Origin of the sequence: Paenibacillus sp. BSR1-1 (genome assembly GCF_030403775.1) — a bacterium.
In the GTDB taxonomy this organism is placed as follows: domain Bacteria; phylum Bacillota; class Bacilli; order Bacillales; family Cytobacillaceae; genus Neobacillus.
Genome location: NZ_JAQMWQ010000010.1, coordinates 1 through 115,343, shown reverse-complemented (window position 1 = coordinate 115,343; position 115,343 = coordinate 1). Strand labels below are relative to the sequence as shown.

Sequence of the window (115,343 nt, the reverse complement as noted above, 5' to 3'; positions counted from 1 at the left end):
ATATAATTATTCAACGGAAAAATTGCTTAATTTTCCGTTTTTATTGAAAATTATTACGATTATTTTTGAAAACGCTTTCATTTTCGTTTGTAAGATTATACAAATTTTATGCATTTGTAAACAAAAAAGCAGGAATCGACTGTTAATGATTCCTGCTTCCGCTTCTAATATTTCCCTTATTGATGTGCACGTCTGTATTTGTACTGATTCCATTGATAATGAATAAAACAGCCAACACAAAAACCTAGAATGGCCACAAATGCTGCTATTGCTACTAAAGCTGTAAATACATAACCTAATGTGTCCCAACCAAGAATAAAACTAATAAAACCAATGGCTAAACATGAAATAGCTATTTTTTGATTAAATTGCTGCTGGTCCCAATCTTCAGGAATATAAGCCGATGGCTCTTTTCTTAAGAATAATTTTGCTATTTGCATAATTGGATTAAAGCCAAATAAAAGGCCAAGTAGACCTGCAACTAAAGGAATTAATAAGAACGACTCCTGTCCAGTTACCCATGTTAATACAACACTAAGGACAATGCTCCACTGGTTTGTTTTTACGAGAGGACGTGGGATTGAACGAATATTGCTTGTCATCTAAATCCCTACCTTTCAAATTGGAATTGTATGATTTATTGTAATTTTACCCTCTTTATTAAGTTTTGTATAGAGTGAGGTTAATTATTTTTTTCCAAAAAAAAAGAAAGTACCTGGCGGGGCACTTTCTTTCCTATTACTATTTATAAATTTGAATGCAGGATTTCCAAGACCTTGCGTAAGTCATCCACCGGTACCTGTCCAGGTGCGGATGCCTTTTGGGCAGCTCCAAATGTAATTGCGGATCCAAATACCTCTCCAGCAATTCTGCTGATAACCCCCTTACCAGCCATCGACATGGTAATAATAGGCATATTGGCATAAAGTTCTTTCATTGTGTTGGTCGCATCTAATAGGGTTAACACGTCTCCCGTGTTTCTTGGCATTACCGCTATTTTCGGTATATCTCCGCCTAGCTCCTGCGCTTTACGTAACCGTGACACGATTTCATCCTTGGGAGGTGTTTTTTCAAAATCATGATTAGAAATGATGACGAACACATCATTTGAGTGTGCTGTTTCAATTAAGGATTTAACAATACCTTCATCATAAAATTGCTCAACATCAATGATATCTACCATTCTGCTTTCCGCGGCTGCTTTGTTTAATTCTAAGTAGGTTTGATTACTTAATTCCTTTTCTCCACCTTCTCTTTCACTTCTAAATGTAAAGATTAGCGGAACATTTGGCAGGATACCTCGGATTTCCTTAAGAGCTTCTTTTACCTTCAAAAAATCTTCTACCCCTTCAAAAAAGTCGACCCGCCACTCAACAATATCTGCATCAATTGTTTTAATATGTAATGCTTCATTTTTTAATTCTGATACTGACCTCCCAACCATCGGCGTACAGATTTTTGGTGTCCCTTCCCCAATTGTAATACCTTTAATCGTTATTGTTTTTTTCATTTTCTCTAAGATTTGGTTTGCAATTTCCTCTGGATTTTTATTTTCGGTTTGAATTTTCAAATGATAATCTGCATAAACTTTTTGCCTATTGTAAAAAAGCTCTTGCATTTCCTCAATTGATTTCCCTTGCAATACCGGCCGGCTATCAATAATTAAGTTTAATCGTTCCTTCCAACTCTCAAAAGCTATATCTAGAAAAATTACTATAGAGGAAGATAAACAAACCTTTTTAATCTCTTCCTGTAAGAATGCTCCCCCGCCAACAGATATTATGACATTCTTTTGTTGGCTCAAACTCGTAATTAAACTTTTTTCCCTGTCTCTAAATACCTTTTCTCCGAATTCTTTAAATATATGCGATACAGGTATATTAAATTCCTTTTCAATCTCTTCATCTATATCGATAAATTCTCGATTCAGTTTTTGTGCTACTAGTTTACCTATTGTTGTTTTCCCAGCACCCATGAATCCGATAAACACAATGCTTTTTTCACGATCAATATTCAATTTTTTCGATCCCCCTACGACTAAGCAATAAATTGAAGTGATTTTTCTGAATTTTTTTCAATTATAAGCCTTAAAGCTGAACAATTCTACAAATTTCTGGACACTTTCTACAATTATTAAGGTACATTCTACAAATTTATACCCACATTCTACAATATTGAAGGCACATTCTACATTCGACAATCTTTTCTACAAATTTAAGGATACTTTCTACAATTCTGAAGGCACTTACTACAATTAATAAGATACATTCTACAAATTTAATAGCATATTCTACAAATAATCCGCTAATCAAAAAAAAGAAGAGACCCCACACGGAGTCTCAAAGTTTATTGCTTCATTTTCGGATCGAGCACGTCACGCAGGCCATCACCCATTAAGTTGAATCCAAGGACGGTCAGCATAATGGCCAGACCTGGAAAAATCAATGTCCACGGTGCCTGGGTAATGTAGTTTTTTGAATCCGCCAGCATTTTCCCCCACTCTGGTGTAGGAGGCTGGGCACCTAATCCTAGAAAGCCCAGGGCAGCTGCCTCGATAATAGCAGTCGCAATAGCCAGGGTTGCCTGAACGATTACTGGGGAAATACTATTCGGTAAAATATGACGGAAAAGGATTCGTGCATCTTTCATACCAACCGCACGGGCTGACATTATATACTCTTCTTGCTTTACACTTAACACCTTAGACCTAACAAGGCGGCCAAAGTTTGGAATATTGATCACCGCAATCGCAATAAGTGCATTTTGCAAGGATGGTCCAAGGATAGACACAACTGCAATCGCCAAAAGAATACTCGGAAAAGCAAGCATGATATCAAAGATACGAGATATGATATTATCAATCCAGCGTCCATAATATCCAGCCACGATCCCTAGAAAAGTTCCGATAACCACAGATCCCAATACAGAGAAAAAACCAACCCATAAAGAAATCCTTGCTCCGTAAACTACCCGCGAAAAAATATCCCTGCCAAAGTCATCTGTTCCAAACCAATGCTTAGAAGATGGAGCCTGCATCCGCTCAGTCAATACTTGACCTTTAAAACTATACGGTGCCACCCATGGAGCGGCGATGGCTAAAATAATAAAAAAGAGAACAATCCCTAAGCCAATCACGGCCAATTTATTTTTATAGAAGGATTGCCACGCCTCCTTCCACGGAGGTGTAAGCTTTTCTTCGGCAGGCATCATCGTAATGTCCGCTGTGTTTTTTGCCAGTTCAGCCACTAGTAATCCCCCCTATTTCGTATATTTAATTCTTGGATCAACAACCACATATAATAGATCCACGATTAAATTTATTAGGACAAAGATTGCTGCAATAATTAAAATCCCGGATTGAATAACTGGATAATCGCGATAACCAATTGCATCGTATAAATATCGCCCAATTCCCGGCCAGCCAAAGATTGTTTCCGTTAGAATCGCACCGCCTAATAAAAGTCCTGTTTGCAAACCAATGACGGTAAGTACTGGGATTACAGCATTTTTTAAAGAGTGTTTGTACACAACCCAAAACATTCTAAGACCTTTTGCTCTAGCAGTTCGTACATAATCAGATCTCATTACCTCTAGCATCGTTGCACGTGTCATTCTTGCAATAATCGCCATTGGAATGGTTGCAAGAGCAAAGCTTGGCAGGATCAGATGCTTGATAACTGTACCAAATTGGTCAAACCTTCCTTGTATAAGCGTATCTATTAAATAGAGATTGGTAATGGCCGAGACGGGATCCCTGACATTTTCTCTTCCAGTAGTCGGGAGCCAGCCTAATTCATTTGCAAATCCCCATTGCATCATTAAACCAAGCCAGAAAATCGGCAGTGAAACCCCAATTAGTGCAAGGACCATTGCGACATAATCGAACCAGGATTTCGAAAACCAAGCACTAATAATCCCTGCATTTACACCAATGATGATAGCAATTACCATGGCAACGACTGTGAGTTCGATTGTGGCCGCTAAAAATGGCCATACTTCATGGTTTATCGGGCCCCTTGTCCGAAGTGAAGTCCCTAGATCCCCATGTAATAGTTTATTTAGATAATCCACGTATTGTATGTACCAAGGCCTGTCCAACCCCAGTTGTTTCGATAATACGGCAATGGCTTCTTTTGTTGCCCTCTGACCGAGGATAACCTGGGCCGGATTTCCCGGAATGGCATGAATAATACCAAAAACAACTAAAGTCATCCCAAACAATACTGGTATTAATGAAAACAAGCGTCGGACCGTATATGTAAACAAGCTTATCACCTCTTTTTAACATTTTCGTTAACAAAAGGGGAGGCAATGCTCCTCCCCTTTCACAAATGATTATTTAAAATCAACTTTAGTTAATGCTTCAGAACCAGTTGGGTGTGGTAAATAGTTTACGACATCCTTTGAAGCTGCTAATAATGGTGTAGAGTGTACAAGTGGTACCCATGGAGCATCGTCATGGATGATTTCCTGAGCTTTCTTGTATAGATCGTTACGTTTAGCTTGATCAGTTTCAGTTTGAGCTTTAATCAATACATCATGAAGAGCATCATTGCTGTAATAGGAGTAGTTATTGCTTCCAATGCTATCTTTATCTAGTAAAGTATAAAGGAAGTTATCAGGATCTCCATTGTCGCCTGTCCATCCAAGCATGAACATATCAAACTCGCCTTTTGCCGCTTTGTCTAGGTATGTTGCCCATTCAACAGATTGGATTTTTGCTTTAACACCAATCTTGCTCAAGCTTTCTTGAATAACCTCAGCAACTTTTTGAGCTTCTGGCATATATGGACGTGCTACAGGCATTGCCCATAAATCAATTGAGAAACCTTTTTCGTAGCCAGCTTCTTTCAATAATGCTTTAGCTTTTTCTAAATCATATGGGTATGGCTGAATGTCTTTGTCATATCCTTCAATGGAAGGAGGCATTGGGTTAACAGCTGGCAGTGCTTTACCGCCATAGAATGCATCAATGATCGCTTTCTTATCGATAGCATAGTTGATCGCTTGGCGAACAAGCTTGTTATCGAATGGTTTGCGAGTTGTTGTTAAACCAATATAACCAACGTTCATAGAAGGACGTTCGATTACTTGAAGCTTGTTGTTGCTCTTAACAGTTGCTTCATCTGAATTGTTTAATCCATCCATTACGTCAATCTCACCGTTGGCAAGAGCATTTAGACGTGCAGTGTTTTCAGGAATTACACGGAAAATGACTTTGTTTAACTTAGGAAGACCTTTTTGCCAGTAGTCAGGGTTCTTTTCGAGAGTGATAGTATCATTTTGTTTCCACTCAACAAATTTGAATGGTCCTGTTCCAACCGGATGGCTTCTGAAATCGTCGCCCCATTTTTTCACAGCTGTCGGGCTGGCAATTCCGAATGGAGACATCGCTAGGTTCTTTAAGAACGGAGCTTGTGGACGCTTTAACACGAATTGAACTGTGTTTGCATCAAGTGCTTTCACTTCCTTAATTACGTGGCCCTCATCTTTTTTATATCCGCCAAACATTGTGTAATAAGGGAATTTGTCAGAATCACCGTTCATCCAGCGATCAAAGTTGAATACTACTGCATCTGCATTAAAATCAGTTCCGTCATGGAACTTTACTCCTTGACGAAGATGGAAGGTGTAAGTTAATCCATCAGGAGAAACTTCCCACTTTTCAGCAAGTCCAGGATTAACAGTCGTATCTTGCTCACCATACTGTAACAATGTTTCATAAATATTTTCGGTTACTTTGAAGGCTTCACCCTCAGTAGTTGTAATCGGGTCAAGAGAAGTGGAATCCCCACCGCGACCGTATACAAGTGTATCCTTTTTCGAGCTATTGCCAGAAGCAGGCTCCTTCTTGCCGCTTGATTCATTATTCGTTTTGCTGCTGCAGCCAACTAAAAACATACTGATGGCTAAAAGCGAAATCAACAGCAGTTTAAAAGACTTTTTCTTCATAAGCATTTTTTACCCCCTAATTCTTTTTTTAATTATCATGAATGCCGGCCATCACTTGTTATATAAGTGACAGGCAACATAATGACCGTTGAGATTTTGTTCCGCAGGTCTTGCCGTTTTACAAATATCCATCACTTGAGAGCATCTAGTATGGAAAGCGCAGCCTGAAGGAGGATTTGCCGGGCTTGGCAATTCACCTTCAATTAAAATTGTTCTTTTCTTCAAATCTGGATCTGGTATTGGTACAGCCGAAAGGAGGGCCTTCGTGTATGGATGCCTTGGATTTTCATAAAGCTCTTCACTTTCAGCTAATTCTATTAATCTGCCTAAATACATTACGCCTACCCGATCACTAATATGACGCACTACACCTAAATCATGGGCAATAAATATATATGTAAGTTGGAATTCTTCTTGTATGTCCTTCATTAGATTAAGAACTTGTGCCTGGATGGAAACATCCAGTGCAGATACAGGCTCATCCGCAATAATCAACTTTGGTTTTGTCATTAATGCTTTGGCAATTCCGATCCGCTGACGCTGCCCGCCGCTGAATTGATGCGGATATCGCTTGGCATGGTAGCTGCTTAAACCTACTACCTCGAGCATTTCTTTTACCTGTTTTTTTCGTTCTTCCTTTGTCCCGATGCCGTGGACGATCAACGGCTCTTCTAAAATCTGCTCAATCGAATGCCTAGGGTTTAACGAAGCATAGGGATCCTGGAACACCATTTGAATATCCCTGCGGATTTTTCTTAAATCTGTTTTCGACATTCTTGTAATCTCTTTATCTTCAAAAACAATTCGCCCATCACTCGCTTCAATCAAGCGCATGAGCAATCGGCCTGTTGTCGATTTTCCGCAGCCGCTTTCACCAACGATGCCCAACGTTTCCCCTTTTTTAACATAGAAGGAAACATCATCAACTGCTTTAACTTCCCCTTGTTTCTTTCCAAAAACGCCGCCAGTGATTGGGAAGTATTTTTTAAGTCCATTTACCTCAAGAAGTAACTCTGACATGCTGGCCACTCGCCTCCTTCAATGTATGTAGGAAACAGCGGACTTCATGTCCGTCTTTTTCCAAATGAAATAAATCTGGTGATTCCACATGGCATCTCCCGAATTGTTCGGCGCATCTCGCGGCAAATCGGCAGCCTTTATGGACCGTCCCCGGTGTCGGAACGGTTCCCGGAATACTATAAAGACGGTCTTTTTTTCCTCTTAAGTCAGGAACTGATTTCAATAAGCCTTTTGTGTAAGGGTGTTGAGGATCCTTTAATATTCTTCTGACATCACCCTGTTCCACTATCTGACCGGCATACATTACAATGACACGTTCACAAATTTCCGCCACGACGCCTAAATCGTGGGTAATCAGAATAATGGAAGTATTTGTTTTTTTATTTAAATCCTTCATTAACGCGAGGATTTGCGCTTGAATCGTAACATCGAGCGCAGTCGTTGGCTCGTCCGCAATCAATACCCTTGGATTACAGGCCATCGCCATGGCTATCATGACCCTTTGTCTCATTCCGCCTGACAGCTGATGCGGGTGCTCCTTTAGTATTCCTTCTGCCCTTGGAATCCCGACCAACTTTAATAGTTCGATGCTTCGAACAATCGCTTCTCTTTTTGAAAGATCTGTATGTAATCGAATTGCTTCCATCAGTTGATTTCCAACCGTAAATAACGGATTCAAGGAAGTCATCGGCTCCTGGAAAATCATTGAGATCTGATTTCCACGGATTTTTCGCCATTCTTTTTCGGATATGTTTTTTAAATCATTACCTTCGAAAATAATTTCTCCATTTTCAATTTTACCTGGCGGGGAAGGAATTAGCCCCATCGCAGCCAAGGATGTAACACTCTTACCGCTCCCTGATTCTCCTACAATTCCAAGAATTTCTCCTTCTTTCAATTCAAAACTGATACCATCAACTGCTGGTAAAAGTTTTTTCCCAGACTGAAATGATACCTTTAAGTCTTTTATTTGAAGAATAGGTTCTTTAATCACACTGACACCTACCTAATAGTATTTTCTGATTACAGAGAAATATTTTAAAATAATAAATTTTATAACTATTCAATATATAATCATTTTTGCTTTTTTATTGATACTTGTCAATAATTAAATTTTTATCCAACTTTCCCATACATGTAAGCGCTTTAAAAAAAGCCTGACAACATCGCATTCAGATAGGTGTCAGGCTTTTTTATTTTTTTAAAATTCTATTGTCCGATTTCTTTTAGTGCCACTTCCTGATAAGATTTGAAGAAGGAATCACAGAACTTATCCCACTCATCCGCTGCTTCAATTGAAGCCTCGCTTACTTCTCCTAAAACAGGACTTTGCAGTAAATGCTCCAGCTGTTCAGAGAATTTCTTAATTAAATCTTGATGTGCACCCTTTAAAACACTGCTCACAAATTCTCTAGGAGAATACCAGTCTGCCACTCTTTGGAGATCACGATAAATTTGCGTTAATAGTAGATTGCGCGGGCCCTCCCATTGTTCATTAACAACAACATCACGAAAAATTCGCGGCAGGGAAGAAAACTCTTCCATTACCCCATGCCCGGCAAACATTGATATGGTATCCCTTAATATCTCAGCACCTTCATTGGTTGCACAAATTTTTTGTAATAAAATAAGTTCACGTAAGTTAAACAATTGTTTTCGAGTATCAATTGGAAGATCTGATTTTATGCCCGGATTAAGAGGTTTTTCTAAACGCAAAAACAAATCGTAGATTTTAAAAGCACCTGCAGTTGTACGCTTAGCAGCTTTTTCAATTCGTTTCAGCTTGCTCGCAGCAAGCGGGTATTCATTTACTTTTTTGCCAAAAACGGTTCGGAAATCGCTGTAAAGCCTGGCTTCTCTTGATGCCCGCAGCATAAATCCTGCACAGGCAATGCCGATCTCTAGCCGGGACAAGGTCAAAACAATGCCAACCGCGACAGCAATCCCTTTGTCTTTAGGACCTATCGGATAGGCCAATGCCCCATTGTATTGAATTTCGGCAGTCGGCAATTCGGCGGTACCAAGCTTCCATTTTATCCGGTTAATTTCGTATCCATTGCGTTTTTCTTTTTCCTTATCACCGGGGAGCCAAGCAGGAACAATAAATGTAGATACTTTATCTGTGCCAGAGATTTTGGCTGTAACAACTGAATAATCCGCATGGGCTGCAGAGCAGAAGAACTTATTTCCATATAGGCGATAATTTTTTCCATCCGGAACGGCCTCAAGAATATTTGCCGGCAGGTCCGAACCGCCTTGAATTTCTGACATAAACTGGGCGCCAATTGCAAATTCGCCGTCTATTCCTTCTTTTGTATGCTGCAAAATTTCTTGAAGCTCTGGGTATTCTTCATTTGGAAATTGCTCTAACAGAGCTATTAATCCATGGGTACATGTTAGAGGGCAAGTAACTCCGCCTTCGCCAATTTGGTGAATCAGCATTCTCTTCACAAAGCTTTCCCAATGAGGCATTTTGCTAGAAAAAAGACCTTCCCCAAAAACCCCGCGTTCTAATTGATGGACTTCCATAGGCCGGACAATGCGATCAATTCGATGATTAAATGCATCATAATGAAGCATATATGGCCTAACCTCTGGTCTGGCAATTCGTTCAGCTAATTGGTTCCATTTCGTAGAAACAGTAGGTGAGAAAGAAAGAATGTTTTCGTGGAGTGTCTCAAATTGGGACCCAGTAAATTTTCTCACTGCTCTTTGCAAATACGGTTCATCACGGTACCAGTCAAGATTTTCACGTTTTTCTACGAATTCATCAAAAGAATACGTATTTTTTCCTCTTGTTTCAGTCTCTTGGGAAGCTAGGTTCATGGAATGGCTCACTCCCTTTTTGGTTGAAATTTCATAATTTTCAGTATTCATTATAAAGGCAAAGTTACAATAAATCAAAAAGCAAAAGACCCTGTAAGGTTTGGGACATTAAAAGGGTCTTTTTATTGTCTATTTTTTCATTCCAGTATAAATAAGGATGGCATCCCTTAAAAATTCTGCCGTCCCTGGCTTTTCTTTATCATAATAGGCGGTAAATCTTTCATCATCGACATACATTTGTGCAAGTCCTGCGTGGGCTTCTTTGCTGTATTCGTGCCAATAATAAGTGAGCCAATGCTTATGAAGGTCGGCTGCTTTTTGCGCCAGCTCCCCTGCAGGATCACCTGTTTTAAAAGCATCCGCCAAGGTTTCCTGGACTTGTTCTGCCAGCTTTGAAACTTCCGCATACTGCTCCTCTGTCATATTTTGCAGTTTCGCATTTGATTTATCGACCGTATCATTTCCGTACTTTTGGCGAATTTCTTTTCCGTACTTTATCTCATTATCATCTATCATTTTTTTCTTAAAGCCTTCAAACTTTTCTTTATTTGACATGTTTATTCTCCCTTCTGATAGTGCTATTGTTTTTTCAACATTAGCAATTAATAAATCTAATTGAATCCGCTTTTCGAGGAGCTTTTCGCGATGTTCCCTGAGGGCCTTTGCACCGTCAAAAGAAGGAGCTGTAACGATTTCTTTAATGCTGTCCAAGCCTACTCCTAATTCTCGGTAGAATAGAATTTGCTGGAGTTTATCCACTTCTGCTTGCCCGTAAATCCGGTATCCTGACGAATTGATTCTTGCCGGCTTAAGAATTCCAATTTCATCATAATACCTGAGCGTTCTGGTACTGACACCCGCGAGACTTGCTAGCTTTTGCACTGTATATTCCATTCGATCATCTCCTCATAGCTAACGATACACCTTAACGCAGCGTCAATGTCAATTCATATTTTGCCTAATTTTCGTTAAAAAAAATGGTGCCTGACACCACCCGTGGACAAATGTCCACGAGTGGTGTCAGGCACCAAAAGATGCACCAAAAGATGCACCAAAAGATGCACCAAAAGATGCACCAAAAGAGGCATCAAGGTGCACTAAAAGAAATATTTGTCGAATAGTTTTGATAAAACTAGGAATTTTTCCCCTTTATAATGGTATTAGGTAAAAAACATCACGTAATTTTGAAAGGGGCAGGGTTATGGCAAAGGTTATTGTTATGTATAATCAACCAAAAGATAAAGAGGGATTTGAAAAGTATTATTACAATGTACATATACCTCTAGTGCAAAGAATCCCTAATCTTAAAGGGGCTGAAATTCATCACGTGTTACAAGCTCAAAATACCAATGAAGATTTATTTCTCATTGCAGAGCTTCATTTTGATGATCCACAGACTTTAGGACAGGCATTAGCATCTCCAGAGGGTCGTGAAGTGCAAGGAGATGTATTAAATCTTATGCAATTCTTGAATAAGCCCCCTGTAGTTGCGATAGTAGATTAGAATCGAAGGGAAGATCCTATGAAATAGGGTCTTTTTATTTTTCTGTAATGGATTGTCCCAGATTTTGCATACATTTATGGATAAGGGGGGATTCTCATTTATACTTCATTTTCAACAAGCAATCTAATTCGATTTGCAGTGGCCTATGTATTTATTACATCTGGACTTATGAAATTAATGAGTGCTGAACTAGCAAGCAGTTTTCTCCGTTTAGGACTACCCTATCCTTACATAGTATTAAAGGTTGTTATCTTACTAGAAATTATTTGCGGCCTTTTAATATTGGTTAATAAAGCGGTTAAAAATGCCGTGATTCCTTTAATTGGAATAATGATTGCAGCTCTTATTTTAACCAAATTGCCAACATTAAATACCGGTCTGCTGCAATTTGCTTTTAATGCGAGATTAGATATTGTGATGATAGTATTACTCTTCTATCTATATAAGAGGTATCCCAATTGAACATTCAATCCAAGTAGAAACCAGATTGTTAAAACCAATTTGGTTTTTTAGTGTGTTAAAATAACATTTATCAAGTAATTGTTTAGAGAGGGAATGCATTTGAATATTAAAGAAAAGGTAAAGAACCTGCCTCTGTCACCTGGGGTTTATCTGATGAAAGATTCCCAAGGCCGAATCATTTATGTTGGAAAAGCAAAAAGTCTTAAGAAAAGAGTGCAATCTTATTTTCAAAACTTAAAAGCTCATCCACAAAAAATAAAAAAGCTCGTGGCAAACCTAAATGATTTTGACTATATCCTTACAGATACAGAATTTGAAGCATTCATGCTGGAATGTAAATTAATAAAAGAAATCAAGCCAATTTTTAATAGAAAGATGAAAAGTCCAAAATCATATACCTATATCGTTATTAAAATGGAAAAAGACTATCAAATTTTAGAAGTAACAGATAAATTTATTGATAATGACACTAATCAATATTTTGGGCCCTTTATAAACAAATACACGGCAGAAAGAGCCATTCAAGGATTAAAAGAAGCATTTAAAATAAGCTGCAGTAATCCTTTTATGAAAAATGGGCCATGCTTAAACTATTCCTTAGGATTGTGTATTGGCATGTGTCTTGGAGGACAAGCGCTTGATCTTTACGATAACATTATAAATAAAATAATTGATTTACTTAGCGGCACCGACTTTAGCATACTTGAGGAACTAAATCAGAGCATGATTAATGCTTCCGAACAATTTGATTTTGAGGCTGCGGCAAAATATCGAAACATACTAGATGCAATAAACGCTATTATCTATAAGGAGCAAGTCATTGAGTTTACTGAAGAAGATAAAAATTTCGTAGTCAGGGAATCATTAACGGACTCCACTTTTAAACTGTTTTTTATTAAGGGAAATAAAATTTTATTTAGTGAAAAGTATCATTTGGGAAGTACAACTGAGCTTGAACTTCTTTCGAACATAAAAGAAAAAATATTAACCTATTCTAATAAGGCCTCTTCCCCTGCGAAAGTTAGCAAAGATGACCTTGATGAAGCACAAATCATCTATAGTTATATAAAGAGCGAAAACTGCAGCTTTAAAATTATTCCTGAAAATGGGATTGAATCTAAAAAAACAGCCTTAATAGATGAAGCCCTTTATGAACTAATTTATCATCATAAATGAGCCCTTGGTTTTGCAATTAAAGAACCAAGGGCTTTTATTATTTCAGAATCCTCGAAACATATTTAATTTTCCTAAGAGTTATTTTAAACGAAAATTCTATTTTTCCGAATAAAATTATTATTTCAAAAAAACTTTCTTTTTACCCTTAATGTCCTTGAAAACCCACTATTATCAAGGGTTTAAATCGCTTACATTTTTGTTTTCCAAAAAAAGTTTTTGACGATTCTAAACAAAAAAAGTATTATAAAATAGTAAAAAAGGGAGGTAGTAAGATGTCAGACTTGAATAGACAGAAAATTGTGGACAGTGTGCCTCAAAAGGGATTTTTTGGACATCCTAAAGGATTATTTACACTGTTCTTTACTGAGTTTTGGGAGCGTTTTTCTTATTATGGAATGAGAGCTATCCTTGTATTCTATATGTACTACGAAGTATCCAAAGGCGGATTGGGGATTGATAAAACCCTAGCTCTTTCCATCATGTCCATTTACGGATCCCTTGTTTATATGTCCGGAATTATCGGCGGTTGGTTAGCTGACAGAATTTTTGGTACGTCAAAAGCCGTTTTTTACGGTGGTATATTAATCATGTTCGGTCATATCGTTCTTGCCATACCAGGAAGCGTTTCGATGTTCTTCTTATCAATGGTATTAATCGTCCTCGGTACAGGACTTTTGAAACCAAACGTTTCGACTGTTGTCGGGGAGATGTACAGTGAAGAAGATAATCGCCGTGATGCAGGTTTTACAATTTTCTATATGGGGATTAACGCAGGGGCATTTTTATCACCGTTAATCGTTGGATCCGTTATGGATTACAGCTTCCATTTAGGCTTTGGTATTGCTGCTGTAGGGATGTTCTTAGGATTAATCGTATTTATTTTAACAAAGAAAAAGAATCTTGGCCTTGCTGGTACAATCGTTAAAAATCCATTGTCACCTGCTGAAAAGAAAAAAGTTTTCACAATTATTGGATTAGGTGCTGTCATTATTGCTGTTTTATGTGTTGTTTTAATTTCAATGGGGAAATTAACATTTGAGAGCTTTATCAATCTAGTAACGATCCTTGGTATTTTGATTCCAACCATGTATTTCATTGTCATGTACCGCAGCCCTAAAACAACGGCAGTAGAACGTTCACGGGTCATTGCTTATATTCCGTTGTTTATTGCAGCTGTAATGTTCTGGTCAATTCAAGAACAAGGGTCTACTATCCTTGCAAGTTATGCAGATACACGCACACAGTTAAACTTTGCAGGAATTAAAATATCTCCAGCATGGTTCCAATCATTAAACCCATTATTTATTATCATTTTTGCACCAGTCTTTGCAGCAATTTGGGTAAAATTAGGAAAACGTCAACCGACGATTCCGCAGAAATTCTCGTTATCATTATTGTTCGCTGGCGTATCATTCCTTGTTATCCTTTTACCTGCATACCTTGGGGGTGCAAATTCATTAGTTAACCCATTATGGCTTGTATTAAGTTACTTAATTTGCGTATTTGGCGAATTACTCTTATCACCTGTGGGATTATCAGCAACTACAAAATTAGCACCAGCTGCCTTCTCAGCACAAACGATGAGCTTATGGTTCTTAGCAAGTGCAGCAGCACAAGCTCTTAATGCACAACTTGTTAAATTCTATACACCAGAAACCGAAATGACATACTTCGGTGTAATCGGTGGAGCTTCGATTGTTCTTGGTATTATCCTATTTATTCTATCACCAAAGATTCAAAGCTTCATGAAAGGTGTACGTTAATTAAAGATAAAAGGCTGTTGAGCGAATCAACAGCCTTTTGTTTATTTTAAGACTAGCTCTTTTTTTACTAATTCTTTTCTTTGAACCCATTGAAAATCATCTGCAATCTCATATGAAGCAGGTGTCATTTCCTTCAATTGTTCTAAGGTAAGTTCATCTACCAATTCTACTAACCATAAACGCCCCTCACGGAATTTGAATACGGCATATTCGGTGACAATAGTATCCACTCTATTCTTTGCAGTTAGAGGATAGGTGCACTCTTGAAGAATTTTCGGTTCTCCTTTAGGTGAAAGATGAGACATGGCCGCGATTACACGTTTAGCTCCAATTACCAGATCCATTGCGCCGCCGACCCCGAGAACATCCTTCCCTGGTACAGCCCAGCTTGCAATATCCCCGCCTTCAGATACCTGCAGGGCACCGATTACTGTAGCATCCAAATGTCCTCCTCGCATGATCGCAAATGATAGGGAACTATCAAAGTATGAAGCATGAGGCAAAGCCGTAATAGGTTGTACACCTGAAGCATTTACCAAGTCCATTTGATCGACATTCTGTACGATCTCATCTGGCCCCGGCTCTGGTCCAACCCCAAGAATGCCATTTTCAGAATGCAGGGTGATCCGGCCCTTCGGTAAATAATCGGCAACCAAGGTAGGGATTCCTATTCCAAGATTCACAACACCTGATTTTAATTCTTGTGCGCATCGCCATGCAATGTAATGCTTAATTGAATCACTCATTTTAAATTTCCTCCCTCTTCACAACGATATCCACAAAGATAAATGGTGTAACGATTGAATCTGGATCAAGCTCTCCAATTTCAACAATTTCATCTACTTCTACAATTGTTAGTTTCGCAGCGGTCGCCATTACTGGATTGAAATTCTGAGCTGTTTTTTTGTAGACAAGATTACCAGCCTTATCCGCTTTATGTGCCCTGATGATCGCTACATCAGCTGTTAAAGATTGTTCAAGAACATGTTCGCGGCCATTAAAGACACGAATTTCTTTTCCTTTTGCCAAATCCGTGCCCGCGCCAGTCGGAGTATAAAAAGCTGGAATCCCCGCTCCTCCCAATCGAATGGCTTCAGTAAATGTACCTTGAGGTAGCAGTTCAATCTCAACATTCCCCTCACGATAAGCCTTTACTAAATCCTTATTGGTTGAAAAAAAACTGCCAATCACTTTTTTGATACGGTTCTGTACAAACAAATCATTTAGGATAGACACGCTGCCGAGGCTGTTCATGATAAGGGTAAGATTATGTAGGTTTGTCTTATTTATTAGTGCCTTTGATAGGTATCTAGGCATTCCGGGAAAGCCAAAACCACCCACCATAATTTTAGCTGCTTCTGGAATTTGTTTAACAGCTTCTTCAGCGGATAAAAATTGGACATGTGTTTCAATTTGATTAATTGTAGCGCTCATCATCCATTCTCCTTTGTTGTTGTTTTTTGTATTGATACTGACCGGTTGGTATGTTATTATTAAACAAAATAATAAATTTTCTGTCAATTGTTATTAATTAAATAATTTTTGAAAAAAGTTTCGACAAATTTCTTCTTTGTTCTTATTGTGTTTCCCTTTCATTTCGGCATTTTTTTAGTCTAAATTTATTTTTCATTTAGACCATTAATAAATAATATTATCTCCGAGTTTTGACCCAGGACCAAAGGAAGGATGAGAATTAATATGAAACTAGATCAAGTTGCTAAGCAAATCTCAACACCATTAGATGCTCCGGCATTTCCGCGCGGACCGTATCGGTTTAATAACCGGGAATATTTGAACATTGTTTATCGTACTGATAAAGAAGCATTGAGAAAAATTGTTCCAGAGCCATTAGAAATTGATGAACCGCTTGTTAAGTTCGAGGTTATCCGCATGCCGGACGTAACCGGCTTAGGCTCTTACACGGAGTCTGGTCAAGTCATCCCTGTAAGTTTCAACGGCGAAAAAGGGGACTATGTTCACTCAATGTACGTGGATAACCACCCTGCGATTGCAGCAGGGAGAGAAGTTGGAGCTTACCCGAAAAAACTTGGAAAACCAAATCTTTACATAGATTCAGATACGTTAGTGGGAACGCTGGATTATGGGACTTTAAGAGTGGCTACCGCTACTATGGGATATAAGCACCAGCAAATTGATTTAGAGCAGGCTCGTGAAGAGATTTGCAAACCTTATTTTATGCTAAAGCTAATACGCGGCCAGGATGGGAAACCGAGGATTTGTGAGCTGGTTCGCGGCGAAATTACTGATATTACGATTAAAGGCGCTTGGACCTCCCCTGCCCGCTTGCAGCTATTTGCTCATGCGCTTGCACCAATGGCTGATTTGCCAGTGCTCGAAATTGTGTCTGCATCGCATATTCTCACCGACCTTTCTCTGCCTCGTACGAAAGTTGTCCATGACTATCTTACGGCAGAGCAATCCGTTGACAAAAAGGAATTAATCAGTCAAAAATAAATAGCCTTATTGAAAAAAATGGACCCTTCCTTAGATGTGAGGGTCCACTTTCATTTTACTACTCTTTTCGATCGTTTAACTCATCAAGGAGTTGTTTTGTCCTTTTCGCATTTCCTTCGGCAAAATTTTCTAACCGCTCCTTTAACTCATCATCATCGTGAACCCTCTCTGCCGTAATCAAATAGCTCCTCATCAGATCTTCTTCCACTTCGATTGAATGTTCTAGAACTTGTTCTAGTGATTCTTGTTCCTCATTTTTTTTATTAAAAAAATTTAAATCCATAGGAATAACCTCCTTTTCCCTATTATTTTTTTCAAATCTAATCATGGATATCCACTTGTTCAAAGTTTAAATTTAAACGCAAAAAGCAAAAAAATCGATTATGATTTCTTTGCTTTTTGGAATACTATTATCGCAATACTCTTGCAGCACTAGAAAATTTTGATGGATCGTATTTAGCAATTTTTACAACATCACCTGTTTGCGGGGCATGGATATATTGTCCATTGCCAATATAAATGCCTACATGATAGGCAGGGTTACCCCTGAATACTAGATCTCCTGGCTGTACTTGACTCGGGGAAATTCTCGTTCCAACATTCTGTTGGTCACGTGACACCCGCGGAAGATTAATACCAGCTGCATTTCTAAACACATAGGAAGTGAATCCAGAGCAATCAAAACCGCTTGGTGTCGATCCGCCCCAAACGTAAGGGACACCCAAAAATTGTTTAGCATATGCAATAACTGCGCTTGCATCTCCTGAGCTAGCTGGGACAGCTGCTGCAGAAGCTGTTGTTGATGTTTTTGAACCTTTGTTTACCGAAGTATGCTGTTTAGCCTTTTGTTGTGTTTGTTGTGCTTGCTGTGCTTGCTGTGCTTGTTGTTGCTGTGCTCGCTGCTGGGCTAATAGAGCCGCCTGTCGCGCAGCTTCTTGCTGAGCTTTTTGTTCAGCCAATTGATCCTGTTGGTTTTGCAATTTGTTTTTGGCGGCTGCCAATTCCTTTGCTATTTCTTGCTTATCTTGTTCAATCTTTTGTTGCGCGGAAGCTAATTCAGCTTGACTATTTTTCAATTGGTCTAATTCATTATGTAATTTTTGCTCTGCATTTTTTAATTCTTGTTCTTTTTGGTTTAAACCATTCAGCAGGGCTGTGTCACTTTCCATAATCGTCGAAATAGCAGTGAAACGGGTTAAAAACTCAGAAAGGTTTTGAGAAGAAAGTAAAAGCTCGGCGTATGCAGCGAGTGATTGTTTCCCCTCTAATTGAATGCTTTTCAGCCGTTCAGAATAGACTTTTTTGTGATTATCTAATGACTTTTTGGCTTCTTCAATGTCAGCCTCTGTTTCTACTATTTTTCCTTGTTGTGATTTAATATCAGCATTTAGCTTTTGGCTTTTCTCCATTGAAAGACTGATTCGATCATCTATTTGTTGAATCTTCGTTTCAAAATCATCAATTTGTCCTTTTGTCTCATCGATTTGTCCTTGTGTTACTGGTGGATCATTTGGACTAGCAAAAGTAGGTGTTACTTGAATCACAGAGGCAAGGACGGCAGCCGATAATGTATATTTTAATAATTTCTTTATCATCACAAAATCTCCTTATGTAACCTATCATTTTATCAAATTACTAATATATTCCTAGTTTATAATTCAATTGGACGAAAAACAATGAATCTGTCGCTAATGTAATATAATTGTAATTTTATGTAGAAAAAGTTTCCTGTCACACCCGAAGTTTAACGGATTATGTCGAGTAATATTGGAATTGAACCATCGGTTAAATAGGACTAATGTCCTATCGACATAAAAAGCCCAATCCTTAAAGAATGGGCTAATTTAAATATATTTTTTTATATTCTCTTTTTAATATTAACTCCCTCAATACTTCTTGCGTTGCAATGAATCCGCGTATTGGATATATTCTTTCTGATAAAATACAGTTTTTGTTATTTACTAAAAAGTATTGCTATCAATTCATTTCACTGTCCTCGTCCCATCAACTTTCTTTTCCAAAGTTATCAAGCAATGCACGCACTTCATCTGTTGATTTCGTGTTCATCAATTGATTTCTTAATTCAGCAGCTCCAGGGAATCCTTTAACATAAATTTTGAAAAAGCGATGAAGCGCTGTGATGGAACGTGGCAGTACTTCAGCATATTGATCCTGAAGATCAAGCTGCAGTCTTAAAAGATCTAGGTATTCTTTGCTGCTATGCTCTCTTGGCTCTTTTTCAAAAGCAAAAGGATTTTTAAAAATACCTCGCCCGATCATAACGCCATCAATACCATATTGTTCAGCAAGCTGCAGCCCAGTTTGACGGTCAGGAATGTCTCCATTAATTGTTAGCAGCGTATTGGGTGCGACACGGTCACGTAATTTTTTGATTTCCGGAATTAGCTCCCAATGCGCATCAACTTGGCTCATTTCCTTTCTTGTACGTAAATGAATAGAAAGGTTCGCAATATCCTGTTTTAAGATATGCGTTAGCCACTCCTCCCACTCCTGAACGTCCTTATAGCCAAGACGTGTTTTCACGCTGACAGGCAGTCCGCCAGCTTTTGCTGCTTGAATAAGTTCTGCCGCAACGTCTGGACGCAGAATAAGGCCACTACCTTTCCCTCTCGATGCCACATTCGGTACAGGGCAGCCCATATTAATATCGATGCCTTTAAATCCCAGCTCTGCCATACCAATACTCATTTGCCGAAAGTATTCAGGCTTATCGCCCCAAATATGGGCTACAATTGGTTGTTCATCCTCTGTAAAAGTCAAACGGCCACGCACACTTTTCATGCCCTCTGGATGACAATAGCTATCCGAGTTTGTAAACTCTGTGAAAAATACATCCGGTTGACCAGCTTCACTTACTACATGGCGAAAAACAACATCCGTCACATCTTCCATTGGTGCCAGTATAAAAAAAGGTCGTGGTAAATCACGCCAAAAATTATCTATCATATTTAAATTCAAATCCTCTCATTATGGGATCCAGGCCAACTCCATATCCCAAAAATAAAAAGCAAGATGCCCCTGCTTCTTTTACACTTATACCATGCTTAACCACATTTTATCAAATTGATCGGAAATGTTTAGTTTACTTTCACAAAATCTGTACAACCAAACTATCTCCTGCTAACCCCCACCACATAAACCAGCATTCCACTGTGAAGATACAGCAATATCATTGGGCTCCACATGTGTAGTATGTATGTTGCAACATATGGGGTGTTGATGAATTTACACATGTTTTAAAAAATTCAGTTTAGAACTTAACCATTTTTTGCAGTTATTCCCAAATAGAAATAACTCATATCTTACCTTCAGGTTCGGTTGTATAATAGACTTTTACCCAATATACGTCCAAGTAAATTTATTTCAATAATCTCATTTTATTAAGATGGGGCAGACTTCAATTTAATCGAATTACATTTTTCACAAAAATAACTTCAAGATAGAAAAAACAGCTAAATTTTAGTAAGATATCCTCATGTGATATTAGATAAGGGGTTAAAAAAATGAGCGTATTAAACGTAAAAAATTTAAGTCACGGTTTCGGTGATCGTGCGATTTTTAATGATGTGTCTTTTCGACTTTTAAAAGGAGAGCACGTTGGACTAGTTGGGGCAAATGGTGAGGGTAAGTCTACTTTCATGAATATTGTTACTGGGAAGTTGCAGCCCGACGAGGGGAAAGTTGAGTGGTCACGAAAAGTTCGTGTTGGTTATTTAGATCAGCATGCTGTACTTCAAAAAGGTACTACGATGCGTGACGCATTAAGTACTGCTTTTCAATATCTTTTTGATGCTGAATCAGAAATCAATGAACTTTATGCAAAAATGGGTGATGAAGGTGCTGATATCGATGCATTACTTGCAGAAGTTGGAGAGCTACAAGAAACTTTAGATAGTAATGATTTCTATCAAATTAATTCAAAAGTTGAGGAAGTTGCTCGTGGTCTAGGATTAGACGATGTTGGACTCGATCGAGATGTAGATGATCTTAGCGGTGGGCAACGTACGAAAGTTTTGCTAGCTAAGCTGTTGTTAGAAAAGCCTGAAATCCTATTACTAGACGAGCCAACGAACTATTTGGATGAACAGCATATCGAATGGTTGAAGCGCTATTTACAGGAATATGAAAATGCATTTATCTTGATTTCACATGATATTCCATTCTTGAACAATGTTGTTAACTTGATCTATCACATGGAAAACCAAGAGTTGAATCGCTATGTTGGTGATTATGATAACTTCTTAAAAATTCATGAAATGAAGAAGCAACAGCTAGAATCCGCTTACAAGCGTCAACAACAAGAAATAGCTGATTTGAAAGATTTCGTTGCTCGTAACAAGGCAAGTGTTGCGACTCGTAATATGGCGATGTCTCGTCAGAAGAAGCTCGACAAAATGGAAGTAATTGAATTAGGGAAAGAGAAGCCGAAACCAGAGTTTAACTTCAAAGAAGCTCGTGCAGCTAGTCGTTATATTTTCACAGCTGAGGATCTTGTTATTGGTTACAATGAACCACTTTCCCGCCCTCTGAATTTAAAAATGGAACGCGGACAAAAAATTGCATTCGTAGGTGCAAATGGTATTGGTAAGTCCACTCTTTTAAAAAGTATTCTTGGGTTGATTGATCCAATTTCGGGTAAAGTGGAACGTGGTGAGTATCAACACATTGGTTACTTCGAGCAAGAAGTTAAACAGGCCAACTACAACACTTGTATTGAAGAGATTTGGAGCGAGTTCCCAAGTATGAATCAGGCTGAAGTCCGTGCTGCTCTTGCAAAATGTGGTTTAACGACAAAACATATTGAAAGTAAGATCGAAGTCCTTTCCGGTGGCGAAAAAGCCAAAGTTCGATTGTGTAAAATTTTAAACACAGAAACGAATTTATTAATCCTAGACGAACCTACCAATCACTTGGATGTAGACGCAAAAGAAGAATTGAAGCGTGCTTTAAAGGCATATCGCGGAAGTATTTTGATGGTATCCCACGAACCTGATTTCTATCGTGAAATTGCGACCGATATTTGGAATTGTGAGGATTGGACTACGAAAGTGTTTTAAATGAAAATTAAGGGGTACCCAATGAAATAAAATTTCACCTGGGTACCCCTTTTTATAAATCATCCACAATTTTTTAATAAAAATATACTTTAGATTTCTTAAAAAAGCTCATCCAATCTAAAGTTAGAATCTATTTTAATATTAAATCTGCAACAACTTCCACATGTGCTGTATGAGGAAACATATCCACTGGTTGGACATATTTCACTTCATATTTTGAACTTAAAGTTTGAATGTCCTTGGCTAGGGTTGACGGATTGCAAGAAACATAAATCAGCTTTTCCGGTTTCACTTGTAAAATGGTTTCCAATAGTTGCTTGTCTAGCCCTGTTCTTGGCGGATCGACGACAATAACGTCTGGTTTCCATCCTTTCTTTACCCATTTTGGCAGGATCTCTTCCGCTTTCCCCGGGACATATTTTGTATTAGTGTATCCATGACGTTTAGCGTTTTTCTTAGCATCCTCGATTGATTCAGGTATGATATCCATCCCGCGGACTTCTAATGACTGATCTGCAAGCCATAATCCAATTGTCCCGACACCGCAATAGGCATCGACTACTTTCTCTTTTCCTGTCAAAGCCGCTGCTTTTTTTACTTCATTATATAGATTTACTGTTTGAACAGGATTTAACTGGAAGAATGTTCTCGCTGAAAGCTCGAATTGCAGATCGCCTAATGTTTCTTGGATAAATTCCTCCCCGGCCAGGTTATGAGTTTCCTCGCCAAAAATGAGTGAGGTTTTTTCTCCATTTATATTTTGAACAATCGATTTTACGTTTGGCAGCCGTTTTTGGATTTCTTGAATGATAAGTTCTTTATTCGGCAGCTCTTTTTGTGAAGTGATTAATACAACTTGAACTTCACCTGTTTGAACACCAACGCGGGTAACAATGGTTCGGACGATTCCTTTTCTTGTTTTTTCATTATAAATAGGTATCCGTAATTCCTCTAAAATTTGTTTCACCATGGCTGTCGCTTCGTTTGTATGCGAATGCTGGACCGCACATTGCTCGATATTGATTAATTGATGGGAATTGAGGCCGTAAAGTCCAGCAAGGACCTTGCCCCCTTTTTCACCGACTTGAAAGCTGCTTTTATTTCGGTAGCCCCATGGATTTTCCATGCCAATTGTTTCACGGATATCGAGGCTTTCGGGTTTGAGCTTTGTATGGCGTTCAAGCGCTTGGATAATGATATCGCGCTTTTCCTTAAGCTGCTGATCATAGTGCAAATGCTGAAGCTGGCAGCCCCCGCACTGATCATAAACAGGACAGAGCGGTTTTACCCGGTTTGGCGACGGAATGCGGATTTTTTTAACCTTTGCCTCGGCAAATTTAGGGTGAATCTTAGTAGCTTCCACGACCACTTCTTCTCCCGGGAGTGCACCAGGCACAAACACCACTTGCTTTTTAAAATATCCGACACCTTCACCGTTGATACCAAGCCTTTTGATGGTCAACGGGAAAGTCTGTTTTGGTTCAATTTTAATACTTTGTTCTGTCTTCATAAGTTCAACTCCAAATTATTCGACGCTTCTCCATAAATACAAGGAAGCGTAACTTAAATAGGGCTCCCAATCTTGTTTATAACGCTCCATTTCCTCATAGGTTGGTTTTTTCTCAAGTTGGTAGAGCTTTTTCAGTCCATTTTGAATTCCAATGTCCGCAAGCGGAAAAAGGTTCGGTCTCCCAAGTGCAAATAAGAGGAAATTTTCGACTGTCCATCTGCCGACCCCACGGATTTTTGTTAGTTGTTCAAAAATCGCTTCATCTGGTTGATTTTTCAAAACATCTAGATGTAATCCGTTTTCGGTGATTTCTTTTGCGATTCCTATGATATATTCTGCCTTCCTGCCGCTAAACTGCAGATCGCGCAATTGTTCCACTTGAAGTCCAGCTACTGTTTCAGGCTCTGGGAAAAACCATACACCTTCAATTTCATAGCCAAATGTTTTGACAAATCGTTCAGTAAGGGTATAGGCAAAGGTCATATTAATCTGCTGGTGGATAATACATTTGATGAGACTCCCAAACAGGTCGAAATCGAGCACAAGGGGCGTTCCGATGAACAGGTTGAATATTTCCTTGAGGTCCGTTTCTTGAAAATGGTTTTGAATTTTATCCAAAGGCACTTTCCATTGAAAAATTTCAGACACTCTTTTGATTGCCGCTTCTTTGTCAGTTTTTCCGTTCAGAACGAAGGCTGGCCGATCAGTTGTCCCTGTTGCCGTTATATCCACTACTTGTGCTTTTTCAGCGATAACGATTGGAACTCTAATCGTTCGTTTTTCTAAGTCTAGCAGTTTTAATGGATCTGGCGTATGTCTTTGTAATACACTGTCAAAATTATAAGGTCCATCAATTTGGATTGCTTCTTGCCACACGGGAGGATCCATCCTTTTATTATTTTACCCCGTATTATAGCATGAACAATCTAGAAAAGGGAAAAACCGAATTTCAGGAGAAATTCGGTCATTTTAATTTATCGAGGCTTTTAAATTTATAGCCTTTCTTTTTCAGGTCTTTTATGGCTTTTTCAAGCGCATCGGCATTGTCTTGTGATATCGAATGTAATAGAATTACGCAGCCGGGATGGACTCGGTTCATGATATTGTCATATGCATATTGCCAGCCCCTTTGGTTATTTACATTCCAATCCACAAAGGCTAAAGACCAGAATACATGGGTGAAACCTTCCTCTTTCGCAATCTGCATGGTTCTTTCACTAAAAACCCCACGAGGCGGGCGTAAATATTTCATTTCTTTTTGCCCTGTTATTTCTTTGGTTTTTTCCTTAACCTTTTGAAGCTCTCTGCGGATTCTTTCATCACTTACTGCAGTAAAATCGGGATGATAGTAGGAATGGTTGCCGATGATATGCCCTTCTTTTACCATTCGTTTTGTGAGCTCAGGTTGTGATTCTAAAAAATGCCCCGTCACAAAAAAGGTCGCAGGTACTTTTTCCTTCTTCAAAACATCAAGAATTTTTGGCATATATCCATTCTCATAGCCGCTGTCAAAAGTAAGGTACAAAATCTTTTTGTTTGGACTCCCCTTATAAAAAGCCCCGTATTTCGCTAGCAGTTCATCATATTCTGGGCCTGCTTCTGCAGGCCGCTCATCCACGGCTTTTTTAAAGCCCCAGTGGATGGACTTATTTGAAACGGCTGCGCTGGCTGTAGTCGGCAAAAGCAAAAACAGCACCATTATGCTGCCAATAAATCTTTTCATCCATGCTCCCCCTATTTTGTTTTTTATATTGTTTGTCTTTGGAGGGAAAAGATGATTAGCAGATTAAGGAAATGGGTGAGGTTGGTGGTAGATGCGGTCTCTGCTATTTCCGGTATACGGGAATTTTAATAAAGAAAATAGGTATGAAGCAGACCTTGGGGTAGGTAGATTAAGAAACCAACATAACTGCTGATTTGTTATGTGAGGATCGATTAACAGAAAGTAGTCATATATAGCTTGTAAAAATGCTTCCTTAGATATGCATTGACAATTCGGGCAAGTCCATTTTTGCCTATCGTAAATCATTGGAATAAAGAAGCAAATTGGACATTGGACTCCCGTCCTTATGTCAGATTTATTTATTCCAATTTGTTTTAAAATGTTGCTGCTTTCTGGTGTGTGTTTGGTTAATAATAGTTGGCTTACTTTTTCAATTTGTTTTTTATTGAATATCTCCTCTTTAAAATATTTTTCGGTGAGATCGATCCTATGTAAAATATCATAGGCTCTGCAAATTTTTTCTTCTGCTTCTCTGTAGCCAGATTCGATAATTACTTCCGTAGATGTGCGGCAAACAGCTATAAAAAATCCAATTGGAACTTTTGGCGTATGGTTGGATTCCAACAAGTTTTTTAACAATATTTTGTGACGTATCGCTTGAGATACTGGATTTTCATAAACTTCTCTTATGTCACCATTTTCATGAATCATTTGATTTTTACCTATTCGCAGTATTCCTGAATGATTTTTTCCTTCAAACATGAGAATAATTTTTGGAGAAAGGAGAAGAGCATCAATTTGGAAGAAGGTATTTCCAACGGGAAATCGGAGACCATGAAAAATATGGTATTTATTATCAGGTATTTGTTCTAGATAATGTTTAATTGTCTTTTCTCCGTTGTAGCCAGATCTAAGTATTTTTATTTTCTTCTTAATTTCAGGCATCATAATATGATTTTCAATTATACGTCTTTCAGCCGCCTCTACTTGAAGTAAAGCTATTGGGACTGTGAGATCTTTTCGGAACAAAGCAACTCCTCCTTTCAATTTAACATAATATTTCAACTTAAATTGTCGAATACCTACCAATAAATATTGGCATTTGTGAATATATTTTGTCATATTAAAAAAATCGGAATCAAATTCTAAAAATAAAGTGGGGAATTTCACAAATTTGGGGTGGTATTCTCCAATTTTAGGGATACATTCTACAGAAGTGACTGGTTATTCTACAAATTTTCAGCCCTTACAATTGCGATTAAATTCAATCATAACATTAGGGCATCCTGCAAATTTTTGGTGATATTCCACAATTTATAAGGTACAACCTACAAAATGTACTGGTTATTCTACAAATTTTCAGCCCTATTCTACAATTGGGATTAAATTCAATGATTACGCTAGAGCATCCTACAAATTTGTGGTGATATTCTACAATTTATAAGCTACATTCTACAAAATGTACTGGTTATTCTACAAATTTTCAGCCCTATTCTACAATTGGGAATCATTACGCTAGGAATCCTACAAATTAAAAGGTCATTCTACAAAAGTGACTGGTCTTTCTACGATTTTTTTCTTCCCTATGCTTTAAACTCAAAAAATTTCACAAAAAAAAGAACAGGCGCCAATCCAGCGCCTATTCCCACAATCCTATTTGAATACTGGCTCCTTAAACTGAGCTAATTTTTCTAATGAAGATTTATCAACATCAGCATGCAAGCTGTTTCCGTGAGAGTCCATTGTTACTACGGCTGTGAAGCCTTCTACGCGAAGGTGCCACATTGCTTCAGGAATACCGAACTGCATTAAATCAACGCCTTCGACGCCTTTAATACAATCAGCGTAATACTGTGCTGCCCCGCCGATTGCATTCAAATACACACCGCCGTGCTCATGAAGAGCTGCCAGCGTCTTAGGACCCATTCCGCCCTTACCGATTACAGCGCGGATACCGAACTTCTTCATAATGTCACCTTGGTAAGGCTCCTCACGAATACTTGTTGTCGGTCCCGCAGCCTTGACATGCCACGCACCATCTTCATCCTTCAACATTACAGGTCCGCAATGGTAAATGACCTGGCCATTCAGATCGACCGGTGCATCGTGGTCGCTTAGATATTTATGAATTGCATCGCGGCCAGTGTACATTAAACCGTTAATTTGAACCACATCGCCAACTTTTAGCGAACGAATTTGCTCTTCACTAATAGGAGCTTCTAACGTAATCACGCTCTCTGAAGAAATGGCAGATTCATTAGCAGCAGCCGCTTCTTCCTGAGCAAAATCAATGAACTCGCCTTCTTGGTAAGCCCACTCATTAATTTCACCGCTCACAGGATCCACGCTTACACCCATGCGGCGGAATGCCCAGCAGTTGTAGGCAACAGAAACATAGAAGCTGGCAGGAATGCGGTGCATCACGCCGATTTTACAGCCAAGCAAGGTTGCTTCGCCGCCAAAGCCCATTGTTCCGATCCCTAATTTATTTGCATTTTCCATCACATATTCTTCTAACTTGCGAAGATCTTCATTTGGATTCACGTCTTCAACCGAACGGAATAATTGCTCTTTCGCTAAATCATAGCCTGAAGAACGGTCGCCGCCGATTCCGACGCCGATAAAGCCGGCGCTGCAGCCTTGGCCTTGTGCTTGATAAACGGAATGCATGATACATTTGCGGATCCCGTCCAGATCACGGCCGGCGCGGCCTAGTCCGTCTAATTCACATGGAAGGCTGTATTGAATGTTTTTATTTTCACAACCGCCGCCTTTTAAAATCAAGCGGACATCGATATAATCTTTTTCCCATTGATCAAATTTGAAAACGGGCACACCTGCGCCAAGATTATCGCCGCTGTTTTCACCTGTTAAGGAATCAACTGAATTCGGGCGTAATTTACCTTCTTTCGTTGCCAAAACAATTGCGTTCTTAATCGCTTCTTTAATTTCTAATTGATTCACGCCAACAGGAGTTTTAATTTTAAAGGTTGGGAGACCTGTGTCCTGGCAGATTGGCGATACTTGATCGTCAGCCATTTTAATGTTGTTTGTGATGGTGGCAAGGCTCATTGCAGCACTTGTGCCTGCGTTTTCTCTTTCCTTTGCGGACTTAACGGCACGGCGCACGTCCTTTGGAAGTTTGGTAGATGTTTCAACGATCAGCTTGTACATGCTTTCTTGAAATTTTGTGATATTCACTTGGATTTCCCCTTTCCCGAAATTCCCCAAATTATTCTATATAAATTTTACAACTTTTTGACTTTTTCATTATACTCCTATAGGCATTAGAATTAAAGGATAAGGTTGCAAACGAATTCATGGTAACTTTTCCAAAAACAAAAAAAAAGAGTCTGCTATTTAACAGACTCGCTGGCTTCACGGTTATTGAACTCTTTGCATTTATTTTCCATTTCATCTAGCATCAAAATTAAGCGGTCAATATCCTCTAGATCCGCATCTTCCGGATCTATGGCATCAAGTACATCAATAAACATATTTAAGCGGTGCTTTAAAAAATCAACCTGGGAATTTTTATCTTGAACTGGACTACCCACAAACTTCTCTCCTTTCACTACCGTTCTCATCCTATCGAATATTTCTTACTTTTTCAATATATTACCCTAAATTACAATAAAAAAACTCCCACCAGGTACCAGGTAGGAGTCTTTCTAACAAATTTATCTTGGGCGCTCAGACGCTGCAAATCCAAAGGAGACGTAATCCTGAACAGGAATCCAGGCTCCAATGCCTTGTGAAGTAACGTTTTTGATGACGATAAACTTCCGGTTTCCTTTTAGCATTAAATAAACTTCTCCGTAAGTGACCTTCCCTTTTTCATTTACCCCTGGCGCATACGCATATAAGTAACCTAAGCGGTTAGGCGGAATGTTATAGATATGATCATTTTTTGTTCCAGAACCAATAATCGTTTCAAATGCTAGAGGCAGATTTGTCTTCTCCATCGCTTTTAAGAGCATCATCTTTTTAACGTCTTCTGCATTTGGGATTTTCGCAGTCAGACCACCTCTGACGATTTTTTGTGCCTCTTGAACATATTTAATCTGGTAGGGAACCTTGCCGCCACGATTATCAAAATAGTTGGTATTTATTTTTTGGTACTCCCAGTTAGGTGAGGTCTCTGCTGACTCATAATTTAAAGGCCACTGCCCTAAATAAACAATCGCACGGTAACCAAGCGCAAAAGGAGTACTATTAATACTAGACTCATTGAGCATCCGAATTAAATCGGGATTTTCAATTTTAACCCTAGAAGTTTTGATTAACTTTTTGGTTAAATCGCTTGGCTGCAAGAATGGCAAATCCTGCGTTGAATTCGGATAGGTATTTTCCTTCGTAATATTTCGAACAGAAGCTGGGACCTGGTATTTTACAGGATTTTTTTTCACCGCACCGGCTTTTTCAGCAAAAGCAGACGGAATAATAGTTAACATTAATAACAGTGTCATAAGGATTGAAACATTTTTCCTCACTGTGTTGAACTCCTTTCACTAGTAGCATTAATAAGGTCTGCTCATAGTTTTTTCGGAGTCCCCAAATATTATCCATTCACTTTAGTAAATTTCAAATCTTTCGCTTGAAGCTTCTGCATTAATTTATCAAATGATGGAAAAAACAATTGGATTGCAGGACCAACGGCAAAGGTAATGATAATGGTTCCGTAGGAAATTGGTCCATTCAGAAAGAAGGCCGGAATTAAGGCGGTGATTTCACCGATGGTTTTGGCAACCATTAAATTCACACGAAATCGTTCTTTAATAGCCAGCATGAAACTATCGATCGGACTTTGCGGAAATTTAGCCTGTAAATAAATTGAAGCTCCAAAGCCAATAATTAGAATGCCAATCAGCAGCATCGCCAGTTTAGCAAAAAGCAAATCAACAGAAAAAAGATCAAATATTGTATTCAGCCAAAAGTCAACTAAAGTACCAATAACAATAATCGTTAAGAGAGAAAGAACATCTGGTCTTCTTTTTAATAAAAGAGAGACTACTATCATTAAAACGGCCCCATCGATCATAACCCATTTTCCTACCGATAGCCCAACTCTTTCGGTTAGAGCAACATTTAAGGCATCCCATGCGCCAACGCCGATATCCGCAACTTTAATGGTCATACATACACCGAAGGTCATGATAAACAAACCGATGATAAAAAATAAAAATCGTATTAATAATTTCATCTTTTGCTCCTTGAAAAAAGTAATGGAATTGTAATAATCTGAACATTTACAAAATTCAATTTTTCATTTATAATGAGGTTAACTTTTCAAAAAGGAGGGCAGTAATCAATCTGCTGGCGAATTATTGATTTTCTTTAAGGAGGTTGGGATTCACTAATAATATGACATTCAACACTCGTGTTTTATCAAATTATAACTAAACATGAAGGTTGGTGATCGATGGTCCCAAGAAAAGCGATTGATTTTTTACCCTTATATAATTAGGTGCTGTTACATTATATCACAACGGTTTTGTTTGACCTCGTACATTAATAAAGTAGTTTGAAAAAAGAGACTCTAAGCCTCATTGGCCTAGAGTCTTTATTTTTGAAAGCCTTACCATTCATTAGAGCAGGAAAAAACCAATACCTATAATGACATAAGCCGCCAGCAAGGTTAGACCTTCAAACCAATTCGTTTCTCCGTCATTGGAGATAACAACCATTAAAAGTACGGATGAAACCATCGCGATAAGTTCCTGCCAGCTGAAGATCAATGGCATGGATTGATTAAAGAAAAGCGAAACAATGACAAGGACGGGTGCGACGAACATCGCTACTTGAAGCGTTGATCCGATTGCAATTTCTACAGCGACATCCATCTTATTCTTAAAAGCCATTAAAACAGCAGAGGCATGTTCGGCAGCATTTCCGACAATGGCGACTATGATGACTCCAATGAATAGCTCCGTCCAGCCGAAGGATTCTGCGACAAACTCAAAGGTGTGGACAAGATGCTCGGAAATATAGGCCACGACAATCGTTGCTATGGCGAGAACGGCAATCGCCTTCCCTTTCCCCCACTCCGGTTCCTCTTCTTCATGTGTATCGATATCATTAGTCGTCTGGTACACCCCTCGATGAGTCACCAGTTTGAAAAATAATGCTGCTAAATAAAGAATCACCAAGGTAACGGAAATTCCGACGCTTAAGGTTAGTGTTTTTCCCTTACTCATATCCAAAGAAAAAACAGCAGGAATTACAAAAGCAATGATGACTGCAAACATTAAAAGTCCAGAATTATGGCGGGCATCATATACATTAAACTCCGGCCGCTTATATTTTAATCCCCCAACAAAGAATGAAAGACCAGCGACGAGAAGCAGATTTCCTAATACAGAACCGGTTAAAGATGCCAAAACGACCCCAACAAGACCGGCTTTTAACGCAAAAATCGATATAATCAATTCAACTGCATTTCCAAAGGTTGCGTTTAATAGTCCGCCAATTCTTGGGCCGGCAACAATCGCCAGGCTTTCTGTCGCTCTTCCCATAAAGCTGGCTAGAGCGATAATTGTTAAACAATAAAGAACAAATAGGATACCATTTGACCAATGCATTAACGTTCCAATTATAGATAACGGGACTCCTGCAAACGTCATCAGCATAAAAATTTTATTTGTCACCGCGTTCCCTCCATAGTCTATTTTTTATCTCACTAATTTTTCTACTACATATTTTGCTGTCATTTTCTCCATAATTAGCCAAAAAAAGAGTATCATTTTTCAAAAGAAATATGCAACAATTTTCTTGCAAAGGAGGAAGATTCTAGGGTACCATCATTTAAGGACTATGAATTGAGGAAAGTATGATGAATAAACTAAATTTGCGTTTTTGGATTCTTGTGAGTATTGTTGCCATTTCCGGTTTCTCGCAGGGGATGCTTCTTCCGCTCATAGCCGTTATTTTTGAAAAAAGTGGTGTATCCTCCTCTTTAAATGGTTTAAATGCTACCGCCCTTTATATAGGGGTATTACTGGTATCTCCTTTTATGGAGATGCCCTTAAGAAAATATGGTTATAAGCCGGTAATTATTTTTGGCGGAGGCCTAGTTGTGATTTCGCTTGCCTTATTCCCGCTGTGGCAAACCTTTTGGTTTTGGTTTGTTTTACGTTTGTTAATTGGAATCGGTGACCACTCTTTGCATTTCGCCACCCAGACCTGGATTACTTCCTTTTCCCCCGCAGAAAAAAGGGGACGAAACATTTCCTTGTATGGTTTGTTTTTTGGAATTGGATTCGCCACTGGGCCGTTAATGACTCCATTGGTGAATGTTAATGAAGCTCTCCCCTTTATTGGTTCTTCCATATTTTGTTTGATTGGCTGGGTATTTGTTTTTAGTTTAAAAAATGAATTTCCCGAACAAGAAATGAAGAATATTACCTTTTTTTCAACCATCAAACAGTTTAGAAAGACAATTCAATATGGCTGGTTAGCCTTTTTACCGCCTTTATGCTATGGCTTTTTAGAATCTTCTCTAAATGGGATATTTCCAATTTATGCTTTAAGAATGGGTATTAATGTTTCAAGTGTCTCAGTTATGTTATCAGCTTTTGCAATAGGCAGTATCATTACCCAGCTGCCATTAGGGATGTTAAGCGATCAATATGGTCGAAGGAACATTTTAATGACGGTTTTATTTATCGGGTTTATCAGCTTTACAGCTGCCAGTTTTCTTGAACACTCTTTTGTTGGTCTTTTCCTAGCCTTTCTCATTGCAGGAATGGTAGTAGGCTCAACCTTTTCACTTGGTATTAGTTATATGACTGATTTAGTACCAAGAAATCTTTTACCGACAGGCAATTTGTTATGCGGCATCTTCTATAGTGTTGGAAGCCTTAGCGGCCCCATTCTGGGAGGTCTGTTTATTAAGTTTTTTCAAAATATAAGCTTTTTTTATATTAATAGTACATTGCTTCTGGCTCTTTCTTTTATTATTTATACATTTGGAAAAAAAGCTCCCGTTCTCACTGAACAAAAAAATTAATTCGGAGCAATTTCATATCTTAAGCATAAAATGTATGATAAAATAAAATTAAATTTAAATAAAGAATTTTTCTAGAAAGTGCTGTCATCACCAAGATGACAGCTTTCGTGCTTTTTTAGGGTAATGATTTTGATTATTTTTCTCAATTAGAATTAAATCTTATCAATTAGAAGGACTGAGGGGGGAGAATCAATGAGTTCTGAAGCAAAATCTCTAACAAAAGGAATACAAAAAGTAGGAGTAATTGAAAAAATTAAACCACATGCCGAACTGATTGCAGCGATAGTAAGCGGATTACTGATAGCCACAGGGTGGTTATTTGATAAATATGGAGAGAATTCAGATTCCATTATTGCCTATCTGCTGGCTTTTGTAATCGGCGGTTTTGCCAAGGCAAAGGAAGGCTTGGAGGCTACTTATGAAAATAAAGAACTTAATGTAGAAATGCTAATGATATTCGCGGCAATTGGTTCAGCCATAATTGGCTACTGGACTGAAGGAGCTATTCTTATCTTCATCTTTGCCGTCAGTGGAGCCCTTGAAACCTACACCATGAATAAAAGCCATAAAGAGATCTCATCCTTAATGGAGCTGCAGCCAGAAGAGGCGCTCTTATTTACAGACGGTGATGAGGAGCGGGTTCCCGTCTCTCAGCTTCGAGTTGGTGACCACATTCTTATAAAACCGGGTGAACGTGTACCATCAGACGGGATTATCATTAAAGGACAAACCAATATTGATGAAGCAGCAATCACTGGAGAGTCTATGCCTGTCTCTAAAGGGAATCAGGAGGAAGTATTTGCCGGTACAGTTAATATGACTGGGGCAATTACGGTTCAAGTGACAAAAGCGAGCCATGATACCCTTTTTCAAAAAATCATTCAGCTCGTTCAATCTGCCCAAAGCGAAAAGTCGCCTTCACAACTTTTCATTGAACGTTTTGAAGGAACGTATGTAAAAGCCGTTCTAGCCGTTGTACTTGCGATGTTTTTTCTGCCGCACTTCGCCCTTGGCTGGAGCTGGCATGAATCCTTTTATCGAGCGATGATATTATTAGTAGTCGCCTCACCTTGTGCCCTAGTCGCGTCCATTATGCCCGCAACGCTTTCAGCCATTTCAAATGGTGCAAAGCATGGAATATTGGTTAAAGGCGGTGTACACCTGGAAAATTTGAGTCATTTAGAAGCCATCGCTTTCGATAAAACCGGAACACTGACTAAAGGAAAACCAGAAGTGACCGAAGTTATTGTTAAGGAAGGGCTTGATTCAGAAACACTACTATTGAAGGCCGCATCTATTGAAAATCATTCGAACCACCCGCTTGCACAAGCCATTGTCAAATATGCAAAACAAAACTTGAACGTAGATCTTCTCCATCCTAATAGTTTAGAGGATGTGCCTGGATGGGGTGTCAAAGCAGAAATAAACGGAGAACAATGGAAAATTGGAAAAGCTGCATTCGTTGGGAAAGAACGGGTAGATCACTTTGCAGATGGAAAAGCAAAAGAGCTTGCCAGCCTTGGTAATACGCTGGTGTTCATCGAAATTAATGGCAACCTAAGTGCCATGATTGCTTTAAAAGATGTTGTCCGTAAGGAAACAAAGCTGGCTATAGACCATTTAAAGAAACAAGGTATTCGCACCGTCATGCTTACTGGCGATAGTGAAAAAACAGCACGGGCGATTGCGTCTGAAAGCCATGTCGATGAATTTTACTCTGAGTGCTTACCAGAAGAAAAGGTTGAGCAATTAAAGCAGTTGAAAACTAAATATAAAACCGTCGCTATGGTGGGTGACGGCATTAACGATGCCCCCGCCCTTGCCATTGCCAATGTCGGTATCGCCATGGGGGAAGGAACAGATGTTGCCCTTGAAACGGCAGATATTGTCCTTATGAAAAATGATCTGCCTCGAATCTCTGAAGCCATTCTTCTTTCCAAGCGTATGAACAAAATCATTAAGCAAAATGTTATTTTTTCCATTACGGTCATAATGCTTTTGATCTCATCCAATTTCTTTCAGGTGCTTGATTTACCTTATGGGGTGATTGGTCATGAGGGCAGTACCATTCTAGTCATTTTGAATAGTCTGCGCCTTTTAAAATCATAAAGAAGACCGGGTGAAATAAAATCACCCGGCCTTTTTTATTACTTAGTGATAACCATTAGATCCATTTGCAGATCCTGAAGTTTTATTTCCTTTGCTGCCTTTGCCTTTTTGCTTCGTACTGCCATCTTTTTTAGTATGCTTTGTCATCGAATCTTACCTCCGTTTATGTTGGGTCATACCCATTTATAGTTTTGACATAAAACCCATTTTCATAAAGGTAAGTATTAGCAGTTCGTACGACTTTTTTCAGTATAAAAAGCATTAATTTCCCCGCCCAAAATGATGATGAAGGCGGATATGTAAAGCCAGATCATTAACACGATAATCGCTCCAATACTACCGTATGTTAGCGAATAGTTACCAATGTTATCTACGTATAAGGATAATCCCATGGAGGATATTATCCAGCCCAATGTAGCAAAAGCTGCTCCTGGAAAGGCACTGCGACAGCGTAATTTAACATTCGGAGCAACCCAATACAAACCGGTAAAAATGAGAAATAAAATAATCGCACTTAGGAGCAGACTAAACGTATCCCACAGCTTTATGAACTGTTGTGTATATCCTAATTGTGAAAAGATAAAGAGTCCAATTTCCCTGCCGAATATCGGAAGTATAATCGCGAGGATAAACACAACGATCATCCCGAAGGTTAATAAAATAGCCATTCCTCTTGCAACAATAAAGGAGCGGCTTTCCTTGACATTATACGCCTTATTAAAAGCCCTCACAACCGCATCAATACCATTGGATGCCGACCAAATCGTCCCGATAACCCCGAATGAAAGCAAGCCGCCGTTTCGATGATTCATAATAAACTTTATGTTTTTTTCAATAAGTTCCATTGCTTCAGCCGGTGCAAAATCCTTGATCATCCCTAGCATATCTTGATGAGGAATCGGAATATATGGCATTAGGGAAAAAATAACAATGAGGAGCGGAAACAGGGAAAGAAGAAAAAAGTAGGCCAATTGGGCACTTAATCCCGGAAGGTCATCTTCTTCGATTCTATGCCAAAGCAGTCTTAGCAATGAAGAGCGTACATTCACTGTCTTTTCCACTTGCTACTCTCTCCTTTTTAATAAATTTTTTTAATCCTCTACAATTACCTCTTTTAGAAGTTCCTCTTCGTCACTTTTGGAGAATGAATCCTTCGTTTCTTTGACGATATCCTTCACCTGAGGGGTTAATTCCCGCAACTCCTCAACCTTGTCCACAAGATAGGAAATATCCTCACTTACCTGCTCAAACGTTGACCGTATTTTCCCAGCGGTTTCCCCGGGATGCCGTAAAATGTAGGTAACCTTGCTTGAAGTTTTTTGAACATTTTCCTTCATAATCTGTCTGGTTGGTTTATCTAATAAGCTGATCGCTCCCCCTGCGAGTGCTCCCAGTAACATACCCTTCCAAAATTGATTCTTCTTCGTCATCTTAACCTTTCCTTCCTTATCTCTAATTATCATAAATCCATTTTTCATGAAAATAATACCAGAAATACAATCTACCTTTTATTTTGCTTTATTCACGCTCCCTAAGCAAGTAGTGTCCCTAACTTTATAATGAGTTTTGTATTGACATAACCTTTTTAACGTGAAAAGATGGGATTAATATTTCTGAAAGGGTGACCGGAGTGAATCTATCCCAAAAGTCGGTAGAAAATGTTGAATTTATGATCGAACAAATAAAAGAAAAACTGAAGGTATTAAACCTTGGTGCGATTAAACCCTCTCACTTCGATGAGGAAATGTATGAGGAATTAAAAGAAATTTATGAAATGGTGCTTCGAAAGAATTCGTTTAGTCCCAATGAAATGCAGGCCCTTGTTGAAGAATTAGGGAATCTTCGAAAAAGGTAAAAAACAGATCACGAGGATCTGTTTTTTTATTTACCCCTGATCCGTCAAAATAAACGGACCATCTTTGGTGATTGCAATTGTGTGTTCGTATTGGGCTGAGTTTTTACCGTCAATTGTGCGAGCGGTCCAGCCATTGTTATCCATCTTTGTTTGGTACCTGCCAACATTAACCATTGGTTCAATCGTAAACACCATTCCCTCTTTAATTCGAGGTCCCTTACCTGGCAGCCCATAATGTGGTACATCCGGTTTTTCGTGGATGACTGCCCCAATTCCGTGTCCAATAAAATCCCGAACGACTGAGAAGCCTTCACCTTCAACATATTTTTGAATGGCATGTCCTATATCCCCAATTCGGTTGCCGGGAACGGCCTGTTCAATCCCTTTGTATAGAGCTTCCTTTGTTACGTTTAATAAATGTTCTGTCTCCAGTGAAATCTTACCAACAGCATAAGACCATGCAGAGTCAGCCAAGGCACCGTTATAATTAACAACCATGTCAATCGTAACAATGTCCCCCTCTTTTAGCGGCTCTTTTCTTGGAAAGCCATGGCAGATTTCATCATTTATACTCGCGCAGGTTGCATATTCGTACCCTTTATAGCCTTTTTGCTCAGGGGTAGCATTATTTTCGCTTAAAAATTGATCGACAAACTGATCAATCTCCCAAGTTGTAATACCCGGTTTAATTCGCTTCGCTATTTCTCTATGACAGGCAGCAAGTATTTCTCCTGCCTTTTTCATCGCTTCAATTTCACGTTGTGATTTAAGGACAATCATGTAAGCGGCCCCTTCCTTTTTGTTTAATTTTATGTAGGCTAAGCAATATTGTTCTTTATAGAAACATACTTATGTCAAAATTATACTTTAAGACTAAATTGGCAACACTATTAATATTAACTCTATCCAATTATTTTTTCAAAATTACTTATACCCTCAGAACTAAAACATTAATTCACAAAGTTCATAATTTTGTCATTATCCTCCGTTCGTAATATGGTACTTAACTATTCTTTTTGGTAGAATTAACATATAAACAATAATAATTAGGTGTGTGAGGCTAAATGATTGGTGACCGCGTAAAAAAATTTCGCTTAGAGAAGAAAATGTCACTATCCGAACTTGCTGAGCAGGCAGGTGTCGCTAAATCTTATTTAAGTTCACTTGAAAGAAACCTGCAAAAGAATCCATCGATTCAGTTTCTTGAAAAGATTGCTGCTGTATTAAACCTTCCAGTCGAACATTTAATACATGAACAAATAGATAAAACTGAGTTAGATAGTGAATGGATGAATATTGTAAAAGAAGCCATGAATTCAGGTGTATCCAAAGATCAGTTTCGTGAGTTTCTTGAGTTTAATAAGTGGCGGACGAACCAAAACAATAACCAATAGGATTTTTGTCTTGTCTTATGAAAAGAAAAAGCATTCTACAAAATATAAAAATTTTGTAGAATGCTTTTTAGTTTTCCCATATGTACTCAGATGTTTTTAGCTATTAGCTCTTTTACCTGGCTTTGATTAAGGAATTCCCGCACCTCTTCTAATGATAAACCAAGTTCTTTCGCCTCTAATATTAGTCCTAGCCATTCCTCGTCGATGACATCCAATTTTCTTTCTGTAATCACCATCGTTTTCACCCCTAAAATACATTCGTATTCCAGGTAGCCCGGCCATCATAGTAAGTAATTACCTACCTTAGATCCTCGGCTTTGCGTCCCTGTTTTTCAACAGGTTTGCCTTTTTCTGTCTTAATGAACCTAATTCATCACCGACTTGCCAACCATCACTAACATTTCTAGGCCAATATACTTAATCGTTTTCGATATGTTCATTATATATAGTCCTTTTATAACAGGGTGTTAGATTTTGTCATTTTTTTATAAAATTCTAACAACTTTTTTGAACAAATAATACCAAAATCCTACAAAATATCCCTATATATTTTACATTTGCATTTGTACAAATTGGAAAGGAAAGGAAAAAAAGTCGAATTTCCCTTTTAATATTGAGTTTTAATATCTGTCTAAAATGTGACAAAAAGCATATAATGAAACTAAACTTAATATTAATAATTTTCTAAAAATATTAGGCGGTGATATTGTTGACCTTAATTCATGTCTTAAATTTCTCGATTCCGATTGCATTTATGGTATTTGCAGGATTTTTTCTTGACCGTATGTGTAAACCCGCAAAAACAGAAGAAAAAGCTGGCGAAGAGTGAACTGTTAATGAGCTCCTCTACGACACAGCTTTTTTATTTTAATTTATTTTGTACCTTTAACTCGTAATTTTTAAAAATGGAAGAATTGGTTTTTACACCTTTTTTGGACATGATTTGATTAAAACGAATCAGCTTTTCATTTAACTTTCTTTGCAGGTTTTCTTTTTCACTACTATCATCTGTTTTTTTAATTAAATCCTCGATCGTCATTAATTCCTGTCGTAAATGACTTTCCTCCTGGGTATAGCCTGCATTTTTCAGCAACTTATAAGCCATCCGCAAATCCTCGGGGATTGCCGATAAATCCTCTAGCTGCATGGGTTTACCCAATCCTGGAAGATTTTCGAATTCTCCATCTTTATATGCTTTTTTAATACGGTCTTCCGAGACAATTTGAAACATATCCATGCTAAAGCCTCCTTTTTACCATATATATAAGTTAATTATATCAATTTCTAAGATACATTTTAAAGTTACTGTCTTTTTGGACAAGTAATTTTTTCTTTTCTGTTGGGGCATGCTACATGCGTATAAGAAAGGAGTGTTGAGTTTGGCTCGTGGAGAACATTTTAACCACAAAAGGAAACACCATCCAGGTGAATTTCCTCAAAATAGCCTAGTGGAAAAGCATGTAAAGGAAGCCATTGGCGACGAAGAATTGATTGTAACCCAGGAAGCATTTAAGAATAGAATCGAGGAAGACGGCAGCCGCGGTGATACTGCACGGATCCTGCCGGAACAGACAGAATAAAAAGGCGTGAGCAACTCACGCCTTTTTCCTTTAGAATGTTTCCTTTAAACTTCTTACCATCTTGGAAAATTCAATGTTTTTAAGCCACGCAGATGCCTTTTCGATATCTTTAGAAAAAACCCGGTCCTGAGTAATGGCTGGAACCTGTTCGCGGCCTTTTTCAAAGAACATCTTTGTATGAGTGGCCATTTTTTCGACTCCGCGGAATTCTACAGCCTGCATGGCACAAATCAACTCAATTGCAAGAACCTTTCTTGCGTTTTGAATGATTTGATAAGCATGTCTGGATGCAATTGTTCCCATGCTGACATGGTCCTCCTGATTCGCTGATGAAGGAATCGAATCCACACTGGCAGGATGGGCAAGAGTTTTATTTTCTGAAACAAGTGAAGCGGCCACATATTGCATAATCATTGCCCCTGATTGTAAGCCTGGTTCAGGGCTTAAGAATGGCGGCAGGTCATTTAATTGCGGATTGATTAAACGTTCAATCCTTCTTTCCGAAATGTTAGCGAGCTCGGCAACAGCAATTTTCATAAAATCCATTGCAAAAGCAATCGGCTGACCGTGAAAGTTGCCTCCAGAGATTACTTTTTCACCATCATCAAAAATTAACGGATTGTCAGTTGCCGCATTCATTTCAATTTCCAGTTTTTCTTTTACATAATCAAGAGCCTGCCAAGAGGCACCATGAACTTGTGGAATACAGCGAAGAGAATAAGCATCCTGAACTCTAAGCTCGCCCTGCATCGTCGTTAATAAACTGTCACTTAAATATTGGCGGATTCTCGCAGCTGTATCAATCTGCTGTTGATAGCCCCTTGCCACATGAACTTCTTCTGCAAAGGCATCAATAATTCCATTTAATCCTTCGATTGTCATGGAAGCAATAAGCTCACTCTCAAGAGCAAGCTGCTCAGCCTCAAGATATCCCACTACTCCCATTGCAGTCATTGCTTGAGTACCATTGATTAGAGCGAGGCCTTCTTTAGCTTCTAATGTTACAGGCAGGATTTCTTCCTGTTGAAGTGCAGAAAGGGAGTCCATGCGAGTTCCCTTATAAAAAACTTCACCTTCACCGATTAGGACTAAGGCAAGATGTGATAATGGAGCTAGATCACCACTTGCACCAAGCGATCCTTGTTGCGGAATGACAGGGATAATGTCTTTATTTACTAATTCAATAAGCTTTTCAATGACAAGCGGTCTGATTCCTGAGAAGCCCTTTAAAAGTGCATTTGCACGAAGAAGTACCATTGCTTTTGCAACAACTTCAGGGAAGGGTTCTCCTACACCACAGGCATGTGAACGAATTAAGTTAAGTTGGAGATCCTGTACATGGTCCTTATCAATTAAAACATCACTAAATTTACCAAAACCCGTAGTAATTCCATAAACAACCTTAGATTCTGATACAATTCTTTCTACAGCTTCCCTGCTTTTTGCTGCAGCCTCCATGCTTTGTTCAGAAGCGCGGACCTTTTGCTTGCGAAATAACACGTCCTTCATTTGCTCTAGCGTTAAACTATTCCCAGTAAGTGTAATCATTTCTCCATCTCCTCTAATACTTTAGTATAATAAAGAAAGAGGCTGGACTCATATCTAATTAGATTTTGAGTCCAGCCTCTTTTATGAACATAACGGAATTTTGTATGAATTTATTTCGATGCCTCATTGGTTATCATCCCATTCAAAAAATTATACTATTGATAATTATTGTATGCGAAGAAAACCCTTACTGTCAATTTAATTTTCTGAATTTTAGCACGATAACACTTTAGCACAATAACAAATGAAAGGTGATAGGAATTGAAAAAAGGACCATTCACAAAGATATTTTATCTTCGTGAATAGCCCCTTTATTTGGTTAATCAAATTTTAGCCCTTTTAACGCTTCTGCAAGCGCATTATTCAATGGTTCTTCGTCTTTCTGTTGATTTTTCAGATACTTTTGTACAGTGCGCTTATCCACTTTGCCGCCAGATTCTTTTTTACGGCGTGCTTCGAAAGCAGATAGTTTTTCACGATGTCCACATTTACATACGAAGATTTGGCCCTCACCTTCGCCGCGAAGCTCCAGTTTTTTATGGCACTGTGGGCAGCGTGCATTTGTGACTCGGGATACGTTTTTACGATGTCCGCACTCCCGATCCTGGCACACGAGCATTTTTCCTTTTTTGCCGTTGACTTCAAGCATTGGTTTTCCACAGTCCGGGCAATTTTTGGTAGAAATATTGTCATGTTTGTATTTTTTAGTACTTGCTTTTATTTCAGCAACGATTTCTTTTGTGTAGTTCTTCATCTCACTGATAAACACTTCTTTTTTCAGCTTGCCATGAGCAATTTGATCAAGTTTTTGTTCCCATTCAGCTGTCAAAGCCGGAGATTTAAGCTCTTCAGGAACTAAATCTAACAATTGCCGGCCTTTAGAAGTAATGTGAATATCTTTGCCGCGCTTTTCGATTAAGAATGAATTGAATAGCTTGTCAATTATATCAGCACGTGTCGCAACAGTACCCAAGCCGCCAGTTGATTTTAACGTTTCTGCCAGTTGTTTATTTTTAGTTTCCATAAACTTCGTAGGGTTTTCCATAGCCGAAAGTAATGTTGCTTCATTAAATCGTGCAGGCGGATTGGTTTGGCCAGATGTTTGGGCGATTAGTTTCACGTTTAATGTGTCGCCTTTTTCGATGCGAGGTAAAATCTGTTCCTTTAGGTCCTCTTCTGCATCATCATCTTCAAAGCGATTTCCGTATACTTCTTTCCATCCAATTGATAGAATTGTTTTTCCCCTTGCAACGAAGTTCTCTTCACCGATTTTCGCACGAAGCGTTAATTGCTCGTACTCGAATGCTGGGAATAAAACTGCTAAGAAACGTTTTACAACTAAGTCATAAATTTTCCGCTCTTTATCTGTAAACGCTGCGAAATTCACATAGCTTTCTGTTGGAATAATGGCATGGTGATCTGATACCTTGCTATCATCCACAAATGCTTTTGAAACCTTTATAGGCTTGCTTAAAATCTTGTTAGCTAAAGGACGATATTCTCCACCCCCGCATGCCTTTAATCGTTCTGGAAGTGTCCCGACAATATCTGAAGAGATATATCGCGAATCTGTACGCGGATAGGTTAATACTTTATGCTGCTCGTATAGCTTTTGCATAATGTTTAACGTTTCCTTTGCAGAGTAACCAAAGATTTTATTCGCATCCCGCTGCAATTCTGTTAAATCATAAAGTGCTGGGGAAAATGACTTTTTCGATTTTTTCTCAATTTCTGTTACAATCGCATTTTGGTTTCCTAGTCTTTTTACAATTGCATCGGTTTTTTCCTTATCAAAGCTGCGACTGTTCCCTTTCGCATCTTGCCAGGTCAGCTTTAAATTTTTCGATGTTTGGGCTTCAATGCCGTAATAGGTTTGTGCTTTGAAATTTTTAATTTCCTCCTCGCGTGCAGCAATGATTGCAACAGTTGGAGTTTGAACGCGGCCGCAGTTTAATTGGGCATTGAACCTGGTAGTGAGCGCGCGTGTTGCATTTAGACCAATATACCAATCAGCCTCTGAGCGGGCGACAGCTGAAGCGTACAAATTGTCATATGCCTTTCCAGGCTTCAAGTTGGCGAAGCCATCTTTTATCGCTTTATCGGTAACAGATGAGATCCAAAGACGTTTAATTGGTTTGTTAACTTTTACTTTATCAATAATCCAACGTGCTACTAATTCTCCCTCTCTTCCTGCGTCCGTTGCCACGATTATTTCGCTGACATCCTTTCTAATCAGTTGACTCTTAACGTCATTAAACTGTTTTCCAGTCTGCTTAATTACAGTCAATTTCAAACGATCGGGCAGCATAGGCAGATCTTCTAAATTCCATGTTTTATATTTCACATCATAACTTTCTGGATCAGCAAGGGTAACTAGGTGCCCAAGTGCCCACGTAACAATATATTTATTCCCTTCAAGATACCCATGTCCTTTTTTATTACAATTAAGCACACGTGCAATATCGCGTGCGACAGATGGTTTTTCAGCAATTACAACACTTTTTGCCATATTTTAAAACATCCTTTCAAGTTTCCATAAGTTTAATATAGCATAGGAACAAAAATAATAATAAAACTGTTCCATTAAAGGGCCATATTCTAGTATGATGAAATGGCATCAAATTTGGAAACGAGGATACAGCATGAAGATAAAGGATTGGGATCCAAATCTTAAGGTTCGCTTGTTTAGTGAAGCCATGATGAACATTACCTTTTGGATGTTTTTTCCCTTTTTAACGATTTATTTTGCAGATGAATTTGGTAAAAATAAAGCAGGATTATTATTAGTATTTTCACAGATTTTTTCTGTGATTGCCAACTTAATGGGCGGATATTGTGCCGACCGATTTGGCCGAAAACGGATGATGGTCCTATCCGCCATTGGACAGGGACTTTCCTTTTTGGCATTTGCGTTTGCAAGCTCTCCATGGTTTCATTCTCCTTGGGTAGGCTTTTTATCGTTTGCGGTTGCAGGTGTTTTTGGTTCCTTTTATTGGCCTGCAAGTCAAGCGATGATTGCGGATGTAGTCAAGGAAAAAGACCGAAGCAGCGTCTTTGCGATATTCTATACATCTATCAATATTGCAGTTGTTATTGGTCCTATTTTAGGATCCATATTTTATGTTCACTATCGTTTTCAATTACTTCTTGTTGCAGGCATGGTGTGCATTTTGCTAGGTTTAATTTTATTTAAATGGACTCGTGAAACCGCTCCCTTTCAAAGGATGGCAGACCCTTCAATTGATGGAAAGTGGTATTATTTTTTAATTAACCAGTTAAGGGATTATTCACTCATAGTAAAGGACAAAGCTTTCCTTTTATTTATTCTGGCTGGTGTATTAGCAGGACAGACTTTTATGCAATTAGACTTATTAATTCCTGTCTATATAAAAGATATGGTCAAAACTCAAAATCTGTTTACCTTTGGAGATTGGTCATTTTCTGTAAGGGCAGAGCAGGCCTTTGGAATAGTACTAGCGGAGAATGGCTTCCTTGTGGCATTATTGACGGTTTTTGTAACAAAATGGATGAGTAAATATTATGAACGAAACGTATTTGTGCTATCATCCATTGTTTATGCCATTTCCATGGTGATCTTTAGTCAAACCCATTTGATTTGGGGGCTTATTGTTGCAATGGCTGTATTTACGTTAGCTGAACTTATGGGCGCGGGGCTCCAGCAAAGCTTTGTTTCTAAACTTGCCCCGGAACATATGCGTGGTCAATATTTTGCCGCTGCAAGTCTGCGGTTTACCATCAGCCGGACAATCGCCCCTCTTTCAATTCCATTGACGGTTTGGATTGGGTATGGATGGACGTTTTTGGTTTTGGTTATCTTGGCACTTTTTAGCAGCTTCTTATATTGGCTGATGTTCTATACTTTTGGAAAACAATCTATGAAAGCCGGGGCCTGATAGGTCCCGTTTTTATTGAAATTTAATTCAAAAAATGTCCAAAAAATTGTACTAATTCGTTCACATTCACCCCTTTTAACATTATAATTAGAGTGTAAACTTATTTATTTTAAGGACGGTGGAATCAATGGAATTATCGCAATTCATGGCTCCAACTTCATTATCAGGTATTATTACATTTATCGTTCTTTTTTCAGCAGGTGTTTATTTTAATATAAAAGTATACGGCAGTAAACTTCAGTAAAGAGAATAGTCTTTACTGTTTTTTTATGTTTAAATGCTAGCGGTTTCTTTTTCCAATTAAAAAAGCTACAATATATAGGAAGATTCTGAAAAGGAGACATACATATGAGTGATTTTCAAAGAAACCTTGAAAAATATGCTGAGCTTGCCGTTAAGGTTGGCGTTAACATTCAGAAAGGCCAGACCTTGGTAATTGGTGCCACGTTAGATGCTGCTGAATTTGTTCGCTTGGTTGTCAAAAAGGCGTACGAAACAGGTGCCCACAATGTTGTTGTGAATTGGAACGATGATACCGTCACCAGAACAAAGTACGATTTGGCTCCAAATGAAGCATTTTTAGAGTATCCAGAGTGGCGTGCCAAAGAGCAGGAACAACTTGCAGAAAATGGCGCTGCCTTTATGTCGGTTATTTCCACGAGTCCAGATTTACTTAAAGGAGTGGATCCCGAAAGGATTTCTAACTTTAATAAGGCTGCAGGGAAAGCATTGTCTAACTACCGAAAAGCAGTTCAATCAGATAAGGTTAGCTGGACCGTTATTGCAGCGGCATCTCCAGCATGGGCTGCTAAGGTATTTCCGGATGTCCCTAGTGAGCAGCAAGTCGACAAACTTTGGGACGCCATTTTTAAAGCAACTCGCGCAGATGTGGAAAACCCAGTTGAAGCTTGGAAAAAGCATGACGAAACCCTTCACGAAAAAGTACATTATTTAAATGAAAAACGCTATGCAAAGCTTCACTATAAAGCCCCTGGAACTGATTTAACGATTGAGCTTCCGGATAAACACATTTGGGTTGGTGCCGGCAGTGTGAATGAAAAGGGCTTTGAATTTATGGCCAATATGCCTACCGAGGAAGTATTCACCGTTCCATTTAAAACCGGTGTCAATGGTACCGTTGCCAGTACAAAGCCGCTAAGCTACGGCGGAAATATCATCGACCGTTTTTCTATTACGTTTGAAAATGGAAAAATTGTTGGAGTGAAGGCGGAAGAGGGCGAAGAAATTTTAAAACGCCTTGTCGATACTGACCAAGGCTCCCATTACCTAGGAGAGGTAGCGCTTGTGCCTTACAATTCGCCAATTTCACAATCTAATGTTCTATTCTTTAACACGTTGTTTGATGAAAATGCATCGAATCATTTAGCCATTGGAAGTGCCTATGCCTTCTGTATTGAAGGCGGAAAGCAAATGTCTTCTGAGCAATTGGCTGAAAATGGACTTAACGAAAGTATCACCCACGTTGATTTCATGATCGGCTCCGATCAAATGGATATCGATGGCATTACCGCCGATGGTAAAACAGAGCCAGTATTTAGAGGCGGAAATTGGGCTTTTTAATATAGTAAGTGAGAAAGGTGTCAGGCACCATGTGAAAATTTCACATGGTGCCTGACACCTTCTTTTTTTATGGAGTAAAAATGATGGCTCCATCTTTTGTTTTTGAAATATTATCGCGCATTTTATTAAGCTGCTGGATTGGATCCTGTACAATGACTTTTCCTAATAAATCAATAAGTCCGAGTGATTTTAACAGGCTCTCTTCCCAGCTTTGAAGCTCTTTTGTCAGGGATGTGTTACTTTGGCAAACTTTATTCAACGGCAATTTCTTTGCAATCGCTTCATCAATTAATGCCAATGCCAGCTCTTTATGAATCACTCCTTTTGCATCCTCCATTTGCTCGCAAACAGATTTTACCACCTGCTCCACCTTTTCTGTTGTGCTGCTAATAACAGGCTCGATCGGCTTCAACACTGGTTCAAGCGGTTTTACAACAGGTTCTAACGGTTTCAAGACGGGCTCAAGCGGTTTGGTTATTGGATCAAGTGGTTTCAAAATTGGTTCTAGCGGCTTTGTTACTGGATCAAGCGGTTTCAAAATTGGTTCTAAGGGCTTTGTTACTGGATCAAGCGGTTTGGTCACGACATCAGTGACATCCTGAATCGGATCTGTAATTTTTCCAATGCCGCCAGACGGCGCGTCCGTTTTTGAACCATCTGCACAAGTAAGAGGCAGATGCCCAGCTGAAATTTTTTCAACTTCTTTATCCAATTGATTCAATGGGAGCAAACTTAAATCCTGCAGGACTTGCAATTTCCCCGGCTTTTCAGAACCAGCATTTCCAGAAATAGTATTAAGGACTAACTTTTCTATTAAACTATCCTCTGCCTTCATATAATGTGCCACCATAACCACATCTTCCATCCCTAGCTCAGGAACTGTTTCAGATGCTTTAATACATGCACCTTTAAAGGAAATAGCCGTGGTATCAACAGTCATCCCTTTAACTGTAACTGGTCCACTTGCTTTTAAGGTGATACTGACCGGACCATTTGCTGAATCAACCAGTTTCGTTAACCTCATTCCATAAATCGTAGCCGACTGATATTGAAAACGGAGCATAGGCTTCTGATCATTTTCTGTGGTTTCTTGTTTAACAATCGATGCTGTCATTCCTGAACCAACCACTCGATCTGCTTCTATAATAAAACCATCTGTATCTAACTTTTCGGCATGTACACTTTTACCGAGAGAGCATATTGACAAAAACATGAGCGTTAGACTGCAACTTAACAAGATAAACTTGCTTTTCCACCACATATTAAGCTCCCCTTTAAAAATTGTGTACCGTCTCTTCAACGCCCCCAGAACGTGAGACTTTTACCTTCGCTGGACCAAGGCGCCATGCCATCAACAGTGCTCCGCCAATAATTCCAAAAATAGTACCAAATAAGAACCCGCCTAAGGCGCCAATAACGGAAAGGATGGATAAAAATATGGTGAAAATTCCAAGAATTTTTGAAGCATTAGGAAAAAATAAAGCTACAATTCCAATTAAGGTGATTAATCCGCCAAAAAGCAGGCCAATAATCGCAATGGACCCAGGCAGGAAGGTACTTAGATAAAGATTTAAAGGAACCCATAATATCATTAAACCACTTACAATAGTTAGTAATGCTCCCCACACCGGCCTTTGTTTACGCCATTTTTTAGCACCCATCTGCACGCACTCCCTATTTGTTAATTTTTTCTACGGTAAGTTTCATTCCATTCATATTAATGGTCTTCTGGAAGAGATAGTGCGTTTTTAATTTGGCATGCTCTAAAACAATTGTGGAAGAAGTTTGCTTGAATTGTTTTTGCCAGTCATCGCTGTGCTTTTCCTGAACGACTAAGTTCTGGAATTTGGCATCTGCCTCAATTAGATCGGCGTCATGCTGCAATCCGCTTATCTGAACTGGTTTAGATGCCGCTATTTTCACACGAATCCACTCACCGCCCACTTTAAAATCCTTATACAATTGCAAATTGTCAATGGTTAGATTTTCGATTAAATTGGTACCTTGGGGAGCAGAGTCAGAAGTGCCTGTTTCCCCCATTTTTGGATAGAAGGTGTAACCGGTTCCAACTAATTTGTCAAACTCTACATAAAAATCACCTACACCGGCAATCGGAACAGCATAGGCCACACCTGATACACCAAATGAAACTAATAATAATGCTAACGTTAAAATTCCAGCGCCTAATGCAGACCAAAAAACTTTCTTGCTAGTCGTACCCTCCACGAGTTGAACTGGACTTTCCATTTAAACCCCTCCTATTTTTTGAATTTTTTAAACAATCTATCTTTCCTATACCTTACTACCCTTGTTTTACTACTACAATCACGAAAAATATCGTAAAATTATTAAGGACCCGACAAATGTCGGGTTTGAGTTTCCACTACGGTCATATTGGAATTTTTTTTATCGAATATTTTAGTCATAGAGGATATGGAGGCGGAAGTACATGGAGCATAAAGTGGAACAGCTTTTACTGAAAGGGCTCGATATCCTTATGGAGCATCGTGTGCCATTTATGAAAGAATGGAAAGAGCTCCTGCCCACATTAAAATTTCGAAACGACAGTTTAGTAGATGAATTTGATATCATGATTGATATTGCCATTCAAAAAATTTTAAGTGAAAAGAAACCCCGTATAGACTCTTTTATTTTTTCGGTGCTGACAGAATGGCAAAAGCGTTTTTCCAACAAGTTTGATGAAAATGAGACTATCTTTCTCGTTACAACAATAGAAAATATGTTTCATAAGCTTGTAGCTGCCACCCCATCTGCCACCTTTTTCGACCATCAGGCCATCCAAGCTTTTTTTGCAAGAATCCTTGACCAGGCGTTATTAACCCAAGATAGTGAGAACCTGACCGAAAAATGGGTTAAAATGATCATGGGGACGAACATTCTCCCAATGAAATGGGTGGCAGTTGTAAAAAAAGAACAGGACGATTTTCAAATTGATAGTGTTGTTTGTTTTCCTGAGCATGAAGTGGACAGTCATTTGCTTAATATGTGCTCTGGTTTAAAATCAGGGGAAATTGACCATCTTTCACTGGCAATCTCCAGACTGATTGGAACAGGTACAGATAAGGAAAGAATCCTCAAAATTCCCTGTTTGAATGAAATTCTGTTCGTATGTCTGCAGGAAAACGATTTAGTGATTGGTGAACAGCAAATTCAGTTTATTCGGGATATGTATCTTCGCCAATTGAAGCTTTATCATCTCGAAAGAAAAATAGTTTGGAAGGATGCTTCCCTCCTGTTTTTGCAGCACTTATTATGCTCTCGAAATGCCGATGATGCGGTTAAAGCCATTACAAAGGGATTAGTAGATTATATGCCTTTCAGCCGCTGTGCCTTATTTTTATATAATCACTATGAAGATACGGGGATTGGTGTTTCTGGTTATAATGTCAGCATCCCATCTGTAAAGCAGATTAAAGAAGAGGTTTTCGGGCTTTCCCTAATTCAGAAATATTTACTTCCTTTGATTCAATCACAGCCTCTTTACTTTGAGAATGCAGCTGAGATTTTACCAAAGAAATATGTACAGGAGTATAAACTTCGTTCATTAGTTATCTTGCCAATATTTGCACCCTCAAAAAGCAGATTGCTTGGAGTCGCTTTATTGGATCAGGGTGAAAACTCTGAATTTGCGGTATCCTCACAAACCTTGGCGACTCTAATAAAATTGGGCAGGTATGCAGGGGAATTAATGTATTCGATATGGGATGAGGCTATTCAACAATTCGGGGGCTCTGATTGCTTACTGACCCAGCGTGAAAAAGAAGTGTTAAAGTTAATTGCGGAAGGTGCTTCGATTAACGAAGCAGCAAGTGAGCTTCATTTAAGCAGCTATACGGTTCGTGACTATGTGTCTGTCATTATTCAAAAATTAGCGGCAAAAAACAGAACCGAAGCCGCAGTTAAAGCATTAAAAATGAACTTGATTTCGTAAAAAAGAGCAGCTCCGATAATGGATGCTGCTCTTTTACAATTAGCGGTTATCTATTTTTTCAGGATATAAGTCGTGGTTCATCATCCGGTGATCGGCCATTTGCTCATATTTTGTCCCCGGTCTGCCGTAGTTGCAGTAAGGATCAATAGAGATGCCGCCTCTTGGAGTGAATTTACCCCAAACCTCGATGTATCTTGGATCCATTAACTTAATTAAATCATTCATGATGATGTTCATGCAGTCTTCATGGAAGTCCCCATGGTTACGGAAGCTGAAAAGATATAGCTTAAGAGATTTACTTTCAACCATCTTTTGATCTGGAATGTAGCTGATATAAATGGTTGCAAAGTCGGGCTGCCCTGTTTTTGGACAAAGACTTGTAAATTCAGGGAAATTGAATTTTACAAAATAGTCACGGTTTGGATGCTTATTATCAAACGCCTCCAATACCTCAGGTGTATATTCAAACAAGTATTTTGTGCCTTGGTTACCAAGTAGTGTTACGCCTTCTAATTCGGCATCTGTTCTTCCAGCCATTTTTTAGTCCTCCTTATGATAGCCGCGAATTATAGGAGCTCAAAAACTAAGAAATAAAAAACCATATCCTAAGGATATGGTCAATTTGTCCATTCCATAGTTTTTTATAGAGGGTATAAGCTATGAACCTCTCCCATAAACGGGTGCAGATAAATTTAATTTAACATAGTTACTATAGTTAAAATTAAAGGAACTGTCAATCAACATATTGTTGGAAATCCTTTGAGTTTGAAATTTTAAGAGTCTTATGGTTACAATATACAATTAAGAAACTATTTTCGGAGGTTTTTTTGGATGTGGAAAGAATTTAAACAATTTGCCATGAAGGGCAATGTTATTGATTTAGCTGTCGGGGTTATTATCGGCGGAGCGTTCGGTAAAATTGTCTCATCCCTGGTGGCAGATATTATAATGCCAATAATTGTAGTAATTAGCGGTGCAGTAAACGTGGAGGATATTAAGGATCTTGCCTATGGCCCAATAAAATATGGTGTATTTCTTCAATCTGTCCTTGATTTCTTCATCATCGCCATTTCGATTTTCCTCTTTATAAAGTTCCTGAGCCGCTTTAAGAAGAAAGAAGAGCCTGCTAAAGTGGAAGCAAAAATCAGCCGTGAAGAAGAGTTATTAGCCGAAATTCGCGACCTGTTAAAAGAAGACAAAGATTTTTTTAGAAAAAATGAAACATCTTGACCACTTTTACGTATAACTTAGTAATACAATATTTTGAGGTGAAGCTAAATTGTATCCACAAACATCTGTTGAATTTATGCCATCTGTTATAAGGACGTTTGCCTTTTCTCTAGCCATTGCCTTCTTAGGGACCATGGCAGGAGTATTTGTACCGCCCGCTCTGTTTATGCCATTAGCCATTTTAGAATTTGTCATGCTGATGATCGCATTCTTCGTCAGACGGAAAAAAGCAATGTCTTACTCATTCCTGTATCTTTTCACGTTTATTTCAGGGATTACCTTATATCCAATCGTTGCTTACTACCTAGCTACTTCAGGCGCAAACGTCGTTATAATGGCATTCGCAAGCACTACTGTTGTATTCTCTGGTATTGCTATTTACGCCGCAAAGTCAAAACAAAACTTTTCTTTCTTAGGTGGTTTTCTACTTGCTGCCTTGCTTTCATTAGTAGCAATTTCAATTTTTAATATTTTCTTTCCACTAAGCTCTACTGGAATGCTTGCTTATTCATTTATCGGAGTATTAGTTTTCAGCGGGTACGTTCTCTTTGATATCAGCCGCATGAAGCAGTATGGAGTTAGAGCAGAAGAAGTGCCTTTGATGGCATTAAACTTATATTTGGACTTCATTAATCTATTTATCAGCATTCTCCGTATCTTTGGAATTTTAAATAGTAAAGACTAAAAAATTAGGAGCTTCGGGTCGCACCCCAAGCTCCTTTTGATGTTAATTACCGTTAAGCAAAGTCAGACCACGACCAATCATTTGTTTCACAGATGGCTCCCAATCAGCTTTATTTAATACTTTTAAAATTCTATCAACATTGGTATGACTCCCATTATGATTTTTATAGAGTTCTAAAATTTCCAAGCGTAATAGCCATTCCTGCGGATAATCTTGATCCAATTTAGTTAAAACTTCATTTAATTGGGATAAACTCTGTTCATTCCAAATGGCTGCCTCACGTAACTTCCGTACCTTTTCATATAACCCCTCAAGCTCACTCCAGCTTGGCTGATCCATTTCATCCTCGATTTCCTCATTTGATTTAATTTCAAAATAATTGTTAGGATCGGCAGCACCGGCAAAGACGGAGGTAATTCTTGACCCAACAGCCATATCGAAGGTTCCCCATGCTTTTTCAAAAAGAACTTTGTCCTTATAGGTCACTGTACAATCCTTGAAGGAAATAATGATAGGTTTATCCTCTGAGTACAAAATACTCTTAACGACACCTTCTACCTTAACCCCGCTTTGAAAGTTTAAAACTGCTTCCTTTTCTTCTATGATCCCTAGGGCATTTAATTGCTCTATTGAACAGTCCTCAAGGACAATATCACCTTTTAATTTACCTATTGGCGTTCCAAAGCCTTTCCGGTGTGTTTCGGTGCCATGGCCTGCTAATTGTTGGTTATCGCAGGATAAAGCAGTAGGTCCTGCAGTGCGGAAATAAACAGCCTCTCCTGTATCATCCTTCAAAATATCTGCAACTGTGCCAGTTACCTGCAAACCAGAAGAGAAAACCATCGTAGCTGTATTTTCAGTCGTTAATGCCTTTTCAAGACTTTCTGTCCCGCCTTTTCGAAATGCCATCGTATTAGCAAATTCATCAATCTTAGCAACTAAATCATCAAAGCTTTTACAAACAAATAATTGCGGCTGCGGCTTTGTCACATCATAAGGAGTTTTCGTACATTCCTCAACGGAAAAAGGAATTTTTCTTACATCTTCCTTTAAACAGCTTTGACTTTCACCTACTGAAGATAGCAAGCCAGCACCATAAATTATTGGATTATCTAATTCGCCAATTAATCCATATTCAACAGTCCACCAAAAAAGCCGTGATACTTGGTCAGATTCTGATAATCCTTTTACCTTCTTTCTAGACTCAGCCACTTGTTGTTCCGCAGCTTTCACCTGCTCCGGTGTTGACTTTGGGTCCTCTGCGACTATCGTTAGATGGCGAACCGCCATAAATACCTCTAGTTTTTCTTTACTGGACAGGGCTTTCGCGCCCATTTCTCCAATTTTCTTAACGAAGTCCCTGTAAGATTCATCTAATAAAATCGGGGCATGCCCTGCTGCTTCATGAAGCATATCAGGTGCCGGCGTATACGCAATGTTTTGGATATTCCTTATTTCTGTGGCAATCGGTAAAAGGCCGTTTGCTAAAAAACCATAAAAGGCCGAGCCTGGAATCAAGCCATCAATCGTAACGGCCCCCCAGCCGACTTTTGCCAAGCTCGTATTCATATCCTCTACCTTTGGAATCGATTCGGTTTTGATACCAGAATCTCGGAGGCCATTTACATAGGCTGGATGCGCAATTTGTTTCAAAAAATAGTGATTTTGCTTCATTACAAATCGCCAGACTGCATGTTCGATGGGCGTATAGCGATCGTAGTATTGTTTGGAAATAAACGGCTTTAAATGTGCAGGGATTTCTTTTGTGCCATTACCAGTCATCGTGAACATTCTCCTCTAAGTGAATTGTTTAAAAAGGAGCATCAAGCGAAAGATTGCACTTTGGGCCGCAGTCGTTCCTTCGCTCGTTTCATCCTAGTTTTTACCGTAGACATCGGCAGATTACTCTTTCGCGCAATTTCATCTAGAGTTAAATCTTGATAGTAATAAAGATAAATAGGTTTACGATAAATTTCAGGCAGGAGGTTTACTTTTTCAGCCATTTGTTTAGCGGAAAATTTATGTAGGACTTCCTCTTCAGGAATAGGAGAGCAATAAGCAGAGGCTGAGTAGGAATAAACCTCTTCCTTCCAGAATAATTTGGACTTGTTTTCTTTACGCCAATAATCTCGGCATTTATTTACTGCAATAGTAAACAACCAGTTTTTATACTTTGAATGCTCCTTTACTGCAGGATATGCCAAATAAGCAGAAAGTAACACCTCTTGATAAAGGTCTTCGGTAAGTTCCTTTTGTTTCACTAACGATAAAATATAGTTAAAAATGGCTGGCCCATGTTCTATTATTAATTCTTCAAATGTTTGAACAAACCCTTTACCCATTTCATTCCATCCTTCCCTTCAATAAAATAATACCTACTTTATTAGACGGAAAGGATGGTACTGACCCCTACACCCCATCATTAAATTACTGCTCTTTTTGAATAAGCCCCTTCATAAAAATAGAAAAGCCTATTTTCTTGCAAATGGTTAAATAATGCATCATCGCTAATAAGACAGAACCCGTATTCATTCCAATAATAACTCCATTCATTCCCCACTCCGCTTGAGAACCAAGCCAAAGAATAAGTCCAAAGGAGATGACGGTTGACCAAATAATATGAATAAACGCTTCTTTAATCATGTCTAAACCGATCATAAAAGCCTGCATTGGCATAATAAAGAAATGGAACAAGAAAAAAGGCCATAGTAATTGCAGAAAGATTGCAGGTGTTTCCGATTTAAAGAAAAGGGACGTTAATTCAGGAGCATAAAAATAGAAAATGGTGACTGCTGCAACACCGTACAAAAGGGTAAGCTTCATCACCTGCTGCAGCATTTTTTGTAAGGCTGGATAATCTCGCTCGGAATGGGCCTTCGAGACAGCAGGGATGAGAACAACTAATAGCGAATGAGCAATAAAAGCTGGAAAGAAGCCAATCGACATCGCCACACCCATCAGCATCCCAAAATGCTCGGTGGCAAGTTTTTCCGTCATTCCAGCGTGCACTAATGCTGCTTTAATGACGAACGGTTGAATGGCGTTGGTAAAGGCAGAAAACAAGCGCATCCCTGTCGTCGGTATTGAAACGGCCATTAAATTTTTCCGAACGGCCTTACGATTTAGATTGGAAAAAGGCCTGCGCTTGATTTGTTGAAATTGAATGATAAACATGTAAATGAGGTAAAGGAAAACAACGATTTCACTGCCAATTAATGTGCCAATAGCAATCAGTAGAGCTCTTTCTGAGTCAAAGGCAAGGAATCGAAATAGGATAAATAGGCCGGCAAGCTGCACGACTTTCCTTAGGAAGTTGGAAATGGCAATTTTTCCCATCTGCTGCTTTCCCATAAAATAACCTCTTGCTACCGAAGTAAAGGAAATAACCGGAATGAGAATCATGACAAACCATTTTACATAAGGATGGTACGTTTTAAAAATCGGGATGAACGGGATAATCACGGTTGCCAATAAAAATAGAATACTTGTAAAGATAATAGTGATTGTAATGGCATGATAAAGAATATTTCGGTGATAGCGTTCTTCCCGTTCAGCAATAAATTTTGAAATCGAGACTTGCAGTTCGAAGCTCGAAAGCAGGACAATTAAAAAAATCGTCGGCAGAATGGACATATAAAGCCCTAAACCGTGTGTTCCCAACTCTCTTGCCAGAATCATATTTACTATGAACTCAATTCCTTCACCCAAAAATGCAGAAGCCGCTAAAAAGAACACACTCTTGTAGTAAATAGCCAATTTTTTATTCTCCCTTTTTTTAATATCACTCTATAACTTATGAGACAAGTTCCATGAATATTAGGAGAATATTTTTTTATGGCAACAAAAAAAGGGCCTTCGCCCTTTTAAATATTTGTTGTAACCGCGCGCTTCTTAACCGTCCATGTCATTAGAATGATGACAGCTACTAACAGAGCTTGAGTTAATGTGGTTTCCCAGGTTGGATATAATCCCATCCAATCTATGAACGGAAGATTTTGTACAGTACTGGTGGAAAGTACATTTGAAACCTGTAAGGCATGGAGGCTAATTCCCAGTATTTTAAAGGCTAAGAAATATATTAATAAAGTTGCAGCCTTAAAGAATAAGCGGATGGGAATTTTTACACTGTAGTGAATAATCGCAAATCCGACAATCACTAATAATCCTACAGCTAGAAGTACCCCCAAGATTAACTGCTGCAGGCTTATATATGGGGTTATCCCCGCGTAAAAAATGATGGTCTCTGCACCTTCACGAAAAACAGACAAAAAGCTGATAAACGCAAAAGAAAGTAGGCTTCCTCTTGCTATTGCATCTTGCATCTGGTGATTTATATACTTATTCCAATTCCCAATACTTGATTTATTATGAAGCCATGCCCCAATCGTCAGCATCATGACAACCGCTATAACACCCGTTATGCCTTCAATATACTCCCGGCTTGACGCTGCTGTAATCTTTGTAAAGACAATATTGATAATGACTGCAAGCACTGCACTTGCCAGCACGCCTGCCGCAACTCCAGCCCAAATCCATTTTTGTTTAGTCTGCTGGCCCATTTTCTTTAAGAAAGCGATTAGGGTGGCAATGATCAGCAGCCCTTCTAACCCTTCACGTAATAAAATAAGTGCCGCATCCCATAAAGAATAATCGGTTTTGCTCGTTAATGGAGCAAGTCGTGAGTTTAAGTCCTCTACGATCGTAAGTGCTTTTGATTCATTTACTTTTTTGGAGCTTAATATACTGATAGCGGCAGGAACTTTCGTTTCAATATCGCTGTACAGTTTGTTGTCCTTTGTTGACACATCCCCTTCAACCATGGGCCAGATATCGAGAATTTCATTTAAATGACTGATAGCAGTTTGATAATCCTTGTCAGAAATTTCATTCTCCGCCTTACTTAATAATGCCGTCAGGTCTGATAACGAATATTCCCCTTTTACCTGCTTCGTAACCTTGCCAGCTAAAAAATTCTCCACGACTTTGGTTAATTGGTCTACATTCGTTTCAGCCTTTTTAAGATCCGCTGGGTTTTGGGTAATAGCGATGCGGATTAATGCCATGTATTTTTCGATATTCCCATATGTCACAATACTTTCATCATGAACAATCTTTTCTGATGCATTCCATTGATTTAGGAGCGACTGGTATTCAGCCTTTAAGGTTAATAGATTCCCCTCCTTAATCGACTCCTTTAATTTCGCGGTTATTGTAAGCATCTGTTTTACTTGCTCTTTCCCTTTTGCCTTATCTTCTGGATTTTGTTCCTGATCATACAAAACAACTGAACTTGACAGAGCCGAAAGGCTTCTTGAAAGAGCCTCTTTATCCACATTCTCTTTGGCTAGTAAACTTTGAACCTTATTAAGGTTTTCGTCCACCTTTTTTGCCTGCTTACTGTCTGATTTTTTAATGGAAACCCATTCACTTGCGAATTGTTCCATGTTTTTGGCAACAGTTCCCCTATCACCATCTTTCGCCTTCATTAAACTATCGCCAATCAGGACAAAAAGCTCATCATGATTTTCTGCAGATGAAACTGGTTGTACCGCTTGCAAAAACACAAATAATATCGTCAGGAATAGAAATGGCTTCAATAATTTTTGCATAATAACTCTCTCTCCTCTATAAAAGGAAAAACACTAATTAAATAGTGTCTCTCCAATAAAACCGCCCTGTTTTGTTCCAGGCAGGCAAGCGAAAATGGCACTGCCGCGGTGTGAAATATATTCGTTTAATTTATCCATGTTCGACAATCGAGTTTGAATAGGGATAAATTGTCTGCTTGGCGTCCGCTGAAAACCCACGAAAAGGAGGCCTGCATCTAGGGCACCAGTTTTTACATCCATACCATCAGAGTAGGAAAAGCCCCTGCGAAGAATTTTTTGTGTCCCATCCCCTCTAGATAGCCGGAAGTGTGAATCAGCAGGAATAAAAACTTGTCCGTTTTCATCTTTGTGATTGAAATCGGGTTTATCAAATTCATTTTTTTGACCTAGAGGCGCACCACTTACACGGTGGCGTCCAAAGGTATTCTCCTGTTCTTTTAATAATGTGCGGTCCCACACTTCAATAAACATTTGAATACGGCGGACAACGAGATAACTGCCATTCACAAGCCAATTGGGACCATCTCCTGGCTGCACCCATACAATTTCGTTCATTTCTTTTTCGCTATTCACATCCGGGTTTATTGTTCCGTCTTTAAAGCCAAACAAGTTCCTAGGTGTTTCATTTTTTGTATCAGCCTGCTTGCTCCGCTGGAAGCCTGTCTGAGCCCAGCGTAATATGGCTTTTCCCCGAGCAATCCTGATCAAGTTTCTGATAGCATGAAAGGCCACCTGCAAATCATCCGCGCATGCCTGGATACAGAGATCTCCGCCTGTCCACTCCTCTTCTAAAGCATCGAGCGGGAATTTCGGAAGATCGACTAATTCCTTGGGCTGCTTCTGCTTTAACCGAAAACGATCCTGATTATTTTTTACAAAAAGACTCGGTCCGACTCCAAAGGTAATCGTCAAATTCGATGGAGATAATCCTGCCGCCTCCCCTGTATCCTTAGGTGGAAGAAACTCATTGCTGGAAAGTTCACCAACTGTCTTCCCTTCAGTCATTAGTGCCGAGGCCTTTGTCCAATCTTTGAATAGTTTTATCAAATCTTCTTTTTTTGATGTTGTCACATCTAAAGAAACAAAATATATATGGTTTTGTGCTTTTGTTGTAATACCGCTTTGGTGTTTCCCATAAAACGAGACGATTTCAGCAGATTCTTTTGTAACGGCCTTGCTTTCGGTCATGGAGAGCAAGCCGCCAAATCCTGATGCTCCTAGTAGCACCCCCACCCCGCCAACACCTGCTGTTTTCAGGACATCTCGTCTCGAAATCTTTTTTTCATTAGGTGTTTCTATGCTGTTTGGATTATTAGTCAATTAGGACGCCTCCGTTACAATTCCAATTTGAGAAAGTGGTTCAGCCAGAGCATCGATAGCCTGACTAAGCTCCTTTACTTCCGCTTGAGATAAATCAGTGTAAGATTTATAACCAGTATCCTTTTTATGCTTGTTTAATAGATTATAAACATTATCAAACTTGGATTGAATATCCTTTGAAAGTGCCGCATCCTTTTTCGTTAATACCGGATTAAGAAGCTGATAGATTTTTTCCGCACCCTCGACATTTGCTGCAAAGTCGTATAAATCGGTATGAGAATATCGATCTTCTTCTCCGGTGACCTTGGAGGTTGATACTTCATTTAAAAGATCAACCGCTCCTGTAATTAATAGCTCTGGTGTTACATCAACAGTATCTACCTTAGCCCTTAAGAGATTCACATCTTTCATCAGCTGGTCAGCATACTGCTCGTAACCTTTTGTGGTGTTTTCAACCCACAATCCTTTTTCGATACGGTGGTATCCTGTCCATTCTGCCTCAGGCACATCCCCTTCCCGCGCATCAATTTTAGGATCGAGATCCCCGAAAACTTCTGCAATTGGTTCGGCACGCTCATAATGCATCCTAGATGTTCCATATAGCTCTTTCGCTTTTTCAATATCACCGCTTTTAACTGCAGTGGTAAAAGTTTCTGTTGCCTTTACAAATTCTTCAATTTCACCTATAGCATATTGGCGGTAATCATCTGTTACCCCTTTAAAAGCTTCTGCTGATTTATCCTTTGTTTCTTTTGCTTTTTCTGCAGTTGAATTGTTGTCCGTATTAGAACAGCCAAATAATAGACTGCTAGATAAAATTAGAACTCCAGATACTTTTAATAATTTCATATAAAAAAACCTCCGCTTAAATAACAATGATAATCATTATCATATATTTATTGAGAATAATTTTCAATTATTTTTTTCTAAAAAAATAAAAAGCTCTCCAATTTATTATTGGAAAGCCTTTAAAAATTACTTTATTAAGGAATGTTTAAATGCATAGATTACTGCCTGGGTGCGGTCCTGAACATCTAGCTTGCTTAAAATATTGCTGACATGGGTTTTAACAGTTTTGAGTGCGATAAACAATTCATCGGCTATTTCCTGATTGGTTTTCCCTTGGGCCATAAGAAGTAAGATTTCTAGTTCACGGCTGGTGAGGTCTTCGTGTGGCAGGTGCTGGGTCTTCTGGCGCATTTTCACCATCATTTTGCCGGTTACCTCTGGCTCTAATACTGACTGGCCATGGTATGTAGCGCGGACGGCATTGGCAATCTCGCTTGCTTTTGAGGTCTTAAGCATGTAGCTTGTCGCTCCAGCCTCAAGGGCAGGGTAGACCTTTTCGTCATCGAGGAAGCTTGTCACGATTATGACCTTTGCATCTGGCCATTTTTCAACGATTTGCCTTGTCGCCTCAATTCCATCCATTTCCTTCATGACTAAATCCATTAAAATAATATCCGGGCGGAGTTCTAGTGCTAATTCCACCCCTTTTTTTCCATTATCAGCCTCGCCAACAACCTCAATATCAGGCTGTGCTGAAAGGTAAGAAGAAACCCCGATTCGCACCATTTCATGATCATCTACAAATACTACTCTAATCATTTACACCATCTCCATTTACCATCACCGGAACCTTCACTTCCAGCCTTGTCCCTTTATTTTTTACACTAATCACTTTTAACGAACCGCCAATTTCCAGCGCCCGCTCATGCATGTTTTGCATTCCATAGGAGCCTGCTTTCATTTCATCCACTTCAAAACCTATGCCATCATCGACAATTCTTAAAATAACAAGATCATCTCTTTTAATCATCAGGACCTCGAGCTTATTTGCTTTTGCATGCCTTAGTGTGTTTGATATCGACTCTTGCAGGATCCGGAAAAGATGATCTTCTACCCCTTTATCTAACGGAAAAGCTTCCACCTTCCAGTTAATATCCATTGTTACCTTTTGTGATAATTCGATTAAGAGCTCCTCAATTCCTTCCTGAAGGGTCTTATTTTTTAGGGCAACCGGCCGCAAATGAAGCAGGAGAGCCCTCATTTCAAGCTGGGATTGATGGATCATTTCTTCTACTAGTTTCAATTGTTTCGCTTCCCGCGTTTCTTCGGTTTGTTCCTTTGTTTCATTGATTGCCGACATCATCATCGATGCCGCAAATAATTGCTGGCTGACGGAATCATGAAGTTCGCGGGCAAGACGATTCCGTTCCTGTTCAATAATTTCTTGAATTTTCGATTCAAGATCTTCTACTTTTTCCGTTGCAAGGCGCTGCGAGAGCTTTGCCTGCTCGGACATTTGTTTACCTATTTTATCGATTCGCTTGGCGATACTTTGAATTTCACTTAAGGAAGGCTTTGGTTTTACCTCATGTTGTTTTCCTTCTTCAAGCAGATGTAATGCCTGCTCCACATCCACTAGCTGTCTTCTCCAAAAAACACCAGAGTAGGCGCCTAGTAGAATTCCTATTGCAATACTAAAAGCTGGAATAAAAACTATGAATGGAATCCCCATGAAATGGCGCTCCCATACTTGGGACCAGTCCGAAAGTGGGAACACATTCAGAAAAATGGCTGAGACAATAATAGCAGTTAGAAAGGAAAAGGTGACACTCCATACAATTTGCCGCTGGGTTGCGCTCATATCCGGCTCACCTCTAAATTCCCCACCAATAACGATGTAAAGATTTTCACTTTTTGTTCTGCGGTTTCATATCCCGGTGTTTTTAGGTGAAAGACTTGATTAAAAACTTTTGATTCATGATGATCAAAAACAGACGTGGAACCAGTCAAACAAGAATGATGAACACTTACTTCCAATTCATATGGGACTTGTATTTGAATATTTCCGATAATGTTACGAATAAAAATAACTGTTTCTCCCTTTGGAAGCATGGTATAGCTAAGATCAATGCTGGTATCGCCAATCCCTGCCTGGATGTTGATGTCCTCCCATTCATAGGCGCCTGAAGGAGTTTTTTGCTGCCCGAAAAAAATATTTTCAAAGAGCGGCTTGCTCTTAATTAGTGTTTCCTCATGTGGGACTTTGTCTGATTCTGTTAAGACCAGCGGGATTTTCTTTGGATTCTTTTTCGATTGATAGAATTGAATAATATAGTGCAAAAGGATAGCAAATAATAAAAACTTGAAGGTTTTCATTGATAAAATACTAATAGCCAAGAAAATGATCCCACCGTAGAACAGAACTTTCCCTTTCTTTTTTCCTGACCATTTACGGCCCAAATAAATCATACCGCCAGAAACAAAAAGGGAGAAAATAAGCCCAGGATTGAAAAACAATATTTCAAGCAGAAGAACAACTGCTCCGATGACAACTAACCAGCCTGTATATTCATTTTTCTTATTTTTTAACAAATGGCCCACCCTCCCTTTTTGTGAATTTATCAATTGCCAAAAAGACGTAAAACTACGTCTTTTTTAGCATACCATGTTTTTACATTAAATGGACTTGCTTTCTTCCAGTTTCATTTCTTTTTCTAATTGAGCGATCCTGGCATCTATGGTGCTGCGGTAAAATGAACTATTTACTTGATGTTCTAGTCGATCTAGGTAGTTTTCAATTTCCTTAAATTTTGAGAATGACTTATCAGAGTAAGAATTAGAATCTAGAACCTGATTGATCCGAAGGTTAGCGCGTGTAACATTTTCTCGGCCCATTAATTCCATCCGGCGAAGATGCATATCCTTTAATTTGTGCTTCATTTCCTGATACTTTCTTTCTAATTCTTCAAGCTGGCCTTTTACTTGTTCAAGGGAAGCACTTAGACGCTCGGCACGGTCGGAATACTGTTGAAACTCAGCTGTCGCAAACTGATAAAGCTCTGTTTCGCCTGCCTTTGAGGCAATTTCCGCTTGATGCTTTCTTTTTTCGGTTAATTCTACGGCCTGTTGGTATTCCCTAGTGAATTCATCCTTTAGTGTGTATTGACGTTCCAGAAGCTTTCTAACCTTTTCCGTCTCCTGCTCACACTGACGGAGGTATTGATTAAGCAGTGCAATTGGGTTTTGCTTTTCCTTTTTGTCAATTGCTTCATGTAAATCAGCAGTAATGGTATCTTTAATTCTTGTAAACAGGTTTGTCATGTTCATTCTCTCCTTTTATTTTAAGTTCTTTTAACTTGGATGTTGATGTTCGCTCCAATCAACAGAGTTTCAAAATCAATAATGACCTCAAACTCACACATATTTTAATAATTTTTTAATTCATTCCATTGTTTTTCAAAATTCACGAATGGATCTGATTCTTCTTTAATTTTGGTATGCTTGTTCTCGTTCCATTTTTTATAAACAAGGTAAAGCACATATGCTGCTGCTACGCCAATGATGGCAGGTATGTTATGGATAGAAGCCACTAGGACAATCGCACCAATAATCCCTAGACCGACTTTTGCTCCAGTCGATTTTGCTTTTAAAAACTGTTTGAATATAAAATACAGGAGCACGAGGCTAACGAGCAGCCCCACCATCGGACCGATTGTTGACAGTAAAACGACTGCCGCAATCACACCTGCTAAAAGTAAACCAAATTTTTTCATTTTGTTTTTCACTCCTTTCTTTATCTTGATATCATCTTACCTTTTTTCTTTATCTCCCATAATTGCGCTAGAGCTTGATTTTCAACTCAGACCTGAGACGTAGAAAGGGTCAGTCTCTTATAAGAAACTGACCCTTCTTGTTTTATTTTGAAATAAACATCTGAACCCAATAATATCGTTTTGAACCGCCGGCAGCATAGCCTACACCAATATAAGTCGATCTTGTGCTTAAAATATTGGCACGGTGTCCTGAGCTGTTCATCCATGCTTGGACGACTGAAACTGGAGTGGTTTGTCCTGCGGCAATGTTTTCAGCTGCAGAGGTATATTGAATACCAAATTTCTTCATCATGTCAAACGGACTGCCGTAGGTTGGACTAGTATGACTAAAATAATTTTTGTCCCGCATATCCATGGCCTTATAGCGAGCCACCCTTGAAAGCTCCCAGTCAGGTGTTAACGCTTTTAGCCCATTTTTCGCCCGTTCCTGATTCGTCAGCGAAATAACCTGGTTTTCAATCGATTTAACCCCGCCTAAGTCTGGAATGGTTACCTTTTGACCAGGATAAATCATTGCAGGATTCTTAAATTGCGGGTTTGCTGAAATAATTTCTGAAAGTCCCACTTGATACCTGACAGCAATTTTCCATAGCGAGTCTCCCGGCTGAACCGTATAAATTTGCTGGGCAAATGAAACGCTTGGAATGCAGAAAAGAGAAAGTAGAAACATTAAACCAAACCAAAAAGATTTTTTCATTTTTTAGCCTCCTCCGAATATATATTTTTGATTTCAAGCTCAAAATATACAGGACCTGAAAAATAAATCTCTAACTAAGACGTTGAATTCAAAAGGTTTTGGAGGACTAAATTTGAAAGACATATCGTGGATGACCTATATCATGTTAATTTTAGCAAGCTACCGATTCACCCATTTAATTGTTTTCGATAAAATTACCGAATCCATCCGGAAGCCATTTGTGAAAAAAGTGAAAGTGGAAACAGAAAATGGAACCGAAACAAAGGAAGTCCCGACCTCCATGTTTGGGTATTTATTGAAGTGTTATTGGTGTGCAGGCGTTTGGAGTGCCATCTTCTTCGGGGCAGCTTACTTATTATTCCCAAAGATTACTTATGTGGTTATATTGATTTTTTCGATTGCTGGAGGTCAGTCCATTATCGAAACCTTTGTGGGCGTTAATATTAAAAAAGTCGATTATTATGCTGAATTGAAGAAAAAGGAATAAAGAAAACACGGTAAAGGTTGGAAAAATTAATCCCCCTTATGCATATATTTTAGAAAGCTAGAGCTTCCTTGGACGCTCAAGGCTAAACTAAAGGGGGATTTACAGTGGCTCTTTTGTGGATCACAACCATCGGATTTCTTCTGTGTCTTGGTTTTGCAGTAGGAACCTGGATTCATTTTTTAAGAAATGGTCTTAATTCTGATGATGCAAAACGAATTGATCCTATTCCCGAAGAAAATGAATCTCCTTAATCCGCTAAGGCCATATCTAATGCTTGCCCGGCAGCATCGAAGGCTTCTTGATCATTTTGGTCATGGGCAAACCTAACCAGCATTATACTTGTGAAAATTGCCTTAAATCTAGCTAAATACATCGTGATTTCGTCTACATTGCCATAAATTTCAAAAAAACGTTTTCTGCCTGCAGGCGGGAAAAAACTGTAGACAATCGATAAATCTACAGCACGATGTCCGATATGCACATCTCCCCAGTCAATAACGCCTGTAATCAATCCATTGTTGTCCACTAATAGATTCTTAAAATGAATATCACCATGGACAAGGGCAAGTTCTTGATTTACCTCAACATTTTTTAACCTTTTAAGATAATTCCCTATCACTTTTTTATTTTTTATCAATCCATCTGCGACAGCTTTATTTACATTTTCCTCTAATTTTTTTCTTCTGATTGGAATACTTAATCGATTCAGCTGATCATTTGGTACATGAAGGTTTTTAGCCGTGTCGATTGGAAACTGATGAAGCGTTCGTAAAAACTTTGCCATTGATTCAACCGATAAAAGTCTTATTTCTTCTGTTAATTGGTATGGTGTTTCTCCGTTAACAGCTTGATAACCAGTAAATGGCCATGGATATGTACTGCTGGGTCTTCCGAAAAATATGGGCGTTGGGATAGGTAAATTAAGGTTTTGAGAAAGGTGTGGCAAAAGCTGATTTTCTGTTTTTAATAAATCCACCGCAATGCTTCTCCTAGGAAACCGAAAAATGTATTGATTATTTACCTTAAAGACAGTGTTATCAAAACCTAGTCCTAAAAAGCTAATATGTATGGGATTAAGCTGAGAAAATTGTTTACCAATAAGTTCGCTCGCTTCTTGAAAGGATAATTCAATTTCCGGCGTCCAAGGGTTTGTCATTCATCAAGCCTCCATCTTTCAAAAGAAGAAGAGCCTTGCCCACCAGGAAAGGTTCTTCTTTTTTACTCTTAGATTAATTTTATCATTTTAGGAAAAATTAAACAGGAGATCATTTTGTAAAATGGAGGAGTACATATGACGTCAGAGAAAATCCCGCAGTTTCCAAAAACATATTGGCGTGAAATTGAATTACCTGCTTTTAAAAAATTAAACGAAGATATAACGGTAGATGTTGCGATTGTCGGAGCAGGAATAACGGGTATTACAACAGCCTATTTACTTTCAAAAGAGGGGGTAAAGGTTGCACTTTTAGAAGCCGGCAGTGTTTTAAATGGGACAACAGGTCATACAACTGCGAAATTAACGGCACAGCATGATATCCTTTATGATGAGCTAATCAATCATTTTGGTGAGGAAAAGGCTCGACAATACTATGATTCCACCTCTAGTGCCATTGATTTTGTAGAAAGAACAATGAATGAAAAAGGGATTGACTGCGATTTTAGCAAGGAAGACGCCTATATATATGCAACTACCGAAGAATATGTAGACAAGCTGCAAACCGAATGGGAGGCTTATAAAAGGCTGGGTATTGATGGTGCTATAAAGGATACGATTCCATTTAATATTCCTGCAAAAGCCGCTTTGAAAATGAGCAACCAGGCCCAATATCATCCTTTAAAATTTTTGAGAGGCCTTCTGGATGAAGCAGTGAAAAATGGCTGTGCTGTTTATGAAAATACAACGGCTGATGAGATTGATGACGATGACGGCCAGCCAAAAATTATCACCAAAAATGAAAATACAGTTACATGCAATAAGGTCATTATGGCCTCGCATTTTCCATTTTCTGATAAAGTGGGTCTATTTTTTGCACGTATGTATGCGAGCCGGTCTTACGCCATTGGTATAAAAACAGATAAAGACTATCCAGGCGGTATGTACATAAGTGCCGAAAGCCCGCCTCGCTCGATCCGTTATACACCGCTTGACGGGAATGAAAAGCTTATCATCATCGGCGGAGAAAAACATAAAACTGGACAGGGGATCAATACGATGGCGCATTATGATGCACTGGAGGCATTTGCTGAAAATGTCTTCGGCATAAAAGAATATGCTTACCGTTGGTCTGCTCAAGATTTAGTGACACTGGACAAAGTCCCTTATATCGGTCCAATCACCTCTGAGCGGGAGCATATTTTAGTAGCAACAGGCTATAAAAAGTGGGGCATGACTACAGGCATTTTCGCTGGCCACCTGCTCACTGATTATGTTTTGAATAGAGAAAATCCATACAAAGAATTATATTCCCCTTCCCGCTTCCAAGCAGACCCAGAACTAAAAAATGTTATTACCGCAAATGTTGATGTGGCTAAGCATCTGATCAAAGGGAAGCTGGAATTTGTGCCAAAGAATCCAGAGGACTTGCAGAATGGGGAAGGCTCAGCTGTTATGTATAATGGTAAAAGAGCAGGAGCTTACAAGGATAAGGACGGGAAACTCTATATTGTTGACACTACCTGTACCCACCTAGGCTGTGAATGTGAATGGAATGTTGCGGAAAAAACATGGGACTGCCCTTGCCATGGTTCCCGCTATGCCTATTCCGGTGATGTGATTGAGGGACCTGCACTTAGAGCATTGGAATTGCTTAAGGAAGAAGAGCAAATATAATAATTAACGCCTCCTAATTGTTAGGAGGCGTTATTCGCTATTTACTATTTGGACGATTCCGTTTTAAGTCTTCACCAGTTGTAAATTCAACCAGTTCTTCGCTGTTTCTCATGCCCTTTTTTCGATTATTATTACGATTGGCATTGGCATTTCCCAGTTTCGTTCTTCCCACTGCTGTCAGCTCCTTTTTGAGAAATTCATTGATAGTATGAGTGAAAACAAATGGACTTATTCTTTCTCTAGCACAGGCGGTTTTCTGAATTTTGTCATCTGCTCAAAGGCATAGGCTGCCTGTATTAGGATTGGCTCACTATAGGCAGTGCCAGCAAAGGTAATCCCAACCGGTTCTCCATCTGACGTATAGCCTGCGGGGACTGCAATCGATGGATAGCCTGCCTTCGCGCTGATATGTGAGCCCTCTTCATGTGGAAAAACAATTGCATCCAAGTTATAAGTTTCTAAAGCAAAATCAATTCCTTGGCGGGTGGAATGATACAAATCAAATTCCAAAACTTGGACGTACTCTGCTTCAGTTAAGGAGCCGCTCGTTTTTTCGGATTCAATCAGCACTTCCTGACCATACTTCAGCATCTTCTCTTCATCTTGATTATTGAATTCAATTAATTCTTTTAAAGATCTGACCTTAATGGATGGATGCAAACTACTCAAATACACATTTAAATCAGGTTTAAATTCATAGGTTAAAACATCATATTTCCAGTCAACATTTGCAGAAGGAATCTCAATATTCTCGATTACCTCTGCTCCTGTTGATTTTAATACCTCTATTGCTAGGGCGGCAGCCCTTTGTTTTTCTTCACTTAAATTCTCAATGAATCCTTGTAAGGCGATCCCGATTCTTTTTCCTTTAAGGCCATCCTTTAACAGGTATTCAGTGAAATCAATATTAAATAGTGGATTTGTTTGGGTGATTGCGTCCTCTTCATCTTTTCCAGTCAATGCTGTTAGCAATATCGCTGCATCCTCCACTGTTCGAGCCATCGGCCCCGCCGTATCCTGGGTATGCGCGATTGGAATAATACCTCTTCGGCTAATGAGACCGACGGTTGGCTTTATTCCTACAAGTGAATTTTGACAGGAAGGATTTAATATGGAACCAGATGTTTCTGTTCCGACAGCGGCCGCTGCAAAGTTTGCGGCAACGGCTGCCCCTGAGCCCGAGCTTGAGCCGCCTACATCAAATTTACCAGGGCCGTAGGGATTTAATACTTGTCCACCTCGTGAGCTATAGCCACTTTTCATGCCGATGGCCATAAAATTCGCCCATTCGGTCATATTTGTTTTTCCGAGAATAATTGCGCCTGCTTTGCGCAATTGTTCCGCAACCCAGGAATCTTTAGGTGCAATGGAATCCTTTAAAGCAAGAGACCCCGCACTTGTATGCATTTTGTCGTGTGTATCAATATTATCTTTTATTAAAATGGGTATTCCATGCAAACGGCCGCGCGGTCCTGATTCCTTTCGTTCAGCATCAAGCGCTGCAGCAATATGTAACGCGTCTGGATTTACCTCCAGAACGGAACGAAGCTCTTTATCAAAGCTCGAAATTCTATGTAAATACATCAAAACAAGCTCTTTAGAAGTAATCTCTCCGCTTTCTAATTTCTCCTGCATCTCGCTTAACGTGGCTTCCTCCAGCCATTCATTAAGCAAATTCTTTAATTTTGGATTTTCCATCGTTTTTCCCCTCCGTTTCAATTTATTTATTCAAGACAGGCGGAACAAATCCTTTTTTTGCTACATAAAAATAGGGGATTTTTCACAAAGAAGTAACTACGTGACCCAAACTTGTTTGCGACTTCCAATACGGTCACGTAGAAGCGGTCTACGGGACTCAAACTAGCTTGCGACTCCTAATACGGTTACGTATAAGCGGTCTACGTGACTCAAACTAGCTTGCGACTTCTAATACGGTCACGTAGAAATGGTCTACGTGACTCAAACTAGCTTGCGACTTCCAATTCGGTCACGTAGAAGCGGTCTACGTGACTCAAACTAGCTTGCGACTTCCAATACGGTCACGTATAAGTGGTCTACGTGACCCAAACTAGCTTGCGACTTCTAATACGGTCACGTAGAAATGGTCTACGTGACTCAAACTAGCTTGCGACTTCCAATACGGTCACGTAGAAATGGTCTACGTGACTTAAACTAGCTTGCGACTTCCAATTCGGTCACATAGAAGCGGTCTACGTGACTCAAACTAGCCTGCGACTCCTAATACGGTTACGTATAAGCGGTCTACGTGACTCAAACTAGCCTGCGACTCCTAATACGGTTACGTATAAGCGGTCTACGTGACTCAAACTAGCTTGCGACTCCTAATACGGTTACGTATAAGCGGTCTACGTGACTCAAACTAGCTTACGACTCATAATACGGTTACGTATAAGCGGTCTACGTGACCATAAAGGTCCTTGAACAACAAAAACGGTCACGTAGAAATTCTACGTAACCGTAATGAGTTTTAAATAGAGTCAAGCCAATATCTTTTTCCTTATTTCCGCAGTTTTTGCCCTTTTTCAATTTCCTCTGCAATTTGCCCCTTGAAAAAGATTCTTTTATGAAGAGGAAGATTCAACTCTTTACAATATTTCTTCAATTCCCGTTCTTCTCTTTCTGTGACAAGTGAAATAACGATTCCATCTGCACCCATTCGGCCTGTTCTTCCTGCGCGGTGGACATATTGGGTGATGTCTTTAGGAAAATCAATTTGAACTACATGGGTAACCCCTTGAATATCAAGGCCCCTTGCCGCTACATCTGTGGCAACCAGCATTTTCATTTTGCCATCGCGGAAGGATTTTAACGCAGCCTGCCGGTCTAATTTTTTCATGTCGCTATGTAAAATTCCGACAGATAGCTCTTTAAAATGTAACTTTTCTTTAAAAACCTGAATCTCCCCGATGTCATTGATAAACGCCAGCGACTTACTCCCCTCTATCCGGGCTATTTTTTCAAGGAGCTTAATTTTATCCCTTGGTTCACATAGGAAGTAAATGTGCTCCACCTTTCCAGAGGAAGCCACTTCATCTTTTTCAATACGAAGAACTTCAGGTTCCTTAGTTAAATCTTTTGCTAATTTTTCTGTTGCTGTTTTCATCGTTGCTGAGAACAACACAACTTGCCGGTCACTCATCGTTGATTTAACAATATTTTGGACTGTGCCAAGGTGTTCAGGAATCAATAGCTGATCTCCCTCATCCAGCACGACCATTTTCACCTCGTGCATTTTTACTTTTTTCTGCTTGATCAGTTCAAGCAAGCGGCCAGGAGTTGCAAAAATTACCTGAGGTCGTTTTTTTAATTTTTCCAGCTGACGCTTTAGATTTGCTCCGCCTATAATGGAAGTTCCGCGTATTCCGCTTCCCTCCGACCACTTTTGGAATTCTTGATAAACCTGCATAACTAGTTCCTGCGAAGAGGCTAAAACGACAGCTTGCAGAGATTGGACGGCCGGGTCGATTTTATTTAATAATGGCAATAAATATGCAAGTGTTTTCCCTGTACCAGTTGGCGATTCGGCAATTACATCTTTTCCTTCAAGGATGACTGGAATGGCAGCGTCTTGAATAGAAGTGGACGTTTCAAATCCAGACTTCTCCCACGCTTCCTGTAAAAATGGCTTTAAATTGTTCAACATAAAATACTCCTTATTTAAACTCTTTTTTCATAGTATTTGTTTTTTGCAATGATCAATCCATATCGTATTGATACTAACTTAATAACCAAGGTGTGTCTAGTTTCTATGGGATTATATCGATGTATTAAAATAAAGAAGGATCCAGGCGATATGGTATATAAGAACGGAAAAGTAAAGTACGCAGGCAGAAACTAATAGCGTCCGAACCCCTCCTTTAAATGGACGAAAGGAAACCAGACCTATCAGAATAATTGGCAGGAGAATTTTTATTAGATAAAAGTAAGACCAGCTTTTTTCAATGAAGAACTCCATGATTGGGTTTCCTTCCTCTACGAAACCCGATACAATCCCAAAATGTGTCAGGACGGCATCTAATATACCTGCAAACAATAGGAATAAACAAAATTTCATGATTTCCCCCATAATCAATATTTAGTATCCATTGTTTCTACTAATTCTTATGCTGATACGTACGGAATATGGACATAGTTATATGATAATATAAAATTAAGAACATTTCAGTTCTTAATTAAGAATATTTTCTCGAAAAATGAAAGAGATTATTTTTGAAAGGTTTGTGAACAATGGCGCCAAAATGATAAAACCTAGATGAATTGATGATAGAATGAACAACAAGCAAGATAAACAATATAACGGAGTTGAAAATGATGTTTAAGAAAATCTCTCTTATTGCATCAATGTTGTTTTTTCTATTAGGAACTACTGTATTTGCACATTCGCATTTAGAATCTTCATCCCCCAAAAATGGAGAAGTGCTAACCCAGCCATTAAAGGAAATAGCTCTTACCTTTGAAACAACTTTAGAAAGCACCAGCACATTTACTTTAGAGGATACAAAAGGAGCCGCGATACCACTTTCCAAATTCTCTCTTGAAGGGAATAAATTAATCGGATTATTGAACAATGAACTGCCAAACGGCGGTTATAAAATTCATTGGAAAATTATCGGGACGGACGGACATCCACTTGAGGGAGATATACCATTTTCTGTTCAATTACCAGCAAGCCAAACTACCACTGCTGCAGCATCAGCATCAAATGAAATGAAAACAGCTGATAAAAATAAAACTGAAGAAGCTGCTGCACCCAAGAAGGTTGAGAATACTGCCTTACAGACCCAAAATACCGAAACTATGAAGCCTTCATTTAAAGACTATGTTGTCCCTAGTTCTGTCGCATTGTTGATTATTTTCGTTATGAGCGGCTACTGGTTCTTTTATCGAAGGAAGCATGCTTAAATGTTTGTAGTAAATATCATTAGCGAAGCTTTGCTTTATTTATGCTTTTCTTTGCTGCTGGGCAGTTTTATCTTTCATCTCGTTCCAGAAACAGCTCGTCCTTCAATTAAAGTTCCAAAAGGCATTTTATTAGCAGCTGCTCTTGGAATTGCTCTGTTTTCCTTTATTCCGGTATTGAAAATTATTCTCTATTTATATAAGGACCTTGGACTGGGTATTACCATACAGTCTGTTTTGACCAATTTTGAGGTTGGAAAGTCGTGGATTAGCACGGGGGTTATTTCTTTTATTTTATTTATTTATCTCATTCCGATTAAACTAGAGGGAAAACCGCACTTCTCAATAACTGGATTAATTTTTACCCTTGCTTTAATCGCTGCTCTTGGATGGTCCAGCCATGCCAGCTCTTTATCAAGATGGCCAGGTTTTTTTATTCATACTGCCCATTTTTTAGCTGTAAGTACCTGGATAGGCATCCTTATTGTCGTAAGTTGGTTCTCTAAGAATCATGACAATTGGCTGAAATTTTTAAAATGGTTTTCACCAATCGCTATCATTTGTTTACTTACCATCATCATCACTGGTATTTCCTTAATGTCCTTTGTTATGGATTTAAGCGACTATGCCAATACATGGCCGTTATCCTATGGCCAGGCACTGTTGTTGAAGCATTTGGCGATTGTGCCGCTGCTTGTCTTTGCATTTATCAACAGTGTCCTCATTCGCAATAAGCTATCAAAAGGGGCTCCCTTTAATCCAATTCCTTGGATGAGGCTTGAAAGTATTCTCGTGTTAATTATCTTTGCAATAACCGGCGCGTTAGGCCAGGAATCACCGCCCCATGATATTAAAACAACAATTAAAGCTGAAGGAGCTTCAAAGCTATTTAGCCTATCGCATCAAGGTGATCCAACGTTCCCGTTACATTTTTCACCTGGAATTGCATCGCAAAGCCTTATGGTATGGGCAGTATTTTTCTTAATCTTGATGATTTTTTCTTTCATAAAAAAGGCACCGAAATTTTTAGCCCTTGTTTTGAGCTTACTATTCATCGTTATTGGATACTTAGCGCTTATGATAAGTGTGTAAAATAAGAAGCGTGAATCTGCTAGATTCACGCTTCTTTTAATGAAAGGACCTCCAAAATTCACCTGTTTGGTCAATAATACTCATTACCTCTTTAAACGGTATCCTAAAGGTTGGAAATCCTGCAGAATATGGGGCGATTTCATAGGGGGAAAAATAGATATTTATAGACTCGTCACCGATAAAAAAAGGTTGATTAGCTTGTATCCCTTTATAGCTATTGGGGAAAACATAGGAATACTCGGAATCGCTTTTGATTTGTTTGCTAATAATCTCACTAATTGTTGTTACATATGGACTTTTTGGCATAAATAAATCCTTTAGGCTATACAAGGAACCTGTTTTGAGATTGATATGAGCATACTTTTTTACTGGCATTCCGTGGGCAGCACCAAAAGGGTAATTATAGCCGTGTATTTCTATAACCACTAAATTCCCTTTAAAAAACGTAATTTCAAAGTCCCCCAAATAATTGGAATCTAATTGATTATGGGATGGTATAGCCTTTACCCCAGAGAGCTCCTTTAATGCGGCATTTACACTTTCACTCTTTCCCATCCCCTGTATTTGAGGAAAATAAACCAAATAGTCCTTATTCGGCTTGTATTTCTGCTCTAATACTTTATATTGGTCGTTGAGGGGAATCACCGTATTTTGCTTCCAGATTATCTCACCTTTACTAGAAAGATACATAAGTCGAAAATCGATTTCACCTTTGATAAGTGTTTTCTCAAACTGCAATCTTCCGCTTCCATTCACAATGGGAAGATGCCCAGCTCGCTGACCTCTCTTATTTATAAAAAAGGTATTTTGATTATCGGAGGCTGAAGCAAAACCATCTGTAAATTTGCTAATCTCATTATAAATAAAACCTGTCAAAATACGCCCATCACCATCAGCAACAGCATATTTAGAACCAGCAAATGGTTTAGAGGGGTCAATCGCTTTACCAATCGAATAACGGTTTTCATCTAGATATTCTATTTGATTATAATTTGGTTTAATAATATAGCCGCCTGTCTGATCAATTAATCCATAATGCTCTTTATTATCCTCCGAAACATTGACTATGGCTCGACTATGAATAAAAGATTGGGCACTTGAAAACTTGGGCTCAATGGCAATCTTGCCTTGTTCGTCGATATAACCAAATTTTTCATTGGCACGTATCTGAAATGTCATCATCCCCTGGCCATAATTGCCGACAAAATAAAAAGGGTACGATTTTACTTCCTTCCCAGTAAGGTCAATTAAGGCAAATCTGCCTCCATTAGTTTTTACAACTGCCCTGCCATCTGTAAAATCACTGGCAGACTCATAGGTAAGGGGGATGACTTCTTTCCCTCGTTTATTTAAATATCCATACCTATACCAGCCATCTTTAGTATAATCAGCGATTAATGCCCGGCTTTGTTTGTAATCCCCTATATAGGAATAAGCTATTGAAGTAATCTCTTTTCCACTCTCATCAATCACTTTAAACCCCTGATGATCAATGACGGTGGCCCTCCCTTCTGAAAATGGGTGGATGGTATCATATTTTGGTTTCACAATAAAATATCCTGATGAATTGATGACACCCGCATGGTTCATTGCCCTTACGATTGCTAATCCATTATCCTGAAAATCGCCGCCATTTTCATAAATGGGTGGAAGAATGAATTTCCCCTTTTCATTGATATATCCCCATTTGTTCCCTCCAATTTCTTTTATTGAAGCTGGAAAAAGATAAACCGTTCTTTCATTTTCAAACATTAGAGCTCACCCATTTTATTTTTTTATATGTATATGAAAAATATGGGCTTTTGGTTTGTTCACTTTCCAATGGATGAAAAAAACAGCTATTTCCACAATAGCTGTTGATTAAGATGAATGCTCTTTCCCTCTGCTAAACTCAAGTGATAATCCGACGGCTACTTCGTTTGCCGCGATTTGCATATCGATAAACATTTCCTCCGTATAAGCATGATGAATAACTTCTTTATATTTTTTTTGAATTTCCGGGATGCGGACCTTTAAGGATGGTGTCAATTCCCCATCTTCCACTGTCCATTCCTTCCCGATGATAACCACTTTTTTCGGTTGTTCATACCGGGCAAATTGTTGGGTGAATCTGGCTACCTCTTTGGTTAAAAGAAGTTGTACTTCTTTTTCTTTCAGCAGCTGCTGGAAATCCCCTGAAAGCCCTTTCTTTTCTGCCCATGACAAGAGATTTTCTAAGTTTGGTGTAATCAAGGCTATCACATATTTTCTGTCCTGGCCGATTAAAACTGAATTATCAATATAGATACTTTGTGTAATGGCATTTTCCACTGGCTGAGGAGCGACATTTTTTCCGGTTGTCAGCACGATAATCCTTTTTTTCCGGTCAACAATTTTTAGAAAGCCTTCTTCATCAAACCTTCCAATATCACCCGTTAAAAACCATCCATCTTTAAATGCTTCATCTGTTGCCTTTTCATCCTTGTAATATCCCTTCATCACACTCGGGCCTTTTACCAGCACTTCTCCATCTGGAGCGATCTTAACCTCTAGGTTTGGCAGTGGCTTGCCAACCGTGCCAACCTTTGACCGATTCATTGGATTGCTGCATACAACTGGTGAGGTTTCTGTTAGCCCATAGCCTTCGAGTACTGGGATATCGACTGCCCAAAAAAACTTCCCGATTTCCGGATTAAGGGCACCTCCCCCAGAAATAAGTCCCCTGATTCTCCCCCCCAGTTTCTTTTTCACTTTGCTATAAACAAAAGCATTGGCGAATTTCCAGCTTTTCTTTATTTCTTTTGGCAAAAATCCATTTTTCATTGCATCATCAAAAGTTAACTTTAAATAATGGTCATATTTTTTTATGCCAATATTGATTGCCCAATTGAAAATTTTTCTTCTTAAGGGTGTGCCCGTTTCCACCATCTTTTGGGCTTGGGCATAGACTCTTTCAAAGAGAAGGGGAACGCTGACCAGCACTGTAGGCCGGACCTCTAAAAGATTTTCCTGGACCTTATTAATTCCTTCCGCATAGGCAATGGTTGCCCCAACAGATAGTGGCATAAATTGCCCGGCCATGCGCTCAAACACATGGGAGAGGGGCAAATGAGAAAGTAAAATATCATCTGGCCTTGCTTCTAGCACCCAGAATTGAATCCCTTCCACATTGGAAAGGATATTTCCATGGGTCAGCATAGCACCCTTTGGTTTACCGGTGGTTCCTGAAGTATAAATGATGGTAGCGAGGTCCCATCTTGATAAATCATTCCATCCTTCCTCCCAGTTATCGAAGGGATTGACGGATCCAATATAGGCTAAATGCTGCAAGGAAAATAGGGCTTCAGTTTCTTTGAAATTCTCCCTTGGAAAAATAATCGCTGTTGGAATGGGAGCTTTACCATTACGAAGGATTTTATTTAGATACTTTTCATCTTGAACAAAAATGAAAGCACATTCAGCGTTTTGCAAAATGTAATCTATTTGCTCCGGAGGCAGGGTGGAGTGAATCGGCACGCATACTGCCCCAAGACTCATGATAGCTAAATCTGCAACAGGCCAATAAGGATTGTTTTCTGATAAAATAGCTACCTTGTCATTTCGCTTTATTCCTAGATGAGCAAGTCCGGCTGCAATGTGTTTTACTTTTTCCCAAAAGGAATAATAGCTGATGCCTTGAAACCTCCCCTCTTTTTTCCATAAAAATGCGTGTTTCTCGGAAAATCGTTCGGCTGATTGGGATACCATTTCTACTAAATTTTTTGCCTTCATGTGACACCACCTCCCGAAAATTAACAATTAGGTTTATTAGAGTTGTTCTTTCACACTATATTGCCGTAATATGCTTTCTATTTTCATCGCTTTGCCGAGATCACCTTTAATTTTTAGCTTTCCAGTCATAAACGCCATCGTCCCATTTAGTTTTCCTAACAAAAATAAATGGAAGTTTGCTAGTGACATGATCAATCTACAATCAGCAGGTGTATCAGAGCCTTCCTGCACGGCGGCTTTTCCATTCTGAAAGTGGAGCTGGTAAACCCCTGACTCCTCCCCATCAATATCAAATTGATAGTTTGCATTAACCCCCTGAAAAGGAGCCGGATTTGCATTTAATAACTCTTCAATCTTTTTCATTAGACTTTCTAAAGAATACTCTTCTATTTTTTTCGACATTCCTGCGCCCTCCTTTAACACATATGAATTTTCCATAAATTCAGTATATTATCTTATTCACATGATACCAATACGTATTCGTATCAAACAACCAATATTTTTCGACATTTTTTCAACATGTAAAAAGTGTTAATTAAAAAGCTCTGTTAAACTTAGTTGTTGATTTACACTCCAGGCGCTTCGCTTTCCGCGGGCGTGCCGGGGAGCCTCCTCGGCGCTTTGGCGCCTGCGGGGTCTCCCCTGCCCCGTACTCCCGCAGGAGTCTCGCGCCTTCCGCTCCAATCAACAGTGTTAAAAGTCAACAATGCCCTTAAACAATGCCTATTAAAAAGAAAAAGACAAAGGGGACGACGACTTCCCGTTTGTCTTTTGAAATGATTATAATGGCTCTTTAATTTTGTATTTACGGAGAATGCTTTCAATTTTCATTCCCGTGCTGATGTCACCCTTTGCTTTTACCTTACCAGTCAATAAAGCCATGGTCCCACTTTGTTTTCCTAATAAAAACTTTTTGAAGTTATCATATGACAATGCCATGATAACATTTGGAGAAGCTTCGATGCCTTCCTTAATCGTTAATGTTCCATCATGGAAAAAATGTTGATAGGATCCTTCTGCCTCCCCGTGAATGTCATATTGAACAATGGCTTCAAAGCCCTTAATCGGGGCAGGATTTGCATTAAATATTTCCTCAATCCTAGTCATCAACTCTGGTAAAGTATATGCTTGAATTGCTTTTGCCATTTGTAAATCTCCTTTTATAAGTGTATATCCCTATAATACTAATACGTATTGGTATTATACAGTGAAGATTCTTTGAACTTTTTTGAAAAAAAAAAGCATCCGTTAATTGGCAAGATTAACGAATGCACTAATTACAATTCGGTTAAGGAGGCGGGCGAGGTCATCATAACTGACTCGTGTTCCTCCATCTACATTATAGTTCTGGACAACTACTTCATTTATAGCTCCAACCATCGCCTGCGAAACGAGCTGCATTTCAATCTCTGAAACAGTTGAGGGCAGCAGTCCTTGAACTGTCGTAAAAATAAGCTGGGCAAAGCGTCGGTGCGCATCGCTCCTTACTTTTTCAACTTCTTGGGATACACCGACTGATTCCACGAGCATTAAGCCTGCAACTTTAACATCCGAAAAGCAAATTTCGATATAACGCCGAATTCCAAAATAGGCTTTATAAGCATAGCGATTTTCTTGTTCACTCGCTTGTTTAACCTCACTTATAATTTCTGAGAATAGTACCTCAAAAAGTCCGGCCATCAAATTCTCTTTACTGGTGAAGTGTTGATAAAAGGTTGTTTTAGATACCCTTGCCATCTCGACTATATCTAGGACAGAGGTATTTTTAAAACCGGAGCTTGTGAATAATGATAGACCGGCATAAAGGATTTTATCTTTTGCCTCTTTTGGCATTTCCTCAACAAATAGCATTGTTCATCAGTCCAATCTCTTTCGTACGAAAACGTATAATTTAAATATTAAAAGATATTAATTCGTTTCACAAGATTCTTTTTTAAGGCTCTTTTCGTAACCTTTGTTGCTTTTAGAACTTTTTAAGAGTTATTTACAAAGTTTCTAGGCAATTTCCGCAAATGTTCTTACGAAAAGATGCCACGAGGAATCATGTTTTACGGGTTGATGAACTTATGCGAAAAACAACAATTCATTGCGAAAATAGCCTTTTTTAAAAGAAAAAGCAGCCTTCAAAATCAGCTGCCTAATTCTTAATGGCCAACATAATTTGCTTCAGGTATTAATTGTTTCCATTCATTATAGGAAATGATTGTTTCCCAGTGCCCTGTCATTTTGGCAATTCCGACAATCAAGATAAAGAGAGCGAAGAAGCCAACCGGCACGAACCATTTGTTAACTTTTTTATTCACTACCGTCATATTCAATGTATCTTTGATTGGACAGGCCTCCACACAGGACATGCAGGCTGTACAATTAAGAGAATTAACTGTTTTAACCTTATGAACCTTTAAACGCTGAGGGCAAACCTTTGTACACATTTCGCAGTTTGTACAGGTATCTTCATTTCTACGGATTTTGGTGATTCTAAGGATGCTGCCTAGCCCAATCATCGCACCGTATGGACAAAGAAACCGGCACCAGAAGTTCTTGAAGAACAGCGATAAGATAAAGATAACAATAATAAATTTTAAAGCGAATCCGCTGATATTCAAGAAAAACAAAAGCATTTTCACATCAGAAATTTTATTATAAGGATCATTTAAAAATGCCTTGGCGCTGTAGATTGGCATTGAAATAATCATATTTATAAAGAATAAGAGTAATAAATACTTTAGGGGAGTTAACAGCCAAACGAGCCACGTTGGCATTTCGAAATTCCTCTTAAAAATCTTTTTACCGAGCCAGGCAGTCCCTTCACTGACCGTTCCCACAGGGCAAATCCAGCTGCAAAAGGATTTTCGAAAAATAATTCCTGTACCAACAAAGAAAGCAAATAAAACGAGACCGGCCGGATGGATTTGATCAAACTCCCCGCTCGTCAACCATACCTTTAAGGCAACTAGCGCACTGATTGGAAGAAATCCCTCAACAGCCGATGGTCTTTCCACAAAAGGGGTTTTTCCAAGCGTCTCAAAGTGCATATAAAATTGATAGAAAGTAAGACCTACATATAGTAAAAACAAAAGAAACACAGCCTGAACGGCATATCTAGTAATTTGAACAGGCTTCCGCTTCAGTTGTTTCTTATAACAAGCTTTTGATTTCATCACCATTCCTCCATTCCTAATACTTTTACTATAAGAAACTGGAAAAACAGGGTATGTGATATAAATCATCGCTTAGATTCATTTCATAAAGATGTCACATTGCCATCTAAATTTTGTCAAAAACTTTTAGATGAAAGCGTCCATTAATATAATTAAGAAGGGGAAATCAAATTAGAAAAAGCTGCTTAAACTTAATAGCCAGAGGATGACGTTCTCCTCTGGCACTTTTTATTTTTCTGAAGCAAAAATAATATTATTTTGTTTTCGGGCCTCTTCTGTTATGCGAAGAACTATTTTGCTCCATTTTTTAAACTTCTCATATTCTGTTACATTATTTGTTCTGATTATCTTAGCGATATTACTACATTCATAAACCATATTATGTTCCTCTTGCTTGACACTCAGGATTTGACTTTCTTTCGAGTGACTATCAATGAATTTTATTTCTGAAATAGGGGCAGTGTCTTCGAGGATAAACGTTCCTTTTTCTCCATGAATTTCACAAGGTAGAACGGAATCGGAAATTTTTGAACACAGAATCGTACAAACAAAGTCATCGTACTTTAAGATAAGCGTGCCGCTTCCATCTACACCGCTCCTTAATAGAACTGGGTGATACGTGACAGATTCTGGTTCCCCAAAAAGCCCCACTGCTAAATAAAGTGGATAGACCCCTAAATCAACGAGAGCACCTCCAGAGAATTTTGCAGAAAATATATTTGGCTCCTCACCCTGGAGAAACAAATCATACCGAGAAGAGTATTTGATATAGGGCAATACGGTGCTTCTTAATGGTCCAGCTAGATGAAGGTTATCTTTTAGGATTTGAAAATTCGGCGTATGCATATTGCGGATTGCCTCAAATAAATACACACCATTCTCCTCAGCAACCCGGTAAGCTTCTTCAATCTCAGCCGAGTTTGAAAAAATCGGTTTTTCACAAATGACATGCTTTTTATTTTTCAAAAAAACAAGTGTCTGTTCGAAATGAACAGAATTTGGTGAAGCGATATAAACAGCCTCTATTTCCTCACTTTTCGCCATTTCTTCTAAATCTGTAAAATATTTTGGTGCATGATATGTATCAGCAAATTCTTTCGCTTTTTCTACTGTCCTGGAAAGGACTCCGGCTAACTGCATTTGACCGCTTAGCTTCGCTGCCTGAATAAAGGCTTCTGTAATCCATCCAGTTCCGACTGTTCCAAAATTAATCATTTTTTGACTCCTTCTGTTGATTACTTATAAAACACCATTTTAGCCTTTTTTTCTCCTGCTTTCCATTTTGAACTAAAAAAACTCCAAATCAGGATGTTTTGTTCATGAATTGATGGGAACAATGGAAAATTATCAATATTTATGGTATTTATAATTAATAGATAAGATGAAAGAGGTTGAAATGGGTGGACAATCAAACATCAAATTTTATAAAAGATATTATGATAAAAGATTTGGAATCAGGTAAACACAACAAAATCGTTACTCGTTTCCCGCCAGAGCCAAATGGATATCTACATATTGGGCATGCGAAATCGATCTTCATTAATTTTGGCTTAGCAGATGATTTTAACGGTAAAACCAATTTACGATTCGATGACACAAATCCATTAAAAGAAGATATCGAGTTCGTCAATTCCATTAAAGAGGATGTCAAATGGCTGGGCTTCGACTGGGATGACTTATTATTTGCGTCTGATTATTTCGAGGAAATGTACAAGCGGGCCGTTCTTCTCATCAATAAAGGCTTAGCCTATGTAGATGATCTTTCCGCTGACGAAATTCGCGAGTACCGCGGTACATTAACAGAGCCCGGAAAGAACAGCCCTTATCGCGATCGTTCAATTGAAGAAAACCTTGATTTATTTGAGCGGATGCGAAACGGTGAATTTGAAAATGGTCAAAAAGTACTGCGGGCCAAAATCAATATGTCTTCTCCAAATATTAATTTGCGTGACCCTGTCATTTACCGAATCGCACATGCTACACACCATAACACAGGCGATAAATGGTGCATTTATCCGATGTATGCCTTTGCCCATCCGCTTGAGGATGCCATTGAAGGAGTAACTCACTCGATCTGTACAATTGAATTCGAAGATCAGCGTCCGCTTTATAATTGGGTTGTCGAACAATGTGAAATGGAGAACACGCCGCAGCAAATCGAATTTGGCCGCTTAAATATTACGAATACGGTTATGAGTAAGCGTAAGCTCAAGCAGCTTGTCGATGAAGGGTTTGTAGATGGCTGGGATGATCCCCGCATGCCAACCATTTCTGGAATGAGAAGAAAAGGTTTTACTCCCGAATCCATTCGTGAATTTGTTCGTGAAACTGCCATTTCAAAAAACAACTCTATGGTCGATGTTCAAATGCTCGAGCATTTTGTCCGGGAGGATTTGAAATTAAAAGCGCCTCGTACAATGGGCATAATTGATCCATTAAAGGTAGTCATTACAAATTATCCTGAAGGACAAATTGAATTGCTTGATGCGGAAATCAATCCTGAGGTTCCAGAAATGGGCATGAGAAAAATCCCATTCTCACGTGAAATTTACATCGAGCGAGACGATTTTATGGAAGACCCGCCAAAGAAGTATTTCCGGCTGTTCCCAGGTAACGAAGTCCGCCTCAAACATGCGTATTTCATTAAATGCGAGGAAGTCATTAAGGATGCAAGTGGTAAGGTTATTGAAATTCGCTGTACCTATGACCAGCAAACGAAAAGCGGTACAGGCTTTACAGGCAGGAAAGTAAAGGGAACAATCCACTGGGTGGAAGCAACTCATGCCGTTCCTGCTGAATTCCGCTTATATGAACCGCTTATTATGGATGAATCCGAGAATGAAGGCGAAGAAGGAAAAACATTCCTAGATCATGTCAATTCCAATTCACTTGAGGTACACCAAGGTTTTGTTGAGCCAAATATGAAGGAATGCAGACCGCACGATAAGTTCCAATTCTTTAGACACGGTTACTTTAATGTCGATCCAAAAGACACCACAGTAGATAAACTCGTCTTTAACCGGATTGTTTCCTTGAAAAGTTCATTTAAAATATAAGAAAAGAGGGTGCAGGCACCCTCTTTTCTTATTCTTTTATTGAAACTGGAATTTCTAAAATAATTTTGGTTCCTGCGCCCGGGGCAGTATTAATTGAAAGTTCACCGCCAACGGACCGTGCTCGTTCATCCATGCTGAACAAGCCGACGCCTGGCGACTGCTTTTTTAAGTCAAAGCCTTTCCCCATATCTTCAATCATCACCCTGACAATATCGTCCATTTCTCTTACGGTGACTTTAGCATTGTCAACATCCGCATATTTTCGGACATTTGTTAACGCCTCCTGAATAATGCGATAAATAGTCAACTCAATGTTAATGGTAAGCCTGCGGTGTAATACGCATTCAAAAAATACATCAATATTATAATGGTCTGAAAAACGGGATAAAAAAGAACGAATGGCCGGTACTAACCCTAGGTCATCTAAAACAGATGGGCGAAGTTCCCATGAAATCTCTCGAATTTCTTCAATTAATTGGGTCGCTTCTGTTTGCATTTGATCCAGCAGCGGATGATCCATTTCGGAAAGCAAACGATTAATCGTAATTAAATGACTGTATAGATTTTGTCCGATTCCATCATGTAAATTTCGTGATAATCGCTTTCTTTCTTCTTCTTGAACATCGATGATCGTGGTCATCATTCTTTGTAATTCCTGCTCTACACGTTTTCTCTCGGTAATTTCATAGCGAATCGATAAGTATTGATAAGGCTTATTCTTTTCGTTTAAAAAAGGAACAATCGTGGTATCCATCCAATAGAATGTTCCATCCTTCGCCTTATTACGTATCTCTCCCTTCCAAACCATTCCATTACCAATTGTTCTCCACATTTCTTTAAAAAAGGCCTTGGAATGATAACCAGAATTAATAATCCGATGGTCTTGTCCCAGCAGCTCTTCCCGAGTGTATCTAGAAATATAACAAAATTGGTCATTTACATATGTAATAATGCCCCGTGAATCCGTAATCGCTACAATCGAAGATGCATCCAAGGCAAATTTATAGTCCATCAGTTCATTTTTCGTCAGCTGAAATTCTCTTTCCATTTCCAACCCCCTGCATCAAAGAATAATATGAGCTTTTAATAGGTGTTCCAGGGTATGGGCAGATTCATCTACCAACTTCTGCTCGGTTTCGGTAAATGTGTAGGCTTCCCTTTTCCCAACAAGCAAAACACCTTTCGGAACACCATTAAAAAATAAAGGAACGGCATAGGAGGAAATGAGATTTTCAGCCAGCATAATAGGATGATCAGTCACTTTTCCAATGATTTCATTTGGGAAATTTTCCAGGATCATCGGACTCCCGCTTGAAATGATTTTTCCGGCAACCCCTTTCCCGAATCGGACCGTTATTCTTTTATATTTATCATTTAAATTGCCAGCTGCATAATGCCATCTGACATCAGGGCCGGAAACATTTTGGAGGGCAAGCCCAACAAAATCACAGCTGACTAAAGTTTTTAGTTGGTTGCAAATCTCAATTACAGCTGGGTGTTCATTTAACTCTGTCATCCCTTATGATTCTCCTTAAATACCATAACCTAATAACCCCTTTTTAACGGCATATTCAACCAACTCAGGCCGGGTTTTCATTTGCAATTTTTCCATTAAGTTTCCTTTATGGGTTTCAACCGTTTTGACACTAATGACAAGCTGCTCGGCAATTTCCTTGTTCGAATATCCTTTAGCGATTAGGGTTAACACTTCTTTTTCACGTTCAGATAAGAGATTGTATGTGTCATTGCCATCATGTTTCACACCAGCTAAGTATTCTTCCATTAATCGCTTTTGGGCCGAAGGATGAAGATAGGCATCTCCTTTTGCAACAGACTCAATGGCTGACATTAATTCATCATGGGGAGCGCTTTTTAAAATACACCCGGCTGCTCCGCCTTGAATGGCACGAAACAAGTATTCTTCATCATCATGCATTGTCAAAATCAATATATTTACTTCTGGCATGAGTTTTTTTAATTCAGTAGTAGCTGTCAGTCCATCCTTACCATGGGGCATGCTTAAGTCCATCACAACAACATTAGGCTTAAGTTTTTGTGCTTTTTTGATTCCTTCATTACCTTCGGATGCCTCACCGACTACCTCTATTTCGGGATTTGTATTTAACAGCATTTTTAAACCGCTTCTCACAACAGCATGATCATCAACCAACAGAATTTTTATCAAAATAAGCTCCCCTTTAGAGACTAATTAAAATGGAAGAGAAATTTGTATAGATGTACCTTCTCCTATTTTAGAGGAAATCGTAAACTCTCCGCCAGTCAGATACATCCTTTCTTTCATCGCCGCAAGACCTGATGAAGAGGTATGATCCTTCGGTTCTACTGGTTGAAATCCTTTGCCGAAATCATGAATGTTAATCTTTAACTCATTCTCATTCCAATAAAAATTCATTTTTACCTCAGAGGTATCTGCATACTTCGCAATATTTACAAGTGCTTCTTGGCATACCCGAAATACTGCAATCCTCTTTCTTTCTGGAATCGGCCTTTCATCACCATCTGATTCTAAATCAACTAGAATACCAAAGGTAGAGGTATATAACTTAATATAGTTTTTCACTGCAGGAAGTAAACCAAGTGTTGTTAGGGCAGGCGGATGTAATTCAACGGAAAGCAGCCTAATTTCTTGGATTGTCTTTTCGATCAACAAGGACATTTCGCGAAGGTGATTTTTCATATGCGGCTCTTTTATGCCTGTTTCAACAAATTGCAAGCCTGTTAATATGCTATACAGGTTTTGTCCGACCCCTTCGTGAAGCTCAAGAGCAATCCTTTTTATTTCTTCCTCTTGTGAATCAATAATGTATGAGCTAATTTGCTGCTTTGAACTTATTAAATCCATTTTACTCCCCTCCCTTTGCCTTGCCTGCTAGAAACCATCCTAATACATTAATAAAAAGGCGGTGTGAGCAGAGCTAAACTGAACTAATCCAATAATAGGGCCAAATATGTTTCTAAGATCTTGCTGGTTAAGTCAAAAAATATTTGCGACGCTCCGCCCCTTTTCCTTTTAGACCTGAACCTTTCTTACTGAATAAGTTAAGCCGCTATCTGGATCAAACGCTTCCCACCGATTTTCTGATTGACTTACTCGGCTCGTAAGCGGTGCGGCTAGAAAATAAAAGTCATCAAAATAAAAACGGATATGAGTACGATCCGGACAATATTGAACTTTTTTTACTGTTTTCTTAACCGAGGGGGCCCGTTCTCCGCCCTCTTCATCTTGGATTGCAATTTCAACCGGCACACCGACAAACCGCTCTACATCTTCTAATTTAATGAGTTCCACAGCTATTGCATCCTCTCTTTACAGGATAAATGAACATTTTGTAGCCTTGCAGATACTCCCAAAATTTATCTTCGGCATGTTCCTCCAGGAAATGAATTGTTTCTTCCTCAGAAATCCAATCGCTCATTCCTTTTATTTCAGCAACGACCATTTCAGCACCATCGATTGTTTTTTCTTCTAGAAACCAATTTAAGCGTTTTTTAGCAAACGTGGTTTTTAAAAGACTATCAATCTCTGCAGCAAATCCGCCTGCTCCCGCCCGCATAAAACAAAAATCGATATAGGTTTCGCTAGTCATTGACATTCACACCTTTTTTATAGATAAGGAAGGCTATTGGAAATAGAATCACATTGATAACTGCAGCAATAATCGTGTTTGTATAATGTTCATAAAAATATTGATGTACCATGTATTGCGTAAAAATAATGTTTAGCATCAGTACGGCCAGAAGCAGAATAACAGGTACGTAACTACGCTTCATAACGCTTCACCCCCACGGCATAAACAGCACCGTTTTCAACTTTCACATGGATTTCTGGAAGTGGACGTCTTGGAGGTCCGGCAATTGGTGCACCCGTTTCTACATCAAATTTCCCGTGATGGCACGGGCAAAGCATTTCTCCCTCGTCTTTTTTCCAGAAAACAGGACATCGAAGATGAGTACAGGCATTTTGATAAGCAACATATTTATTTTCTGAAAGTCTTATTAAGATGGCGCTATCGTGCTCACCGGGGAAAGCAAAGTCAACAGCATCGCCAATCGCGATGGATTTTACCGCAGTAATCTTATGCTTGGGATATTTTTTGTCACCTAAGCCTGCAAGTTCCTTCGCCGCCATTGCTCCCCAAGGTAGAGAGGAAACGGCGAATACGCCGGCAGCCCCGACAAGGGTCTTCATAAATCCTCGTCGGTCGAGTTTTCGTTCATTATTGCGGTTTATATTATGTGTATAATTATCTTCATCAAACGGGATTTTATTATTTTTATATGCCATGTCTAATCCCTCCTAAAACAACTTTGTGACACCCTGCAGGATTCCAGGGAGATTCACTTTTACATTTGTATCGCCTTCTAAATAAGGCATGCTTGTAACCCATTTACCATTATCAAGAGTAAAATGCTTTTGCTTTGCTTCAATTTCTTCATCTGTCAACCACTGAAGCGTATTTGATGGACAAACGCTTGCACACATCGGCGGGATTCCATCTTTAGAACGATCGATACAAAGGTCGCACTTATACATTAAATTTTGCTCAGTATCAAATTTCGGTATTCCATATGGACAGGCAATCGTACAGTTTTGGCAGCCAATGCATTTTTCTACAAGAGCAGATAAGACAGCTCCTGTTTCATGAATTTGAATCGCTTGAGCCGGACAGCTTCTCGCACATGCAGGATTCACACAGTGAAGGCACATAAGAGGCATCGTTTGACGGTTAACAAGCGGGTTAACGTCGTAAACATAGTTACGGTTGCGCTGCTCATGTCCCCCGCACTGTGTGCAAGCTGCTAAACAAGAGCGGCAGCCTATACAGTTTTCTAGTTCTAAATAAAGCCTCTTCTTCATTTACTGCACCTTCTTCATGTCTAGTTTTTCTATCTGTGCTGCACAAGCCTTGAACTCAGGCATCCGTGACATTGGATCAAGTGCGGCAATGGTTAAGAGATTAATAGATTTTTCGTGACCAAAGTGATATGGAACAAATACTGTATCTTTACGAATCGCTTCGGTGATTTTCACTTTATATTCCGCTTCGCCTCGGCGGGTAAAAAGTCGGACATATTCTTCATGTTCAATGTTATATTTTGCAGCTGTTTCAGGGTGAACTTCTACATACGGTTCTGGGCACATATCGCGTAAAAATTGGATTCTTCTTGTTTGATTTCCTGATAAATAGTGGAAAACGACACGGCCAGTTGTTAAACGTAACGGAAATTCGCCATCCGGTTCTTCAGCAGGCGGACGATAAGGTAAAGCACAGATTTTTGCCTTTCCATCTGGATGATAGAATTTTTTATCTAGGAACATATGTGGAGTTCCAGGATCATCTTCATCTTTACATGGCCAGAATACGCCATCCTGCTCGTCGATTTTATCCCATGTTGCTCCGTAGTAGTCTGCATAACCGCCTTTTGATGCGAGACGGAATTCGTCGGCAACGTCTCTTGCTGTTTTTAAATGAGAGAAATATTTCCCTCTTCCAAGCTTTTCAGCTAGCTCAGCTTGAATTTGCCAATCTGGTTTTGACTCGCCAAGCGGCTCTTGTGCTTTATTGATTTTAATAATCCGTCCTTCAAGATTTGTAACTGTTCCCTCATCTTCAGACCATGTAACTGTAGGAAGAATCACATCTGCAAACTCAGCTGATTCTGAAAGATAGAAATCAGCACAAACCATAAAATCTAATCCTTTTAAGGCTTTACGGACAAAGTTTTGATTTGGAGCAGATACAGCTGGGTTAGAACAAAGCAAATATAAACCGCGAATTGTCTTTTCTTCCATCAATTCAAACATTTCATAAGCTGAAACACCTGGCTGAGGCATTTCTTCTGGAGTAATTCCCCAAACCTTACATACCTCTTCAACATGCTTTGGATTGGTTATTTTACGGTAGCCTGGAAGCAGGTCTGATTTTTGACCATGCTCACGGCCGCCTTGGCCATTTCCTTGACCAGTGAAGGTAGCGACACCAGCTTTTGGACGACCAATTTTTCCAGTCACAAGCGCCATGTTGGTGTAACCAGAAACGTTGTCGACTCCTTTATGCTGCTGTTCAATACCACGGGCGAACATGACGACCGCATTTGGTGCTTTTCCGTAAATTTCGGCTGCACGGATGATTTTTTCTGGTGCAACGCCCGTTATTTGGCTTGTATATTCAGGAGTAAATTCTTTTACTAATTCCTTAGTTTCTTCAAAACCGTTTGTATGATTTTTAATAAATTCCTCATCGGCATAGCCGTTTTCAATGAGTAAATTTAGGATTCCATTTGCAAGCGCCAAGTCTGTTCCAGGTCTTAAATCTAAATGAACGTCTGCTCTTCTAGCAATTGGCGTTTCGCGAGGGTCAGCAACGATTAAGTAGCCTCCTCTTTCTTGTACATGCCAAACGCGGAACATGGAGGTTGGGTGACATTCAGCCGTGTTGCTTCCCGCGATGAATAAGCAATCTGTTTCATGGATATCTGTCCAAGGCAATGTTGATCCACGGTCTACACCGAAAGAGCGAAGGAAGCCGCCGGCTGCACTCGACATACAGAAACGGCCATTATAATCAATATAACGAGTTTGCAAAGCTACCCGAGCAAACTTTCCAGTTAAATAACACTTTTCATTTGTCATCGATACACCGCTGAAAACTGATAATGTATCTTTACCGTAGTTCGCTTGTAACTCAGAAAACTTTTTCGCAATCAGATCATATGCCTCTTCCCACGTTGCTTCACGGAAGCCTTCCTGAGTTCCTTTTAGGGAAGCATCGTCGCGGATTAATGGTTTTAAAATACGATCTGGGTGATTCGTTTGCTGATAAGCGGTAACCCCTTTTGGACACATTTTTCCGACTGTTACCGGCCAGTCATAACGTGGCTCAACACCAATTATTTTGTTTGTTTTTGTATTAACCCGTAAATTCATCCCACATTGCATGCCGCAATAAGCACAGTGTGTTTTGATAAGAGTTTCATTTGGATGACATACATTTTCGATTTCTTTAAAAAATTTATCTCTAATCTTAACCTCTTGCATTTTGATTTGCCTCCTTAACCTTAACTTGATGCGTAGCGAAGCCTGAGAATCTTGCAATGCGGTATTTTCTGCGGCATGGCAGGCACAATTCAGCAAGATTAAAGCCGTCCTTCATATTAAATTCCATTTCATTAGTGCTTAACACTTGAATAACATCGTTTGATTGTTCTACAGATACAAAATGATCGCCGCACACTTTACACTTTTTCATTTCTTGTTCACCATAATGTTCGCGGTAGTTTCTTGCAAAAATACTCATTGGACGGAAAGGAATATGTGCAAGCTTTCCGAATGGTAAGTAGATTAGCGTTACAATGACTGAAAATTGGTGGATCAGCGACATTTGCGGCTGCATCCAGCCGTGTAAAAATACGTTTTGGACAGTTAACAGAAGTCCAGTAACAGAAATAATCAATAATAAGTAAAGCGGTAAGAAGTCGTACATAAATTTCTGTTCTGCTCTTGCCTGCATATTTTTCAAGCGGCGGCGAAGCGCCATGCAGACCCCAGCTGTAACCATAATGGCTGCAATGTTAAGTGCATTGTAGGAGAAGAAGGCGATAATTCCTTCTGCTGGAACCTTCATGACATTCATTCCAAAAAGGACGATTGTATAGTAGCCGTTTTCTTCCATCGTAAAATACATCCAGCTAAACACTAGTGGGAAAGTAACTAAACAAGCCAGCACACATCCCCAGCCGATTAAAATATGCTGTACCCAGCGATAAAGGCCGCGGTTGCGAATGAAATCGTAAATCGCTAAGTGGTTAACAGCTGTTTTTGGGGTGCTTTTTCTAAATAAAAGCTTTAAGCCTTTTTTGATCATGATTTTTGTTGGCGGTCTTTCGCCCCAAGCGATAAAGCGGTAGAAAAAACCACCAAGGAATACAATCGTTCCGACCATGTATCCGTAAAGGTTTAAATCAATATGTGTAAACATTCTTGTTCCGATAAACACTAAAATGGCAATTCCCGCGACAGTTAAAAACATGGATTTGGCAAAATGAGATGCAAATGCATCATTTACATTTCTTGCCGGCTTTTTAGTCGTTGTAGCTGAAATAGTTGACTGCATTTTCTTGATCCTCCTCAAAAAAAATAACACTTCCGTTTTCTTAAGCTAATTGTAAGAAAAACGGCAGTGTTATCTATATAGGGGAACTCCCCCATCATGGGAGGAAAAAACCCCTAGATATTTTGTTTTTGACAAAGTTCTGTCACAAACTAAGTATGAAGGTATTTTTTTCGCCAAGAATACAAAAGTAAAAGCAAACCAATGACGATTTGCATGGTAAAAATGACTGCATCCCAAAAAGAAAACGAGGCAGCTCCTTCCAAGAATCCTGGGAGAACTTTCTTAATAGCAAACAATAATTGCGGGATATAAAAAGTAAAATATAAGGCCACTGTCAGGACTACACCAATAAAATAGATTATGGAATAAGTAAAAACAGTTTTTCTTTCACTTTCATAAATAACATCATCACTTAAATAGCATTTTTGAAATGAAAGCCATTTTTTAAGAACCTGCTGGGCATTTTCCATGAGGTTATAACAGCCCGATACATTTTCAAAAATGTAATACAAATCTGTTTTCATGTACACGCAGCATTGGTACACTATGCGAATAAATGTATCTAAAACGACTACATTCATGATGTTCAGGAAAATACCTGATCCACTTGGAAAATTCAATTGGCAAATTAAAGCCAATGAAAGAATAACCGTGTCAAAACAAAGCCCCGCTACATATAAAACATTCCGTTCCTTTGAAGGCAGCTTCCATACTGCAGCCATATCAGTCTCAAGAACAACAAGAAATAACCGGTGACCTACTTCTAATTTGGTTGGGAGATTTTGCGCCCTCATTGCTAATACATGGCCGAATTCATGGGCTAACACAAGAATAAACGTTATGAGCATCCAAGCTGGAATATTAAACATCATGTAATCAAAAATAAAAAGGTCCTTATAATCTGGAAATAAATTCGGATGGGAAATGAATAAGTAAATATTTGAGACGAAAAGTGCACTATAAATTAATAGTGCTATTTTATTAAAGAAGAATTTTCCTAGTAATGGAGATATCCACAAAAAGCCAAGGCTTTCCTTTAGCTTTTCATTTACCTCAATCTTTATGCCATCAATTTCATTGATCAATTCTAATTCCAAAAGCTGCTTTGCAAAATCCACAAGATCAATCTTTTCAGATGGATATTTATCTTTTAGGAATCCTTCAATTACGCTAAGCTGTTCATTTTGATTAATTAAATTAATTGCATCAATACATACTTCCGGCATTTCATAAAACTCACCAGAAACTTTATCTTCAACAATATAATGTTTTTTATCCTTGCGAATTTCGTGCGGGACTAAAGAAAGATATGAATCGAGTGAAAGGCCCATATCAACACCCTTTAACATTATTTATAAAAAAAGGATGCTTTATTAGTTTCGTAAGCATCCCAATCCTCATTATTAATTAATCCAGAGACACCACCAACAAGAAACTTTAACTTTGTTAAGTTTACGAATTTTCATATTTCCACCTCCTTCCTAACTAATTTATTACATTTAAGCTTTCATAATTTTCTTCTATTTTTTTATTGGAACTATCATGAATTGCAATCCATGATGGGTAAATCAATTTGAATTTCTCAACTAAATTCGGATCAAATTGAGTACCCTTACCTTCTAAAATCCGTTTATAAGCTTCTTCAACAGGTAAAGCGGCTCTGTATGACCTTGTTGAGGTCATTGCATCAAAGGCATCTGCAATAGCCGCAATTCGAGCGAGAAAAGGGATTTCCTCGCCTTTTAATTGGTCTGGGTAACCATTGCCATCCCAGCGCTCGTGATGAGAGCGGATGACGTCGATATTATTTTGAAATCTAACTACTTTTGAAACCGCCTCTGCACCAACCACTGTATGTGACTTGATTGTTTCATATTCTTCACTACTCAGTTTTCCTGATTTCATTAATATTTGGTCTGGGATATGAATCTTTCCGATATCATGAAGTAAGCAAGCATAGTTAAAATCTTTAAGCTCTTCAGAAGTAAATTCCCCACTCATTTTAGCTAATTCAAGTGCATAGCTAGCGACACGTTCACTATGTCCTCTAGTATAAGGATCTTTTAATTCTAAGGTTGCAATTACCCCTTTAACAATGCCCACTAATTGTTGATCATAGGAAGTTTTAATTGCTTTTACATAAGATTGAAATCTATTAAGAATGATGAATGAAAAAATCCATAAAACGGCTAAAAGTAATAAAGCTGACAAAACATCAGGAGATTGTAGAATTAATCCAACAAGAATATACTTTAATAATAAGCCGATTGAAACGATTTTAAAGAAAGTATTGCTTACAAATATTGGAGATAATAATAACCAAAGGATTTCTACAGCATTACCACTTTTGTATGGAACGTTTTTACCATAGAAGGAAATAATATCATTAATAAATGTCAAAGTAGTGTAAGAAATAAAATAAATATATTTTATTTGATGTTGTTTTTGGTGTTTATATAAATAACGAGCAACTGGAATTAGCGCAAACATAAATAGATAAATCCAATAACCTAGTACATCTGGAGTATTGGATTTTAAATTAGGATTATAATCTGAAATAATTTTATAAAACAAATCATAGGCAATGGAAATAATATAAAATAAAACTATAAACCACTTTATTGTCCGACCTTCTTCATTTCTTATATTTGGATCTATTATTTTCGTTTTCATTTGCTTACCTCACGTTAGAAATAAAAGCTCTCAGTCTTATTAATTTGACAAAAAAATTAGTAGTTTTCAAAAAGTGATACAAATATCCCGAAAAATACGAAAATTACACAAATTACTACACTTTTCTACATTATAAATCATTTGTTAAATGAGAAATAGAGAAAACTAGGATGATTTGTGAATAAAAAAGAAGTATTTTTTGTTATAGTGAATTATTAGCTTTGATTAATAGGTAAAATGACTTCGACTATTGTACCTTGTTTAAGGACACTGTTGATGTTTAGTTCACCATTGTGATCTTTAATAATATGATTAGTGACCATTAAACCAAGTCCTGTTCCATCCTTTTTCGTGGTAAAGAAAGGTTCCCCTAGATTTAGAATAATCTCATCTGAGATTCCATATCCTTCATCCTCTATTGAGATATTAAGTCTGAGGTTTTCTATAATTTTAACTTGGATTTTTATCCTGCCACCATCTGGCATTGATTCTATTGCATTTTTTATCAAGTTGATAAAAACCTGCTTCAATTGCTTTTCATCGCAATATATGGGTGGTAAAGGACCAGCCATTTTGGTTTCTACTTTTATATTTTGCCTTTCAGCCAGTTGCTGCGTAATGGATAGTGTGTAAGCAATAATCTCTTCAATACTTTGTTTTTCAAAGTTAAGAGCACGTGGTTTTCCTAAATACAACAAATCATCGACAATTGAATTAATCCGGTCAATTTCCTGAATCATAATAGGATGAAATTCATTAGTATTTGGGTATCGTTCCTGCTGCAACTGTGTAAATCCTTTTAATGCAGACAAAGGATTGCGAATTTCGTGACCTATTGCGGCAGCCATTTGACCTATTACTGCCAGCTTCTCCTTCTGGCGCAACTCTTCATATGCACTTGTCAATGAAAGAATATAAGAGTAAAACCGATTTAATAAAATATAAGCAATCGCTGATAAAACTATATAAGATATTATTGGAAACAATAGATTTAAGTCTCGTAAAGTTAAACCTAGCAATACATCTTTTCCTATAAAACCTAACAAAACAACCCAAAAATATTTTTTATTAACAAAAATAGGGGAAAAAAGTATAAATAATAGTTCGACAATATTGCCAGTAGCAAAATCCTTAGTTGTCCCTAAATATCTCATTAAGTTATCTATTAAGTCTATACACAGGTAGCTATATATGTATAAATATTTAATTTTGTAAATACTTCCCCTTTTAATAAGGAATATAGCTATAGAAAGAACTCCTAGAACCAATACATAAAGCCAAATTCCCATACCATCCCTTGCAATGCTCACAGCCTCGCCATTGGTATAGGCTCTAAAACCATAGTAGTAAATATCCCAAGAAAAAAATATTAAATTAAACAGCCACAAAAATAAAATTATCGCCTTTTTCTCTTCAAATATCAGTTTAGGACTCCTGATGCCTTCGTTCATGTTTGCTTCTCCCTCATTGAAGTTCTTTGAAAGAATAAGTATATTAATATGCTACTATTTTATCATTTTTCTCTAATAAGAACAGACAATTATTGGGTATTAATGATTATCTTCGACATTTTTCGCAAATACGTAAAAAAGGGCTTGCAGATGCAAGCCCTTTGCGAATTTTGTTAACTTACTTTTTTCAACGGTTCCACTTGAGTATTCAATGTAGAATGCTTTCGGCCGTATCCGAAGTATACTCCTAATCCAATTACTAACCAAATACCGAAGCTGATCCATGATTCTGCTGGAAGCTGAAGAGTTAAATATCCACAGAAAACAAAAGCTAGAATCGGAATATAAGGAACAAATGGAACACGAAAACCAGATTTTGGTGCCATATTGTTTTTACGAAGATATAAGATACCGATAGCAACTGTCATAAAGGCGAATAATGTCCCCATGTTTACTAAATGGGCAAGTTTATTTAATGGAACTAAACCTGCAAAAATTGATACTAGTAAACATGTAATCCATGAGTTGAACATTGGTGTCTGCTTCTTCTTATCAACCTTTGAAAATACCTTTGGTAATAGACCATCACGGCTGATTGCATAGAATAAACGAGTTTGTCCATAAAGCATTACGAGTAATACAGTCGTGATCCCAACAATGGCACCCAGCGAAATAAAACCTGCAACCCAATCTTGATGAATATAACTAAGAGCGAAAGCAACTGGGTTTTTCACACCAAGTTCAGTGTAAGGAACGATACCTGTCAAAATGGCAGAAACAACGATATATAAAACGGTACAAACAGCAAGTGAAGCGATAATTCCAATCGGCATATTTTTTTGTGGATTTTTCACTTCTTCAGCTGCTGTTGAAACAGCATCAAAACCAATATAAGCAAAGAAAACTGTTGCCGCTCCGGCAGTAACACCAGAGAAACCGAATGGCATGAATGGAGTCCAGTTTCCTGGCTTTACATACCATACTCCTACGCCAATAAATAGTAAAACAACTACTAGTTTAATAATTACCATAATTGTATTAAAACGAGCTGATTTTTTAACTCCTTGAGTTAACAAGAGCGTAATAATGAACACAATAAGAATAGCTGGAACATCAATGTACGTCCCTTTTGCAGGATCGTAGGCACTTGTTAAGGCAGTTGGAAAATGTATGCCAAATCCCGCAAGTAATCCTTGAAAATATCCAGACCAGCCACTGGCAACTGCTGATGATGCTAGCCCGTATTCGAGGATTAAATCCCACCCTAAGATCCAGGCGATTAATTCACCAAATGTTGCATAGCTGTACGTATAAGCACTGCCTGATACCGGTACGGTGGAAGCAAACTCTGCATAACAAAGCGCTGCAAACACGCAAGCTAATCCAGATAAAATAAATGATAGTATTAGAGCCGGACCTGCATGCTCTGCAGCAGCAACTCCTGTAAGAACAAAAATTCCAGTTCCAATAATTGCACCAATTCCCAGCATAGATAAATCAAAGGCACCTAAATCCTTCTTCAAGGTAACATCTTTTTTTCCAACTTCTTGGATCAGTGCCTGAATCGATTTCTTTCTAAATAAATCCATTTTGTAAACCTCCTTGTTATATTGTCTTAATGTTCTGACAAAATAACTCGTAAAAAAATTATATACAGATAATATAATCTTTTTCTACAAAAAGCAATATTTTTTGAAAAATAAAATTATTTGAAAATACTCCCAATTGATAAATACCGAATTTTCTTATCCTTTAATGAATTCAGATTAATCCCTAAAAACAAATAAACGACGCTTTATACTATATCTATAAAAATAAAATTATTTTATAATACTGTTTTTTTATTCAAAAAAAAGATGACATCCGTCACTAGGAAACAGATGCCATCTTTTTATTTTTATGCTACTTTTGATTCCAATTGTACTCGTGGTGAATTCCACATACTAATCCATTTTTTAATTGCACTCACCATAATCACCATACCAAGTATTAACATGATGATAGATAAAATTCCATTAAGAACACTATAGCCAGATGCAGCGGTATTCAAATAAACGTTTTTCACCATCCAGTATCCTGCATAGTTTACCGTCACGAATAAATACGCAAGCGGAACAAGGCAAGTAAGCATATACCGTCGTTTATCTGCAATTTTGAGAATAACAGTGGCACCTACAATAAGACCAATCGAGGCCATTAACTGATTGGAAACGCCAAACAGAGCCCAAACAGAACCAATGTCCCCTGAGAACAGTAAATATCCCCACATAAAGCATGCTAAAGCACTTGCAATGATTGACCCTGGAATCCAATCGGTTTTTTTCAATGGTTTATAAAATTCACCAAAAAAGTCTTGGATTAAATAACGAGCCACACGCGTTCCGGAATCAATCGCCGTGAGGATAAACACCGCTTCAAACATAATAACAAATTGGAAGAAATAAGATGATAGCTTTGCAAACCATGGAATACCAGTAAAAATGTAGGTCATCCCTACAGCTAAGGTAACTGCGCCACCGGTTCTGCCTTCTAGATCAATCCCAATTTCCTTTGCAAGTTTCGGTAACTCCACCACATTCATTCCTAAAGTCTTGAATACTTCAGGTGTTGAGTTAATAGCAAAGTAATCTGCAGGCTGGAGAGCAGTTGCAGCAATTAACGCCATGATTCCCACAACACATTCAACTAACATTGCTCCAAAACCAACAACCTTAATATCTGACCAACGATCTAGCATTTTTGGCGTTGTACCTGAGCCAACAAATGCATGGAAGCCGGAAATTGCACCGCAGGCAATGGTTATGGAGATAAACGGCCATACTGGTCCACCTAAAACCGGCCCGCCCCCTTGAGTGAATTTTGTAAAAGCCGGCATCTCAATACTAGGATTAATAATAAATACTCCAATAATTAAAGCAATAAATACCCCTATTTTCATAAAGCTGCTTAAATAATCGCGTGGAGCAAGCAAAAGCCAAACTGGTAGGGCTGCAGCAAAAAATGCATAGATTGGCAGAATAATAGCCAATGTTTTTGTGTCTAATGTGAGCCAATCACCTAAGGCCGTATCTTGGATAGAAGGACCAACAAAAACTCCAACCATAACAAGAATAAAGCCAATTGTTGAGGTTAATTTCAAGTTGCCCGTTTTTTTATAAGCAATTCCTACAAACATTGCGATTGGAATCGTGATTCCGACCGAAAACGTTCCCCATGGATTGTTTTCGAGAGCATGAAGGACAACCATGGATAGGCCTGCCATCGTTATCGTAATTATGAACAGCATCGCTAGACCTGTACAAAAACCTGCAACCGGTCCAAGTTCCTCTTTTGCAACCTCAGATAAGGATTTTCCTTTTTTTCGCATAGATGCAAAGAGAACTACTGCATCATGAACTGCTCCGCCTATTACCGCCCCAATCAAGAGCCATAATAATCCTGGCAAATAGCCAAATTGTGCTGCAAGGATAGGACCTACTAGAGGCCCTGCTGCTGCGATTGCAGCAAAATGATGACCAAATGTTACCCACTTATTAGTTGGCACATAATCCTTTCCATCATTTAACTCATGAGCTGGTGTCGGTTTTGAATCATCTAATTTTAACACCTTTGCAGCCATGAATGTTCCATATAAGCGATAGGCAATCATCAAAATACAAATTGAACCTATTACAATTGAAACCGCATTCATTTTATTTCAACCCCCTGATTCCTTTTTTCTTATCACTATCATATCGAAAGAAAACGTTACCATTAGGTTTTTAGGCTGAAATGCAGGAATTTTCGGATAAAAAACAAGAATAGTAGTATGAAATACAAAAACAGCTGCTCAAAAGCCAAGCAGCTGTTTTAGCTCTTTTGTATAAGTTCTGCTAACCGGAACTTTTTCTCCATCCCTCATGATTAAATTATAGGTTGAATTAAACCAAGGCTCAATCTCGTTAATCGCATCAATATTTACTAGATATGCCCTATGAACTCGAAGGATAGAAGAATGGTGAAGCTTCCTTTCAAACATAACAAGAGGATCATTTACAATGTGTTTCTGTTTATCTGCGGCTATGACAGTTTTTCCCTCGATTGAACCTATATAGTTAATTTCATTAAGATTTATCAAGACAATCTTTTCATCAACAGTAACAGCCAGCTTTTCTGTCCTCTCATGAGAAAGAGATTTTTTTCTTGATGAAAGAGGAATATTTGCAACAACCCTATAAAGTTTTTCAATCGTCTGCTGGACTCTCTTCTCATCAAAAGGTTTAAGAATATAATCAGCCGCATTTAATTCAAATGCCTTTAAAGCATACTCATCAAAAGCTGTCGCAAATACAATTAATGGTGGAAATTCCATTTCATTAATTCGCTCGGCAATTTCCATTCCGCTTTCATCTGCAAGCTGGATATCTAAAAAAATAACATCAATCTCAAGGTTCGCTATTTTTTCAAAAGCCGCCTCAACAGAATCTGCCTCACCGGCTATTTCAATCTGATTGCTCCTTTTCAGGAGAAAGACCAGTTCATCTCTTGCAAGCGGCTCATCATCAACGATAAATGCCTTTAGCAACAACCTCACCCCATTTTTGTTGATTTTCAGGTAATGTAATAAAAACCTTGGTTCCTTTATTAGGCCAACTGTTTATTTGAAAAGAGGCAGTTTGCCCGTAGATTTCTTCAATCCGTTTTTTGATATTCCATAAGGCCGTACCAGTTCCATCCACTGAATCCACCGTCTGATTTCCAAGTGAAGAGAGTAATTCTTGTGTGATTCCTTTTCCGTCGTCCTCCGTTAACAGAACTATTTTCTCACCTTCTCTATAGCATCGGACCTTTACTGTGCCATTTTGAGCTCTAGGGAATGCATAACGAATGGCGTTTTCGACAAGCGGCTGTAACGTAAAAGGAGGAATCAGCATCTTTTCTAATGATTCATCTATATCAAATTCAACCTTATAACGGTTCGGAAAACGCGCCTGCTCAATCGTTAAATAGGCATCAACATGTTCAAGCTCTTTTTCAAGTGGTATTAGCATTTGCCTCGACCCCTGAAGATTGCTGCGAAAGAAAGTACTTAATTTAATCAGAAGGCTCCGTGCTTTATCTGCATCCGTACGAATTAGGCTGGAGATTGTATTTATAGCATTAAACAAAAAATGGGGATGAACTTGAGCCTGTAAAGCTTTTATCTCAGCATCTTTTAATAACCTTCTTTGCATTTCGAGCTCAGCCATTTCTAGCTGCCCTGAAAACAATTGACCTAATCCACCCGCAAGTTCTTGTTCAACAAGATCAAGCTTACTGACATCAGTAAAATAAAGCTTTAATGTACCAACGGTTTTTTCATGGACCTTTAATGGCAATACGATAGCAGCCTTTAAAGGGCAGTTTGAGTCAAAGCACTTAATTTCTTCTGGGGATTTTGCAATAATAATCCTCCCCTCGTCTACTACTGTTTTCGTTAATTCTGTTGACATTTTTCCCATCGGGACATGATGATCGGAAGCATCCCCGACATGAGCTAATACTTGTGTTTGATCAGTTATCGAAATCGCATCCGCATGTGTCCATTTCAGAATAATTTCAGCTGCTTTCTTGCATGAATCAACATTCAAGCCTTGACGAAAGAACGGAAGTGTTTGGTTCGCAATATATAAAGCTTTATGCGTTTGAAGTGCGCGTGTCCGCTCCTGCTCTTGAAGAATTTCCTGTATAATGAGCAGAAATAATAATGTACCAAATCCGTTAATTACAATCATCGGGAAAGCAATTAATTCGACAAGATGAAGCGCTTCTTCATATGGCTTTGCTAAAAGAAGAATAATACCCATTTGGACACATTCCATTAAAACTCCCATGACGACTGCTTTCCAAAGGGAACTTCCATCTTGAATTTTAAAGCGTTTGCTTAAACTGCCAGTAACTATTCCAGCCAATATAGTGGAAAATGCACAAGCAAGTCCTGTAAAACCACCCAATGTCAATCTATGCAAACCAGCGATTAACCCTACACCAACACCAACTATTGGACCGCCCAGCAATCCTCCCATCGTTACACCCATTATTCTCGTATTTGCAATGGCACTTTCACTATCCATATCTGCCAGCCATTCCTGAGAGGTTATGGTACCGTGTCCAATCATTACTCCTGTATAATTACTAATAATTCCAAATACACCAAAAATAGAAATCATGACTATCTTTGCCCGAATGCCATGCTCATTATGGATAATCTCACGAAAAGATTTCATTCTCGAGAGAAGGAATGCAACAATGATTAGGATTCCAACACGCTCTAACATAAGCGGCAATAATTCAATCATAGTTCTCTCCTTTTAAAAAAATCGTTTTTTAATATAACTATATCAAAAAAAATAAACTAACCTGTCATTCGAACGGTTAGTTTTGCTTGTTAAATATTTACTAGTTCCTCTTTTCTCCCTGATGGAAGTACCATCGTCACAATGGTCCCTAGCCCTGGCTCGCTTTGATAGGAAACTTTTCCGCGCATTGTTTCTATAATTCTTAAAGAAACTGACGTTCCGAGACCTGTGCCTTTATCTTTTGTCGTATAAAATAACGTTCCAATCCGTGATAATTGTTCAGGGGTCATTCCTTTTCCAGTGTCAGAGATTAATATCGAGGCTGAGGTTTGATCTGATTTATTATGTATGGTTACTTTTCCGCCTTCTGGGGTTGCTTCAATCGCATTTTTGATCAAATTAACGAGCGCTTGCTTTAATTGGTTACGGTCAGTAAAAAGAATAAATTTCGCATAATCAAGCTGGCTTTCTAACTGAACACCCTGTTTTGCTGCCAAAGGAGTTAGAAGCATCATTACTTCTGATAAAACTTCAGTCAATAAAAATTCTTCTATTTTTTCAAATTTTGGTTTTGCAAAATTCAGGTAGTCATTGATAATCGATTCCGCCCGAGCTAATTCACTTAATACTAGAGTAAGATATTCATAATTCTTCCCTGCCTCCTGCTGCTGCATCAACTGAAGAAATCCCTTGACAACTGTTAATGGATTGCGGACTTCATGTGCAATGGAAGCAGCAAGTTCTCCAAGCGTATTAAGCTTTTCGGCACGCTGGATCTCTTCCTTCATTTTATTTCTTTCAATCATTCCTTCATGGAGCTTTGCGGCTAAAGCAATAGCAATGGTTTCAATTAAACCAATAAGGAGTACGTCTGGAATATTAAAGTCTAATTTAAATAAATCACCCTCAAAATAGCGGGAAACTCTAAGTGATAGATAGCAAACAACAAGAGACCAGCCACCAGCTATGATTGTTAGAAATACACGTTTATTTGGCGGGCAGTTCCAAAACTTTTTCATCATGAGAAATGGAATAAGAGCAGTAAATAAACTGTTTACAATTCCAAATATGACAGTATCTCCCCCCATTAATATTCGGGCAATAATAATGGTTAGTAAAACAATACCTCCTGCCTCCCTCCCTGCGTATAAAAAGGCTATAATAACAGGAACATATCGGAGGTCCCAATAGAATCCATAGTTGGCATATGAAAAAGTCATGCAAGCAAGCGCCGCAATACTGTGCAATATTCCTACAAGGTAGGGATTATTTAATTTGTTCTTATGATCTAAAAGCGCGCTACAAAAAAGGACTGGTGCGATGGTGATTAACAAATTCAAAAGAAGTTTTTCTGCCAGCATTGTATTCCCCCACAGTTAACCATGTATAAGGATAACAATACGACAAAAATCGTCACATTCCTTCAATTTTCAAAAAATTATACTAAAAAAAAAAATCATCTGCTTTTTCCCGTAAAATTACCATAGTACACATAACATTTTCGATCTTCGTCAATTTCTCTAGAATCCATAGCAAACTCGGCAAATTTTCCATTCCTTTGTATATAAATATACTCTGAGTGGAGGGCAGGGAGCACTCCCTCATGGTCCCAAACATCTTTATGCTCTATTAGGTTTGATCCGCTTCTGTTAAGTTCTCTTATCTCAAAGCCAATATGAGGATAGTGGATTTCCGTTGAATCATTCGTAAATCTTTCTTTTTTGATGTATATAACTGCAGACCCATCCGGGTCCATGGCTGTTGCAGTGACCACATATGTCTCTCCTTCTTTCACAAAAAATTCACAGGACATCCTTGCCACTGCTTCTGCAGGAGAAACATTCATGTAATTCCAAAGGGCAGGATACTGGTGGTCATCATCAAGCCGATATTCCAGTCTCACAGGCTATCACTCCTTTTCCACTAATTTTACCATTGTTTTCCTCTATTTTACTTTTATAATTAAAATATATAACAAAGAAGGAGAGTGGTAAGGTGAAGAAAACCCAATGGTTAATAACTGGTGTTCTTACTTCTCTTATGGCCGGAACGCTTTCAGGCTGTTCGGATGATCATCCGCCCAAGCCCAATGACAAAAGCTGCAGGGACTGGGAATGGGACGATGATCAAGGTGTGTGGAAATGCGATGACAGCCATTCAAGTCATTTTGGACATTATTTTTACGGGGGAAGCTATTATCGAAATAAGTCCTCCCTCTTGAAATCCTCCTCCTATAAATCCTATAAATCTTCCTCAAGCTTTAAGGGAGGATTTGGGAGCGGATCGAAGGGTGGATTTGGAGGTTAGAAATGGCGGATTATGTTGAAAAACGCAAAGACTTTTATGCACGATATCCATTCTTTTGGTCTGATTTATACGGGAGCGAGTACAGTCTTTTTCACGTATTTACAATAACGCAGGAAATCCACCTTAAAATTAAACAAGCAACAGAGCGAATGGGAAAGATTTTTTTTAAAACAGCCCTTCTGCTTCGAAATCTGACGGATGAACAGCTGCTTGAATTCGGATATCCAAAAGGGAGCATTCCATTTATTAGAGAAAAAACTCTTTTTCCAGAATCGGTTATTTCCCGTTTCGATTTCGCGTTGACGAAAAATGGTATTAAATTACTTGAATTTAATAGCGACACACCAACCTTTATTGTGGAATGTTTTCAAATGAACGGACTGGTTTGTGCGGAATTCGATATGCTAAATCCGAATAATGACGGGGAACGGCTCCTTTCCTCTGCTATTACAAAAGCCGTATTAGAGGCGTCAGCTGAAAAAATGTCACCGAATGTGGTGTTCGCTGCCCACGAGGATCATATGGAGGACTGGAACACCACTCAATATTTAAGTCAGCTTTGCCAGATGAAAAACAAAATGGTTCCTTTAAGTGATCTTCGCATCACAAATCATGCTTTATTCGATCCAGACGGCGAGGTCATAGATGTTTTGTACCGCCAAACCTATCCACTTGAGCATCTTATCGAAGACAGGGACTCCGAATCAGGCGATCTTGTTGGAATCGAATTACTAAAGCTTGCAAAAGAAGGGAAAATCTCGATTGTAAATCCTGTTTCCGCTTTTCTTCTCCAGCCTAAATCCATTCAAAGTCTAATTTGGGGATTAGCTGAGCAAGGAGCCTTTTTTTCAGGAGAAGAACAAAAATGGATTAAGGAATATATGCTTCCTACCTATCTTGAGCCAGATTCATTTATAGGCACTTGTGCCTTTGTCCAAAAACCATCCTTTGGCAGAGAAGGAGATTCTATTAAGATTTGGAATCAACATTCCGAAATCACTGAGCAAAATTCATTTCAAACCTATGAACAAGAACTTCCTGTCTTTCAGTCCTATGTACCTCTTCCAACTGTTTCACTGGAAACAGAAAAAGGAATAGAGGAACTTTCCTACGTGTTTGGTTCATTTCTTATTGCCGGCAAGCCAAGCAGCATTGGAATTCGTGCAGGCGGAAAAATCACAGGGAATGAATCTTACTTTTTACCGGTGGGAATTAAAAAATAAGGGGGAACGTAAATGGCAAATTTCTTATTATACTTGGCCGTATCGCTTGGGCTTTTACTAGTGGGACTTTTTCTTATGGAAGTAACAACAAAGGTTAAGGAATTTTCTTTAATGGCGAAAGGAAATAAAGCAGCGAGCTATGTACTAGGCGGCCGTCTCCTTGGTCTTGCAATCGTTTTGTATTCAACAGCTGCCAATTCGATCTCCCTCATGGACATGGTAATTTGGGGAGCGATTGGCATTCTCGCGCAGATTATAGTTTTTTACCTGGCAGAATGGCTGACACCACGATTTAATGTCAACCAAAGCATCGAGGAAGATAATCAGGCAGTCGGGCTTTTTCTTATGTTTTTATCGATTTCCATCGGCGTTGTGATTGCTGGCTGTTTAACCTATTGAAAAAAACGCATCCCGTGGATGCGTTTTTTTAAATGGCCTGGTAGGTTTTCTTATCGCAAATGACAAATAACCTTGCGTCCTTAGGAAGAGGTTCTTGCCATTTTTTCAAAATGTTTAAATCGCTTCGGTCTGCAATTAATTGTGCACCTTTTTGCTTAAGACTTTCATATGCCTCTCCATATGTTTTCCATTCTGGATTAACTTCAACCTCCCATAAATCACTTCCATCCTCACCATCTTTGCGGCTTAATAATTGTGTAAAGAGATGGCTGGCTCCTTTCGTCTGAGCAGATTTTGCCATCAGATTGGATACAGATTCGTGCGAAAGGATAAATTCATCAATTTTAACATGCTTGAAATTACCAACATGCTTTTCATTTAATATCTCTGCAATCGTATAAATCTCTTTTTCCGTGCCGTCATCGTACCGTTCAATCGAGGAAGCTACTAAAAGTGTTTTTCCATCCGCCAGATCCGGATTGTCGATACCATCTGGAGCAAACAACAGAACCGCTTTTGCTTTTTCAATCTTTGCTTTCCTCAAAATGTCTTCATCAGTTGGACTCCCTTGAATATAAAGAAACCGTTCATGTTCATAGGGAGTCTTTTCCAATTCATCTATCAGAACAATTTCAGTTCTAGGTTCTGCAATAAACAGTTCCTTTATGGTATTCTTGCTTTTAGCCGTCCAGCCAACAATAACAAAATGATTTTCTCCTCTAAAAGTCATTTTCCCTTCCTCCTTCAGCCGTTTATACTGGGAAACACCATCGACAATCATGCCAATCACCGTACCAAACACTCCAATCCCCAATGTATAAACAATGAGCATAGCCCAAATCCTTCCTAGCTGCGTCGTAGGAAAAACATCTCCATAACCTACCGTTGTCATGGTCGTTAAAATCCACCAAACGGCATGGAAGGTATTTTCAAAGGTCTTCGGCTCGAGAACTCTCATAATTTCAGCATTTATCACAATATAAAAGATTGTAAACACCAAAACTGTTCTGTAGCGGTACCGGGACGCCGTTAAAAATAATTTCCGAAAAAATATCATCAATGCCCCACTCCTCTTTAATAACCATAAAATTTCTCCTATACCTTATTTTTCTAATTTTACTATACAGTTTATTAAAGGGGGAAAATTAATAATGAAATCATTATTTGTAAAAAGAATTTTTCAACAGGAATCGTGGCATCGGTCTTTTCGTTAAGCCTAAAATTTTGCACAGATTAGTCCAAAATAGGTTGGTACTTCATACGATAAAAACTCAACTCTCCGTTCTTCAGACGGGATCGCCCCGGCGAGTATTAATGTCTGCCAAATTCCATCTGGTTTAGCAGCCCCAATAAAGTCACGTTCAAGATCTGCCATTTTTTCCAATTAATTAGTTTTGATTAGTTCAACCACTAATTTATCGAGGTTTTTAGCTGCGGGATCAAATCCATAAGGTCCATTTTCATCATGGGCATGGGCCCAATCACAGCTGGCAATCAAACCTACCCGCATGTTTGAAGCTTGGACTGCTTTCCTTAACGATTTCCCGAACTCAATATGTTTCTGATAAGAAAGTTCCCTTGATGGGTTTATCACGACAATTGGTATATTCGGCATAAACCGAAGCGGCACAATTGTTCCCCAATCAAGCGGCAAGCATGAAAAATCTCCAGCTGCCGTTCCAAAATTAATCGCAGCTGCTGGTATCTCATCTTCCAACGCGAATTGGCAAACCAATTTTGCCAGGTCTCTTTCCACCCTCCGTTCCAAATAAAAAACTGCTCCATTTTCTTCAACCATTCCTGCCATTCTTTCAGAATCTGTAATAGCAAATTGACCATTGATTCTCGTGCCGTGAGGAGTGAGGATGATGATGCATTCGGGTTGTGCCTCCGACATTCGGGCACCCAGCTTTTCCATATTTCCTCTTGTCAGGGACATTCTTTCTGGTAATTCCCCCTGCAGTTCTGGAATAATTTCTCCTCCATGTGGAGTGATGCAGGCAAAAACAAAGGGATTCATAAATCGGTTCCTCCTCAATTTATTTAATACTTCATTTATTTAGAGGAACTTACATACAAATCCTCCTAAAAAATAATAATTTGACAAAACGACATAAAGAATATATAATAATATCTTGTGCTTTATTAATAGTAACTTGTAAAAGATAAAATAACGCAATGTAAGAATTTTTCTGGCATTCTGCTTATGTTTTAAAATAAAAAACTTATTCACACTGGATCGGCTTCGGAGCCGTTAGGATGTAAGAGAGGTAGGGCTTACATCGTTTAGGTATAAAACCATCAGGTGGAAGAATAACCGCGGCAAGCTTGTTTTTTATAAACAACGATAATATATAAATTTTTACCTTGCGATGGCTGACTAGATATGCGCAACCAATCACAAGTTACAATAATGGTTCAAATTACGAACCAAAGCAAATAGAAGGCAGAGGGACTATAATTCCTCTGCCTTCGTCCAATTTTGCAAGAAAAAATGACCTGATTCTCCAATCAGGCCATGCACTTTAGTTTTCTATAATAATTGCTTGTTTTTCCATTTTCTCCCATGCTTTAATAAAATTGTCTCGATCCAATTTTTTATTTTTTGTTCCATATGGATCGTTAATATAGATATAATTTTCATCGTAGCCTGTTATCACGACACTGTGTTCACTAAAGGTAATGTCGATTTTTCCTTGCGGGGTATCCCATGTTTGAAAGACAGAAACGGGAGCGAAGTTAGTCGTAGTAATAATCCAAACTGGATGACCCTGGCTTACCTTCTTTAATAAATCCGTAAACGGACTGCCAGTTAAATTGACTGCTTTATCACCTGCATATTTCTGCGCTAGCTCATAGACAGGACCATTATAAACACCTAAACCAGGACCGTGTGCCATATCTCCAACAAACCCTGCATTTGGATTTCCCTTCTTGCCATTTCTGTAGGTTAACGGAACCGTTTTAATATTTTTCGCCAATTCGTTTTTCGTCACGTTTACCCCACTGTAATTCAAAATCATCGCTAGGCTAGTAACCTCGCACCCATTATATAAAAGCGGTTTATCCATTTGATTTAACAAAGGTACATCTAATAGTTTACTATCAGGTAAAATAGGGCTTTCTTTCTGTAAAGCTACCTCTCTCGTAATCAGTGGTGTATTAACAGCCTTAAATGCTGGTAAAGCCTCGCTCGACTTTACCGCCAAAATACTTTTGGCGCTAAAAAAGGTTATTAATAAAATAATACCGATAATCAACGTTTTTTTCATATCCGATTAATTCCATCCTTGTTATAGACTTGGCTGAAAATTCATACTAGTAATATACTACTTTATTACCATACCAAAAAATCTGTAAACGATAAAGGAAATTCATTTCCAATTAGAGAATAATCGGATTACCTTAAGTTTTCCTTAAAAGAAATGCTCTTTTGCAGATCGAGCAAAAGAGCATTTTGATTAAGTTCGTGTTTTATTTAGATGAAGCTTTTTTAATAACTGGTTAATTACTTCAGAAAAAACTAAACCGAAGGCAATCGATCCGGCAAGCATGAGTACTTTTGCTGCAGAGCCCAAAGCAGAATTATAATCGTTTTCAACAAAATTCCTCATCGCATCATACGCTAGACCGCCAGGCACTAAAGGTATAATCCCGGCTACACTAAAAATGATGACAGGCATTTTATAAAACTTTGCCAGCTCCTGACTAATGACTGCCACAAAAACAGTCGCAGCCAAAGTAGCAAAAACGGCATCACCTGAAAAATCCTCGAGAAGATAGTAAATGAGCCAGCCGCCCATTCCTATAAGTCCACATTTTACTAAAGATTCTTTTGGTGCATTAAAAATTATGCCAAATGCACCTGTTGCAATAAAACTTGTGATTAACTGTGCTAGTATAGCCAATTTTATCCACCCTTACAAAAATGATAGAACTACTGCAATTCCTGCACCAATGGCAAAGGCCGTCAAAAATGCTTCTGCCCCTTTTGACAGTCCGGAAACTAAATGTCCTGCCATTAAATCCCTGATTGCATTCGTTACTAAAAGCCCCGGAACTAAGGTCATGACCGAACCGATAATGATTTTATCCAATTGGTGGCCAATACCAATTTTTACAAAAATAAAAGACATCAACCCAATTACGAACGAAGCTAAAAACTCCGAGAAAAACTTAATTGGGATGAACCGGTGAAAATATATAAAACTAAGATACCCAATCCCACCAGAAATAAGCGAGGGGATAAAATCATTCCAGCCCCCATTAAACATAATCATAAAACAGCCGCTTGCTAAGGATGCAGCAGCCACTTGAACCATAAAAGGAAAAGTAAGATTTAAAGAATCAATTTCTTTTAATTGATTTAATGCTTCTTCAAGTTTCAATTCGCCGCTGCTAATTCTTCGTGAAACGCTGTTTACCATAGCGACCTTCTTCAAATCAGTGGACCGTTCGGAAATCCTGATTAGCTTAGTCTTTGTCGGTTCCGCTCCTTCAGCAGAAAAAATGATACCGGTCGGAGTTACATAACTATGTGTTTTTTCAATGCCAAAGGAGGCGGCAATCCGCATCATTGTATCCTCAACCCGATACGTTTCTCCGCCGCTTTGAAGCATGACTTTTCCAGCTAGCAGGCAGACCTCCATAATGTCATAGGTTTGTTCAACTTGTTTTTCCATTAATTTTTCACCACATATTTCAACATTTGTTTCTAAGTTTAATCAAAACAAAGGTTTGAAGCAATTATCTTTTGATTTAGGCTGTATTAAAGACATTGTTAATTGAAGCGGAAGGCCCCAAATCAACCACTAAGTTTAACAAAACTTTGATTTAAAGATTCACAAAAATGTTTAATTTAGGAAAAAATAATTATTTAAATTTTCTAAAAAATAAATTATACTATTGTCATATTTTAGCAAAAGGTGGCGATATGTTTGAAAGCATTAAAATCCATATTAATCTGGGGTGTAATTGCAGCCTTGGGTGCAGCAGGATTTGCGGTAATGGCCTTAAATAATGGAGAAAGCATCAATGCCATTTGGCTGTTAACAGCTGCTGTTTGCGTCTATGCGATTGCTTACCGCTTTTACAGCAAGTTTATTGCCCAAAAGGTTTTCCAGCTTGATGATTCAAGGAAAACACCAGCAGAAATACATAACGATGGTAAAGACTATGTTCCCACCAACAAATGGGTTCTATTTGGACACCACTTCGCAGCAATTGCCGGTGCCGGTCCATTAGTAGGTCCAATCTTAGCAGCTCAAATGGGATATTTGCCCGGAACCCTTTGGATTGTTGTCGGTGTTGTATTAGCAGGAGCTGTTCAGGACTTTATTATTCTGTTTGGATCCATGCGCCGAAACGGTAAATCTTTAGGTGAAATGATCAAGGATGAGATGGGTAAATTCACAGGCATTGTTTCAATGATTGGTATTTTAGGTATTATGATTATTTTATTAGCCGTTTTAGCATTGGTAGTTGTGAAAGCGCTTGTAGGCAGTCCATGGGGAATGTTCACAATCGCCGCAACGATTCCGATTGCCATTTTTATGGGTATTTATATGCGCTTTATTCGTCCAGGCCGTGTGGGTGAGGCATCAGTGATTGGCATTGTGCTTTTGCTCCTTTCCTTATTCTTTGGGCAAACAGTTGCTGAAAATCCTACACTTGCAGCCATGTTTACCTTTAAAGGTGAAACGATCGCCATTATGATGATTATCTATGGATTTGTGGCATCCGTCTTACCTGTATGGCTGCTTCTGGCTCCTCGTGATTATTTAAGTACTTTCCTAAAGGTTGGGACAATCTTGGCCCTTGCGTTGGGCATTATTATTGTTGCCCCAAACCTTGAAATGTCTGGCGTTACAAAGTTTATTGATGGAACAGGTCCGGTGTTTGCTGGAAACCTTTTCCCTTTCCTATTTATTACTATTGCCTGTGGATCTGTTTCTGGATTCCATGCACTGGTCTCTTCCGGTACTACGCCAAAAATGATTGAAACAGAATCACATGCCCGCCCGATTGGCTATGGTGCCATGCTGACTGAATCGTTTGTAGCCGTCATGGCGATGATTGCAGCATGTGTGCTCCATCCTGGAGTTTATTTTGCAATAAACAGTCCGGCTGCCTTAATCGGGACAGATGTTGTTCAAGCTGCCACTACCGTATCAAGCTGGGGTTTTACGGTCACTCCTGATGATTTAAAAACAATCGCCAGCAATGTCGGAGAACAAACCATCCTCTCAAGAACTGGCGGTGCACCAACACTTGCGATTGGGATGGCTGTTATTTTCTCAAAAGTAATTGGCGGGAAGGCCTTAATGGCATTTTGGTACCATTTCGCCATCCTTTTTGAAGCGTTATTCATCTTAACAACCATTGATGCGGGAACTCGTGTTGGACGCTTTATGATCCAGGACTTGATTGGAACTGCTTATAAACCATTTGCCAAAACAGAAGCGCTTATTCCAAACCTAATTGCCACGGCGCTATGCGTCCTCTTCTGGGGTTACTTCTTGTATCAAGGTGTCATTGACCCGCTCGGCGGAATCAATACTCTTTGGCCGTTATTCGGTATTGCCAATCAAATGCTGGCGGCTATTGCCCTTCTTCTCGGAACAACCATTCTTTATAAGATGGGCAAAAAAGCATATGTGTGGGTTACTTTACTGCCGACAACCTGGCTGTTAATCGTTACGTTGACAGCAGGATGGCAAAAATTATTCCATGACAATCCAAAGATCGGCTTCTTGTCACATGCGAAAATTTTTAAAGAGGCATATGATGGCGGCAAGGTACTTGCTCCAGCAACGACGGCCGCGCAAATGAAACAAGTTTTAATTAATGATTATGTTGATGCCACCCTTACAGGAATATTCATGGCAGTTGTCATTGTTGTATTAATCTCAGCCATTCGTATATGGTTTAAAGTAATCTCTAACCACAAATTACCACTGCACGAATCGCCATATGTGCCTCGTGACAAAGGAGATTTCCAAAAATATGCTTAATAAATTAAAGGAACTTAACTCCTTCAGAAAACAATTTATTAGTCTGCTAGTTGGTGTTCCCAGCTACGAAACCTACGTTAAGCATATGGAATTGCATCACCCTGGCGAGTCCATAAAATCACGAAAAGAATTTTTCTGTGAGGCACAGGAAGCCCGGTACAACGCAAAGGGCGGAAAAGTATCCAGATGCTGTTAAACCGAAAACAGCCTGACACCTATTTAGAGGTGGGCAGGCTGTTTTTTATTGGTGCCAAATTTTCATTAATACTAGATTTATAACTACAATCAAACCATAAATGTAAGCTAGCGTTTGTTTTTCAGCAAAACACAAAGCTACTGCTGGTAATCCAAAAATGACAATCTCTAATCCTAAAAACGCGAATCCACTTTGTAAGTATGGTGCCTTCGGTGCCCCAAACATTCCCCATATGACTGCTGCAAGTAGGGGTGTTCCGATACCAAGCAGGATTTTGATGATTGTTCCTTGTGAAACATGAAATCCCCAATAGCCTAATATCACAAGCACCATGATTTCTAAAAGGAATCGAATACCAAGATTAATAACTTTTAATGCCTCCATCCTTTTCTCCCTTTTTATGACGTAATCTTTAATTTCATATTCACTTCTGAGCAGGAGTATTCAAATAACAAAATTTTTATTGTTTTTTACAAAAGATAATCCATTTGCAAGTAAAAACGATTTTTCGATCTTATTTTCGGAAAAGGTCCTTTTATTTGCGAATTTCCCCAGTTTATTGCGAATTTATTGATTTTATTTGCGAAAACTCTGGTTTTATTTGCGAATCAAATTTTATCAGCGAATTTATAGAATTTATCAGCGAATTCGGTTTGGCCCCCTAATTCCGGACACAAGCTTTCTTTTTCTCTTGTTTTCTCAGTTTTTCATTTTGAGGTCAACCTTCTTCACCTTCCGCG

Annotated in this window: 112 protein-coding genes, 1 pseudogene and 2 riboswitches; of the genes and pseudogenes, 27 read left to right on the top strand and 86 right to left on the bottom strand. The window is 38.8% G+C overall.

All coding sequences use genetic code 11. The features are described 5' to 3' along the window. Window positions 1-176 precede the first annotated feature (176 nt). The 10 genes and pseudogenes from PH210_RS15815 to PH210_RS15770 all read right to left on the bottom strand — a co-directional run bounded on the left by PH210_RS15815 (window position 177) and on the right by PH210_RS15770 (window position 10,692). Window positions 177-602 carry a DUF4395 domain-containing protein gene (locus PH210_RS15815; protein ID WP_289986821.1) on the bottom strand — a complete coding sequence of 142 codons (426 nt, stop codon included), beginning with the start codon at window positions 600-602 and terminating at the stop codon, window positions 177-179. Window positions 603-745: 143 nt separating this feature from the next. Further along, window positions 746-1,510, bottom strand: a complete 765-nt coding sequence (aroD, locus tag PH210_RS15810; RefSeq protein ID WP_289986890.1) for a type I 3-dehydroquinate dehydratase — start codon at window positions 1,508-1,510, stop codon at window positions 746-748. Window positions 1,511-1,519: 9 nt separating this feature from the next. Next, a pseudogene (locus tag PH210_RS15805) lies at window positions 1,520-1,975 on the bottom strand (shikimate kinase); the annotation flags it as partial. A gap of 371 nt (window positions 1,976-2,346) precedes the next feature. Beyond that, window positions 2,347-3,246: a nickel transporter permease gene (nikC, locus tag PH210_RS15800; protein WP_483312117.1), complete on the bottom strand. Its 900-nt coding sequence runs from the start codon at window positions 3,244-3,246 to the stop codon at window positions 2,347-2,349. A gap of 12 nt (window positions 3,247-3,258) precedes the next feature. Further along, on the bottom strand, window positions 3,259-4,266 hold the full coding sequence (locus PH210_RS15795) for an ABC transporter permease (RefSeq protein ID WP_289986819.1): 1,008 nt from the start codon (window positions 4,264-4,266) through the stop codon (window positions 3,259-3,261). Window positions 4,267-4,335: 69 nt separating this feature from the next. After that, window positions 4,336-5,952, bottom strand: a complete 1,617-nt coding sequence (locus PH210_RS15790) for an ABC transporter substrate-binding protein (protein ID WP_289986888.1) — start codon at window positions 5,950-5,952, stop codon at window positions 4,336-4,338. 51 nt (window positions 5,953-6,003) lie between these two features. Next, entirely contained in the window at window positions 6,004-6,972 is a 969-nt protein-coding gene (locus PH210_RS15785) for an ABC transporter ATP-binding protein (RefSeq protein WP_289986817.1), read from the bottom strand. Further along, window positions 6,953-7,966 carry an ABC transporter ATP-binding protein gene (locus tag PH210_RS15780; protein WP_289986814.1) on the bottom strand — a complete coding sequence of 338 codons (1,014 nt, stop codon included), beginning with the start codon at window positions 7,964-7,966 and terminating at the stop codon, window positions 6,953-6,955. The genes PH210_RS15785 and PH210_RS15780 overlap by 20 nt, the downstream gene beginning before the upstream one ends. A 215-nt stretch (window positions 7,967-8,181) precedes the next feature. Then, a complete protein-coding gene (locus PH210_RS15775; protein WP_289986813.1) occupies window positions 8,182-9,798 on the bottom strand; it encodes an acyl-CoA dehydrogenase family protein in 1,617 nt (538 codons plus the stop codon). A gap of 129 nt (window positions 9,799-9,927) precedes the next feature. Then, on the bottom strand, window positions 9,928-10,692 hold the full coding sequence (locus tag PH210_RS15770) for a MerR family transcriptional regulator (protein ID WP_289986809.1): 765 nt from the start codon (window positions 10,690-10,692) through the stop codon (window positions 9,928-9,930). Between the two features lie 307 nt (window positions 10,693-10,999). Between PH210_RS15770 and PH210_RS15765 the strand changes: the two genes are divergently transcribed. The 4 genes from PH210_RS15765 to PH210_RS15750 all read left to right on the top strand — a co-directional run bounded on the left by PH210_RS15765 (window position 11,000) and on the right by PH210_RS15750 (window position 14,703). Continuing rightward, window positions 11,000-11,302: an EthD family reductase gene (locus PH210_RS15765; RefSeq protein ID WP_289986808.1), complete on the top strand. Its 303-nt coding sequence runs from the start codon at window positions 11,000-11,002 to the stop codon at window positions 11,300-11,302. Between the two features lie 90 nt (window positions 11,303-11,392). Continuing rightward, window positions 11,393-11,764: a DoxX family protein gene (locus PH210_RS15760; protein WP_354669996.1), complete on the top strand. Its 372-nt coding sequence runs from the start codon at window positions 11,393-11,395 to the stop codon at window positions 11,762-11,764. A 99-nt stretch (window positions 11,765-11,863) separates the two neighbouring features. Next, window positions 11,864-12,940 (top strand): GIY-YIG nuclease family protein, encoded by a 1,077-nt coding sequence (locus PH210_RS15755; protein ID WP_289986806.1) that lies wholly within the window; start codon window positions 11,864-11,866, stop codon window positions 12,938-12,940. A gap of 272 nt (window positions 12,941-13,212) precedes the next feature. Continuing rightward, complete coding sequence (locus tag PH210_RS15750; RefSeq protein WP_289986804.1) at window positions 13,213-14,703, top strand: peptide MFS transporter; 1,491 nt, start codon at window positions 13,213-13,215, stop codon at window positions 14,701-14,703. Between the two features lie 41 nt (window positions 14,704-14,744). Here the strand turns inward: PH210_RS15750 and PH210_RS15745 are convergent, their stop codons facing one another. Together PH210_RS15745 and PH210_RS15740 are read right to left on the bottom strand one after the other, a co-directional pair. Next, window positions 14,745-15,449, bottom strand: coding sequence for a 3-oxoacid CoA-transferase subunit B (locus tag PH210_RS15745; protein WP_289986803.1), 705 nt, complete (start codon window positions 15,447-15,449; stop codon window positions 14,745-14,747). 1 nt (window position 15,450) lies between these two features. After that, entirely contained in the window at window positions 15,451-16,140 is a 690-nt protein-coding gene (locus PH210_RS15740; RefSeq protein WP_289986802.1) for a CoA transferase subunit A, read from the bottom strand. Window positions 16,141-16,401: 261 nt separating this feature from the next. Here PH210_RS15740 and PH210_RS15735 point away from each other — a divergent pair, with 261 nt between their 5' ends. Next, complete coding sequence (locus tag PH210_RS15735) at window positions 16,402-17,178, top strand: acetoacetate decarboxylase (protein WP_289986801.1); 777 nt, start codon at window positions 16,402-16,404, stop codon at window positions 17,176-17,178. Between the two features lie 58 nt (window positions 17,179-17,236). On the opposite strand, the gene PH210_RS15730 is transcribed toward PH210_RS15735, so the two are convergent. From PH210_RS15730 to PH210_RS15720, 3 genes are all read right to left on the bottom strand, one after another. Then, window positions 17,237-17,461, bottom strand: coding sequence for a hypothetical protein (locus PH210_RS15730; RefSeq protein WP_289986800.1), 225 nt, complete (start codon window positions 17,459-17,461; stop codon window positions 17,237-17,239). 127 nt (window positions 17,462-17,588) lie between these two features. Further along, window positions 17,589-18,773, bottom strand: coding sequence for a C40 family peptidase (locus PH210_RS15725; protein ID WP_289986798.1), 1,185 nt, complete (start codon window positions 18,771-18,773; stop codon window positions 17,589-17,591). Between the two features lie 409 nt (window positions 18,774-19,182). Continuing rightward, window positions 19,183-20,145: a tRNA dihydrouridine synthase gene (locus tag PH210_RS15720; protein ID WP_289986796.1), complete on the bottom strand. Its 963-nt coding sequence runs from the start codon at window positions 20,143-20,145 to the stop codon at window positions 19,183-19,185. A gap of 557 nt (window positions 20,146-20,702) precedes the next feature. Between PH210_RS15720 and PH210_RS15715 the strand changes: the two genes are divergently transcribed. After that, entirely contained in the window at window positions 20,703-22,256 is a 1,554-nt protein-coding gene (locus PH210_RS15715) for an ABC-F family ATP-binding cassette domain-containing protein (protein ID WP_289986794.1), read from the top strand. 130 nt (window positions 22,257-22,386) lie between these two features. Here PH210_RS15715 and rlmD read toward each other — a convergent pair whose 3' ends face one another. The 9 genes from rlmD to cax all read right to left on the bottom strand — a co-directional run bounded on the left by rlmD (window position 22,387) and on the right by cax (window position 32,124). Further along, on the bottom strand, window positions 22,387-23,766 hold the full coding sequence (gene rlmD / locus PH210_RS15710; RefSeq protein ID WP_289986793.1) for a 23S rRNA (uracil(1939)-C(5))-methyltransferase RlmD: 1,380 nt from the start codon (window positions 23,764-23,766) through the stop codon (window positions 22,387-22,389). Between the two features lie 15 nt (window positions 23,767-23,781). After that, entirely contained in the window at window positions 23,782-24,642 is an 861-nt protein-coding gene (locus tag PH210_RS15705) for a DNA-3-methyladenine glycosylase family protein (RefSeq protein ID WP_289986792.1), read from the bottom strand. An 88-nt stretch (window positions 24,643-24,730) separates the two neighbouring features. Then, a complete protein-coding gene (pdaA, locus tag PH210_RS15700; RefSeq protein ID WP_289986790.1) occupies window positions 24,731-25,489 on the bottom strand; it encodes a delta-lactam-biosynthetic de-N-acetylase in 759 nt (252 codons plus the stop codon). A 63-nt stretch (window positions 25,490-25,552) separates the two neighbouring features. Further along, entirely contained in the window at window positions 25,553-26,518 is a 966-nt protein-coding gene (locus PH210_RS15695; protein ID WP_289986788.1) for a nuclease-related domain-containing protein, read from the bottom strand. 624 nt (window positions 26,519-27,142) lie between these two features. Continuing rightward, window positions 27,143-28,690: a fumarate hydratase gene (locus PH210_RS15690; RefSeq protein ID WP_289986787.1), complete on the bottom strand. Its 1,548-nt coding sequence runs from the start codon at window positions 28,688-28,690 to the stop codon at window positions 27,143-27,145. Window positions 28,691-28,845: 155 nt separating this feature from the next. After that, window positions 28,846-29,046, bottom strand: coding sequence for an SE1561 family protein (locus PH210_RS15685; protein WP_289986785.1), 201 nt, complete (start codon window positions 29,044-29,046; stop codon window positions 28,846-28,848). Window positions 29,047-29,169: 123 nt separating this feature from the next. Continuing rightward, window positions 29,170-29,958, bottom strand: a complete 789-nt coding sequence (locus tag PH210_RS15680) for a YfkD famly protein (RefSeq protein ID WP_483312120.1) — start codon at window positions 29,956-29,958, stop codon at window positions 29,170-29,172. Between the two features lie 92 nt (window positions 29,959-30,050). Then, window positions 30,051-30,692: a YczE/YyaS/YitT family protein gene (locus PH210_RS15675; RefSeq protein ID WP_289986782.1), complete on the bottom strand. Its 642-nt coding sequence runs from the start codon at window positions 30,690-30,692 to the stop codon at window positions 30,051-30,053. A gap of 385 nt (window positions 30,693-31,077) precedes the next feature. Next, entirely contained in the window at window positions 31,078-32,124 is a 1,047-nt protein-coding gene (gene cax, locus PH210_RS15670) for a calcium/proton exchanger (RefSeq protein WP_502306727.1), read from the bottom strand. Window positions 32,125-32,321: 197 nt separating this feature from the next. Here cax and PH210_RS15665 point away from each other — a divergent pair, with 197 nt between their 5' ends. Both PH210_RS15665 and PH210_RS15660 read left to right on the top strand, forming a co-directional pair. After that, the gene (locus PH210_RS15665; protein WP_289986780.1) at window positions 32,322-33,497 is read left to right on the top strand and encodes an MFS transporter; all 1,176 of its coding nucleotides are present in this window, start codon (window positions 32,322-32,324) and stop codon (window positions 33,495-33,497) included. Between the two features lie 192 nt (window positions 33,498-33,689). Then, entirely contained in the window at window positions 33,690-35,606 is a 1,917-nt protein-coding gene (locus PH210_RS15660; protein WP_289986779.1) for a heavy metal translocating P-type ATPase, read from the top strand. A gap of 224 nt (window positions 35,607-35,830) precedes the next feature. Here the strand turns inward: PH210_RS15660 and PH210_RS15655 are convergent, their stop codons facing one another. Together PH210_RS15655 and PH210_RS15650 are read right to left on the bottom strand one after the other, a co-directional pair. Beyond that, complete coding sequence (locus tag PH210_RS15655; protein ID WP_289986777.1) at window positions 35,831-36,667, bottom strand: YihY/virulence factor BrkB family protein; 837 nt, start codon at window positions 36,665-36,667, stop codon at window positions 35,831-35,833. A gap of 30 nt (window positions 36,668-36,697) precedes the next feature. Further along, window positions 36,698-37,036 carry a YtxH domain-containing protein gene (locus PH210_RS15650; protein ID WP_289986775.1) on the bottom strand — a complete coding sequence of 113 codons (339 nt, stop codon included), beginning with the start codon at window positions 37,034-37,036 and terminating at the stop codon, window positions 36,698-36,700. 200 nt (window positions 37,037-37,236) lie between these two features. Here PH210_RS15650 and PH210_RS15645 point away from each other — a divergent pair, with 200 nt between their 5' ends. Continuing rightward, a complete protein-coding gene (locus tag PH210_RS15645; protein WP_223589697.1) occupies window positions 37,237-37,461 on the top strand; it encodes a DUF1128 domain-containing protein in 225 nt (74 codons plus the stop codon). A gap of 30 nt (window positions 37,462-37,491) precedes the next feature. Here the strand turns inward: PH210_RS15645 and map are convergent, their stop codons facing one another. Next, entirely contained in the window at window positions 37,492-38,241 is a 750-nt protein-coding gene (gene map / locus PH210_RS15640; RefSeq protein WP_289986774.1) for a type I methionyl aminopeptidase, read from the bottom strand. A gap of 284 nt (window positions 38,242-38,525) precedes the next feature. Between map and PH210_RS15635 the strand changes: the two genes are divergently transcribed. After that, a complete protein-coding gene (locus PH210_RS15635) occupies window positions 38,526-38,855 on the top strand; it encodes a helix-turn-helix domain-containing protein (RefSeq protein WP_223589693.1) in 330 nt (109 codons plus the stop codon). 86 nt (window positions 38,856-38,941) lie between these two features. Here PH210_RS15635 and PH210_RS15630 read toward each other — a convergent pair whose 3' ends face one another. Continuing rightward, window positions 38,942-39,091, bottom strand: a complete 150-nt coding sequence (locus PH210_RS15630) for an anti-repressor SinI family protein (protein WP_289986773.1) — start codon at window positions 39,089-39,091, stop codon at window positions 38,942-38,944. A 29-nt stretch (window positions 39,092-39,120) separates the two neighbouring features. Beyond that, a riboswitch (cyclic di-GMP riboswitch) is annotated at window positions 39,121-39,211 on the bottom strand. A gap of 506 nt (window positions 39,212-39,717) precedes the next feature. Then, complete coding sequence (locus PH210_RS15625; protein ID WP_289986771.1) at window positions 39,718-40,092, bottom strand: DnaJ family domain-containing protein; 375 nt, start codon at window positions 40,090-40,092, stop codon at window positions 39,718-39,720. A 142-nt stretch (window positions 40,093-40,234) separates the two neighbouring features. Between PH210_RS15625 and PH210_RS15620 the strand changes: the two genes are divergently transcribed. Then, window positions 40,235-40,435, top strand: coding sequence for a hypothetical protein (locus tag PH210_RS15620; RefSeq protein ID WP_289986770.1), 201 nt, complete (start codon window positions 40,235-40,237; stop codon window positions 40,433-40,435). Window positions 40,436-40,465: 30 nt separating this feature from the next. Here the strand turns inward: PH210_RS15620 and hutH are convergent, their stop codons facing one another. Both hutH and PH210_RS15610 read right to left on the bottom strand, forming a co-directional pair. Then, a complete protein-coding gene (hutH, locus tag PH210_RS15615) occupies window positions 40,466-41,983 on the bottom strand; it encodes a histidine ammonia-lyase (protein WP_289986769.1) in 1,518 nt (505 codons plus the stop codon). 319 nt (window positions 41,984-42,302) lie between these two features. Continuing rightward, window positions 42,303-44,492: a DNA topoisomerase III gene (locus PH210_RS15610; RefSeq protein WP_289986767.1), complete on the bottom strand. Its 2,190-nt coding sequence runs from the start codon at window positions 44,490-44,492 to the stop codon at window positions 42,303-42,305. Window positions 44,493-44,625: 133 nt separating this feature from the next. Between PH210_RS15610 and PH210_RS15605 the strand changes: the two genes are divergently transcribed. Continuing rightward, entirely contained in the window at window positions 44,626-45,897 is a 1,272-nt protein-coding gene (locus PH210_RS15605; protein WP_289986766.1) for an MDR family MFS transporter, read from the top strand. A 348-nt stretch (window positions 45,898-46,245) separates the two neighbouring features. Next, on the top strand, window positions 46,246-47,478 hold the full coding sequence (locus tag PH210_RS15600; RefSeq protein ID WP_289986765.1) for an aminopeptidase: 1,233 nt from the start codon (window positions 46,246-46,248) through the stop codon (window positions 47,476-47,478). 67 nt (window positions 47,479-47,545) lie between these two features. On the opposite strand, the gene PH210_RS15595 is transcribed toward PH210_RS15600, so the two are convergent. From PH210_RS15595 to PH210_RS15585, 3 genes are read right to left on the bottom strand one after another with little or no spacing between them, the layout of a single operon-like run. Next, the gene (locus tag PH210_RS15595) at window positions 47,546-48,739 is read right to left on the bottom strand and encodes a hypothetical protein (RefSeq protein WP_289986764.1); all 1,194 of its coding nucleotides are present in this window, start codon (window positions 48,737-48,739) and stop codon (window positions 47,546-47,548) included. Between the two features lie 13 nt (window positions 48,740-48,752). Continuing rightward, window positions 48,753-49,139, bottom strand: a complete 387-nt coding sequence (locus PH210_RS15590) for a DUF6114 domain-containing protein (RefSeq protein ID WP_289986763.1) — start codon at window positions 49,137-49,139, stop codon at window positions 48,753-48,755. A 13-nt stretch (window positions 49,140-49,152) separates the two neighbouring features. Further along, window positions 49,153-49,725, bottom strand: a complete 573-nt coding sequence (locus PH210_RS15585; protein ID WP_289986762.1) for a DUF6230 family protein — start codon at window positions 49,723-49,725, stop codon at window positions 49,153-49,155. A gap of 202 nt (window positions 49,726-49,927) precedes the next feature. On the opposite strand from PH210_RS15585, the gene PH210_RS15580 reads away from it, so the two are divergent. Continuing rightward, complete coding sequence (locus PH210_RS15580) at window positions 49,928-51,430, top strand: LuxR C-terminal-related transcriptional regulator (protein ID WP_289986761.1); 1,503 nt, start codon at window positions 49,928-49,930, stop codon at window positions 51,428-51,430. A 39-nt stretch (window positions 51,431-51,469) separates the two neighbouring features. On the opposite strand, the gene queF is transcribed toward PH210_RS15580, so the two are convergent. Next, window positions 51,470-51,967: a preQ(1) synthase gene (queF, locus tag PH210_RS15575; RefSeq protein WP_223589673.1), complete on the bottom strand. Its 498-nt coding sequence runs from the start codon at window positions 51,965-51,967 to the stop codon at window positions 51,470-51,472. Between the two features lie 90 nt (window positions 51,968-52,057). Further along, window positions 52,058-52,104, bottom strand: a riboswitch (PreQ1 riboswitch). Window positions 52,105-52,261: 157 nt separating this feature from the next. On the opposite strand from queF, the gene mscL reads away from it, so the two are divergent. Together mscL and PH210_RS15565 are read left to right on the top strand one after the other, a co-directional pair. Then, window positions 52,262-52,660: a large conductance mechanosensitive channel protein MscL gene (gene mscL / locus PH210_RS15570; RefSeq protein ID WP_223589671.1), complete on the top strand. Its 399-nt coding sequence runs from the start codon at window positions 52,262-52,264 to the stop codon at window positions 52,658-52,660. 76 nt (window positions 52,661-52,736) lie between these two features. Continuing rightward, the gene (locus tag PH210_RS15565) at window positions 52,737-53,345 is read left to right on the top strand and encodes a Bax inhibitor-1/YccA family protein (protein ID WP_289986886.1); all 609 of its coding nucleotides are present in this window, start codon (window positions 52,737-52,739) and stop codon (window positions 53,343-53,345) included. A 42-nt stretch (window positions 53,346-53,387) separates the two neighbouring features. Here PH210_RS15565 and PH210_RS15560 read toward each other — a convergent pair whose 3' ends face one another. The 12 genes from PH210_RS15560 to safA form a co-directional block, all read right to left on the bottom strand. Further along, a complete protein-coding gene (locus PH210_RS15560) occupies window positions 53,388-55,127 on the bottom strand; it encodes an aromatic amino acid hydroxylase (RefSeq protein WP_289986757.1) in 1,740 nt (579 codons plus the stop codon). Between the two features lie 41 nt (window positions 55,128-55,168). Continuing rightward, the gene (locus PH210_RS15555) at window positions 55,169-55,687 is read right to left on the bottom strand and encodes an RNA polymerase sigma factor (RefSeq protein WP_289986756.1); all 519 of its coding nucleotides are present in this window, start codon (window positions 55,685-55,687) and stop codon (window positions 55,169-55,171) included. Window positions 55,688-55,772: 85 nt separating this feature from the next. Then, the gene (locus PH210_RS15550; RefSeq protein WP_289986755.1) at window positions 55,773-57,101 is read right to left on the bottom strand and encodes a polysaccharide biosynthesis protein; all 1,329 of its coding nucleotides are present in this window, start codon (window positions 57,099-57,101) and stop codon (window positions 55,773-55,775) included. Window positions 57,102-57,208: 107 nt separating this feature from the next. Continuing rightward, entirely contained in the window at window positions 57,209-58,954 is a 1,746-nt protein-coding gene (locus tag PH210_RS15545) for an FTR1 family iron permease (protein ID WP_289986754.1), read from the bottom strand. Between the two features lie 33 nt (window positions 58,955-58,987). Beyond that, the gene (efeB, locus tag PH210_RS15540) at window positions 58,988-60,274 is read right to left on the bottom strand and encodes an iron uptake transporter deferrochelatase/peroxidase subunit (protein WP_289986753.1); all 1,287 of its coding nucleotides are present in this window, start codon (window positions 60,272-60,274) and stop codon (window positions 58,988-58,990) included. Further along, window positions 60,275-61,123 (bottom strand): iron uptake system protein EfeO, encoded by an 849-nt coding sequence (gene efeO / locus PH210_RS15535; protein ID WP_289986751.1) that lies wholly within the window; start codon window positions 61,121-61,123, stop codon window positions 60,275-60,277. It lies immediately after the preceding gene. Between the two features lie 126 nt (window positions 61,124-61,249). Further along, window positions 61,250-61,882, bottom strand: coding sequence for a response regulator (locus tag PH210_RS15530; RefSeq protein WP_289986750.1), 633 nt, complete (start codon window positions 61,880-61,882; stop codon window positions 61,250-61,252). Next, the gene (locus PH210_RS15525; RefSeq protein ID WP_289986748.1) at window positions 61,875-62,924 is read right to left on the bottom strand and encodes a sensor histidine kinase; all 1,050 of its coding nucleotides are present in this window, start codon (window positions 62,922-62,924) and stop codon (window positions 61,875-61,877) included. The genes PH210_RS15530 and PH210_RS15525 overlap by 8 nt, the downstream gene beginning before the upstream one ends. Then, complete coding sequence (gene liaF, locus PH210_RS15520; RefSeq protein ID WP_354669995.1) at window positions 62,921-63,664, bottom strand: cell wall-active antibiotics response protein LiaF; 744 nt, start codon at window positions 63,662-63,664, stop codon at window positions 62,921-62,923. The genes PH210_RS15525 and liaF overlap by 4 nt, the downstream gene beginning before the upstream one ends. Before the next feature lie 75 nt (window positions 63,665-63,739). Further along, entirely contained in the window at window positions 63,740-64,384 is a 645-nt protein-coding gene (locus PH210_RS15515; RefSeq protein WP_289986745.1) for a PspA/IM30 family protein, read from the bottom strand. Between the two features lie 104 nt (window positions 64,385-64,488). Then, complete coding sequence (locus PH210_RS15510; protein WP_289986744.1) at window positions 64,489-64,836, bottom strand: lmo0954 family membrane protein; 348 nt, start codon at window positions 64,834-64,836, stop codon at window positions 64,489-64,491. A gap of 142 nt (window positions 64,837-64,978) precedes the next feature. After that, entirely contained in the window at window positions 64,979-65,593 is a 615-nt protein-coding gene (gene safA, locus PH210_RS15505) for a SafA/ExsA family spore coat assembly protein (protein WP_289986742.1), read from the bottom strand. 112 nt (window positions 65,594-65,705) lie between these two features. Between safA and PH210_RS15500 the strand changes: the two genes are divergently transcribed. After that, entirely contained in the window at window positions 65,706-66,080 is a 375-nt protein-coding gene (locus PH210_RS15500) for a DUF1360 domain-containing protein (protein ID WP_289986740.1), read from the top strand. 104 nt (window positions 66,081-66,184) lie between these two features. Further along, the gene (locus tag PH210_RS15495) at window positions 66,185-66,331 is read left to right on the top strand and encodes a hypothetical protein (protein ID WP_289986739.1); all 147 of its coding nucleotides are present in this window, start codon (window positions 66,185-66,187) and stop codon (window positions 66,329-66,331) included. Here PH210_RS15495 and PH210_RS15490 read toward each other — a convergent pair. Then, complete coding sequence (locus PH210_RS15490; protein ID WP_289986738.1) at window positions 66,328-67,236, bottom strand: phosphotransferase; 909 nt, start codon at window positions 67,234-67,236, stop codon at window positions 66,328-66,330. The two genes, PH210_RS15495 and PH210_RS15490, sit on opposite strands and share 4 nt — an antisense overlap. 135 nt (window positions 67,237-67,371) lie before the next feature. Here PH210_RS15490 and PH210_RS15485 point away from each other — a divergent pair, with 135 nt between their 5' ends. Continuing rightward, window positions 67,372-68,910 carry an FAD-dependent oxidoreductase gene (locus tag PH210_RS15485; protein WP_289986737.1) on the top strand — a complete coding sequence of 513 codons (1,539 nt, stop codon included), beginning with the start codon at window positions 67,372-67,374 and terminating at the stop codon, window positions 68,908-68,910. Between the two features lie 37 nt (window positions 68,911-68,947). Here PH210_RS15485 and ypzF read toward each other — a convergent pair whose 3' ends face one another. The 4 genes from ypzF to PH210_RS15465 form a co-directional block, all read right to left on the bottom strand. Beyond that, entirely contained in the window at window positions 68,948-69,082 is a 135-nt protein-coding gene (gene ypzF, locus PH210_RS15480) for a protein YpzF (protein ID WP_263297732.1), read from the bottom strand. Between the two features lie 56 nt (window positions 69,083-69,138). Then, on the bottom strand, window positions 69,139-70,608 hold the full coding sequence (locus tag PH210_RS15475) for an amidase family protein (RefSeq protein ID WP_289986735.1): 1,470 nt from the start codon (window positions 70,606-70,608) through the stop codon (window positions 69,139-69,141). An 820-nt stretch (window positions 70,609-71,428) separates the two neighbouring features. Continuing rightward, complete coding sequence (locus PH210_RS15470; RefSeq protein WP_289986733.1) at window positions 71,429-72,574, bottom strand: DEAD/DEAH box helicase; 1,146 nt, start codon at window positions 72,572-72,574, stop codon at window positions 71,429-71,431. Between the two features lie 111 nt (window positions 72,575-72,685). After that, complete coding sequence (locus PH210_RS15465; RefSeq protein WP_289986732.1) at window positions 72,686-72,985, bottom strand: DUF5658 family protein; 300 nt, start codon at window positions 72,983-72,985, stop codon at window positions 72,686-72,688. Between the two features lie 257 nt (window positions 72,986-73,242). On the opposite strand from PH210_RS15465, the gene PH210_RS15460 reads away from it, so the two are divergent. After that, complete coding sequence (locus PH210_RS15460) at window positions 73,243-73,833, top strand: copper resistance CopC family protein (protein ID WP_289986731.1); 591 nt, start codon at window positions 73,243-73,245, stop codon at window positions 73,831-73,833. Beyond that, window positions 73,834-74,922, top strand: coding sequence for a CopD family protein (locus tag PH210_RS15455; protein WP_289986729.1), 1,089 nt, complete (start codon window positions 73,834-73,836; stop codon window positions 74,920-74,922). A 36-nt stretch (window positions 74,923-74,958) separates the two neighbouring features. Here the strand turns inward: PH210_RS15455 and PH210_RS15450 are convergent, their stop codons facing one another. From PH210_RS15450 to PH210_RS15420, 7 genes are all read right to left on the bottom strand, one after another. Further along, window positions 74,959-76,674: a WG repeat-containing protein gene (locus tag PH210_RS15450; protein ID WP_289986727.1), complete on the bottom strand. Its 1,716-nt coding sequence runs from the start codon at window positions 76,672-76,674 to the stop codon at window positions 74,959-74,961. Between the two features lie 108 nt (window positions 76,675-76,782). Beyond that, a complete protein-coding gene (locus PH210_RS15445; RefSeq protein WP_289986726.1) occupies window positions 76,783-78,672 on the bottom strand; it encodes an AMP-dependent synthetase/ligase in 1,890 nt (629 codons plus the stop codon). Between the two features lie 36 nt (window positions 78,673-78,708). Beyond that, window positions 78,709-79,074: an SCP2 sterol-binding domain-containing protein gene (locus PH210_RS15440; RefSeq protein WP_289986725.1), complete on the bottom strand. Its 366-nt coding sequence runs from the start codon at window positions 79,072-79,074 to the stop codon at window positions 78,709-78,711. Between the two features lie 378 nt (window positions 79,075-79,452). After that, entirely contained in the window at window positions 79,453-79,818 is a 366-nt protein-coding gene (locus tag PH210_RS15435) for an SCP2 sterol-binding domain-containing protein (RefSeq protein ID WP_289986724.1), read from the bottom strand. Between the two features lie 102 nt (window positions 79,819-79,920). After that, on the bottom strand, window positions 79,921-80,523 hold the full coding sequence (locus PH210_RS15430) for a TetR/AcrR family transcriptional regulator (protein WP_289986722.1): 603 nt from the start codon (window positions 80,521-80,523) through the stop codon (window positions 79,921-79,923). A gap of 293 nt (window positions 80,524-80,816) precedes the next feature. After that, the gene (locus tag PH210_RS15425) at window positions 80,817-81,833 is read right to left on the bottom strand and encodes a 4Fe-4S binding protein (protein ID WP_289986720.1); all 1,017 of its coding nucleotides are present in this window, start codon (window positions 81,831-81,833) and stop codon (window positions 80,817-80,819) included. Window positions 81,834-82,061: 228 nt separating this feature from the next. Continuing rightward, entirely contained in the window at window positions 82,062-83,048 is a 987-nt protein-coding gene (locus tag PH210_RS15420) for a Gfo/Idh/MocA family protein (protein WP_354669994.1), read from the bottom strand. A 185-nt stretch (window positions 83,049-83,233) separates the two neighbouring features. Between PH210_RS15420 and PH210_RS15415 the strand changes: the two genes are divergently transcribed. After that, on the top strand, window positions 83,234-84,889 hold the full coding sequence (locus PH210_RS15415; RefSeq protein ID WP_289986719.1) for a glutamine--tRNA ligase/YqeY domain fusion protein: 1,656 nt from the start codon (window positions 83,234-83,236) through the stop codon (window positions 84,887-84,889). A gap of 28 nt (window positions 84,890-84,917) precedes the next feature. On the opposite strand, the gene PH210_RS15410 is transcribed toward PH210_RS15415, so the two are convergent. The 20 genes from PH210_RS15410 to PH210_RS15315 all read right to left on the bottom strand — a co-directional run bounded on the left by PH210_RS15410 (window position 84,918) and on the right by PH210_RS15315 (window position 105,368). Continuing rightward, window positions 84,918-85,937 (bottom strand): PAS domain-containing sensor histidine kinase, encoded by a 1,020-nt coding sequence (locus tag PH210_RS15410; protein ID WP_289986718.1) that lies wholly within the window; start codon window positions 85,935-85,937, stop codon window positions 84,918-84,920. A 15-nt stretch (window positions 85,938-85,952) separates the two neighbouring features. Next, entirely contained in the window at window positions 85,953-86,405 is a 453-nt protein-coding gene (locus tag PH210_RS15405; protein WP_289986717.1) for a GAF domain-containing protein, read from the bottom strand. A 15-nt stretch (window positions 86,406-86,420) separates the two neighbouring features. Beyond that, the gene (locus tag PH210_RS15400; protein ID WP_289986716.1) at window positions 86,421-87,074 is read right to left on the bottom strand and encodes a response regulator; all 654 of its coding nucleotides are present in this window, start codon (window positions 87,072-87,074) and stop codon (window positions 86,421-86,423) included. 24 nt (window positions 87,075-87,098) lie between these two features. Next, window positions 87,099-87,752 carry a sensor histidine kinase gene (locus PH210_RS15395; RefSeq protein WP_289986715.1) on the bottom strand — a complete coding sequence of 218 codons (654 nt, stop codon included), beginning with the start codon at window positions 87,750-87,752 and terminating at the stop codon, window positions 87,099-87,101. 168 nt (window positions 87,753-87,920) lie between these two features. Beyond that, entirely contained in the window at window positions 87,921-88,199 is a 279-nt protein-coding gene (locus PH210_RS15390; RefSeq protein ID WP_289986713.1) for a hypothetical protein, read from the bottom strand. Next, window positions 88,186-88,497: a hypothetical protein gene (locus PH210_RS15385; protein ID WP_289986712.1), complete on the bottom strand. Its 312-nt coding sequence runs from the start codon at window positions 88,495-88,497 to the stop codon at window positions 88,186-88,188. Before PH210_RS15385 ends, PH210_RS15390 begins: the two co-directional genes overlap by 14 nt. After that, window positions 88,490-88,681 (bottom strand): hypothetical protein, encoded by a 192-nt coding sequence (locus PH210_RS15380; protein ID WP_223589616.1) that lies wholly within the window; start codon window positions 88,679-88,681, stop codon window positions 88,490-88,492. The genes PH210_RS15385 and PH210_RS15380 overlap by 8 nt, the downstream gene beginning before the upstream one ends. Beyond that, entirely contained in the window at window positions 88,671-89,195 is a 525-nt protein-coding gene (locus tag PH210_RS15375; protein ID WP_289986711.1) for a Rieske (2Fe-2S) protein, read from the bottom strand. Before PH210_RS15375 ends, PH210_RS15380 begins: the two co-directional genes overlap by 11 nt. A 12-nt stretch (window positions 89,196-89,207) precedes the next feature. Then, window positions 89,208-89,768, bottom strand: coding sequence for a 4Fe-4S dicluster domain-containing protein (locus tag PH210_RS15370; protein WP_289986709.1), 561 nt, complete (start codon window positions 89,766-89,768; stop codon window positions 89,208-89,210). Then, complete coding sequence (locus PH210_RS15365) at window positions 89,769-91,949, bottom strand: molybdopterin oxidoreductase family protein (protein WP_289986708.1); 2,181 nt, start codon at window positions 91,947-91,949, stop codon at window positions 89,769-89,771. It abuts the gene before it with no gap. Beyond that, window positions 91,936-93,024 (bottom strand): hypothetical protein, encoded by a 1,089-nt coding sequence (locus PH210_RS15360; protein ID WP_289986706.1) that lies wholly within the window; start codon window positions 93,022-93,024, stop codon window positions 91,936-91,938. The genes PH210_RS15365 and PH210_RS15360 overlap by 14 nt, the downstream gene beginning before the upstream one ends. A 149-nt stretch (window positions 93,025-93,173) precedes the next feature. Next, on the bottom strand, window positions 93,174-94,355 hold the full coding sequence (locus PH210_RS15355; protein ID WP_289986705.1) for a hypothetical protein: 1,182 nt from the start codon (window positions 94,353-94,355) through the stop codon (window positions 93,174-93,176). Between the two features lie 154 nt (window positions 94,356-94,509). Next, window positions 94,510-95,697, bottom strand: a complete 1,188-nt coding sequence (locus PH210_RS15350) for an HD-GYP domain-containing protein (RefSeq protein WP_289986703.1) — start codon at window positions 95,695-95,697, stop codon at window positions 94,510-94,512. Window positions 95,698-95,912: 215 nt separating this feature from the next. Next, on the bottom strand, window positions 95,913-97,148 hold the full coding sequence (locus tag PH210_RS15345; protein WP_289986701.1) for an ATP-binding protein: 1,236 nt from the start codon (window positions 97,146-97,148) through the stop codon (window positions 95,913-95,915). Window positions 97,149-97,321: 173 nt separating this feature from the next. Further along, window positions 97,322-98,737 carry a branched-chain amino acid transporter BcaP gene (gene bcaP, locus PH210_RS15340; protein ID WP_289986699.1) on the bottom strand — a complete coding sequence of 472 codons (1,416 nt, stop codon included), beginning with the start codon at window positions 98,735-98,737 and terminating at the stop codon, window positions 97,322-97,324. A gap of 308 nt (window positions 98,738-99,045) precedes the next feature. Continuing rightward, window positions 99,046-100,839, bottom strand: coding sequence for a carbon starvation protein CstA (cstA, locus tag PH210_RS15335; RefSeq protein ID WP_289986696.1), 1,794 nt, complete (start codon window positions 100,837-100,839; stop codon window positions 99,046-99,048). 138 nt (window positions 100,840-100,977) lie between these two features. Then, complete coding sequence (locus PH210_RS15330; protein ID WP_289986694.1) at window positions 100,978-101,712, bottom strand: LytR/AlgR family response regulator transcription factor; 735 nt, start codon at window positions 101,710-101,712, stop codon at window positions 100,978-100,980. Beyond that, a complete protein-coding gene (locus PH210_RS15325; RefSeq protein ID WP_289986692.1) occupies window positions 101,690-103,465 on the bottom strand; it encodes a sensor histidine kinase in 1,776 nt (591 codons plus the stop codon). The genes PH210_RS15330 and PH210_RS15325 overlap by 23 nt, the downstream gene beginning before the upstream one ends. 89 nt (window positions 103,466-103,554) lie before the next feature. Further along, window positions 103,555-104,826 carry an ATP-binding protein gene (locus PH210_RS15320; RefSeq protein WP_289986690.1) on the bottom strand — a complete coding sequence of 424 codons (1,272 nt, stop codon included), beginning with the start codon at window positions 104,824-104,826 and terminating at the stop codon, window positions 103,555-103,557. A gap of 95 nt (window positions 104,827-104,921) precedes the next feature. Then, window positions 104,922-105,368 carry a hypothetical protein gene (locus PH210_RS15315; protein WP_289986688.1) on the bottom strand — a complete coding sequence of 149 codons (447 nt, stop codon included), beginning with the start codon at window positions 105,366-105,368 and terminating at the stop codon, window positions 104,922-104,924. 137 nt (window positions 105,369-105,505) lie between these two features. Between PH210_RS15315 and PH210_RS15310 the strand changes: the two genes are divergently transcribed. From PH210_RS15310 to PH210_RS15300, 3 genes are read left to right on the top strand one after another with little or no spacing between them, the layout of a single operon-like run. Beyond that, entirely contained in the window at window positions 105,506-105,772 is a 267-nt protein-coding gene (locus PH210_RS15310) for a hypothetical protein (RefSeq protein WP_483312119.1), read from the top strand. A 2-nt stretch (window positions 105,773-105,774) separates the two neighbouring features. After that, a complete protein-coding gene (locus PH210_RS15305; protein WP_289986684.1) occupies window positions 105,775-106,995 on the top strand; it encodes a glutathionylspermidine synthase family protein in 1,221 nt (406 codons plus the stop codon). A 12-nt stretch (window positions 106,996-107,007) separates the two neighbouring features. Further along, complete coding sequence (locus PH210_RS15300; RefSeq protein WP_223589589.1) at window positions 107,008-107,394, top strand: DUF350 domain-containing protein; 387 nt, start codon at window positions 107,008-107,010, stop codon at window positions 107,392-107,394. A 28-nt stretch (window positions 107,395-107,422) separates the two neighbouring features. Here PH210_RS15300 and PH210_RS15295 read toward each other — a convergent pair whose 3' ends face one another. From PH210_RS15295 to PH210_RS15270, 6 genes are all read right to left on the bottom strand, one after another. After that, window positions 107,423-108,451, bottom strand: coding sequence for a potassium channel family protein (locus tag PH210_RS15295; RefSeq protein ID WP_289986882.1), 1,029 nt, complete (start codon window positions 108,449-108,451; stop codon window positions 107,423-107,425). A 159-nt stretch (window positions 108,452-108,610) separates the two neighbouring features. Next, on the bottom strand, window positions 108,611-108,769 hold the full coding sequence (locus tag PH210_RS15290) for a hypothetical protein (RefSeq protein ID WP_289986681.1): 159 nt from the start codon (window positions 108,767-108,769) through the stop codon (window positions 108,611-108,613). Window positions 108,770-108,778: 9 nt separating this feature from the next. After that, window positions 108,779-109,414, bottom strand: a complete 636-nt coding sequence (locus PH210_RS15285) for a DODA-type extradiol aromatic ring-opening family dioxygenase (RefSeq protein WP_289986680.1) — start codon at window positions 109,412-109,414, stop codon at window positions 108,779-108,781. A 505-nt stretch (window positions 109,415-109,919) separates the two neighbouring features. After that, on the bottom strand, window positions 109,920-110,666 hold the full coding sequence (locus PH210_RS15280) for a C39 family peptidase (RefSeq protein ID WP_289986679.1): 747 nt from the start codon (window positions 110,664-110,666) through the stop codon (window positions 109,920-109,922). Window positions 110,667-110,855: 189 nt separating this feature from the next. Continuing rightward, window positions 110,856-111,302 carry a threonine/serine exporter family protein gene (locus tag PH210_RS15275; RefSeq protein WP_289986678.1) on the bottom strand — a complete coding sequence of 149 codons (447 nt, stop codon included), beginning with the start codon at window positions 111,300-111,302 and terminating at the stop codon, window positions 110,856-110,858. A gap of 12 nt (window positions 111,303-111,314) precedes the next feature. Beyond that, the gene (locus PH210_RS15270) at window positions 111,315-112,076 is read right to left on the bottom strand and encodes a threonine/serine exporter family protein (RefSeq protein WP_289986677.1); all 762 of its coding nucleotides are present in this window, start codon (window positions 112,074-112,076) and stop codon (window positions 111,315-111,317) included. Window positions 112,077-112,331: 255 nt separating this feature from the next. On the opposite strand from PH210_RS15270, the gene PH210_RS15265 reads away from it, so the two are divergent. Next, window positions 112,332-114,407, top strand: coding sequence for a carbon starvation CstA family protein (locus PH210_RS15265; protein ID WP_289986676.1), 2,076 nt, complete (start codon window positions 112,332-112,334; stop codon window positions 114,405-114,407). Next, complete coding sequence (locus PH210_RS15260) at window positions 114,400-114,603, top strand: YbdD/YjiX family protein (protein ID WP_223589579.1); 204 nt, start codon at window positions 114,400-114,402, stop codon at window positions 114,601-114,603. The genes PH210_RS15265 and PH210_RS15260 overlap by 8 nt, the downstream gene beginning before the upstream one ends. A 45-nt stretch (window positions 114,604-114,648) precedes the next feature. Here PH210_RS15260 and PH210_RS15255 read toward each other — a convergent pair whose 3' ends face one another. Then, window positions 114,649-114,987: a YrdB family protein gene (locus PH210_RS15255; protein WP_289986675.1), complete on the bottom strand. Its 339-nt coding sequence runs from the start codon at window positions 114,985-114,987 to the stop codon at window positions 114,649-114,651. Window positions 114,988-115,343 lie beyond the last annotated feature (356 nt).

Excerpts from the sequence above, each read along its gene's own strand:
- PH210_RS15300 (WP_223589589.1), top strand. The coding sequence starts at position 107,008 with ATGGCAAATTTCTTATTATACTTGGCCGTATCGCTTGGGCTTTTACTA.
- PH210_RS15385 (WP_289986712.1), bottom strand. The coding sequence starts at position 88,497 with ATGACTAGCGAAACCTATATCGATTTTTGTTTTATGCGGGCGGGAGCA.
- PH210_RS15680 (WP_483312120.1), bottom strand. The coding sequence starts at position 29,958 with ATGACACTGTTATTAATGTTAACTATTATTCCGTCTGCTTTTGCTGAA.
- PH210_RS15295 (WP_289986882.1), bottom strand. The coding sequence starts at position 108,451 with ATGATATTTTTTCGGAAATTATTTTTAACGGCGTCCCGGTACCGCTAC.
- PH210_RS15425 (WP_289986720.1), bottom strand. The coding sequence starts at position 81,833 with ATGAAATCAAAAGCTTGTTATAAGAAACAACTGAAGCGGAAGCCTGTT.
- PH210_RS15580 (WP_289986761.1), top strand. The coding sequence starts at position 49,928 with ATGGAGCATAAAGTGGAACAGCTTTTACTGAAAGGGCTCGATATCCTT.
- PH210_RS15260 (WP_223589579.1), top strand. The coding sequence starts at position 114,400 with ATGCTTAATAAATTAAAGGAACTTAACTCCTTCAGAAAACAATTTATT.
- PH210_RS15350 (WP_289986703.1), bottom strand. The coding sequence starts at position 95,697 with ATGAAAACGAAAATAATAGATCCAAATATAAGAAATGAAGAAGGTCGG.
- PH210_RS15665 (WP_289986780.1), top strand. The coding sequence starts at position 32,322 with ATGAATAAACTAAATTTGCGTTTTTGGATTCTTGTGAGTATTGTTGCC.
- safA (WP_289986742.1), bottom strand. The coding sequence starts at position 65,593 with ATGAAAAAATCTTTTTGGTTTGGTTTAATGTTTCTACTTTCTCTTTTC.
- PH210_RS15290 (WP_289986681.1), bottom strand. The coding sequence starts at position 108,769 with ATGGCAGATCTTGAACGTGACTTTATTGGGGCTGCTAAACCAGATGGA.
- PH210_RS15440 (WP_289986725.1), bottom strand. The coding sequence starts at position 79,074 with ATGTCGAAAAAAATAGAAGAGTATTCTTTAGAAAGTCTAATGAAAAAG.
- efeO (WP_289986751.1), bottom strand. The coding sequence starts at position 61,123 with ATGAAATTATTAAAAGTATCTGGAGTTCTAATTTTATCTAGCAGTCTA.
- PH210_RS15560 (WP_289986757.1), bottom strand. The coding sequence starts at position 55,127 with ATGACTGGTAATGGCACAAAAGAAATCCCTGCACATTTAAAGCCGTTT.
- PH210_RS15790 (WP_289986888.1), bottom strand. The coding sequence starts at position 5,952 with ATGAAGAAAAAGTCTTTTAAACTGCTGTTGATTTCGCTTTTAGCCATC.
- PH210_RS15430 (WP_289986722.1), bottom strand. The coding sequence starts at position 80,523 with ATGCTATTTGTTGAGGAAATGCCAAAAGAGGCAAAAGATAAAATCCTT.
- PH210_RS15770 (WP_289986809.1), bottom strand. The coding sequence starts at position 10,692 with ATGGAATATACAGTGCAAAAGCTAGCAAGTCTCGCGGGTGTCAGTACC.
- PH210_RS15460 (WP_289986731.1), top strand. The coding sequence starts at position 73,243 with ATGTTTAAGAAAATCTCTCTTATTGCATCAATGTTGTTTTTTCTATTA.
- PH210_RS15530 (WP_289986750.1), bottom strand. The coding sequence starts at position 61,882 with ATGATTAGAGTAGTATTTGTAGATGATCATGAAATGGTGCGAATCGGG.
- PH210_RS15525 (WP_289986748.1), bottom strand. The coding sequence starts at position 62,924 with ATGAGCGCAACCCAGCGGCAAATTGTATGGAGTGTCACCTTTTCCTTT.
- PH210_RS15410 (WP_289986718.1), bottom strand. The coding sequence starts at position 85,937 with ATGGAAAGAGAATTTCAGCTGACGAAAAATGAACTGATGGACTATAAA.
- PH210_RS15255 (WP_289986675.1), bottom strand. The coding sequence starts at position 114,987 with ATGGAGGCATTAAAAGTTATTAATCTTGGTATTCGATTCCTTTTAGAA.
- PH210_RS15455 (WP_289986729.1), top strand. The coding sequence starts at position 73,834 with ATGTTTGTAGTAAATATCATTAGCGAAGCTTTGCTTTATTTATGCTTT.
- PH210_RS15445 (WP_289986726.1), bottom strand. The coding sequence starts at position 78,672 with ATGAAGGCAAAAAATTTAGTAGAAATGGTATCCCAATCAGCCGAACGA.
- PH210_RS15625 (WP_289986771.1), bottom strand. The coding sequence starts at position 40,092 with ATGGATATGTTTCAAATTGTCTCGGAAGACCGTATTAAAAAAGCATAT.
- PH210_RS15765 (WP_289986808.1), top strand. The coding sequence starts at position 11,000 with ATGGCAAAGGTTATTGTTATGTATAATCAACCAAAAGATAAAGAGGGA.
- PH210_RS15675 (WP_289986782.1), bottom strand. The coding sequence starts at position 30,692 with ATGAAATTATTAATACGATTTTTATTTTTTATCATCGGTTTGTTTATC.
- PH210_RS15585 (WP_289986762.1), bottom strand. The coding sequence starts at position 49,725 with ATGGAAAGTCCAGTTCAACTCGTGGAGGGTACGACTAGCAAGAAAGTT.
- PH210_RS15280 (WP_289986679.1), bottom strand. The coding sequence starts at position 110,666 with ATGAAAAAAACGTTGATTATCGGTATTATTTTATTAATAACCTTTTTT.
- hutH (WP_289986769.1), bottom strand. The coding sequence starts at position 41,983 with ATGATTACACTTACTGGGAATAGTTTAACGCTAGAGCAAATGAAGGAC.
- PH210_RS15725 (WP_289986798.1), bottom strand. The coding sequence starts at position 18,773 with ATGATAAAGAAATTATTAAAATATACATTATCGGCTGCCGTCCTTGCC.
- pdaA (WP_289986790.1), bottom strand. The coding sequence starts at position 25,489 with ATGAAAAGATTTATTGGCAGCATAATGGTGCTGTTTTTGCTTTTGCCG.
- PH210_RS15730 (WP_289986800.1), bottom strand. The coding sequence starts at position 17,461 with ATGGATTTAAATTTTTTTAATAAAAAAAATGAGGAACAAGAATCACTA.
- PH210_RS15750 (WP_289986804.1), top strand. The coding sequence starts at position 13,213 with ATGTCAGACTTGAATAGACAGAAAATTGTGGACAGTGTGCCTCAAAAG.
- map (WP_289986774.1), bottom strand. The coding sequence starts at position 38,241 with ATGATTGTCCTTAAATCACAACGTGAAATTGAAGCGATGAAAAAGGCA.
- PH210_RS15470 (WP_289986733.1), bottom strand. The coding sequence starts at position 72,574 with ATGTTGAACAATTTAAAGCCATTTTTACAGGAAGCGTGGGAGAAGTCT.
- PH210_RS15590 (WP_289986763.1), bottom strand. The coding sequence starts at position 49,139 with ATGGGTGCTAAAAAATGGCGTAAACAAAGGCCGGTGTGGGGAGCATTA.
- PH210_RS15815 (WP_289986821.1), bottom strand. The coding sequence starts at position 602 with ATGACAAGCAATATTCGTTCAATCCCACGTCCTCTCGTAAAAACAAAC.
- PH210_RS15360 (WP_289986706.1), bottom strand. The coding sequence starts at position 93,024 with ATGCAGTCAACTATTTCAGCTACAACGACTAAAAAGCCGGCAAGAAAT.
- PH210_RS15785 (WP_289986817.1), bottom strand. The coding sequence starts at position 6,972 with ATGTCAGAGTTACTTCTTGAGGTAAATGGACTTAAAAAATACTTCCCA.
- aroD (WP_289986890.1), bottom strand. The coding sequence starts at position 1,510 with ATGAAAAAAACAATAACGATTAAAGGTATTACAATTGGGGAAGGGACA.
- PH210_RS15650 (WP_289986775.1), bottom strand. The coding sequence starts at position 37,036 with ATGACGAAGAAGAATCAATTTTGGAAGGGTATGTTACTGGGAGCACTC.
- PH210_RS15365 (WP_289986708.1), bottom strand. The coding sequence starts at position 91,949 with ATGCAAGAGGTTAAGATTAGAGATAAATTTTTTAAAGAAATCGAAAAT.
- PH210_RS15775 (WP_289986813.1), bottom strand. The coding sequence starts at position 9,798 with ATGAACCTAGCTTCCCAAGAGACTGAAACAAGAGGAAAAAATACGTAT.
- PH210_RS15325 (WP_289986692.1), bottom strand. The coding sequence starts at position 103,465 with ATGATTGAATTATTGCCGCTTATGTTAGAGCGTGTTGGAATCCTAATC.
- PH210_RS15310 (WP_483312119.1), top strand. The coding sequence starts at position 105,506 with ATGGCCGGAACGCTTTCAGGCTGTTCGGATGATCATCCGCCCAAGCCC.
- queF (WP_223589673.1), bottom strand. The coding sequence starts at position 51,967 with ATGGCTGGAAGAACAGATGCCGAATTAGAAGGCGTAACACTACTTGGT.
- PH210_RS15630 (WP_289986773.1), bottom strand. The coding sequence starts at position 39,091 with ATGGTGATTACAGAAAGAAAATTGGATGTCATCGACGAGGAATGGCTA.
- PH210_RS15510 (WP_289986744.1), bottom strand. The coding sequence starts at position 64,836 with ATGAAAAAATTTGGTTTACTTTTAGCAGGTGTGATTGCGGCAGTCGTT.
- PH210_RS15305 (WP_289986684.1), top strand. The coding sequence starts at position 105,775 with ATGGCGGATTATGTTGAAAAACGCAAAGACTTTTATGCACGATATCCA.
- PH210_RS15715 (WP_289986794.1), top strand. The coding sequence starts at position 20,703 with ATGAGCGTATTAAACGTAAAAAATTTAAGTCACGGTTTCGGTGATCGT.
- PH210_RS15610 (WP_289986767.1), bottom strand. The coding sequence starts at position 44,492 with ATGGCAAAAAGTGTTGTAATTGCTGAAAAACCATCTGTCGCACGCGAT.
- PH210_RS15405 (WP_289986717.1), bottom strand. The coding sequence starts at position 86,405 with ATGACAGAGTTAAATGAACACCCAGCTGTAATTGAGATTTGCAACCAA.
- PH210_RS15745 (WP_289986803.1), bottom strand. The coding sequence starts at position 15,449 with ATGAGTGATTCAATTAAGCATTACATTGCATGGCGATGCGCACAAGAA.
- PH210_RS15635 (WP_223589693.1), top strand. The coding sequence starts at position 38,526 with ATGATTGGTGACCGCGTAAAAAAATTTCGCTTAGAGAAGAAAATGTCA.
- PH210_RS15450 (WP_289986727.1), bottom strand. The coding sequence starts at position 76,674 with ATGTTTGAAAATGAAAGAACGGTTTATCTTTTTCCAGCTTCAATAAAA.
- PH210_RS15515 (WP_289986745.1), bottom strand. The coding sequence starts at position 64,384 with ATGACAAACCTGTTTACAAGAATTAAAGATACCATTACTGCTGATTTA.
- bcaP (WP_289986699.1), bottom strand. The coding sequence starts at position 98,737 with ATGGATTTATTTAGAAAGAAATCGATTCAGGCACTGATCCAAGAAGTT.
- PH210_RS15355 (WP_289986705.1), bottom strand. The coding sequence starts at position 94,355 with ATGGGCCTTTCACTCGATTCATATCTTTCTTTAGTCCCGCACGAAATT.
- PH210_RS15370 (WP_289986709.1), bottom strand. The coding sequence starts at position 89,768 with ATGAAGAAGAGGCTTTATTTAGAACTAGAAAACTGTATAGGCTGCCGC.
- rlmD (WP_289986793.1), bottom strand. The coding sequence starts at position 23,766 with ATGAAGACAGAACAAAGTATTAAAATTGAACCAAAACAGACTTTCCCG.
- PH210_RS15720 (WP_289986796.1), bottom strand. The coding sequence starts at position 20,145 with ATGATAGATAATTTTTGGCGTGATTTACCACGACCTTTTTTTATACTG.
- PH210_RS15420 (WP_354669994.1), bottom strand. The coding sequence starts at position 83,048 with ATGATTAATTTTGGAACAGTCGGAACTGGATGGATTACAGAAGCCTTT.
- PH210_RS15375 (WP_289986711.1), bottom strand. The coding sequence starts at position 89,195 with ATGGCATATAAAAATAATAAAATCCCGTTTGATGAAGATAATTATACA.
- PH210_RS15490 (WP_289986738.1), bottom strand. The coding sequence starts at position 67,236 with ATGACAAACCCTTGGACGCCGGAAATTGAATTATCCTTTCAAGAAGCG.
- PH210_RS15270 (WP_289986677.1), bottom strand. The coding sequence starts at position 112,076 with ATGGAAAAACAAGTTGAACAAACCTATGACATTATGGAGGTCTGCCTG.
- PH210_RS15740 (WP_289986802.1), bottom strand. The coding sequence starts at position 16,140 with ATGATGAGCGCTACAATTAATCAAATTGAAACACATGTCCAATTTTTA.
- PH210_RS15465 (WP_289986732.1), bottom strand. The coding sequence starts at position 72,985 with ATGAAATTTTGTTTATTCCTATTGTTTGCAGGTATATTAGATGCCGTC.
- PH210_RS15545 (WP_289986754.1), bottom strand. The coding sequence starts at position 58,954 with ATGCAAAAATTATTGAAGCCATTTCTATTCCTGACGATATTATTTGTG.
- PH210_RS15380 (WP_223589616.1), bottom strand. The coding sequence starts at position 88,681 with ATGAAGCGTAGTTACGTACCTGTTATTCTGCTTCTGGCCGTACTGATG.
- PH210_RS15435 (WP_289986724.1), bottom strand. The coding sequence starts at position 79,818 with ATGGCAAAAGCAATTCAAGCATATACTTTACCAGAGTTGATGACTAGG.
- PH210_RS15285 (WP_289986680.1), bottom strand. The coding sequence starts at position 109,414 with ATGAATCCCTTTGTTTTTGCCTGCATCACTCCACATGGAGGAGAAATT.
- PH210_RS15660 (WP_289986779.1), top strand. The coding sequence starts at position 33,690 with ATGAGTTCTGAAGCAAAATCTCTAACAAAAGGAATACAAAAAGTAGGA.
- PH210_RS15735 (WP_289986801.1), top strand. The coding sequence starts at position 16,402 with ATGAAACTAGATCAAGTTGCTAAGCAAATCTCAACACCATTAGATGCT.
- PH210_RS15345 (WP_289986701.1), bottom strand. The coding sequence starts at position 97,148 with ATGAACGAAGGCATCAGGAGTCCTAAACTGATATTTGAAGAGAAAAAG.
- PH210_RS15555 (WP_289986756.1), bottom strand. The coding sequence starts at position 55,687 with ATGGGTAAAGGGTTTGTTCAAACATTTGAAGAATTAATAATAGAACAT.
- PH210_RS15565 (WP_289986886.1), top strand. The coding sequence starts at position 52,737 with ATGCCATCTGTTATAAGGACGTTTGCCTTTTCTCTAGCCATTGCCTTC.
- cstA (WP_289986696.1), bottom strand. The coding sequence starts at position 100,839 with ATGAATGCGGTTTCAATTGTAATAGGTTCAATTTGTATTTTGATGATT.
- PH210_RS15320 (WP_289986690.1), bottom strand. The coding sequence starts at position 104,826 with ATGCTGGCAGAAAAACTTCTTTTGAATTTGTTAATCACCATCGCACCA.
- PH210_RS15475 (WP_289986735.1), bottom strand. The coding sequence starts at position 70,608 with ATGGAAAATCCAAAATTAAAGAATTTGCTTAATGAATGGCTGGAGGAA.
- PH210_RS15600 (WP_289986765.1), top strand. The coding sequence starts at position 46,246 with ATGAGTGATTTTCAAAGAAACCTTGAAAAATATGCTGAGCTTGCCGTT.
- PH210_RS15485 (WP_289986737.1), top strand. The coding sequence starts at position 67,372 with ATGACGTCAGAGAAAATCCCGCAGTTTCCAAAAACATATTGGCGTGAA.
- PH210_RS15605 (WP_289986766.1), top strand. The coding sequence starts at position 44,626 with ATGAAGATAAAGGATTGGGATCCAAATCTTAAGGTTCGCTTGTTTAGT.
- mscL (WP_223589671.1), top strand. The coding sequence starts at position 52,262 with ATGTGGAAAGAATTTAAACAATTTGCCATGAAGGGCAATGTTATTGAT.
- PH210_RS15395 (WP_289986715.1), bottom strand. The coding sequence starts at position 87,752 with ATGGATTTAATAAGTTCAAAGCAGCAAATTAGCTCATACATTATTGAT.
- PH210_RS15595 (WP_289986764.1), bottom strand. The coding sequence starts at position 48,739 with ATGTGGTGGAAAAGCAAGTTTATCTTGTTAAGTTGCAGTCTAACGCTC.